Below are 114,193 nucleotides of genomic sequence, written 5' to 3'. Positions count from 1 at the left end.
TTCCACCCTGCCCGCCGCGCATCATTCCTGAACGGCCACGCACGGTTGTCTCGACCAGCGCTTCCAGCGCTATCTCAAGCTTCGGCCGGGTCCGACCACGGGTTACGGCGTACGGCCTGACCAGTGCTCCAGTCGGCTCATCGCGTTCGGGCATAGTCACCGTCAACCCCTCCCTCGGCCCCTCGAAGTGTATTAGTTGTCAAGGTTTTTACCAGTAGCCGACTGAGCTTACCCGCGGTAGAAAACCGAGGACAAACATGCGATTGACGCCGGCTCACTGTCCGTCTCAGCCCAGCACCCCGGCCGCGGAACGCGGCGCGGGAGTCAAAGCCTCACCGACCCGGTCGACCAGGAGAGCCATTTCGTAGCCCACCTGTCCGACATCACAGCTGCGCGCCGCGAGAACCGCGAACGACGAACCGTCAGAGATGGACATCAGGAACAGGAATCCATTGTCCATCTCGACGACCGTCTGGAGAACGGCGCCACCCTCGAAGCAACGTGCGGCACCCTGGGTGAGGGATACCAGACCGGACGCGATGGCCGCCAGCTGGTCGGCACGGTCCCGCGGAAGGTCCCGTGAGGCCGCCAGGAGCAGGCCGTCGGCGGAGACCGCGATCGCGTGCGCAACCCCGGGAACGCGGTCGGCGAAGTTGGCCAGGAGCCAACCGAGATCCTGCGTAGATGTCATGCCTCATGCTCCTTGCCAGCCTGCGAGGGCTGCTGCCCTCCCGGAGTCTCCTCCAGGTTGGTCGATTGTTCCTTGGTGCGACCGCGCGCCACACCCCGGTGGTACGCGGACAGCAGACCGCGGACCCCCTCGGGCGTACGGCGCTGGACGGAGTTACCGCCCCGGTCAACACCGCCGGGGACGAGTTGCGCCATCGGCGTGCGCTTGGGAAGGCCCGCCGTGGTGGTGATGTCGACCGGAGCCTCAGCCGCCGCACGGGCGGCCTGCCAGCCTTCATCGGCTGCGGTCTGCCACGGGTTGGACGCCGGAGCGCCGTTCCCGTTGCTGTAGGAGCCGCCGGCCGCCGCGGATGCGCCGACCGAGGCCGTGTCGAAATCACGCGACTCGGGTGAGACAGCCTGCTGCGGCACACCGGCCGTGCGGGTCGGCTCACCAGTGGGGATCCGGCGGGTAAGAACGACCGACTCGTCGCCAGGGGCCGGACCGGAGGACACGGGCTTTGCCGCCTGAGCCGGGGGCATCTCGTTCGGGTGGGCCGTGGTGAACCACGCCGACTCGAGCTCCCGGAAGATCGGCAACTCCATGGTCTCGTCCGCGAACGGGACCGCACCCTCGCGCTGACGCGCTGAGGAGTGCGCCGCCGCGATCTGCGCGGCTGCGGTGGCCTGAGCCTCCGCGGCCTGTGCGGCAGCCGCCTCGTGCCCGGCACGGGCCGCGACAGCGGACGCGTCGTCGGCCACGGGGGCCGGCGGCGCCGAGGACGGCATCGGAGCCATCTGCGGGTTTGTCGGCCGGGCCACCTGCGGCTGCGGCTCGAAGTTCTCCGGGCGGTAACGCGGAATCTCGGCCGTCATGTCGAGCGCGGCAGCCAGATTTTCCGGCACGTGCGGAGTAGCGGGGTGCTCCCGGTCAGCCGCGACCGGCGGCCAGGCCGGCGGCGCCGCGGAGAAGGGAGCGACCGGCGGTGCCGAGTACGGAGCTGCCGAGATCGGCTCAGCCGGAGGCGCGCTGATCGGCGCCGCGTACGACGGACCGGCAGGCATCGGAGGAGCCGAGACCGGGGGAACCGGAGGCGCGGAGACCGGCGGCATGACCGGTCCACGGCTCAGGTTTTCCGGGTTGGCCGGCAGCTGACGCGGGATGGCCGCACCGAAGCCGTTGTGCTCGACCTCGGGACGGGTGAAGTCCGTGTTGCGGCGCTGCGCGAGCTCGTCGAGCCCGGCGAAGCCCTGCGGACCGGACGGCAGCGGCGGGATGACCTCGTTGCTGCGCGGGCCGTGGAAGCCGTTGGCGAAACCGTTGCCGTTGGCTGATCCACCGTTGCCGTTGCCGTTGAGGCCACCGAACCCGGTGGGCGCGGCGCCGGTCAGGTCGGACCAGGCGGGAACGGAACCGTTCGTGCCGTTGGCCGGCTCGAACGGACGGCCACCGCCGCCGTTGAACCCGCCGCCACCACCACCGTTGAAGCCACCGCCACCACCGTTGTAGCCGCCACGGCCGCTTTCCAGCGCGAGGGGCTCACCGAAGGACGGCATCGCCGGAGGCGGGCCGGAGTCGAAGCCGGTGACCGACTGCACCCGGGCGGACGCTGTCGCGGCCAGGACCGAGGCGGGCAGGCCGACCTCGGCCACGGTGCCGCGCTCGCGGTCGGCGGGACGGAGCTCGACGCGGACGGCGTGGCGGTTGGCCAGCCGGGCGACCACGACGAGGCCCATCATCCGGGAGACCGCGACGTCCACCGTGGGCGGGTTCGCGAGACGCTCGTTGAGGTCGCGCAGCTGCTCCCGGCTGATGCCGATGCCGTGGTCCTCGACGGTCAGAACGGAGTTCTCACCGAGCTTGCGCGCCTCGACCACGACGTTCGAGTTCGGCGGGGAGAACGCGGTCGCGTTGTCGAAGAGCTCGGCGACCAGGTGGACCATGTCGTTGACGGCGTGCGCCGCCACCTCGATGTCCCGGTCGATCATGCCGAACTCGATGCGGGTGTAGTGCTCGACCTCGGACTGCGCGGCACGCAGCACGTCGATCAGAGCGGCCGGCTCCCGCTGCACACGAGTGGAGTCCGCGCCGGCGAGAACCAGAAGGTTTTCGTCGTTACGGCGCATTCGGGTGGCGAGGTGGTCGAGCTGGAAGAGCTCGGCCAGCCGGTCCGGGTCCTCCTCGCCGCGCTCCAGGCGGTCCAGGTGACCGATGAGCCGGTCGACCAGGATCTGGGAGCGGCGGGCGAGGTTGACGAACATCGTCGCAACCGAGGCACGCAGCGCGGCCTGCTCGGCAGCGGTACGCACAGCCTCAAGGTGAACCGCGTTGAACGCCTCGGTCACCTGGCCGAACTCGTCACGGCTGCGAACCGGCAGCGGCTCGGCGATCTGGTCGGCGACCTGCGCCGGTGTGAGCGACGCGGAGAGCGCCGGGTCACGCAGCCGGCTCACCGCGTGCGGCAGGCCGAACTGAGCGACCGCGAGGGCGCCCTGACGCAGTTCACGCAGCGAGCGCGCCATCGAGCGGGCGACCAGCCAGGCGAACAGGATGCCGAGCAGAAGCAGGGCGAGCAGCAGGCTGGTCTCGAGGAAGACTCGCTGGTTCGTGTCGTCGCGCAGATCGGTCGCGCTGGCCACGATGTCCTTGTCGAACTCGATCTCGACCTGACGGAACAGCTCGTTGTAACCCTGCATCGCCTCCTCCCACGAGGCGGCGTTGAAGGGGATGTTCCCGATGTTGGTGCCCTGCAGCGCCATCAGCGGGGTGGTCAGGTTCGTCGCGGCCTGAGCCTTGAGACCACTAACCGTGTTGTCGAAGAGCTGCTTCTCACCGTCGGTGCCGGTGGCCTGCAGAGTCTTGATCGCGAGCTGGTAACCGGTCTGGGTACTCAGGAACGCCTGACGCAGACCGTTGTCCAGCGAGCCCTTGTCGAGGATCTCGTGACCGATGAACCGCTGCTGGGCGATGTAGTCCTTCGCCTCGGCAACCGCGGCCACCGCGCGCAGGTGATCGCTCAGGCTGGGGTCGCTGGCAAGCTGCGCCGACGAGTCACGGACCTGGAGGAGGTCGTCGATGAGGCGGTTGTACGCCTCCTTGACGTCACTCTCGTCCACCTGGCCGTTCGCCACCTTGCTGCGGAACGCCGGAAGGTCCTCGAGGTTGTTGTCGAGGCGCAGCAGGAGGGTGCCGACGTTGGCCGGGACATCCTCCAGAGCGCCCTTCTGCTGAACGTATGGCGTCTTGGCGGTGTCCACCGAGTCGTGTTCACCGTTGTAGAGCTCGACGGCCGCGGCAGCGGCCTGGTTGTTACGAGCGTCCTTGGCGAGCGCCACCATGATGCCGTAGGTCCGCTCGGACTGAAGGTGGTCGACAAGACCACCAGCAGCCTCGGACAGCACCGAGAGGGTTCGAGCACGCTCAGCGTTGCTCGCCTCATCGATGTGGTCCACGAGGCCTTGGACGCCGACGATGATCGTCGCCACCGTGGGCACCAGCATGATCAGGCCGAGTTTCGACCAGATCGGTAGGTCTCGCAGTCGACCAGCCGGTCGACGCAGACGCGACATGACGCCGTTCGCCGCATTGGGGCGCTTGCTCACGTCACCGTCCTCCTGATTCGGGCCCCGGCATTCGGCTCGCCGGCACCACGCACGACCGACTCGCCGGGTCGGGCCCCCGAGATTCCATCACGACAAGTGTCAAAGAGAAAGGGCAGGCGGACACGGACCGGTTGTGTGACGCGATGTTGCAACTTGGGAGTTGGACATCGCCGGTCCAATATCACTGGGTGTAGAGCTGCCTATCTCTCAAGGTCACTCACACGGCCGGCTGCATTGGGGGGTGGGGCGCAGGCCGACCGGGTCCCGATCGTAGTCGATCGCAACAGAAGTGACGATGACTCGCTTCACCGCGAACGGCAAGGCGAGATGCCGGATTCTGCCGTGTTTGCAGGCGGCAGTCTAGCCGAACGGCGGACGGCGTAAGCCTGACCGTCGATTTCTTTTGACGTACGTTCGTCCGTTTCCGAGAAAAGGGCGAAAAGCCGGACTTGCCCGGCGGTGGGTACCGCCGGGCCCCGGTTTCAGCCGAGCAACTTCGCGTACGCCGGCTTGATCACCTCATTGATCAGCACCAGTCGCTCGTCGTACGGGATGAACGCCGACTTCATCGCGTTGATGGTGAGCCACTGAAGCTCCGCCCAGCCCCAGCCGAACGACTCGGCGAGCAGAGTCATCTCCCGCGTCATCGATGTCCCGCTCATCAACCGGTTGTCGGTGTTGACCGTGACCCGGAACCGCAGATCGTGCAGCAGCTTGATCGGGTGCTCGGCGATCGACGCCGCGGCGCCGGTCTGCACGTTCGACGACGGGCAGAGCTCCAGCGGGATCCGCTTGTCCCGCACGTACGCGGCCAGCCGGCCGAGCACCGGCGGCTCGGGCGCGGCCGTGGTGATGTCGTCCACGATCCGCACGCCGTGACCCAGCCGGTCGGCGCCGCACCACTGGATCGCTTCCCAGATCGACGGCAGGCCGAAGGCTTCGCCCGCGTGGATGGTGAAGTGGAAGTTCTCCCGCTGCAGGTATTCGAAGGCGTCCAGGTGCCGGGTGGGCGGGAAGCCCGCCTCCGCGCCGGCGATGTCGAAACCGACCACCCCGGTGTCCCGGTAACGGACCGCCAGCTCGGCGATCTCCTGCGAGCGGGCCGCGTGCCGCATCGCGGTCAGCAGGGTGCCGATCCGAATCGGGCTGCCGAGCGCCGCGGCCTCGGCGCAGCCCTCGCGGAACCCGGCGTGCACGGCGTCGACCACCTCGTCGAGGGTGAGGCCGCGCTCCAGGTGCTGTTCCGGGGCGTACCGGATCTCCGCGTAGACGACGCCGTCGGCGGCCAGGTCGAGCGCGCACTCCTTGGCAACCCGATGCAGGCCTTCCACGGTCTGCATGACCGCGACGGTGTGGGCGAAGGTCTCCAGGTACCGTTCCAGCGAACCGGAGTCGGCCGCCGCGACGAACCACGCGCCGAGCCGTTCCGGATCTTGAGCGGGCAGTTCGTGGCCGACTGCTGCGGCGAGCTCGACGATGGTGGCCGGCCGTAATCCGCCGTCCAGGTGATCGTGGAGCAGAACCTTCGGTGCCTTGACGATGTCCGAGTGTGTGATGCCAGCCATCAGAAGAGCCTAGAGGGAAGCGCCCGATGATCGACGGAGCAATTCCGTATCTGCGATGCCCGGTGTGCCGGGAGCCACTCGCCCGTCACGAGCGGGCGCTGCGCTGCGCGCGCGGGCACAGCTTCGACATGGCGAAGCAGGGGTACGCGGACCTGAGCGCCGGACGGCTCCCGCACACCGGAGACACCGCCGAAATGGTGGCCGACCGGGCCGCTTTCCTGGCCGCCGGGCACTACGGATTCATTGCCGACGCGCTGGCCGAACACCGTACCGAAGGGTTGGTTCTTGATGCCGGAACCGGGACCGGCGACTATCTGGCCCGGTTCCTGGACGCCTCTCCGGCCGCGATCGGATTGGGCCTCGACGTCTCCAAGGCGGCTCTGCGCCGGGCTGCGCGGGCACACGAGCGCGCCGGCGCGGTGCTGGCCGACCTGTGGCGCCCGCTGCCGGTCGCGGACGGTTCGGCAGCGGTGATCCTGGATGTCTTCGCGCCGCGCAACGGACCCGAGTTCCACCGGGTGATCCGTCCGGACGGTGTGCTGCTGGTGGTCACCCCGGCCGCCGACCATCTGGCCGAGTTGATCGCCGCGCACGGCCTGATCCACGTCGATCCGGACAAGGCCGCCCGCGTGACGAACAGCCTCGGCGAGCACTTCGAGCAGGTCTCGACGACCACCTGCCGCCGCGAGCTGACGCTGTCCGCGACCGAGGTGCGCACCCTGATCGGGATGACGCCGAGCGCCCGCCACGTCGATCTCACGACCTTCGAACCCACCCGGGTCACCGCAGGCGTCGACCTCACGGTCTACCGACCCTTCATGGGTACGCACTAAGGGTGCGAGTTCTCACACGGAGAGATCGACTTCTTCCCATTCCGGCGGTGCCTCGTGGTACGGCCCGGTGAAGGTGACCGCCCACTCCAGCGCCCACCGCCGCTGACCGATCGCGTTGCTGTCCACCTCGCCGGGCAGGATCCGGCCGGCCTGCTCGGACTCCTGGAACGCCCAGTCCAGGCAGTAGTAGAGATCCAGCAGCACGGCAGCCTCGGCCGCGTCCCGGGCGGCGACCAGCGAACGTGAACGCCACCGGCCGAACGTCTCACCGGACGGCAGGTCCGGCATCTGTGTCATCAGGCCGTCGTCCGGCGGGACTGTCGGATCCAGGTGCCGGCTCAGCCCGAGCAGCCAGGCCAGCGCGAAGACGGCGTCGTGATGCAGCACGAACGAGCGATGGTCGCCTTTCGCCCCGATCACGAACTGCCACTCCGGCGGGGTGACGAGGTCGACCAGGTGGGAGCCGAGCAACCAGCTCATCGCCGCTTCGGTGGGCATGCCGAAACAGCGCGCGACGACGACGTGCAGCACCGCGGCCCGAGCCTCGATCTCGGCGACCGGGCGCAGCTCGACCGTGTCGCCGGGCTCCCAGACCAGTGGGAACGCCAGCGGCGGCAGGGGCAGGCCCAGTCGCGCGAGCTCGTCGAGGCTGGCTTCGCGGACCGCGCGGGGATCGGGGGCGGCCTTCGTCATGGTCGGTCAGGCTATGCGGTCGAGGAGCAGCCCGGGAGAGGTGGGCGGCTCGGAGCCGATCCGGATCGCCTCGGCGGCCTCGTCACGCGCCACCGGAATCCGGGACTCGTCGTCCGCGCGCAGCTCCAGCAGCACGTCACCGGCCTTGACGCGGTCGCCGGGACGCACCTTGAGCTGGATGCCCGCACCGAAGCTGACCGGGTCCTCCTTACGGGCCCGCCCGGCGCCGAGACGCCAGGCCGCGATGCCGATCCCGTACGCGTCCAGCGAGGTGACCACGCCGTCCTCGGTCGCCCGCAGCACCTCGGTGTGCGCCGCGGTGGGCAGTGCGGCGTCCGGGTCGCCGCCCTGTGCGCGGATCATCGCCCGCCAGGTGTCCATCGCCGCGCCGGACGCCAGCGCCTTTTCCGGGTCGGCGTCCACGCCGGCCGCTTCGAGCATCTCCCGGGCAAGGGCCAGAGTGAGTTCGACCACATCGGCCGGGCCGCCGCCGGCGAGCACCTCGACCGACTCGGCGACCTCGTTGGCGTTACCGACCGCCAGGCCGAGCGGCGTGTTCATGTCGGTGAGCAGAGCGACCGTGGTCACTCCGCTGTCCTTGCCGAGCTGGACCATGGTGCGGGCCAGCTCACGGGCCATCTCCAGGTCCTTCATGAAGGCGCCGGAGCCGACCTTCACGTCCAGCACCAGCGCGCCGGTGCCCTCCGCGATCTTCTTGCTCATGATCGAGCTGGCGATCAGCGGAATGGCCTCGACCGTGCCGGTCACGTCGCGCAGCGCGTAGAGCTTGCGGTCGGCCGGCGCCAGGCCGTCACCGGCCGCGCAGATGACCGCGCCGATGTCCTGGAGCTGCTTCTTGAAGGCGTCGTTGGAGAGCCGGGCCTGCCAGCCGGAGATCGACTCCAGCTTGTCCAGCGTGCCGCCGGTGTGCCCGAGGCCACGGCCGGAGAGCTGCGGAACGGCCACCCCGCACGCCGCGACCAGCGGGGTCAGCGGCAGCGTGATCTTGTCGCCGACGCCGCCGGTGGAGTGCTTGTCGGCGGTCGGCCGGGAGACCGAGGAGAGGTCCAGGCGCTCACCGCTGGCGATCATCGCGGCGGTCCACCGGGCGATCTCACGCGGCGTCATGCCGCGCAGCAGGATCGCCATGGCCAGGGCCGACATCTGCTCGTCCGCGACGACACCCTTGGTGTACGCGTCGACGACCCAGTCGATCTGAGCGTCGCTCAGCTGGTGCCCGTCCCGCTTGGCCCGGATCACGTCGACAGCTGCGAACCCACTCATGATTTTTCCTCCCACCGCTGGGCGATGCCCTCCGGCGTCTCACCCTCGCCGGCCCAGGACAGGCCGCCTTCGGCGTCCACAACCACAACCCTTGGGGTACGCACGAGGCCCCACGCCACCGCGGCGGACGCGGCCGGGTAGTTCGGGCCCTCCTCCAGGATGCCCTTTTCCTCGGCGCTGCCGGGCTCACCTGACGAACGTTCCCAGTACGCGGTCCAGATCGTCTCGCCACCGGAGATGTCCGGGTGGACGAAGACCGAGCCACGGCCCCGCCATTTCGCCAGCTCGGGCGGGACCTCCGCGCCACCGGCACCGCCGGTGACGCGTTCCATGTCCTCGTAACCGAACGCGTGCGGCAGCAGCTCGGTCATCCGCAGCGGCCGGGGCAGCGCCTCGACCAGCAGTTCCGGGCCGCCGTGCTCCCAGAGCAGCTGACGGCAGCGGCCGCACGGCATCAGGGGCGCGCCGGTGGCGTCCACGCAGGAGATCGCCACCAGACGACCGCCGCCGCTCGCGTGCAGCGAGCTGACCAGACCGCACTCGGCGCACAGGGTCATCCCGATGGAAGCGTTCTCCACGTTGCAGCCCACGATCACCCGGCCGTCGTCGACCAGCCCGGCGACTCCGACCGGGAAGTCGGAAATCGGCACGTATGCGCGACGCATCGTCTCAATGGCGGTGGCACGCAGCCCCGCCCAGTCGATTTCCATGATTTTGATTCTGCCTGACTGTTTCGCTCTTGATGTACGGGTCAGCTCTTGATGTAGGGCACACCGTCGGCTGCCGGCGCACGAACCCGGCCGACAAGACCCGCCACCGCGATGATGGTCGCGATGTACGGCAGCATGTTCAGGAACTGACTGGGAACCGGGCTGCCGACCGCGCTCAGGTACGTCGCCAGCTTCTGTGCGAAGCCGAAGAAGAGCGCCGCGCCCAGGGCGCCGAACGGCGTGAACCGGCCGAAGATCAGCGCGGCGAGCGCGATGAAGCCGGCGCCGGCCGTCATGTTCTTGGTGAAGCTGCCGGTCGCCACCAGCGTGAAGTACGCGCCACCGAGGCCGGCGACAACCCCGCCGAGCAGCACGTTCATGTACCGCAGGCCACGAACCCGGATGCCGACCGTGTCAGCCGCCGTCGGGTGCTCGCCGACCGCGCGGGTACGCAGACCCCAGCGGGTCCGGGTGAGACCGAAGTGGATCAGCACGACCAGGCCGAGCGCGACCCAGACCAGCAGGTTGGTGTCGAAGAGGACCGTGCCGACCACCGGGATGTCGGCGAGGCCGGGGATCCGCCACTCGGGCAGCCGCGGCGGCTCGTTGTACTTGCTCGCGTCGTTCTGCATCAGCCGCTCGTAGAGGAAGCCGGTGACGCCGAGCGCGAACAGGTTGAGCACGATGCCGACCACGGTCTGGTCGACCAGGTACCGGATGGAGAGCACGGCCAGGATCGCCGCGATGATCACACCGCCGACGGCCGCGCTGATCAGACCCACCCAGACGCTGGTCGCCATCGTGCCGACCAGGGCGCCGGCGAAGGCGCCCATCAGGAACTGGCCCTCGATCGCCACGTTCACCACGCCCGAGCGCTCACCCAGCACGCCGGCCAGCGCGCCCAGGATCAGCGGGAGCGCCAGTTGCAGCGTGCCGCTGGTGGTGTCCACGAGCGGCAGGAACTTGCCGGCCACCTGCCAGCAGAGGAACGACAGGACGAAGGTGAGGATGCCGAGCGAGAGCAGCAGGTTCTGGTAACGCTTGGCGAAGCTGGTGAAGAGCAGGCCGCCGGTAATGATCGTCACGATGCCGAAGAGGATCGCGCCGAACTGGCCGTTGATCGACAGCGCCGCGCCCTCGGCGTCCTCGCTGAGGGTGAACCGGGCTGCCTCACTCGGCGCGAGCGAGCCGAAGAGGACAGCGGCCAGGACGCCGATCAGGACGAGAGCGACGCCGAGGCGGCGCTGCCGGGTCCAGAACGGCTCTGGCGCCGTGACCTCGCCGATCTCCTCCACTGTTGCCGTCGACATGTCTCAGCCCTTCGCCAGCGAGGCGCCCGGCCGCACGAGGCGGGTGGCGCGAAGTCGGAAGATCGCCTTAACCAGGGCGGGGGCGGCGATGAAGATGACGATCAGCGCCTGCAACACGGTGACCAGTTCGAGCGAAATACCGGAGTACGACTGCATCCGGTTGCCGCCGGCCCGCAAGGCGCCGAAGAGCAGAGCGGCCCACAGGGTCCCCCACGGCTTGTTGCGGCCGAGCAGGGCGACCAGCAGGCCGTCGAAACCGATGTTGCCGGCGACCGAGGGGGTCAGCGCGTACGCCGTACCGAGGACCTGGGTCGCGCCACCGAGGCCGGCCAGACCACCGGCGACGGCCATCAGCAGCGCGTACGTCTTGGCCACGCTGATGCCCGCGGTCTTTGCCGCGTGCTGGTTGGCGCCGACGGCCCGCAGCTCGAAGCCGAACGACGAGCGGTTCAGCAGCCAGGCCACACCGGCCGTGACCGCCACCGCGAGCAGGATGCCCATGTGGACGCGGAGCACGCCGCCGAACGACGGCAGCTTGGCCGACTCGGCGACCGCCTTGCTGATCGCGTCGGTGCGCTCCGGGTCCTGGATGCCCTTCTGCAGCACCAGCCAGGACAGGAAGAGCGCGGCCGTGTAGTTGAGCATGATCGTGGTGATCACCTCGTGCGCGCCGGTGCGAGCCTTGAGGATGCCGGGGATGAATCCCCAGAGCGCGCCACCGATGGCGCCGGCAACGATCGCCACCACCAGGTTCAGCACGATCGGCAGGCCGAACGTGAAGCCGGCGACGCCGGCCGTGATGCAGCCGATGACCGCCTGGCCCTGCGCGCCGATGTTGAACAGGCCGCCGCGGAACGCCAGCGCCACCGAGAGGCCGGTGAAGACCAGCGGCGCCGCGTAGGTGAGCGTCTCGGAGATCGGCGAGAACGCGTCCTGCCAGGTGCCGGTGCCGGCGAACCAGGCGGAGAACGCCTCCGGGTCACCGAACGCGCCCTTGAGCAGGTCGGAGTACGCGGTGCTGATCAGCTGCCAGCTCGCGGTCAGCGCGTCACCCGGGCGGGCCGTGAAGTACGCGAACTTCTCCAGCACCTCGGAGTCGGAGACGACGATCAGGACCGCACCGATGACGAACGCCAGTACGATCGAGAGGAACGTGACCGTAACGGTGTTGGAAGACCAGAGGTTGCGGGTGAAGACGCTGAGGAAGGACTCCTCTTCCGGCTTCTCGGCTTCCTTCTTGGCCGGCGCTTCGGTGGTCACTCGGTCTCCTCTTCCCGGGCGTTTCCGGTGATTCCGGCCATCAGCAGGCCCAGCTCCTCGCGCGGGGTGTCCGGCGAGACGATGGCCAGCACCCGGCCGCGGTACATCACGGCGATCCGGTCGGCCAGGCCGACCACCTCGTCCAGCTCGCTGGAGACCACGAGCACCGCGGTGCCCTGGTCACGCTCGTGGATGATCCGGCCGTGGATGAACTCGATCGAGCCGACGTCAACACCGCGGGTCGGTTGCGAGGCGATCAGCAGGCGCAGCGGGCGGGACATCTCCCGGGCCACCACGACCTTCTGCTGGTTGCCGCCGGAGAGCGTGCCGACCGCGTTGTCCGGCGACATGCACCGGATGTCGAACTGCTCGACCCGCTCCTTGGCATTGGTGCCGACGCTGCCGAGGTCGATCTTGAACGCGTTACCGAAGGGCGGCCGGTCGTACATGTCGAGGATCAGGTTCTCCGCGATGGAGAACTCCTTGACCACACCGTCGTGACTGCGGTCCTCGGGTACGTAACCGACGCCGGCGCGCAGGATCCGCTTGGTGCTCAGCGTGGCGAGGCTCTCGTTGTCCAGCTCGACCGTGCCGGCCCGCAGCTCGCGCAGGCCCATCACGGCCTCGACCAGCTCGGTCTGCCCGTTGCCCTGCACACCCGCGATGCCCAGGACCTCGCCGGCCCGGACTTCCAGGTCGACGCCGTCCACGGCGCGGACGCCCCGGTCGTCGTCGACCACCAGGCCGGAGAGCTTGAGCACGCTGCGACCGGGTTCCGCCGGGGTCTTCGAGACCTCCAGGCTCACCGCGCGGCCGACCATCAGGGCCGCGAGCTCTTCCTCGCTGGTGTCCGGAGAGGCGGTGCCGACGATCTTTCCGCGGCGGACCACGGTGATCCGGTCGGCGATCGCCTTGACCTCTTTGAGTTTGTGGGTGATGAAGACGATCGACTTGCCCATCGCGGTGAGCGAGCGCATCACGGCGAGAAGCTCTTGCGTCTCCTGGGGGGTGAGCACGGCGGTCGGCTCGTCCAGAATCAGCAGATCGACGTCGCGGGTCAGCGCCTTCACGATCTCGACGCGCTGCTGCGCTCCGACCGGCAGGTCCTCGACCAGCGCGTCCGGGTCGACCGGAAGGCCGTACCGTTCGGAGGTCTCGATGACGTCGCGGCGCGAGCGGCGGCGATCCAGCCAGCCGAGCGGGCCGCCCCGGGTCTCCTCGCTGCCGAGCGCGATGTTCTCCGCCACGGTGAACACCGGCACGAGCATGAAGTGCTGATGCACCATGCCGATGCCGGCCGCGATGGCGTCGCGCGGGCTGCGGAAGACGAGCGGCTCGTCGTTGACGAGGATCTGGCCCTCGTCCGGCTGGAGCAGGCCGTACAGCTGATTCATCAGCGTCGACTTGCCCGCGCCGTTCTCGCCGAGCAGGGCGTGTACCTCGCCGGGCTCGACCGTGATGTCGATGTGGTCGTTGGCCACCAGGTCGCCGAAGCGCTTGGTGATGCCGCGCAGTTCGAGTTTCAGCGGAATCTCCCGGATTCGGTAAGGCCAACTGAGGGACTTCAAGAGAGCCGCCGCTCAGTCGCAGGTGTTTACCCGCGGCTGGGCGGCGGCCGAGATGCTACCTAACGTGTTGATCAGGCCGGGGCGCTGGCCGACTCAACCTTCACGGTGCCGGCGATGATGTCCGCCTTCAGCTTGTCGATCTCCGCCTTGAGGGCGGCGTCGACCTTGGAGTCGAACTGGTTGTACGGCGCGATGCCGACACCGTCGTTCTCCAGGGTGCCGATGTAACCCGGGCTGGCGGCGAGCGCCTCACCCTTGGCGCCGGTGACGACGGCGGTCTTGACCGCGTCCTCGATGTTCTTGACAACGGTGGTCAGGAACACGTCGCAGTACTGCTCGGCCGACTTGCAGCCGTCCTGGTCGACCCAGATGACCGAGGTCTTGCCGGCCGAGTCCTTGGCGACCTGGGCGGTGCCCAGGCCGGTGCCGCCGGCAACCGGCATGACGATGTCGGCGCCCTGCGAGACCAGGGTCTGGGTGATGCTCTTGCCCTTGTTCTGGTCGACGAAGCTCTCGGCGAAGGTGCCGTTCTGCTTCGCCTTGTCCCAGCCCAGGACCTCGACCTTGGTGCCCTTGGCGGTGTTGTGGTACGCCACGCCGTCAGCGAAGCCGTCCATGAAGATGGTGACCGGCGGGATCTTCAGACCGCCGTACGTCGCCACCTTGCCGGACTTGGTGTAACCCGCGGCCAGGTAGCCGGCGAGGAACGCGGCCTGCTGGGTGGCGAACTGCATCGGGAAGACGTTGGTGTTGCCGCTGCCGCTGTCGACGATGCCGAACTGCGAGTCGGCGCTCTCCTTGGCGACCTTGGTGGTGGAGTCGCCCATGAGGCCACCGACCGCCAGGATGAAGTCACACTTCTGGCTCACGAAGCTGCGCAGGCCCGGCTCGTAGTCGGCCTCGGAGGAGGACGCCACGTACTTCGGGTCGACGTTGCCGGCCTCGGCCTTGGCGGCCTCCAGGCCGGCCCAGGCGGAAGCGTTGAACGACTTGTCGTCGATGCCACCGGTGTCGGTGACCATGCAAGCCTTGTAGGCGGCGGCCGCGGCGCTGCTGGAGCCGCCGGCCGGGGTCTCGTCAGGTGCGTCGCCACAAGCGGCGGCAGCGAGCGTCAGCCCACCTGCCGCGAGAATCGCCAGGATCCGCTTCCCACGTACTGGGCGCAAGACGCCCTCCTTCTTCATGTGCGCACCGACCCGCTCGGTGAACCTAAGGACGGCAGCGTAGCCGGGGCTAAACGCCCCGTCAGGAGATCGTTCCGGACTGTTCGTTGTCCGTTACCTGGTTGCAATCCCGGATCCCGTTCAGCCCGTTTCTGTATCACGTTGTTACGGCCAGAAACGGGCATCTGGGGTGGTCAGAGGCGATCCGAATTTACATACGGAATCTTTTATGGCTTTACCGCTCGCCACGCTCGCACGCCGAGGACGCCCACGACGGTGCCAATTGTGAGCGACGCCACGATCAACAAGGCGTGCACCCACAGAAAGGACGTAGCCGTTCCGTCCGTGAAGGACCGGTCGTCCTTCCAGATCGCGAGGCCGAACCTCGGCCAGATCACCCAGGTCCACACGCCGACCGCGACGAGGAAGGCCGCCCAACGCTTGCTGATCATCACGGGTCGAGTATTCCAGCGGCCATCCGGCGCCATCCGGCCCGCACCTCGGCCGGCCCCGGCGGCTCGGCGGGCACCACGCCACCGGAACCCGGCTCGCTGTGCACGTCGCTGAAGTCGGCCGTCCGGGCCAGGCCGACCTCCCGGCGGATCGCGTCCACCCCGTCCAGTGGCCGCAACGGCTCGACGACAGCCATCAGGTCGTCGTCGGCCACCACGGCGCGGGCCAGGGCCAGGGCGTGGCCGCGTTCGTACGGGCCGCAGACCACCGGGTCCCAGTCGTCGCCGGAACCGCCCAGAGCGCCGATGGTCACCACCCACGGCAAGTCCGCGATCGGCGAACCGGCTGGCAGCTGCATAGTCACAAGAGTGCCCACCCGGAAATCATCGCGGGCGGGAGTGCCGAATCCAGGTGTTTTGCCCCACCGGGGCGGTTTTATCGTCAGCTGACAGGTCCACGACGCGGCCGTGTGGGCTGGTCGCGGCCCACGCCGCACCGAAGAGCAGCAGCTGGTTGAAGACGTACAGATAAACCAGTGCGCCGACCGCGGAACCCACCAGTGCGTACGCCGGGTTGCGCTCGACGATCGCCACGAACGACTTGCCCACCGTGTTGAGCAGCATCAGCCCGATGCCGACCTGGAGCACCGGCGGGGCCATCCGGCGCGCGGTCATCTTGAGTCGCGGCACCCCGGTCAGCAGGGCCGCCGCCAGCAGCATGTTCACCCCGAAGGTGAGCAGCACGCTGACCGCCGAGAGCGTGGTGGCGAAACCGCCACCGGCCAGCCAGTGCAGCAGCCGTTCCAGGCCGTAGACGGCCATCTGGGTGAGCGCGATCAGCAGCAGGAGCCCGACCAGCACCAGCAGGTCGACGGCCTGGCGCACGCCGATGTACCCGGGTTGCTCACGCAGTTGCCAGATCAGCCGCTGCGACGAGCGGATCGCCTCGACCCAGCCGATGCCGGTGAAGGTGAGACCAAGTATGCCGACGATGCCGACCGTCTTCGTGCTGTCCAGGATGGCCTGCACGTTGAGGAACGGCAGGTTGTTCTCGAGGAAGTCGTGCACCAGCTCGAAGAGCTCGATGTTGTTGTTCAGCAGGAAGCCGAAGACCGAATAGCCGATGAGCAGCAACGCGAAGATCGCGAAGAACCCGTAGTACGCGATCGCCGCGGCCAGCCGGCCACCCTGGACGTCCTCGTAACGCAGGATGGCCCGGCAGAAATGATCGAAGTAAGGCGACCAGTATCGCCACTGCATGATCCGGGCTTCAGCAGCGTCGTACGCCCGGTCGATCGGGTTCACCGGCAGACCGTAACCGAGTTGTCAGCGCCCGAGTGGGAAGTCCCGCCGTGGCCGCCAAGGTCCCTCGCCGCCGTGCGAGAAAAGCGTGAAGGAAGCGACCTCGAAACTGGCCGAGAAATCGGCGAGTTCCTCGAAGACGGCGTCCAGTGCCTCCGGCGACACGTCCTGCGCCACGGTGACATGCGGGTGGTACGGGAACCGGGTGTCCCGCCGCACGTCCTGCGACCGCGTGATCGCCTCTGCCAACAGCTCACACTCGCTGATGCCCCTGGCCAGGGTCACGAAAACCACCTCGGTTATCGGCCGGAACGTACCGGTGCCGCGGAGGTGGATGGTGAACGGCGGCTGAGCGGCGGCGATCGCCTCCAGATGCTTCTCCACCGCCGGCAGCGCGTCACCGTCCACCTCGGTCGGGCCGAGGAGGGTGACGTGCGCCGGGGTGTACGCGGCCTGGGGGTCGCCCGCTTCGGCGCGGCGGCGGGTCAGCAAGGAACCCCAGGGCTCCGGGATGTCGATCGCCACGCCGATGCGGGTGCGTGCCGGCTCGGACACTGGCTCAGGCTCCGCGAGCGGGCGCTACAAAACCCACATTCTGGTACGCGCGGGCGAGGGTGTCCGCGGAGACGGCACGAGCCTTCTCCGCGCCGATCGCGAGGATCTTGTCGAGCTGGCCGGGGTCGTCGAGGTACGCCCGGGTGCGCTCCTGGACCGGCTTGACGAACTCGACCAGCACCTCGGCCAGGTCCTTCTTCAGGTCGCCGTAACCGCGTCCGTCGTACTGTTCGAGCAGGTCGTCGATGGTGCGCTTGGTGAGCGCGGCGTAAATCGTCAGCAGGTTGCTGACGCCCGGCTTGTTCTCCTCGTCGAAGAGGATCTCCCGGCCGGTGTCGGTGACCGCCGACTTGATCTTCTTGGCCGAGCGGGCCGGGTCCTCCAGAAGCTCGATGATGCCGTTCGGCGAGGAGGCCGACTTCGACATCTTGCTCGTCGGGTCCTGCAGGTCGGTGATCTTCGCGGTGTCCTTCACGATGTACGCCGAAGGAATGTTGAAGGTCTTGCCGAACCGGGTGTTGAACCGCTGCGCGAGGTCACGGGTGAGCTCGAGGTGCTGCCGCTGGTCCTCGCCGACCGGGACCTGGTCGGCCTGGTAGAGCAGGATGTCGGCGGCCTGCAGGATCGGGTACGTGAAGAGGCCGACGGTGGTGCTGTCCTGGCCGGCTTTCGCGGACTTGTCCTTGAACTGCACCATGCGGCCGGCCTCGCCGAAACCGGTGATGCAGCTCAGCACCCAGCCGAGCTGCGCGTGCTCGGGGACGTGCGACTGCACGAAGAGGGTGCAGAGATCCGGGTCCAGACCGAGCGCGAGCAACTGCGCCACCGAGACCCGAGTACGGTTCCGCAGGACCTTCGGGTCGTGGCCCATGGTGATCGCGTGCAGGTCGACGACGCAGTAGAAGGCGTCGTGCGTGTTCTGCATGGCCACCCAGTTGCGCACGGCGCCCAGATAGTTGCCGAGGTGGAAGGAGTCGGCGGTCGGCTGAATGCCGGAAAGCACACGCGGGCGGCGGGCAACGTCGGACATGGGCGCCATTGTGTCAGCCTCGACCGGGGAACCGCGAATCCCCTACCGGGTAGCGGCAATGTTTGAAACTGTTGACTTATGAGCGATTATGGAGAATTCTATGATCGTCGTGCTTATCGAGAAGGGCCTGGGCAAATGAAGTTGCTCGTCACCGGCGGCGCCGGCTACGTCGGCAGCGTGACCAGCAGGCTACTGCTGGACGCCGGCCACGAGGTGGTCGTCCTCGACAACCTCCGCACCGGCTTCCGCGAGGCGATCGCCCCGGACGCCACCTTCGTCGAGGCGGACATCGCCGACGCCGGGCAGGTCCTGACGCCGGACGCCGGCTTCGACGCCGTGCTGCACTTCGCCGGCCTGATCGCGGCCGGCGAGTCGATGGCCAAGCCGGAGCTGTACTGGCACGAGAACGTGGTGAAATCGCTCGCCCTGCTCGACGCCATCCGCGCCGCCAAGGTGCCCCGGGTGATCTTCTCGTCGACCGCCGCGGTTTACGGCAACCCGGTCGAGCTGCCCATCACCGAGTCCGCGGTCAAGGCCCCGACCAGCACGTACGGGTCGACCAAGCTGACCTTCGACCTGGCGCTGACCTCGGAGACCTTCGCGCACGGCCTGGCCGCCGTCTCGCTGCGGTACTTCAACGTGGCCGGGGCGTACATCACCGACGAGCACGAGATCGGTGAGCGGCACGACCCGGAGACCCACCTGATCCCGATCACGCTGCAGGCCGCCGCCGGCAAGCGGGAGAAACTTCAGCTCTTCGGTGACGACTACCCCACCGTCGACGGCACCTGCGTGCGTGACTACATCCACGTCGAGGACCTGGCCCGGGCGCACCTGCTGGCGCTGGACGCCGCGGTCGCCGGCGAGCACAAGATCTACAACCTGGGTAACGGCAACGGCTTCTCCAACAAGCAGGTCGTCGAGGCCGCCCGCGAGGTCACCGGGGCCGAGATCCCGACCGAGATCGCCCCGCGCCGCGACGGCGACCCGGCGACCCTGGTGGCCGGCTCGGACCGCGCCCGCGACGAGCTCGGCTGGGTCCCGCGGAAAAACACGCTGCAGGACATGATCGGCGACGCCTGGACCTTCTACCGGAAGCACGTGGCATGAGCGTTTCCGAGGTTTTCACCGCCGCGTACGGCACCGAGCCGGCCGGCCTCTGGGCCGCACCCGGCCGGGTCAACCTGATCGGCGAGCACACCGACTACAACGACGGCTTCGTGCTCCCGTTCGCCCTGCCGCAGCGCACCGTCGCGGCGGCCGGCCCGTCGCCGGACGGCCAGTGGCACATCTGCTCCACGCTCATCCCCGAGCCGGTGACCTTCGGCAACACGGTTCCCGGTGACGTCACCGGGTGGGGCGCCTACGTGGCCGGCATCGTCTGGGCACTGCAGGACGCCGGCTTCGAGGTCCCGCCGGCGCGCATCGCGATCGACTCGGACGTGCCGCTCGGCTCCGGCCTCTCCTCCTCGGCCGCGCTCGAGTCGGCGGTGCTCACCGCGCTGATCGACCTCGGTGGCCTGGACCTGCCGCTGGAGAAGCGACCGGCGCTCGCCCAGCGGGCCGAGAACGTCTACGTCGGCGCGCCCACCGGCATCATGGACCAGTCCGCCTCGATCCGCTGCCAGGACGGCAAGGCGCTGTTCCTGGACTGCCGGTCGTTCGAGGTCGAGCAGATCCCGTTCGACCTGGCCGCCGAGGGCCTCGCCATCCTGGTGATCAACAGCAACGCCCCGCACCAGCACGTCGACGGCGAGTACGGCGCACGCCGCAAGAGCTGTGAGGCCGCTGCCGCCACGCTCGGCGTCCGGGCGCTGCGTGACATCGCGGTGGCCGACCTGCCGGAGGCGCTCGGCAAGCTCGGCGACGACGTGCTGGTCCGCCGTACCCGGCACATCGTCACCGAGAACCAGCGGGTCCTCGACACCGTCACCCTGCTGGGTGAGGGACGCGTCCGTGAGATCGGCCCGCTCCTGACCGCCTCGCACGCCTCGATGCGCGACGACTTCGAGATCACCGTTGCCCAGGTCGACGTGGCCGTCGAGACGGCGCTGGAGGCCGGCGCGTACGGCGCCCGGATGACCGGCGGCGGTTTCGGAGGCTGCGTTCTCGCCCTGATCGACGCCGACCGTGCCGAGGCGACCGCCGCGGCGGTCGCCACCGCGTACGAGAAGCACGGCTTCACCGCCCCCACCAGCTGGGTGGCCGTGGCCGGACCGGGCGCCGCCCGGCTGTAACAGCGGAGGTCCTGCGGCGGGTGCAGCCCGCCGCAGGGCTCCCGGCACCCGATCGGCCCACCCGATCGAGGGGGTCACTCGGCCTTTCAGCCGATCACCCGCAGGAGCGAGACCAGGGGCTCAACGGGCGGGCACGCGACTAACGTGTGCCGCATGGGGGTCAGCCCACCGTTTCTCTCCGATGACACCGAGCAAGATGACACCGAGCAGAGTGTCACCATCAGCATCGACGCCGAGGCGGATGCCGCGATCTCACTTCTCACGGTCCGCGGCCCCTGGGATGATCAGCTCCGGTACAACGCCTCGGCATCGCTGCGCCGATGCTTCACCGAGCACCCCGACGCTCTGATCCTGGATCTGTCCGGCCTGCTCGACCCGCGCAGCGAGAGCGCGCCGACCTGGGTCACCGCGCAGCACGCCGCGGCCGCCCTGGTGCCACCGGTGCCGCTGGCGCTCTGTGTGCCGCCGGATCTCCCGCTCGCCCACCGCATGCAGGGTCTTGGCGCGGGGCGGTTCCTGCCGGTCTACGCGAAGGTGCGGCAGGCCCGGGTGGCGGTGGCCGGGCGCATCCCCGGCATCGAGCGGCTCTCGCTCACCTTGGAGCCGGGCACCGATGCGCCGAGCGCCGCGCGCAACCTGGTCAGCGACGCCTGCCTGTCCTGGGGGCTGGTCCATCTGCTGCATCCCAGCCGGCTCGTGATGTCCGAGCTGGTGACGAACGCTGTCGAGCATGCCGCCACCGAGATCCGCGTGGTGGTGACCCGGCGCGGCGCCGGGCTGCACCTGGCGGTCGCCGACGATGATCCGCGGCTGCCGGAGGTGATGGCCCGTCCGGCCCATCCGCGCCCCGACCTTCCGCTCGACGAGCGGGGCCGGGGTCTGCGGATGGTTCAGGACACGGCGGTGATGTGGGGCAGTGTGCCCACCGAGACCGGCAAGATCGTCTGGGCGACGATAAAGGCCGCTAGCGCGCCTCGATGATCATCCCGGCACCGACCGTACGGTTGGTGCTCTCATCGACCAGGATGAAGCCGCCGGTGGTCCGGTTACGGCGGTACTCGTCGGCCAGCAACGGCACCGTGGTCCGCAGTTTCACCCGGCCGATCTCGTTGAGCCCGAGCTCGCCGGCCGACTCGTCGCGGTGCAGCGTGTTCACGTCGAGCCGGTACTGCAGGCCACGCACCACGGTCCGGGCCGTCCGGGTGGTGTGCTTGATCGTGTACTTGCCGCCGACCCGCAGCGGGGCCGTCTCGTCCATCCAGCAGATCATCGCTTCGATGTCCTGCGCGACGGCCGGCGCGTTGTTCGGACGGCAGATCATGTCACCGCGCGAGATGTCGATCTCGTCGGTCAGCCGGACCGTCACCGACATCGGAGGGAACGCCTCCTCGACCGGGCCGTCGGCCGTGTCGATCGACGCGATCTTGCTGGTCAGGCCGGAGGGCAGGACCATCACGTCGTCGCCCGGCTTGAGGATGCCGGAGGCGACCTGGCCGGCGTAACCGCGGTAGTCGGTCACCGTGGTCGACTGCGGGCGGATCACGTACTGCACCGGGAAACGGACATCGACCAGGTTGCGGTCGCTCGCGATGTGCACGTGCTCCAGGTGGTGCAGCAGGGACGGACCCTCGTACCAAGGGCTCTTGTCCGAGCGGGAGGCGATGTTGTCGCCGTTGAGCGCTGAGATCGGGATGATCGTCAGGTCGGGGGCGTCCAGTTTCGCGGCGAACGAGGTGAACTCGTCGGCGATCTTGTCGTAGACCGCCTTGTCCCAGTCGACCAGGTCCATCTTGTTGATGCACAGGACCAGGTGCGGCACCCGCAGCAGCGAGGTGAGGAACGCGTGCCGCCGGGACTGCTCGACCAGGCCCTTGCGGGCGTCGACCAGGATCAGCGCCAGGTCGGCGGTGGAGGCGCCGGTGACCATGTTCCGGGTGTACTGGATGTGCCCCGGGGTGTCCGCGATGATGAACTTGCGCCGCGGCGTCGCGAAGTACCGGTACGCCACATCGATCGTGATGCCCTGTTCCCGCTCGGCCCGCAAGCCGTCGGTGAGCAGCGCGAGGTTGGTGTACTCGTCACCGCGGGACGCGCTGGCGGTCTCCACGGCCTCAAGCTGGTCTTCGAAGATCGTCTTGGTGTCGAAGAGCAGCCGGCCGATGAGCGTCGACTTGCCGTCGTCCACGCTTCCGGCGGTGGCGAACCTCAGCAGGTCCATGCCCCGCGCCGCGGCGGCGTCCGGCTCCAGAACTGCCTGGCTCATCAGAAGTAACCCTCTCGCTTACGGTCTTCCATCGCGGCCTCGGAGACCCTGTCGTCGCCACGGGTGGCGCCGCGCTCGGTGATCCGGGTGGCGGCGACCTCGTCGATCACCTTGTCCACGGTGTCCGCGTCGGAGAGCACCGCCGCGGTCTGCGAGGCGTCGCCGACCGTGCGGTAACGCACCTGACGGACCTCGGAGGTCTCGCCGTCACGGAGCTTGATGAACTCGTTGACCGCGTAGAACATCCCGCTGCGCTCGACGACCTCGCGCTCGTGGGCGTAATAGATGCTCGGGAGCTCGATCTTCTCCTTGGCGATGTAGTGCCAGACGTCCAGCTCGGTCCAGTTGGAGAGCGGGAAGACACGGATCGACTCGCCGGGGTGGTGCCGCCCGTTGTACAGCGACCAGAGCTCGGGGCGCTGGTTTTTCGGGTCCCACTGGCCGAACTCGTCGCGGAAGCTGAACATCCGCTCCTTGGCCCGCGCCTTCTCCTCGTCGCGGCGGGCGCCGCCGAAGAGTGCGTCGAAGCGGTATTTCTCCACTGCGGCGAGCAGGACCGGGGTCTGGATCCGGTTGCGAGTGCCGTCCGGCAGCTCGCGGACCAGGCCGGTGTCGATCGCTTCCTGGACGCTGGCGATCACCAGGTTGAGGCCGAGAGTGGCCACCCTGCGGTCGCGGTACTCCAGAACCTCGGGGAAGTTGTGCCCGGTGTCGATGTGCATCACCGGGAACGGGATGCGCGCCGGCGCGAACGCCTTCTCCGCGAGGCGCAGCATGACGATCGAGTCCTTGCCGCCGGAGAAGAGCAGCACGGGGCGCTCGAACTCGGCCATTACCTCTCGCATCACGAAGATGCTCTCGGCTTCGAGAGCATCCAGATGCGAGACGCGATAGGGCTTCGTCTGGCTCATGAGTGCAGTCCCCCAGACCTTTCTCCGGTGTCGGCCGGGCAGGGCATCGTCACCCTGCGATTTTGCACGGTCGGTGCCGGGTCGTCATTGTGTCGGAAGATGCTTCCGCAGCGCAGCTAGCAACCGAGGAGCGAGATCCTTACGACAAACGACCAGGTCAGGTAACTTCGGGTCGCCCTGGTTATAGGCCAGCGGGGACCCGTCGATACGGGATGCGTGCAGTCCCGTGGCCAACGCCACAGCCACCGGCGCGGCCGAGTCCCACTCGTACTGGCCGCCGGCGTGGACGTACGCGTCGGCCTCGCCGCTGATCACCGCGGCGATCTTGACGCCGGCCGAGCCCATCGGCACCAGCTCGGCGCCGATCTCCTCGGCAAGGGTGGTCACGAACGCGGGCGGACGGGTACGGCTCGCCGCGATCCGGATCGCACCGCCGGTCGCCGACTCCAGCGGCATCGGCGGGTACGCCGGAGGCTTGTCGGTCGCGTACGTACGGTGCTGGGCCGGCATCGCCACCGCGCCGGCCGACAGGCAGGCCAGGTTCGACGAGTCGGCGGTCCAGAGCGCCACGTGCACGGCCCAGTCGGTGCGGCCCTCCTCGGAGAACTCACGGGTGCCGTCCAGCGGGTCGACGATCCAGACCCGCGAGGCGCTGAGCCGGTCCGGCCGGGCCAGACCCTCCTGCCAGGCCACCCGGGCGTGCTCGTCCTCCTCGGAGAGCACCGCGTCGGCGGGGCGCCAGCGGGCCAGCTCGGACCGGAGCAGTTCGTGTGCGGCCTGGTCACCGGCGGCCTTCAGTGCCTTCGGGTCCGCGTACCCAATCTCTTGCCTGACCTGGAGAAGCACCTGGCCGGCGCGGTCCGCGAGCCAGCGGGCGAAGGCCGCGTCGATGACCGGCGGCGTTCCGCTCTCTCCTGCGTCCCGCGGCCCTGCAATGCGTGCCGACGCCTTCGTCTGCTCGCCCATCGTCTCGCTCCTCCTCGGCTTTCGCCCAGCGCCGGCCCTGCCCTGCGGCAGTTCCGGCCTCAGTACGCTCCGGACGACCGCACCACCGCGGTCACGGTCCTGAGCAGGATCACCAGATCGAGGCTCAGGGACCAGTTCTCGACATAGCGCAGGTCGAGTCGGACCGCCTCCTCCCAGGAGAGGTCCGAGCGCCCGGACACCTGCCACAGACCGGTCATGCCGGGCTTGACGGCCAGGCGTCGCCGAACGTCGTCGGCGTAAGCGGCGACCTCTGTCGGAAGCGGGGGTCGCGGGCCGACCAGCGACATCTGCCCCAGAAGGACGTTGAGCAGCTGCGGCATCTCATCGAGCGAGAACCGGCGCAGCCACCGTCCGACCGGGGTGACCCGCGGATCGTCGCGCATTTTGAAGAGCACACCATCGTGCTCGTTGAGGTGCCTCAGCTCAGCCAGGCGAGCCTCGGCGTCGAGGTACATGCTGCGGAACTTGAAAATCCGGAACTCTCGACCATCCCGTCCCACACGCACTTGGCGAAAGAGTACCGGGCCACGTGACGAGAGTCCCACGCAGAGCGCCACGCTCAGCAGCACGGGGCCGGAAACGATCAGCAATGCGAGTGCGCCTAAACGATCGAACACGTCCTTGACCAGGCGCGATCCGCCATGCAGCCGGGGATGCTCGACGTGCAGCATGGGTAGTCCATCGAACGGGCGAATCGTGGTCCGCGCACCGGCCACATCGACGAGAGCACTGGCGACCACGAGATCGACCTCGTCACGTTCCAGCTGCCAGGCGAGCCGGCGCACCGCGGCACCGTCCAATTCGGGGCAGCTGAGCACCACCACGGTGTCCGCGTCGGCCTGCTCGACCGCGCTCGCCACCTCGTCGAACGTGCCGTAGACGGTCAGTCCGGCGACGCCTATCCCGTCGGCGTCCGGCGGCAGGCAGGCACCGACCACCTCCAGGCCGTGGTACCGCTCGCGGCGCAGTTGCCGGGTGATTCCGATCACGGACAGCTCGTGACCGACAACGATCACTCGTCGGAGGTTCTCTCCGCGTACCCGGGCGAAGTGCAGCCGTTTGCGGAGAAGGAAACGCAGCACCACGGCCGCGACGACCGCTGCCGGGAGCGCGACGAGGACGTAGGAGCGCGCGAGATCCAGATTCAATGCGTACGAGACGACGGCCGAGCCTGCGATCAGTCCGACACCGCCGCGGATCACTCGCTGGTACTCGTCACTGCCGACGAACAGGTACCGCCGCTCGTAGGCCCGGGAGATCGCGAGTACCAGCAGGAGCAGGACCGGCAGCAGCGCGGAGTAGAAGGTGTAGGCGCGGTTGTACTGGGTCACCGCGTCGCCGAAGCGGACCATGAACGTCGCCACCCCGGCGGCCACACCGGCGGTCAGGTCGGAGAGGACCAGCGACCAGACGTACCGGCGTTCCCAGAGCTGGCGCCGGGACATCGCGGCGTGCCGGCCGCGGTTGCGGACGAACGGACGGTTCCCCGGGCGCACGGCCTGGGACCGGCTGGGCCTCGGCGACCAGTGCCGCTCCATGGCGTTGTTCTTCGAGGCGGCACCCGCCGGCGGTGGGCTCAAAGGCACCACCGGTCCGGGGATCTTGGCGTTCCGGTTACGGGCCGCCGAGCCGCGCGGTCCTCGATTGGGTGAGCCGGTCGACGCGTCCGCTCGCCCCTCGGACACGTCCTGGGACATCCCCCGACCCTCCTGTCACCGCAATCGCACCGGTTGCGTGCGTTCGTGTGACCAACGGACGGACGGCGGAGCGCGTCACGGTGTGGCTAGGTAGACAAATAGACATAAAGCGCCTTTTTGTCGCCAGGCCGGAATGTCAGCTTCCGTGATATTTGTTCTGCGCCCACTCCACGCCTTCGAGAACGATCGCCTCGGTGACGTCGGCCGCCCGGTCCACCAGGAAGTCCAACTCCTTGCGCTCCGCCGCCGAGAAGTCGGAGAGCACGTAATCGGCCGGTTCCTGCCGCCCCGGCGGCCGCCCGATCCCGAATCGCACCCGCGCGTACTCCTTGCTCGCCAGCGATTTCGACATCGAGCGCAGTCCGTTGTGACCGCCCTCGCCGCCGCCTCGTTTGGCACGCACCTGTCCGTACGGCACATCAAGCTCATCATGCACCGCGATCACATGCGCCACGGGAACTTTGAAGAACTGGGACAGAGCCACCACAGGGGCACCGGACAGGTTCATAAAGGTCAGGGGTTTCACCAGGATCAGCTTCGGACCTCCGAAGCCCAGTCGCCCCTCGGCGACCTCGGCTTGGGTCCGCTTCGCCCGGCCGAACTTGCCGCCCGTCCGGGAAGCCAGCAACTCGGCCACCATGAAGCCGACGTTGTGCCGGTTACCGGCGTACTCCTTGCCGGGGTTGCCCAGGCCGACCACCAGAAAGGGTGCCTCGTCGCTCAACCTTGCCTCCGCGGGGATGACGAACGCTGGATACAGATCAGGGAAAGTGCGTGACGCACTTTCCCTGATCAGTGGTTTACCGCTGCGGCAGACTTACTTACTCCGCGCTTTCGGCGGCCTCAGCCTCGGCGGCGGCGTCCTCAGCCTGCGTGGTGCTCTGCGCCGCGCTGATGACCGCGAGGACCAGGTCGGCCTCGACCGCGAGCTCGGTGCCCTTCGGCAGCTTCACGTCGCCGGCGGTGATGCGCGTGCCGGCCTCGAGGCCCTCGATCGAAACCTCGAGCTCGGACGGGAGGTGCAGCGCCTCGGCGACCACGGAGACCGTGTTCGACTCGTGGACGATCAGGGTGTTCTTGGCGGCCTCGCCGACCAGCGTCACCGGGATGTCGACCTGGATCTTCTCGCCACGCTTCACGATGAGCAGGTCGATGTGCTCGTAGGTGTCCTTGATCGGGTCACGCTGGATCGCCTTCGGCAGGGCCAGCGTCGCGGCCGCGTTGCCCGCGATGTCGATCGTGAAAATCTGGTTCAGGCCACCGTGCCGGATGGCAGCGGCGAACTCACGGGCCGGCAGCGCGATGTGCTGCGGCGCCTCGCCGTGACCGTAGAGCACTGCGGGAACCAGACCGGCACGGCGCGTGCGGCGGGCACCACCCTTGCCGAATTCGGTGCGGGGCTCGGCGCTGATCTTTACCTCGGACACGGGGAAACTCCTGAAACTCTTCGAAGCGGGCTGCGGCTAAGTCTGCGGCTGCGGTATCCGGCAGTGCTGCGGTGATCGCCGCCGACGGCACTGGGGCCGTCGCCGGCGCTGCCGGGCAAGGGGCGCGCTGGGCACAGGCCCGGAGCACCGCGTCGATGACGGCACCTCGAGTGGACTGCGAACCTCAGCAGACCACGAAGCACCCTCGCCGTGGCAACCGGCCTAGCTTACCTGCCGCGATCGCGCATTGGTCAGCGGGTCCGCACCAGGTGATGGTGTCCGCGAAAAAATCACCCTACTGACGCAACACGCACCACATGAGAAAACGCCCGTCACAGACGGGCGTTTCCCTAGCGTGTGAAACGGATCAGCTGAGTCCACCGAACAAAGTGGTCACCGAGCCGTCGTCGAAAACCTCACGGATGGCCCGGGCCAGCAGCGGCGCGATCGACAACACAGTGATCTTGTCGAGCTGCTTCTCCGGCGAGAGCGGCAGCGTGTTCGTCACCACGAGCTCGCTGATCCGGCTGTTCTTCAACCGCTCGGTCGCCGGGTCGGACAGCAGGGCGTGAGTGGAGGCGACGATCACGTCGGCAGCACCCTCCTCGAAGAGGATGTCCGCCGCCTTGGTGATCGTGCCACCCGTGTCGATCATGTCGTCGACGATCAGGCAGACCCGGCCCTCGACCTCACCGACCACCCGGTTCGCCACCACCTGGTTCGGCTTCAGCGGGTCGCGGGTCTTGTGGATGAAGGCCAGCGGGCAACCGCCGAGACGGTCGGTCCACCGCTCGGCGACACGCACCCGGCCGGAGTCCGGCGCGACCACGGTCATCGGCCGTCCGGCGAACTTCTTCTGCACGTAGTCGGCGAGGATGTCCATCGCGAACAGGTGATCCACCGGTCCGTCGAAGAAGCCCTGGATCTGCGCGGTGTGCAGGTCGACCGTGAGAATCCGGTTCGCACCGGCGGTCTTGAGCAGGTCCGCCACCAGCCGGGCGGAGATCGGCTCCCGGCCGCGGTGCTTCTTGTCCTGCCTTGAGTACGGGTAGAACGGCAGGACCACGGTGATCCGCTTCGCAGATCCACGCTTGAGCGCGTCGACCATGATCAGCGTTTCCATGACCCAGCGGTTCACTCCTTCGGTGACCGACTGCACCACGAAGGCGTCGGACCCGCGAACGGAGTCCTTGAACCGGACGAAGATTTCCCCGTTGGCGAATTCGTACGAGTCAGACGGCGTCGGCGCCACGCCGAGCACCTGGCCGATCTCCTCAGCCAACTCGGGGAAACCCCGGCCGGTGAAGAGCATCAAACTCTTACGGTTCTCGGCGACGATGCTGCCCATCGGATCGCTGCTCCCGTTGATTAGGGGGTGGGTTCGCAGTGAAGTATCCCTTGCGACAACGTAACTTCCACGTTTCGTGGCCGTCGGGTGGGATGGCTCACCCCCGCTGGATCAGTCCTGCTCAGGGGTGATATTCGAAGCTTCGGCCGCGGCCTTGGCCGAGACGGTTCCGGGACGGCGCCGCTGCGTCCAGCCTTCCACGTTGCGCTGCGGCGCGCGGGTCACTCCGAGGTCACCGGCCGGTACGTCCTTCGCGATGGCACTTCCAGCCGCCACATAGGCCCCAGGACCGATCTCCACCGGCGCGATCAGGACCGTGTCCGAGCCGACGAACGCGGCCTCGCCGACCGTGGTCCGGCTCTTCTTCACCCCGTCGTAGTTCGCGAAGATCGTGCCGGCGCCGATGTTGGCGCTCGCCCCGATGGTCGCGTCACCCACGTACGACAGGTGCGGCACCTTGGCGCCCTCACCCAGCTGGGCGTTCTTCGTCTCGACGAACCCGCCGACCTTCGACTTACGCGCCAGCTTCGTCCCCGGCCGCAGGTACGAGAACGGGCCGACGGTCGCCGACGGGCCGATCTCCGCACCGATCGAGTGAGTCCGCAGCACCGTGGCGCCCTCGGACACCACAGTGTCGACAAGCGTGGTGTCCGGCCCGATCACCGCGCCGGTCGCCACCGAGCTGGTGCCGAGGATCTGCGAGTTCTGGTCGACGACGGCGTCCGGCGACAGCGTCGCGGTCACGTCGATCCAGGTGGTCGCCGGGTCGAGCAGCAGCACGCCGGACCGCATCCAGGCCTGGTTGACCCGGTCGCGCATCAGCACCCGCAGGCGGGACAGCTCGGCACGGTCGTTGCAGCCCAGCGTCTCGTACGCGAACTCGGCGATCTCCACCGCGACCGGGTGACCCAGGCCGGCCAGGATGCTGAAGACGTCCGTCAGGTATTCCTCGCCCTGCGCGTTGTCGGTCGACAGCTTGCCGAGCGCCTCACGCAGCAGGACCGCGTCGAACGCGTAGATCCCCGAGTTGATCTCCCGAAGGGCGAGCTGCTCGGCGTTGGCGTCCTTCTGCTCGACGATCCGCTCCAGGTTGCCGCCGGCGTCCCGCACGAGCCGGCCGAGACCGGTCGGGTCGGTCACCTCGGCGCCCAGCACGGTCGCCGCGGCGCCGGCCCGCTCGTGGGTGCTGAGCAGCGCCTCCACCGTCTCCGGGCGCAGCAGGGGCACGTCGCCGCTGAGCACCACGACGGTGCCGGTCAGCTCGGGCACCGCGTCGAGGGCGATCCGCACGGCGTGGCCGGTGCCGTTCTGCTCGGCCTGAAGCACCGGCGTCGCATCCGGCGCGGCCTCGGCGAGAAACGCGCCGACCTGGTCGGCCTTGTGCCCCACGACGACCACGGTGCGGTCGGTGTGGATGGCAGAGGCAACCGAGAGGACGTGCCCGAGCAGCGTGCGGCCGAGCAACGGCTGCAGCACCTTGGGCGTCGCGGATTTCATCCGCTTCCCCTCACCAGCGGCAAGAACGACAACGGTACGACTGGGGGCCTGGCTCACGCGTGAACTCCAAGTTCGCAGTAGGCAAAGTTGGCTGACGCTTCAACCCGGCGTCAGCCCGACCGCAGGCGTAAAAGCTCCCGGAAGAGGATTCGAACCCCTATAAACGGCACCAAAAGCCGTGGTCCTACCATTAGACGATCCGGGAATCATTTCGGACATTTCCCTAGGGCCATGTCCGCTCGTCACATGATAGCGGGCGCGCTCTGATCTTCACTCAGGGCGATCCCCTCCATGACCGCTTCCGCCTCCCAGTAAAGACGTGCGGACTTGAGCACGTTGATCACGAGACAGCCGCGATAAGGCTCCCCCACGTTCCGCCGCACGGTCGTGGGGTTGTGCTTCTTCAAACTGGGCCGCTGGAACACCTCGGCCGAGGCGCCGAGAATCCCCGCCCACCACGCCGTTGCCTCGGCGACATCCGCCGACTCATGAATGCTCAGGCGGTACCTGAGGCGTTCCGGCTCGACGCCCAGCAATGCCACGTATCGCAGGAAGAGCAGGATCAGCCGCGGGTCGCTGTTGATGAACTGCAGATTGGTCGCGCCCGGCCGCCACGGTTTCGCCTTGGTCCCCTCACACCAGTAGGTAACCGCACCCAGAAGGATGACCTCGCGATCCGAGAGCGCACCGACCCACTCCGCCAGCCGGACCCGGGTGGCCTCGCGCTCGCTGTCGCGCTTCTGCCGGTACGGCCCCCACCTCGCCTCGGCAACGGCGCGGGAATGACGACTGCGACGCGCCGCGGCCTCAGCCGGCGTCGCGTCGAGCGGCATGTCCCGGGTCCAGAGATAAGCGGACGACTTCGACACCGCGAGCAACTCGGCGATCTCCGGCACGGTCCGCCCCTCGCTCCGCAGCTCTCGCGCTCGTTCTCGCTCGTCATCCTTCGCCCGCGTGCGCCGCGAGGCCGCACCCGCTTGAGTCACACGCCCAGCTGGCTCGTAACCAGTAGTCATACGACCATGTTCGGGCGTTCCGGATGCGACCTGCAAGGGCCTCGACATGCCATTCCTGTCAGGATGGACAGGTGAAAGATCAGACGGAAAGCGGCGACCGACCCCCACGCGTGCGGATGCCGGCGGCCCAGCGCCGGGAGCAGCTGATCACGATCGGCCGCCAGCTCTTCGCTGAACGCGGGTTCGACGCCACCAGCGTCGAAGAGGTGGCCGCCCGGGCGAAAGTGTCGAAACCCGTCGTCTACGAGCACTTCGGCGGCAAAGAGGGTCTTTACGCCGTGGTCGTCGACCGCGAGGTCCGTTCGCTGCTCGACCGGATAGCCGCGGCGCTGACCGCCGGGCATCCTCGGGAGCTGCTGGAACAGGCCGCGCTCGCGCTGCTCGATTACATCGAGGCGGAGCCGCACGGGTTCCGGGTGCTGGTCCGCGAGTCGCCGGTGCTCTCCGCGGCCGGCAACTTCTCCAGCGTCATGAACGACATCGCTCACCAGGTGGAACACATCCTGGCCGCGGAGTTCAAGAGCCGGGGCATCGACCCGAAATTCGCCGAGCTCTACTCGCAGGCGCTGGTCGGGATGGTGGCGCTGGTCGGGCAGTGGTGGCGCGAGGCGCAGCGGCCCAAGAAGGAGATGGTCGCCGCGCACCTGGTCAATCTGGCCTGGAACGGCCTGTCCCATCTGGACACCAAGCCGACCCTGCTGACCCGCAAGGTGCGATGAGCCGCACCTTGCGGTAGCAGGTCTCTCAGGCGGTGCGTCCCTCGCGGACCTGGCGCGGCGCGCCGGCCCGGGACTCCGGGACGACCTTGCTGTACAGGCTGACCGTGATCAGCAGCAGGCCGGCAAGGTAGGTGACGACAACGGTCGAGATGCTGTAACCGAAGAAGTTGGCGTCGGTCCGGATGGTCGCCAGCGCGTAGCTGCCCATCACCAGGATCGCCCATCCGAGGTACTTGTCGATCGCGACGTCGAGGTTCTTGCCGATCGCGGTGCCGATCAGCACGAGGGCGCCGACCGCGATGTGGATCAGCGAGGAGAGCATGTTGGTCTCCTGGCCGAGGACCCGGATGCCCGTCTCGTTCGCGAACGGCTCACCAGCGGTCTGGATCGCGCCCAGGACGCCGAAGACCACCAGGTAGGCGCCAACGACGAAGCCGACGATCCGGTAGATCGCCCGCAGGGGATGGTTGACCGGAATGTGCGAGGCCATTTATCCGTCTCCAAGGTCAGGTGTAGTCGTACCGATTCTCGCGTATTGGTGACAAGGGCGCAGGCACACCCCCCGGATCAGTTGTCGGACACCTGTTCCGCGAGCTCCAGCCACTCCAACTCGGCCTGCTCCTTCTCCTCGCGCACCGCTTTGAGCTGGGCCTCGAACTCGACGATCTTGTCGTAGTCGCTGCCGTGCTGGGCCAGCTTCTCGTTGATCTTGGATTCTTTCTCGGTGAGCTTGTCCATCTGCCGCTCCAGCCGCGAAAGATCCTTGCGAGCCTGCCGCAACTCACCCGCCGAGAGGCCAGGCGCGCCCTGCGGCGCTCCAGCTTCCTTCCCGGGTACGCCCGGAGCACCGCTCACTGACACCCGGGAAAGGTATTCGTCGATGCCGCCCGGAAGGTGCACGAGTTTTCCGTCGCCGAACATGCCGTACGCCGTCTCGGTGACCCGCTCCACCAGGTAACGGTCGTGGCTGGCCACCACCATCGTGCCCGGCCACGAGTCGAGCAGGTCCTCGAGCGAGGCCAGGGTGTCGGTGTCCAGGTCGTTCGTCGGTTCGTCGAGCAGCAACACGTTCGGCTCGGTGGCCAGCAGGCGCAGCAGCTGCAGGCGCCGGCGCTCACCACCGGAGAGGTCGCTGACCGGCGTCCAGATCCGCTTGTCGGTGAAGCCGAACACCTCGGCGAGCTGACCGGCCGAGAGCTCCCGGTCGCCCAGCTTGACCCGCTTGGCGACCTCTTCCACCGCCTCCAGCAGGCGCAGGTGCCCGGGCAGCTCCTTGAGCTCCTGGGAGAGGAACGCGGGACGGACCGTCGAGCCGGTGACCAGACGGCCGCCGTCCGGCTTGGTGACGCCGGCCAGCAGCCGCAGCAGGGTCGTCTTGCCCGCGCCGTTGGCGCCGAGGATGGCGATCCGGTCGCCCGGGCCGACATGCCAGGTGAGGTTCTTGAAGATCGGCTTGGGACCGGCGTTCAGCTCGATCTGCTCCAGGTCGTAGACCTGCTTGCCGAGCCGGGTGGTGGCGAGGCGCTGCAGGCTGACCGTGTCACGCACCGGCGGGATGTCGGCGATCAGCTCGTTGGCCGCGTCGATCCGGAATTTCGGTTTCGAGGTCCGGGCCGGCGGGCCCCGGCGCAGCCAGGCGATTTCCTTGCGGAGCAGGTTCTGCCGGCGGGACTCGACCGCCACGGCGACCCGCTGCCGTTCCGCCCGGGCCAGCGTCCAGGCGGCGTAACCGCCCTCGTAGATGTGCACCTGCTGGTCCACGACCTCCCAGGTCGCGGTGCAGACCTCGTCGAGGAACCAGCGATCGTGGGTGACCACGACCAGGGCGCCGCGCCGGGTGACCAGGTGTTTGGCGAGCCAGTCGACGCCGGCCACGTCCAGATGGTTGGTGGGCTCGTCGAGGATCAGCAGGTCGCTCTCGCGGACCAGCAGTGCGGCGAGCGCGACCCGGCGGCGCTCGCCACCGGACATCGGCCCGACCGGGGTGTCCAGGCCGAGGTAACCCATGCCGAGACCGTCGAGGATCGTGCGGACACCGGCGTCGCCGGCCCACTCGTGCTCGGCGCCCATGCTCTCGGTGAGCCAGCCGGTGCCGAGGACGACGTCACGGACGGTCGCGTCGGCGGCCAGCGTGAGGCTCTGCGGCAGGTTCGCCACCCGGAGGTCACGACGGTGGGTGACCCGGCCGTCGTCCGGCTCCTCGATCTTGGCAAGCATGCGTAGAAGGGTGGATTTGCCGGCCCCGTTCAAACCGACGATGCCGATGCGGGCGTCGTCGTCAAGGCCGAGCGACACGTCGGTGAGCAGCTGACCGGCGGCGCCGTAACCCTTGTTGACCCGGTCCAGGTTGATGATGTTGGCCACGATGCGTCTAGGTTACCCGCGCGCCCGGCTGCGGCCCGCGCGCGGTGACCGCCTCCAGGCAGACCCCCGCCGCGTTCAGCCCCGCCGCGATCTCCTGGGCGTGTCCGGCGTCGGCGGCGAGGAAGACACAGGTGGGGCCGGAACCGGACACGAGGCCGGCGATCGCGCCCGCCTCATGACCGGCTTTCAGCACGTCAGCGAGCTGCGGGCGCAGCGACAGCGCGGCCGCCTGGAGATCGTTGCCGAGCGCGGCGCCGAGCACCTCCGGGTCACGCTGGCGCAGCGCGGCCATCAGCTGATCGGGGCCCTCCAGCGGGGGCGGCGGCCAGGAGCTGTCCCGCAGGGTGTCCAGCTCGCGGTAGACGGCGGGGGTGGACAGGCCGCCGTCGGCGATCGCGACCACCCAGTGCCAGGCGGTGGGCCGGGCCAGAATCGGGCTGACCGCCTCACCGTGGCCGGTGCCGAGCGCGGTGCCGCCGTGCAGCAGGAACGGCACGTCCGAGCCGAGCTGCGCGCCGACCTCGGCGAGCTGGTCACGGGACATGCCGAGACCCCAGAGCATGTCGCAGGCGATCAGGGCGGCAGCCGCGTCGGCGCTGCCACCGGCCAGCCCACCGGCGAGCGGGATCGACTTGCGCAGGTGCAACCGCGCGTACGCCGGGACCCGCGCGTGCGCGGCCAGCGCCCGGGCGGCCCGGATGATCAGGTTGGTCTCGTCGAGCGCCAACTCCCCGGTGCCGACGCCCTCCATGGTCAGGGTGAGCGTGTCGCCACGGCGGGCGGTCAGCTCATCGAAGATCCCGATCGCGTGGTAGACCGTGTTGAGCTCGTGGTAACCGTCCGGCCGCAGCGGACCGACACCGAGATGCAGATTGATCTTGGCAGGCACCCGGACACGCACCGGCCCCGGATGCGGACGCGGCCCCTCGTCGTCCGGCCCCCACGCCTCGGTCACGGAGCGATGTCCCGGATCGGCAGCCGAATCTCAAACGGCGAATCGGGCGACCACATGACTCGGCCTGCCGGTTCGGCTGTCATGAGTCCACCTCCTCGGGTTCCACATCAGTGGGGGTGAGCTTACCGCCGGGCACCGACACTTTGGCTGCCGCCGCGATCGCCGCGAACTCGCCCACCGTGAGCGCTTCGCCCCGGGCCTGCGGGCTGACGCCGGCGGCGCGCAACACCTGCTCAGCGCGGTCCGCGCCGCCGGCCCAGCCGGCCAGCGCGGCGCGCAGCGTCTTGCGCCGCTGCGCGAACGCCGCGTCGATCACCGCGAAGACTTCGGTACGCACGGCGTCCGCCGGAGGCTCGCGCCGGGTGAACGCGACCAGCCCGGAATCCACGTTGGGCACCGGCCAGAACACCGCCGGTGGCACCTTGCCGGCCGACTTCGCCTCGGCGTACCAGGCCAGTTTCACCGACGGCACGCCGTACACCTTCGAGCCGGGACCGGCGACCAGCCGGTCCGCGACCTCCTTCTGCACCATGACCAGGCCGCCGCGCAGGGTCGGCAGCTCGGCCAGCAGGGACAGGACCACCGGCACTGCCACGTTGTAGGGCAGGTTCGCCACCAGCATGGTCGGCGCCGGGTCGAACCGGTCGCCGCGGACCCGGAGCGCGTCGGCCTGGTGCACGGTGAGGTGCGGCGCGGTGACCGTCTCCGGCAGCGCGGCGGCCAGCGTCGGGTCGATCTCCACGGCGTGCACGTGCCGCACCGCGCCGACCAGGCCCAGCGTCAGCGAGCCGAGCCCGGGACCGACCTCCAGTGCCACGTCGTCGGCGCGCAGCCCGGCCGCCGCCACGATCCGCCGGATGGTGTTCGGATCGTGCAGGAAGTTCTGGCCGAGCTTCTTGGTCGGCGCGACGCCTAGGCGCGCGGCGAGTTCCCGGATCTCCGCCGGGCCGAGAAGTGAGTCAGCCATGGGCATGAGCCTAGATTGGCTCGTTTACCAGGAGCCGAAGACCCGCTCCCCGGTGGCGGAGATCGTCGCGCAGAGCTCGTCAACCTCCACACCACGGGCCGCCGCGAGGGCCCGGACCGTGATCGGGATCAGGTACGACGCGTTCGGCCGGCCCCGGTACGGAACCGGGGTGAGGTACGGCGCATCGGTCTCCACCATCATCTGCTCCGGCGGGGTGAGCGCGGCCGCCTCGCGCAGGTTGGCCGCGTTCGCGAAGGTGACCGTCCCGGCGAAGCTCAGGTAGAAACCACGGCGTACGCACTCGGCGGCGAACACCGCGTCGCCGGAGAAGCAGTGCAGCACCACGGTGTCCGGCGCGCCCTCGGAGTCGAGAATCCGCAGCACGTCGTCGTGGGCCTCCCGGTCGTGGATGATCAGCGCCTTGCCGTGCCGCTTCGCGATCGCGATGTGCGCCCGGAAGCTCTCCTCCTGCGCGACCCGGCCCTCGTCGCCGGTACGGAAGGTGTCCATCCCGGTCTCGCCGATGCCACGCACCCGGGGCCGGGCGGCCAGCGCCTCGATCTCCCGCAGCGCCTCGTCCAGATCGGACAGCCGGGGCGCCTCGTTCGGGTGCAGCGCGACCGCGGCGAGCACCGAGCCGTACTTCTCGGCGGCGTCGGCGCCCCAGCGCGACGAGTCGACGTCCACTCCCACCTGCACGAGACGGTCCACACCGGCCTTCGCGGCGGCGTCGATCAAGGCCTGGACCGGGTCGCCTGCCTCCGGAGCGAACGAGGTGAAGGAGCCGCCCTCCTGCACGGTCAGGTCCAGGTGGGTGTGACTGTCGAAGACCGGGATCGCGAGCGGTTCAGGTGCCGGCGGGAACTCGCCCGCCCGCCGTGCGGCTTTCGCCTTGCGGGATTCGGAAGGCGAAGAGGGATTAGACATGTGAGACATTGTGCACGTCACTATTTCCGGTAACCGGGTGTTCATCCGATATCCACCGGGGTCACTTAGGTTGCGCCCCGTGACCGTGACCGGTGAGGACAGTGAGCTGGGCTATGACCCGCTCGACCCACCCCTGATGGCACCGCTGCGCCGTGACCTGAGCTGGCAGCAGGTTCAGCTCATGAGCCAGTCGGTGTCGTACCGGGAAGATCCCGGTCTGCGCCGGATCCGGGCCACGGCAGCGATCCGGCGCGGCACCCGGATGACCAAGATTCTCTCGGCGACCCAGGTCGCCGGCCACCTCGGCGGCTGGCTTCCGTACGGGTTCTGTTACCGCGCCTGCGACATCGAACATCTGCGTGAGCCGGACCAGTTCGGGCTGCTGCGCACCGACGGCACGGCCGACTCGGACGTCACGTTCGCGCTGCGCTGGCGTGCCACCGACCCGATCGATTACGAGGTGCCGGCGAGCCCGGCCCAGCCCGGCCTGACGGCGCTGCCGGCGCACTCCCGGATCGGCGCGATGGTCCTCGGCACCGGGTTCGGCCCGAGCACCGACGAGCTGATCCCGGAATTCATCACCACCGGGTTCGCGGACCTTCCGATCCCGGCGAACGCGCAGCTCCTGGCGCACGTCCCGGGTGGCGAAGAGGTGATCCTCTACACGTACCAGCCGGAGCAGAACGGCTGGCTGCGGCTGGCCGGACCGCGCTGGCGGGGCCTGCTCGGCGAGATCCCCGGCGCCAGCCCGGACCGGGAGTACGTGCCGTGCACCGGCGCGGCCTCGGCACGGCTGGTCGGCCGGATCGACGACAAGGAGTACGAGGCGGTCGCCGACCCGCCCGGCGAGTTCCGGGTGCGGGCGCTGACCCGCGCGGCCCGTTATCCGGTGCAGACCCTGAGCCGCCGGGCCGAGCAGGCGCTCTGGCGCGGCACACCGGTCTGGGTGCTGCAGCGGGACGAGACCTGGGCCCGGCTGCGCCTGATCAAGCCCGAGGCGGACGTGATCAACGCGACCGGGGCCCGCTGTTACGAACGTGGCGTGTACGAGGCCTGGGCGCCGGTCGACGAGCTGGCCGATCACCACATCGCCGATATCGCGTACCAACTCTGATCGTGAAAGCGGGAGGGACCGGCCTGGGCCGGCCCCTTCCGGGTCTTACTTCTTGGTGAGCGTCGCCTCGCGGTTCTTGCCGGCGTAGTTGTGCGCCCGGTCGTACGTCCAGGCCAGGACCACGATCTGGCCCTTGGTGACACCGGACGGAACCTTCATCGACCAGTTGCCCTTCTTGGACGGCTTGATCTCGACACCGTTGTTGCCGCAGTGCTTCATGAACTGCGCCTCGGTGGTGTACCGCTTCCACTTCTTCTTCTGGGTCAGGCAGTAGAGCTTGCCCGAGGTGGTCACCCGGATGATGGTGACCCGCGCGACCGTGACGCCGGATCCCTTGTCGGTGAGGGTGCCCTTGATGGTCTTCCAAGAACTGATCTTGTTGGGCTTCTTCGGCTTGGTGACCGTCAGCTTCGGCTTCCAGTTGTCCTTGAGGACGTTGACCGTGGCGAGCGGGAGCCAGCCGGTCCAGCCGTTCTTGTTGGTGAAGGCGATCCGCATCTTCACCTTGCCGCTGATCTTGGTGTCGGTGTTCTTGCGGTACAGGATCGTGCCGCCGAACTTCTGGTCGCGGCCGCCGAGGGTGTCGATCCAGCCGTCACCCCAGTCGACGTGGATCTTGTCGGTCCCGGCGGGGACCTTGGAGATCGACACCTCGAACCGAGCACCCTGGTAGATCGTGTACCGGCTCAGCGCCCACTTGGCCGGGACCGTCACGGAGACGACCTTGGCCGCCGTGGTGGCCCGGTTGCCGCTGCGGTCGGTCAGCGTCTCGGTGACGTTGAACCGGCCGGCCCGGGTGTACTGCTTCGCGTATGACGTGGCGTTCGCGGCCAGCGTGGTGCTGGTTCCGTCACCCCAGCTGATCTTCCGGGTGATGGCGGAGTCCGCGTCGCGGTCGTCCTGGTACTCGGCCGCGGACTGGCTGAAGGTGACCTTCTGGCCGGTCCAGATCGAGGTGGCGCTCAGCCGGAAGGACCCGGTCGGCGCCTTGGTGTCCTTGGGAGCCGGCGTGGTCGTCTTGACCGGTGCCGGCGAGGTGGTCGTCTTGGTCGGCGTCGGCGATGCGGAGGTGGTGGTCTCCACCGGTGCCGCCGAAGTGGTCGTCTCCACCGGCGCCGCGGAGGTGGTGGTCTCCACCGGCGCGGCTGAAGTGGTGGTCTCGACCGGCGCGGCCGAGGTGGTGGTCTCGGTGGCCGTCGGGGAACCCGACGTCTCGGTCGGCTCGGGTGTGTCAGTGGCGTCGATGGCCGCGGCCGGGGACGCGACCGGGCCGGCTGCCAGAACCGGTGCCGTGTAGACGACTCCACCCGCAACGATCGCACCGCTCACGAACGCCGCCAGAAGCGGGCGCGACAAGCGTGGTTTCACAGAAGCTCCTTCATAGATCTCGTCCACGAAGGAGCGCACACGTCATCGAGGTTCACGTCGCGCCCCGACCGAACCTATGAATCACTCACGTCCCCCGTGGTGGCGAGACGCTACCGGATCGACGTAGGACTGATCAATATGATTTTCACTTCTTGGTGATGGTCGCCTGGCGGGTCGCTTCGCCGTAGTTCTCGGCCCAGTCCCAGGTCCACGCCCAGGCGAGCAGGTAACCGTTGCCGGCACCGGCGGGCACCTTCAGCGACCACTTGCCCTTGCTCACCGCGAGCTTCACGCCCTTGTCGGCGCAGTAACTCATCAGCTGCTTGTCGGTGGCGTACCGCTTCCACTTCCGGTCCGGGGTGAGGCAGTACGTCGTACCCGCCGAGTTGGCCCACAGGACGGTCGCGTAGACGTTCTGCACACCGGACTGGGTCTCGGCGACCGTGCCGGTGATCGTGCGCCAGGAGCTCGCCCGGCTCGGCTTGGCCGGCTTGTTGACCTTCACGACCGGCTTGGTCGTGTCGGACAGCACCTTCATCGTGCCGACCAGCTGATAGGAGCTGGACCCGTACGTGTTCTGGAAAGCGATCTTGATCGGGAGGTTCCCGCTGACCCGCTTGCCGGTCTTCGGGTTCTTCAGGAAGTAGTAGCCGATCGCGCCGTTCTTGCCGGCGTGCCCGGTCACCGTGCCGTCGCCCCAGTTGACGACGATGTTCTTGGTGCCGACCGGGACGTTCGACACGTTCACGCTGAACTGCACGCCCTGATAGACAGTGGTCCGGCTGAGCTTGTAGGTGCCCGGAACGGTGACCGTGACCGCCTTGGCGATCGTGAAGACGTTCTTGGCCTCGTCGGTCAGCGTCTCGGTGATCGTGAACCGGCCGGCCCGGGTGTACTGCTTCGTCTGTGCCTCGGCGGTCGCGCCGAGCGTGACCGCGGTGCCGTCACCCCAGTTCACCCGCCGGGTGATCTTCGAGTCCGCCGAGACCGCGTCGCCGAAGTCGGTCGCGCGCTGGCTCAGGGTGATCCACTGACCGGTCCAGAGTGCTGTGGTGTTCAGCTTGAAGGTTCCGGAGGGCGCGATCCGGTCCACCGGCTTGGCCGGCGAAGGACTGGCGGGACGCGACGCCGGCGCCGACGAAGAAGCCGACGCGGAAGGAACCGAAGACGACGGAGCCAAAGACGTCGAAACATCCAGGCTCGGCGACGAGGAACTGGGCTCGGCCGAACTCGGCTCAGCTGCCTGCGACGACGATTCCGCACTGAGCTCGGGCTCAGGACTCACCGATTCCGATGTGGGCACATCCGAAGCGCTCTCCGTGGACGAAGGCGAGGCAGACGCCTCGTCGTCCACCACCTGCGCGGAGACGGCCAGGACCGGCGACGCGGCGACCGCCCCACCCGCGACGACGACACCACTGATGATCGACACGAGCAGACGGCGCGACAATCCTGACTTCACGGGCCGGAACGGTACCGGATCATCGCGACTGCGATCAACATGACGAAAACCCGCCGGCGTCACCAGGACACCGGCGGGCTGACGAACGAATCAACTGGTCAGGAGCCCTCGCCCAGGCGAGCCAGCTCCTCCTCGACCACTGTCGGCTCCAGCTTGCGGAACACCGGTTTGGGCGCCGCGAGAGGCGTACCCGCGACCAGCGGGACCGACTCCCAGCGAGTGCCCACCGTGTAGTCACCCATCAGAACCGGGTACCCGGGGCCGCCGTCCAGGTCCTCGACCTCGACGATCTCCGGCATCGGCGCGTGCACCCCGGTGTTGCCGAGCAGCTCGAACACCTTCTGCGCGGAGTGCGGCAGGAACGGCGTGAGCAGCGTGTTCGCGTCGCTCACCACCTGGAGGGCGACGTTCAGGATGGTGCCCTGCCGCTCCTTCTCCTCGTCCGACTTCAGTTTCCACGGTGCCTGCTCGGACAGGTACTTGTTGGCCTCGGCCACCACCCGCATGGCCTCGCCGATCGCGGCTTTCTGCCGGTGCTTGCCGATCAGCTCGCCGACCGTGGTGAAGCCCTCACGAGCGACAGCCAGCAGCGCCTGGTCCTCGGCGGTGAGATCAACGGCCGGGGGGATCACCCCGAAGTTCTTCGCGGCCATCGAGACGCACCGGTTCACCAGGTTGCCCCAGCCGGCCACCAGCTCGTCGTTGTTGCGCCGGACGAACTCGGCCCAGGTGAAGTCGGTGTCGTTCGACTCCGGACCGGCCGCCGCGATGAAGTACCGCAGGGCGTCGGCGTCGTAACGCTCCAGGAAGTCGCGCACGTAGATGACCACGCGGCGCGACGAGGAGAACTTCTTGCCCTCCATCGTCAGGTACTCACTGGAGACCACCTCGGTCGGCAGGTTCAGCTTGCCGAGGTCGCCGGGCTGGCCGCCCTTGTCGCCCTCACCGGAGTAACCGAGCAGCAGCGCCGGCCAGATCACCGAGTGGAAGACGATGTTGTCCTTGCCCATGAAGTAATAGGCCGACGCGTCCTTGCCCTCGGCGTCCGCCGACCACCACTTGCGCCAGGCCTCCGGCTCGCCGGTGCGCCGGGCCCACTCGATGGACGCCGACAGGTAACCGATAACGGCGTCGAACCAGACGTAGATGCGCTTGTCGTTGCGGTCCCGCCAGCCGTCGAGCGGGATCGGTACGCCCCACTCCAGGTCACGGGTGATCGCCCGGGGCTGAAGGTCGTCCAGCAGGTTGCGGGAGAACTTCAGGACGTTGGGCCGCCAGTTCTCCCGCTGGTCCAGCCAGTGCCCGATCGCCTCGGCGAAGGCCGGCAGGTCCAGGAAGAAGTGCTCGGTCTCGACGAATTTCGGGGTCTCCCCGTTGATCCGCGAGCGCGGGTTGATCAGCTGCTCCGGGTCGAGCTGGTTGCCGCAGTTGTCGCACTGGTCGCCGCGAGCGCCCTCGTAACCGCAGATCGGGCAGGTGCCCTCGATGTAGCGGTCGGGCAGCGTGCGGCCGGTGGACGGCGAGATCGCGCCCAGCGTCGTACGCGCGACGATGTACCCATTCGAGTGAAGACCCTCGAACAGGTCCTGCACCACGGCGTAGTGATTACGCGTCGTGGTGCGGGTGAAGAGGTCGTAGGAGAGGCCCAGTCCGTGCAGGTCCTCGACGATCACCCGGTTGTACCGATCGGCGAGCTCACGCGGGGTGACACCGTCCGCGTCGGCCTGCACCTGGATCGGCGTGCCGTGCTCGTCGGTCCCGGAGACCATGAGCACGTCGTGTCCGGCCATCCGCATGTACCGGCTGAAGACGTCGGACGGCACCCCGAAGCCGGAAACATGACCGATGTGGCGCGGGCCGTTGGCGTAAGGCCAGGCAACCGCGGCGAGAACGTGACTCATGAAGTACAAGGGTAGTGACCGCCTCCGCTGCGCCGCCAACGGATAAGCCCTTGACGCGCCGCGCGCCCGATTTGTCACGACACGCCCGATCGGTGACGTGATCCGAACCCGACTCAGGCGTTCAATGATCTAGTGACCGGAGACGCGCCGCAGCCCGGAGAAACACCCCGCGACCAGGCCAATCCCTGGACCCTCGCCGAGCCCGAACCCGGATGGCGGCGGGGCGAGCACGATCGGGAGCCACAGGACCTCGCCGAGGGATCACGGTTCGCCACCGCCGGCGAGCTGATGATCATCGAGCCGGACGGACGTGAGCCTGCTCCCGGCGTACCCAAAGATGTTGACCTTGATCTGGAAGAGGCCGACCGCAACCGGCCGACCGTGGTGATCAACCCGCAGCGGCCGCTGCCCGACGTCCCGGTGTCGCCCGAGGTCGAGGCGCGTCTGGAGCGGCTGGAGAATTCACCGTTCTGGATGAACGAGGCGGAACGCGCGGCGATCGACGCATCCCGTCCCGCACACGTGCGTCCGCCCGCTCCCCGCAGGACCGCCGCGCACAATCCGGTCGGCCCGCTGGTCGCGCTGGTCATGCTGAGCCTGCTGGCGGCGTTCTTCGGCTGGGTCAGCGCCGAGCCGTTCTGGCTGGCCACCGGCCATGGCGACGACGGCTGGGCGACCACTTCACAATGCAGCGGCGACGGACTCACCCAGCGCTGCTCCGGACAATTCACCACCGAGGACGGCGCCTTCACCGCCTCCCGGGTCACCCTTCTCGGCATCTCCGGCGAAAGCCGCACAACCGGCGCGATCACCCCGGCCCGGATGGTCAGCCCCGGCAGCGACCAGGCCTACGCCGGTCCCGCCGGAACCCTCATGCACCTGCGCTGGGCACTCGGCTTCATCCTGGTCCTGATCTGCGGTTACGGCATCGCCCAGACCACCGGCGCCAACCGCCTCGAATCCGGCATGAAACGCCGCCGAGCCGTCCTCCTCAGCGTTATGGCGCCCGTCCTACTCCAGCTCGGCTTCCTGGTCGCCGCTTTCTAAGACCCTTTTGATACGCGTAACCGCAAGGAACCGTCAGCCCGAGGCGACTGACGACCCTCCCGCCGGCGCGACCCGCCGCCGGCTCCTGAGATCCCGTCAGCTGTGCACGATGTTGTAGACGTCGCGCTTCTTCATGCCGAACTCGTTCGCAACGGCCTGAATCGCGTCGCGGCGGGTCTCGCCGCCGGCCTCGCGCTCGGCGACGGCAGCCCGCAGCTCGTCGTCCTCCGGCACGACCACCGCCACCACCGGCGCACCGCCGACCACCACGGTGATCTCACCGCGCGGCTCGTTCGCGGCGGCCCACGCGGCCAGTTCGGCGAGCGTGCCCCGCCGCACCTCTTCGTACGTCTTGGTCAGCTCGCGGCAGACCGCGGCCGGCCGATCCGCGCCGAGAACCGCCGCCAGGTCCTCCAGCGAGCTCTTGATCCGGTGCGGCGCCTCGAAGAGGACGAGCGTGCGCGGTTCCGCCGCCAGCTCCCGCAGCCGGGACCGCCGCCCCGAACCGGTACGCGGCAGGAACCCCTCGAAGCAGAACCGGTCACTCGGCAGCCCGGAGAGCGCCAGTGCGGTGGTCACCGCGCTCGGGCCGGGCGCGGCGGTCACCGGGTACCCGGCGTCGAGCGCGGCCCGCACCAACCGGTACCCCGGATCGGAGACGCTCGGCATGCCACCGTCGGTCACCACCGCGACGACCGAGCCGGCCGCGAGCGCCTCGACGAGTTCCGGGGTACGACGCTCGTCGTTGCCCTCGAAGTACGACACGATGCGACCGGTGACCGTGATGCCGAGGTCGCGGACGAGCCGGTTCAGCCGCCGGGTGTCCTCGGCGGCGATCACATCAGCCGAGGTCAGGACCTCGCGAAGCCGGGCCGAGGCGTCGCCGATGTTACCAAGTGGGGCGCCCGCCAGCACGACCCGTCCGCCGCCGTTCTCTTCTCCAGCCATCGGAAAAGTCCACCACACGACAGGACGCGGCGACGGCGGGCATCACTTCTCAGTCGCGGGGCCTACGATCGCGGGGTGACGACGGCGGCCACCGCAGAGAATGACCTCACCACCCCGGACTCCCCCACCGGGGCGGAGCAGCCCACGGGAGTGCGTGCTGTCCCAGAGATCGTCCGGCGTCGGTTGTCGACGCTGGACCAGCGCTTCAACCCGTACTCATGGATCGTCACCGCGATCATCGTGGTGATCGCCGCAATCCTGCGGTTCTCCGGGTTGAGCAGGCCCAAGGGCTACATCTTCGACGAGGTGTACTACCCGACGGACGCCTGGGACATGCTCCAGCACGGCGTGGAGTGGGACGAGAAGACCAACGGCCCGGCGTACGTGGTGCACCCACCGCTGGGCAAGTGGCTGATCGCGTTCGGCGAGCACTTCTTCGGCAACACCGAGCTGGGCTGGCGGTTCTCCACAGCGGTCGCCGGCACGCTGATGATCCTGGTCCTGATCCGGGTGGCGTACCGGCTGTTCCACTCCATCGTGCTGGCCGGCACGGCCGGTCTGCTGATGACGCTGGACGGGTTCCAGCTGGTGCTGTCGCGGACCTCGCTGCTCGACATCTTCCTCGGCCTGTTCATCCTGCTGACCTTCGCGGCCATGGTGCTGGACCGCGATCACTACCGGCGCAGCTGGCAACGGCATCTCGACTCCGGTTACGACCCGGCCACGACGGCACGCCTGCCCCTGATCGTGCCGTGGTGGCTGCTGGTCGCCGGCATCACCTTCGGGATGGCCTGCGGGGTCAAGTGGAGCGCGCTGTTCTTCGCGCCGTTCTTCGCCGCCCTGGTGATCGTCTGGCGCGTCCAGGCACGTCGCTCGGCCGGCATCCGCGGCCCGATCATCGCCGGCATCCTCGGTGACCTCGGCTGGCTGGTGCTCGCCTTCGTCCTGACGTTCCTGGTCTACCTCGCTAGCTGGACCGGCTGGTTCGTCACCGACACCGGCTACTTCCGGCATTACCGCGAGGCGAACGGGATGAGCGAGCCGCCGATCATCGGCGCGCTGCTCAACCTCGCGCACTACCACTCCGAGGCGTACAACTTCCACAGCGGACTGACCGAGAAGCACACGTACCAGTCCTGGCCGTGGCAGTGGCTGCTGCTCGGCCGCCCGGTGGCGTTCTACTGGAACGGCAACGGCGACTGCGGCGCCTCCAACTGCGCGGCCGAGATCCTGCTGCTCGGCACCCCGATCCTGTGGTGGTCGTTCCTGCCGGCACTGGGCGCCCTGGTCTGGTTCGGCATCGCCCGGCGCGACTGGCGGGCCTACGCGATCTTCACGGGCGCCGTGGCCGGTCTGCTGCCCTGGTTCTACTTCGCGGTCGCCGACGGCCGGACGATGTTCTCGTTCTACGTCCTACCGGCACTGCCGTTCCTGATCCTGGCCGTGGTCTACGTCCTGGGCGCGATCATGACGCCACCGACCGGCCTGGTGGCCGGACCATCCCGCTCCGACCGCCAACTCGTCGGCACGGTCGTGCTGACGACGTTCGTGGTCCTGGTGGCGCTCTGCTTCGCGTACTTCTACCCGGTCTTCGTGGGCACCCTCATGCCGTACGACGACTGGTCGGTACGCATGTGGCTCGGCAGCCGCTGGATCTGAGCCGCCGACGCCACCGGCCCCGGCCGCAGCCGGGGCTGGGGCCGGAGCCGGAGCCGGAGCCAGGGCCGCGGCCGGGGCCGGAGCCGGGGCCGGAGCCGGGGCCAGGGCCGGGGCCGCGGCCACAGCCCTGACCGCGAGGCGCCGTCACAGATCTTGTGAGTTTCAGCCCGCTACGCAACCAAAACCTCACAAGATCCCGGCCGCCAAGCAGTTGCGGGCAGTCGGCTGGCGCGTTCCATGCCTGTGCGACGGCTCGCACGCCTCTGAGCTCAAGGTTTGTTCACGGCTCCCACCAGGACCCGCGCCCGGCGGGGGTGATGGGCCATGCAGTAGCGCGAGAGGCACCAGGTCTCTCCACAAGCCGTCACTGCCGACCCGAGTTCGACACGCACGCCTGGGGACGCCCGCCGTGTCGACTTCGGGTCCGGATCGAACCGGAAATCGACACACTCGCCCTGCCTGCCGTGCCGCGCCGTGCCTGCCGTGCCGTGCCTGCCGTGCCGGCCCGGCGGGCGCGGCCGCTCACGGATCTTGGGCGGTTCAGCCGTTCGATCGACCGCAAACTCACAAGTTCCGGGAGTTTTGACGACGCCCACGACCAGCCGGGGTCCGTGAGCCGGCGCTCAGCGTCGCTTCGCGGGTGCTGGGACAGCTCTGAGAACACCGGCTGGGCCGGGTCTCGCCTGCTTCAGGCCGCGGCGGCTTCCCGGAAACTCGCGATTTGTGGTCGGCGCCGCACCGGGCCCGCTGGCTTCAAGGCAGGGCGGATGCGGGCTCCAAATAGGGCGCGCCCCGATCGTCTGCCACGGGGGAAGCGGACGATAGGGGCGCGCAAGATGGAGCTTAACGAGGTCGGTTGACCTGCACAACGGGTGGCCACACAAGATTGCTCTGGCGCAAACACCTTGGAGCAATTCGGACAATATGCTCTAATAGCTCTTAACGGTTTTATCGATTCGTGAATAATGCTCGATAATGCGGTCGGGAATGCGACAGCAAATTGAACACCGAATCGGCGTAACGTCCTTTCGTCATGGGCCTCACTGCTGCTCAGTGGAGCGTGATCCGGAGGCATTCACACCGGCCACCACCGGTCAATTCTCCAGCCTCATCATTTCGTCCCATTTCAGGGGATCAGTCGACCGTCCCCCTTATGAGTGATGTGTGCCAAGATCGCGATAAATGTTCTTAAGCTCGCCGCGTGACTTCGCAGGAACCGCACAGGCAATCCGACCAAGACGCGCCCGACACGCAGATCATCGCCGTGTCGGAGCCCGCGCCGGTTTTCGTCGACTCCACGGGTCGACGCAGCCGGCTGCTACGGCGCATCGCGTTGGGCTTCGGTGTCCTCGTCGTCGCCTACGGGGGGCTGCTCAGCGTCAGTCTGGCCGGTGGACCGGTCAGCTCCAGCGCGGTACTACCGCTGCCCGGTCTGGACGACGAACGGGACGAGAAGGACGACGCGACGCCGCAGCCGCGCCCCAGCCCCACGCCGCAGCCGAGTACCACGGCCCGGCCGAGGTACATCGTGGAGTCGCTCCAGCGCCGCACCGATTATCCGCCGCGCCGTAGCGTCACGCCGTCCTCCACCAAGCCGTCGGTGAAGCCGTCCAAGGCTCCGAGCGCCAAGCCGGTCACCAAGTCCCCGACGCCGACCCCGACGAAGAAGACGGAGTCGACCACCAAGCCGGTGCCGAGCAAGTCGACCAGCCCGAGCCCGGCCACCTCGACCAGCAGCCCCGCGGTGGAGCCCGGCCCGGTCGCTCCGGCGCCGCCGGCCGCCGAGGGTGGTCAGGCCGGCGGCGAGGGTGGTCAGGCCGGCGGTGAGGGCGGCAGCCCGGTCACGTCCGAGCCTCAGCCGGCAACCACGCCCGCCGCGCCGAAGCCACCCACCGCCGCGCCGGCCGCTCCGAAGCCAGCCGCCGAGCCGGCGGCCACCAGCACGAGCAAGCCGACGGTCGCCGCGCCGCCGCCCGCCGTTCCGTCGTTCGAACCTGATCCGGCGGACACCCCTGCCCCCGAGACCGGGACCACGCCGTGACAACTACCCCCTCGTCCACCCCCACCCCCACCCGGCGCTCCCGTGCCCGCGGCCGGAGCCGCCGCCGGATCCTGCCGCGCCCCCGCGTCATGCTCGGCACCCTGCTGATCGGCTTCTTCGTCGCCGTGCTGGTCGTGCAGGCGTACATCAACGCCGAGTTCAAGAACGACCACGTGGAGACCGAGGTCGGTGACCAGGCCGGTGTCCCGCTGGCGATCCGCGGCGGCGGCCCGATCATCAACACCACCGGCGGTCAGGAGAGCACCAGCCGGCTGCCGGACCGTACGATCGCGCTCACCTTCGACGACGGGCCGGATCCCGAGTGGACCCCGAAGATCCTGAAGGTGCTGCGCGACAACGACGCACACGGCACGTTCTTCGTGGTCGGCTCGCAGGTGGCCCGTAACCCCGAGATGACCAAGAAGATCGTGGACGACGGCAACGAGCTGGGCGTGCACACGTTCACCCACCCGAACATGCAGCGGCTCGCGCCCTGGCGCCGTCAACTCGAGCTGTCACAGACCCAGGTGGCGATCGCCCGGGCCACCGGGGTGAAGACGAACCTGGCCCGGTTCCCGTACTCGTCCAAGAACGCCGCGATCGACGACGTGAACTGGGGCCTCGTCAAGGAGGCCGGCAAGCACGGGTACCTGGTCGTGGTCAACGACCTGGACAGTGAGGACTGGCAGCGGCCGGGCGCTGACAAGATCGTCGCGGGCTCGACACCGGCCGGGGACAGCTCGGCGGTCATCCTGTTCCACGATGCCGGTGGTGAGCGTTCGCAGACCGTCGCGGCGCTGGCGAAGTTCATCCCGATGATGAAGGCGCGCGGGTACCGGTTCACCACTGTCACCGAGGGCCTCAACCTCAGCATCGCCGAGCAGGCCGCGAACGCCGGCAATGACCGGGCCGAGAACGCCACGGCGATCACCGCCCTGCCGCTCAACCCGGACGCGCCCAAGCACGACGAGTGGCGCGGACTGGCCCTGATCTGGACCGTACGGCTGGCGGACGGCCTGGTCACCGTGATCGCCACGCTGTTCGTGGTGGTCGGGCTGCTGACCATCGGGCGTACCGCGCTGTTGCTTCTTCTCGCGACCCGGCACGCCCGGCAGCGCCGCAAGCCGAACTGGAGCTGGGGTCCCCCGGTGACCGAACCGGTCTCGGTGATCGTCCCGGCGTACAACGAAAAGGAGGGCATCGAGGCTGCCGTCCGCTCGCTCGCCACCGGTGATTACCCGGAGATCGAGGTGGTGGTCGTCGACGACGGCTCCACCGACGGTACGGCCGACCTGGTGGAACGCATGGGCCTGCCGAACGTGCGGGTGGTGCGGGTGCCCAACGGTGGCAAGCCGAACGCTCTGAACACCGGCGTGGCCCTCGCCCGGCACGACCTGATCGTCACGGTCGACGGCGACACCATCTTCGAGGACGACTCGATCCGCCGGCTCGTGCAGCCGTTCGCCGACCCCTCGGTCGGCGCGGTCGCCGGCAACGTGAAGGTCGGCAACCGGGCCAGCATGGTCGCGCTCTGGCAGCACATCGAGTACGTGATCGGCTTCAACCTGGACCGCCGGCTCTACGAGACGATGAACTGCATGCCGACCGTGCCCGGCGCGATCGGCGCGTTCCGCCGGGAGGCCCTCGCCCAGGTCGGCGGCGTCAGCGACGAGACCCTCGCCGAGGACACCGACGTCACCATGGCGATGTGCCGGGCCGGCTGGCGGGTCGTGTACGAGGAGAACGCCAAGGCCTGGACAGAGGCGCCGACCACCCTGGAGCAGCTCTACCGGCAGCGGTACCGCTGGAGCTACGGGACCATGCAGGCGATGTGGAAGCACCGCCAGTCGATCTTCGACTCCGGTCCCTCGGGCAGGTTCGGGCGGGTCGGCCTGCCGTTCCTGGCGCTCTTCGGCGTGGCCCTGCCGATGCTCGCGCCGGTCGTCGACATCATGCTGATCTACGGCCTGGTCTTCTGGGAGCTCAGCGAGACCCTGGTCGCCTGGCTCGGCATGCTGACGCTGCAGATGTTCACCGCCGCGGTGGCGTTCCGCTTCGACCGCGAATCGCTACGCCCACTGTTGCGGCTGCCGTTGCAGCAGTTCGCGTACCGGCAGCTGATGTACCTGGTGCTGCTGCAATCGGCGACCACCGCGATGACCGGTGGCCGGCTGCGCTGGCACAAGCTGAACCGGGCCGGCCTGGTGGCTCGGACGCCCGCTCCGGACCCGATCGGTCCGGGTGGCAACGTCGCGCCTGCAGTGGACCAATGGCCGCCGATCCAGCCGGATTGGACCCCGGCCCCGCGTACGCCCACCGGCCGCGCCGTAGCGCCACCCGTTGTTCCGACGCAGGCCATGCCGTACGAGTACTTTCCGGATGAGCTTCCGCACGCCGGCTCGCCCCCGGCAGGAGGTTCCGGCCCGGTTCGCGCCGGGTGAGCGCACCGGCCCGTGCCCGGCCGAACTGCAGCCGATCGGGCACGGGCCGGTGACAGCCGTTCCCCCAGGTCCCACCCTTGTCGGGCCTGCCCTAGGCGACCGCGAGGTCGCGAATCACCTCAGCCGGGGCCGCCTCCGCGTAAGGGAAGACGACGTGCAGCGAAGTTCCGTCGCCGGGCCGGTCGGAGAGCGCCACCGTGGCGTGGTGCGCGTCGAGGATCCGCTTCGCCACGGCCAGCCCTCGATCCGGTCCGGGTACGTCAGCCGGGTTGGCGATGGCCCCGTAGTACAGATGCGGGAACAGGTCCGGCCGCAGTCCGTCCGGAAGATCCATGTCGTCAAGGCGTACCGTCGGGCCCGATTCCATCTCGGTGCCGACCCGCACGCGGCCGCCCTCCGGGGTGTATTTGACCGCGGCGAAGAGCAGGTGCGTCAGCACCTGCTCGAGCCGGACCGGGTCCGCGATGATCGGCAGCGACGGACCGCCGGCCTGGTTGAGGATCCAGATGTGCTTGCTGGCGGCGATCGGCCGGACCGCCTCCACCGCCCGCTGCGTAACCCGGGTCAGGTCGCACGTCCGCATGTGCAGGCTGTCCCCGCCGAGACCGGCGTCGGCCATCGAGGTGAGATGGCCGATGAGGTCACGGAACCCGCGGACGTGCGCCGACGTGGCCCGTCCCACCAGCTCGGCCAGCTCCGCGTCGTGGAACCCGGTGTCACCGAGCCGGTCCAGGTACGACGACATGAGCCGCAGCGACGAGCGCAGCTCCCCGCCGACCAGGCCGGCCAGGTCGTCCTTGCGGCGCTCCAGCTCCTGAAGCCGGGCCGTCGTGTTGGCCAGGGCGAACGCGTACCGGCGCAGCTCCAGCTGGGCGGTGACCTGGCGGGCCAGGGCTCGCATGGCCTGCTGCTGCTCGTTGTCGAGCCGCCGGGGCACGGTGTCCAGCACGCAGAGTGTCCCGAGGGCGAAGCCGTCGGTGGTCATCAGGGGAGCTCCGGCGTAGAACCGGACGCCGCCCTCGGCCGTCACCGACGGGTTGTCGGCGAACCGGGCGTCCTCGCGGGCGTCCGGCACGATCAGCAGATCTCGGCTGAGGATGGCGTGAGCGCAGAACGACACGTCCCGCGCGGTCTCGGCCAGCGCGCTACCGGCCGGTGCGGCACCGGTGCTGGCCTTGGCCCACTGCCGGTCGGCGTCGACCAGGCTGACCATGGCTACCGGCGCCTCACACACGCTGGCGGCGAGGGCGACGATGTCGTCGAAATCCTTTTCCGGTGGACTGTCGAGGATGTCGAGGGAGTAGAGCGCGGCCAGCCGCTCGATTTCGTTGTCGGGCAGTGGAGCTTTCATGAATCGTCACCTCCGGGACTTGCTCCAGAGATACCACCCAAAAGTAGCTATTTTCATGTTTTGCACTACCTCTGGTGTGACGTAACACGTGCGACCGCGTAGATCTATTCCGCCGGTCGTATGCTTCGGCCTCGTGAGCACCGAGCACTTCGTCTGCGGCACGTGCGGCGCCGAACACGACGGCCCGCCGCTCAGCTTCGCCGCACCGGCCCCGGATTTCTGGCGCCCGGAGATGGCCGGCCAGGACGGCTGCCTCCTCGACGCCGACCTCTGCGTCATCGCCGGCGAGCAGTTCTTCGTCCGCGGCCTCATCGAGCTGCCCGTCTGGGACACCGGCGACGTGTTCACGTACAGCATGTGGGTCTCCCTGAGCCGCCCCAACTTCACCCGGGCGGTCGACATCTGGGAGCAGGAGGGCCGCGAGACCGAGCCCCCGTACTTCGGCTGGCTCTCGAACGCGATCGCGGGCTACGACCCGACGACGCTGAACCTGAAGACGAACGTCCACACCAGGCCGGTGGGCGAGCCCCCGTACATCGAGCTGGAGCCGACCGGCCACCCCCTGGCCGTCGAGCAGCGGGCGGGCATCATGATGGCCCAGGTCGAACAGATCGCCGCTTTCCACCTGCACCGCACCGACGAGTTCGCCCCGTAACGCGTACCCAAGAAAGAGCGCAAGCAAGCCACCAAGGGCGACCATCGCAACGCGGGGTTTCCGGGGGCTCGGCCCCCGGAGCAGAAATGACGAGAGCGGCACGGTTCGCGTTTTCCGCGAACACATGCCGCCCATCGATCTCGTGGAGCTGTGGGGATTTGAACCCCAGACCCCCTCGATGCGAACGAGGTGCGCTACCAGACTGCGCCACAGCCCCTCCATCCCGCAGCGAACTCGTCGCCGTGGAACGAAGAAAGACTAACAGGGGCTCCAGCACCCCCTCAAACCGACCCTCCCTCAGGCCGTGTGATGCCGGCCGCCGGCCTCATAAGCACGGCCTCGCAGGCCGCCGCCCTTGCGCCGGTAGGAGACCGATCCCCCGTTGGCCACCGCCGGTAGATCCGAATCCTCGCGATCCAGACCCATCGCCGCTCGCCGCACCGCCTCGCGCTCGGCCGCCAGCCTGCGCTGTGCCTCACGGCGAGCGGCAGCACGGCGAGCCTGTTCCCGGCGGACCTCGGCCTGCCGTGCGGCGAGCCAGGCGGCTTCCCGTGCCTGGACCTTGCGGCGGCGGCGGTCGGCGATGGCACGGTTGCGCAGGTGCACGAGGTAGAGCCCGAGCAGCGAACCGGTCACGGCGAAGCTGATCCAGAACCCGGGGCCGACCGCCAGGACGCCGACCAGCTCGATCGCGTTCAGGAGAGCGAGCGCGGCGAAGACCCGGCGGCGGCGGACCACCGCCGGAGTTCCACGGCGCTTGGGTACGCGACGCGCCGGCTTACGTCCTGTGACAAGGCGCAACCGGCGTTCCGGTGGCGTCCCGGAATCATCACCCGATGGGGCGGGTACCGTAACCGTCACCTGCCGGGCGGGGTTGATCGGTCGTTGTCCGGGCACGGTGCGGTGACGGCGCTGGCGTTGTAGCACCCGCGCCGTCGACGACGCCCGCTCCGCGGCGAGGCGCTCGGTTGCGTCGTACCGGCGCACCAGCGCCGGGGCGAGGGCGAGCAGCCCGGCCGCGGCGAGGACGGCGAGGAGCACCGATGTCGGCACCCTCACCCCTCCGTTCCGCCACGGAAAAAGACACGACGTTTGCGAGGTTACGGGCGGTAGCCGTGATATTTCGCGCGCCGCGCCGACAACAGTGACGCAGCCAAGATCATTTAGAGGCGCGTACGCGTTTCCAGCGCGATAACAACCCGCCCTCGGCGACCACTTCTTCGCTGGTCATGGCATATCCGAGATGATCACGCCAACCGCCGTCGATGTGCATGTATCGCTGGTGGTAAGCCTCTTCGCGAAAACCGAGCTTCTCCACGACACGCCGGCTCGGACCGTTCTCCGGCCGAATGTTGACCTCTATCCGGTGCAATCCACCGGGCCCGAAAGCGTGATCCACGGCGAGCGCCAGCGCGGTCGGTATGACGCCCCGGCCGGCCACCCGATAGTCCACCCAGTAACCCGCGTACGCCGACGCGAACGCCCGGCGCACTATGTTGCCCAGGTTCACGTGGCCGACCAGTCGCTCCCGGCCGCCGTCGACCAGGCAGACGGCGAACGGCATGCTGTCGCCACGCCGGGCGGCCCGTTTCATGTCGCGGTAGACGTACCCGAAGGCGCGGGACGAGTTCATCTCGGACCACGGTCCCGGCGGCGCCGACTCCCAGGGCGCCAGCCAGGCCTGGTTGGCGATCCGCACCTCGGACCAGGACCGGGCGTCGCCGCGCTTGTACGGCCGCAGCAGAACGGCACCGTCCGCCAGGACGGCTGGCCATCCAGGCGTGGCCCCGAGCATTCATCGCCTCCGGTCGAGCAGCAGAACGTCAACGGTCGATCCGGCGGCCGCCGTGGTGACCCGTTCCCCGAGGACGAGCAGACCGTTCGCCTCGGACAAACCGGAGAGAGTGTACGGCCCACCGGCGAGTGGCTGCACCGTGTGACCGCCGCCGCGTCGTTCCGCGACGTGCGCCGGCCGGAACTCGCGCAGCCCACCCGGCGACGAGACCGTCTCCAGCAGGTGTGCCTTGACGCTGTGCCGGAACACCGGTTCGGCGCCGGCCAGCAGTTGGATCACCGGCCAGGCCAGCACCTCGAAGCCGATCAGGGCGGCGCCCGGCTCACCGGGCAGGCAGACCACCGGCACCTCTTCGCCGCCGACCGTACCGAAGCCGAGTGAGGTTCCCGGTGAGAGCGCGACGTCGGTGAAGTCGACCTTGCCCCGGCCGGTCCCCGGACGTGACAGAACCCGGCGCAACATGTCGCCGGGTCCGGTGCCGGTACCTCCGGTGGTGATGATCAGGTCGGCGCGCAGCGTCTGGTCCTCCAGGAGGCCGCGCAACCCTTCCGGGTCGTCGTCGCAGATGCCTATCCGGTACGCGAGAGCACCGGCCTCCACCGCGGCGGCGGTCAACGCATGCGAATTGGCGTCGACCACCTGCCCTGGCTGACTGGGACGGCCGACGTCGACCAGTTCGTCGCCGGTGGCCACCACGACCACTCGCGGACTCGGCCGGACCATGACGTGCCCGATCCCGGAGGCGGCGAACGTGGCGACCATCGGCGGGGAGACGTAGGTCCCGGCGCGGGCGAGCACCTGGCCGACCGAGATCTCCTCGCCGGCCCGGCGTACCCCGGAGCCCCGTTTCGGCGCGTGCAGGATCTCCACGGCGGCCATGCCCTGGTCGGTCCAGTGCACCGGGACGACGACGTCGGCACCCATCGGCAGCGGCGCCCCGGCAGCCACCGAGAAGCAGGTGCCGGGAGTGAGCCGGACCGGGCGCCAGCTGGCGGCGCCCAGGTCTCCGACCACGTTGAGGCGTACCGTCCGGCCTTTGTTGTCGAACTTCGGCAGCGACGACGGGTGCGACCCGATGCGCCCGGCGCCGGCCAGGTCTTCCCATCGGGCCGCGTAACCGTCGATCGCTGCCTGGTCGAACGCCGGGAACGGATGCGGCGCGAACACGTCGGCCGCAAGCACGTTCCCGTGCGCTTGAGTGAGGTCGAGGTCGAGCGGAGGCAGCGCCCGCAACCTGCGCAGCACGCTGCCCAGGTATTCGGCGAGAGGCATCAGCTCGTTGGCGGCCGCCTCGGCATCGGCCGTCGCGGTCATCCCTTCTGACCACCGACGAAGTCGGTCAGCCAGGCGCGGAACTCTTCGCCCAGGTCGGGGCGCTGAACCGCGAGCTGGACGACAGCCTGGAGGTAACCGAGCGGCATGCCGGTGTCGTACCGGTGACCCCGGTAGATGATGCCGTGCACCGGGGTGCCGTCGGCCAGGAGCGTCGCCATCGCGTCGGTCAGCTGGATCTCGCCGCCATTGCCCGGCTTGGTGTCCTTGATCGTCTCGAAGATCTTGCCGGGGAGGACGTAGCGGCCCAGAACTGCCAGGTTGCTGGGCGCATCTTCCGGCTTCGGCTTCTCGACGAGCCCGGTTACGCGCACAATGTCGTCTTTGTCGGTTTTTTCCACCGAAGCAATGCCGTAACGGGAAGTTTCGGAAGGCGCTACTTCCATCAGCGCCAGCACGATGCCCCCCGTCGAAGCTTGCAGGTCGAGCATCGAGGGCAGCAGCGGCTTGGACTCCTCGACGAACTCGTCGCCGAGCAGCACCGCGAAAGCGTTGTCCTTACCCACGTGCGACGCCGCGGTGCCGACCGCGTGGCCGAGGCCGAGCGGCTCACCCTGGCGGACCGTGTAGATGTCGGCGAGCTCGCTGGTACGGCGAACGGCGTCGAGTCGCGCCGTGTCACCCTTCTCCAGGAGCCGCTGCTCGACGTCGGGACGACGGTCGAAGTGGTCCACCATCGAGGTCTTGCCGCGGCCGGTCACGAGCAGTACATCGGTGATGCCGGCGGCAGCCGCCTCCTCGACGATGTATTGCAGCACCGGACGGTCGACCACCGGCAGCAGTTCCTTCGGAACGGCCTTCGTGGCCGGCAGGAATCGGGTGGCGAGACCTGCCGCCGGAATCACTGCCTTGACCGCGCGCCCCTGCGCGTTCGTCGTCATTGCGTCACCGCACCTTCGCTGGATCGTGCCCGGATATGCCGCGAGACTATCGGCCACGGGCTTGCCGCGGCGGCTGTGGCCCACCACTGGTGGCCGCAGCGGGATCGAAAGATCCCCGTTCGGCCAGTCGGTACGTATCTCTACCCGCGTTCTTCGCGGCGTAAAGCGCTTCGTCCGCGGCGTCCAGCACCTCCTGCGCGGTGTTGCCGTGTTCCGGGAAGACCGCGATGCCGATCGAGACGGTGATCGAGACTCGGTCGTCGAGGCCGGGGCGGCGCGGGTCGATCGGAACCGGCCATTCACGGACCGCCGCACCCAGCCGCTCGGCCACGATCACACCACCGTACGCGTCGGTCTCCGGCAGCAGCACGACGAATTCCTCCCCGCCCTGCCGGAATGCTACGTCGACTTCCCGCAGCCCGATCCGGATCCGCCGGGCGAACTCGCCCAGCACCAGGTCGCCGGCGGTGTGCCCGTACGTGTCGTTGACGTCCTTGAAGTGGTCCAGGTCGAGAACGAGAACGGTGAGCATCCGGCCGAACCGGCTCGCCCGTTCCACCTCGCGCCGCAGCACCTCGCGCAGGTACCGGTAGTTCCACAGTCCGGTGAGCGGATCGGTCAGCGACAGCCGCTGCGCCTCCTCGTGCACCCGCACGTTGTGCACGGCCACCCCGGCCTGCCCGGCGAACGTCCGCAGGGTCATCAGGTCGGTGTCCTCGAAGCCCGGGCCGCCGAGCCGGTCATAGAGGGCGAGCACGCCGAGGGTTCCCGGCTCGGGGCCGTCCTCGGGCTCCGGGTTCGGCGGCGCGCAGATCGGGACGGCGAGATACGACTCACACGCGGGTTCGTCGGGCGCGCCGCCGGTCGTACCCCGCAGCGGAGTTCCGGTGGCCGCCACCGTGCCGAGCACACCCCGTCCGGCGATCAGCCTGCGCTGCGCCAGCTCGGCGGCGGTCACGTCCCACTCACCGGTCAGCCCGGCGCCGCAGCGGGCCGCGAGCAGCCCGTCCGGCTCGGCGAGCAGGAGCAGCCCGGCACGGGCGCCGGTCGCGGTCATCGCGGTCCGCAGGATCACCGGCAGGATCCGGTCGAGGTCGTGCGTGCTGGACAGCGTGTCGCCGAGGATCGCCAGGTGCCGCCGGAGCTGGTCGCGGCTCGCGGTCAGCGCCTGCACGTAGGACTGCAGCTCCCGGGTCATCCGGTTGAACGTCGCGGCCAGCCGGCCCAGCTCGTCCGGCCGCGGGATCGGCACGCGGGTGTCCAGATCGCCGTTCGCCACCCGATCGGCCGCCCAGGCGAGATCACCGAGAGGCCGGGTGGTGGATCGCGCCAGCCAGCGGGCCGCGAGGATCGCCACCAGAGCGGTCACCAGGACGATGAGCAGCAGGATCGCGTACCGGAAGGTCGGATCGGAGGCCGGAACGGTCAGGCTGAGCGGCAGCGGACTCCCGGGCTCGGCGGCGAGCTCCCGGATCGCTTCCTTGTCGCTCTCCGGACCGGTCGCGCTCAGCGCGACCGTCACGCCTCCGGCTTCGCCGAGGCGCGCGAGCAGGGCGTCATCCACCCGCTGGGCGGCCATCACGGTCACATCCGATGCGTACGCGACCGCGGCGAGCGCCGTGACCGCACCGCCCCGAGGCTCGGCGCAGTCCTGCCAACCGGCCGGCCATCCGCCCTTTCCCAGGACCTCTTCGCGACTGGATCCCCGCACCGCCTGCGTTTTCTGATCAGGACCGGTCACCCGGACGGCGGTTGCCAGGCCTCGGACGATCAGCTGGTCGGCCACTGCGGAACGCTCGGTAACAGGCACCACCGCGACCGCATCAGCGACAGCCTGGAGTTGGCCACAGAACGCGCTCACCGCCGCACTGACGGTAGTCGCGGCATGATCGAGTCGCTCGGCCGTCCGTTCGCGGCTCACCGCGCCGACGGTGAGGGCGACGAAGATTGACCCGAGTAGGACCGGACCGAGCACGACCACCAGAAACGCGCTGGTGAGCCGGCCACGTAGTGTCACACATCCTCCCGGAAGTGGCCCTCTTATCCAGCGATGCTGACATAGTGTGCGCCGTTTGCCGGTTTTCAAAAGGGGGTGTTGCATGTCGGATTTAGCCACTGACGCGGAAAAATCACCACAAAACAAGATCGCGCTGCGCACACGCCTACTCACAGCGCGTCGATCACTTTCGGACCACGAGCTAGCCCAAGCGGCAGCCAAAATCCAAGATCAAACCCTTGCTTTGGTACGCGTGACCGCACCGGCAACGATCGCCGCCTACGTGCCGGTCGGCTCGGAACCGGGCGGAGCCGAGCTTCCACGGCTGCTCGCCGAGGCCCTGCCGCCCGGCGGCCGGCTGCTGCTTCCGGTCCTGATGTCCGACAATGATCTCGACTGGGCGCTCTTCGACGGCACCCTGACGGCCGCACCCCGCGGACTCCGGGAGCCGGGCGGCCCACGGCTCGGCCCGGAAGCCGTACGCGAAGCGGATCTGATCCTGATCCCGGCACTGGCGGTGGGCCCGAGCGGCGTACGAATGGGACGCGGTGGCGGTTCCTACGACCGGGTGCTGGCCCGGCTGGGCAGTCCCGGCCCGCCCACGGTGGCGTTGCTGCATGATGGCGAGATCGTCGACTCCGTGCCGGCCGAGCCCCACGATCGGGCGGTGCGCGGTGTGATCACGCCCACTGGTGGCCTGGTCAGCTTCACCACGTCCACCCCTCAGACAGAGGGCTGAGTGGACGAATTGACCTCCGATGCCGCAACATTGGCACTCGGAGTTGGCGAGTGCCAACAGCCGAACGATCCGGAGGGGCCGTGCCTACCTACCAGTACGCCTGCACCGAATGCGGTGAGCAGCTCGAAGCCGTGCAGTCCTTCTCCGACCCGGCGTTGACCGAGTGCCCGAACTGCCAGGGCAAGCTCCGCAAGGTGTTCAACTCCGTCGGCATCGTCTTCAAGGGCTCCGGGTTCTACCGCAACGACTCCCGCTCCGGAAACGTGAGCGCGGAGAAGCCTGGCTCGGAGAAGTCCGGTTCCGAGAAGTCGGGCTCGGAGAAGTCGGGTGCGGACAAGTCGAGCGCTCCTGCGACGACCTCGTCCTCCTCGTCCGGGGACTCCTCGTCCTCGTCCTCGTCGTCTTCTTCCTCGTCTTCGTCGAGCGCTCCGGCGTCGTCGTCCTCGGGAGCGAAGAGCAGCACGTCTTCCTGAGGTTTTCGCAGCTCAGAACGCGTCGGGCCGGGTTCACGGCTCGGCGCGTTTCGTTGTGTACGCGTACCAAAGTCGTTGGGGTTTTCGCTGTTTGTCCACAGCCCGGAGTTGTCCACAGGGCTTGAACGCCAGGGCGCCGGCAGCGCCTAACGTCCCGATCGTCCGGCCGCACCGGCGCGATCAGGGAGGTTCCGATGGCCCGCGGATCCACAGCCCGGCACGAACGCGCCGCACGTCGAGACGAACGTCTGGATCCGGTGCGCTGGGGCCGCCCCCGGCGCGGCTCCCTGATCCGCGTGACCCTAGCTGCGGTGTTGTTGCTCACATCAGCGGCAGTGCTCTGGCACCAGCCCACGGCAACAAGCCCAGCCGCCCTCGATCCGAGCGCCGCAACCCGGGCCAGCACCGCCCCTGGCGCAGCGGGCGACTCTGACCACGCAGGCGACCCAGCCGGCGGCGCGAGCAACGCGGACGGGCCAGTCGGTGGCGCGGATAGATCGGCGGGCAGCGCGGATGGATCGGCAGGGAGCGGTGATGGCGCTATCCCCGCCGGGATGGTCGGCGTGCCGGTGCGGCTGGCTGATCCGACCGCGCTCACGCTGGTACGAGCCGGTCAGCGGGTCGATCTGCTTCATCCCGGAGATCCCGGCACGGCGGTGGCGAGCAACGCACTCGTACTCGAAGTCTCCGGCAAGGGCGATCCGACCACCGGCGGCCTGCTGCTGGCGCTGCGCCCTGACGAGGCCGAACGCGCCGTCGCGGCCGCCGACCAGGGCTTCGCAATCCTGATCAGACCAGGATGACCAGGCCGCTCAGGCCGGGATGACCGTGCTGCTCAGCCCCAGTGCGGTGGCCGGTCCTCGTAGAGCCGGTCGTCGTTGGTGTCGCCGCGCTCGCCCCAGCCTCGCTCCGTGTCGTCGCGGGTCTGCTCGGGCAGCACCGGCGCCTCCTCGGACTCGAAGTCGACCACTCGCTCAGCGTCGGCGTCCCGTTCGGGGCCGTCCAGGATGTCCACACCGAAAAGCTTAAGCCGACGGCAACACGGCCGTCGTCCCACTCCGGCTGTACCGTCGGTGAACGTGACATCCCCCACCAGCGACCCGGACGACGCGTACTGGCAACGGCCCGACCCGTCCGCCGACTCACTCGGCCGCCCGGAGCGGGACAATCAACCCGCCTCGGGCCTGAACAACCCGGGCGCCGGCTATGCGGGCCCGCCCCGGACCGACCCGCCGGCTCCGAACTGGCGCCCTCCGACGATCGCCTACCCGCCGCCGCCCCGCGGCATGCCCGGCCAGGACATCGACGCCCTGGACGAGGCAGAGGGCTCAGCCCGCACGGTGACATACGGCGTGGGCCTAGTGGCCGGCGCGGTCTCGGTAATCCTCGTCTGCCTGCTCTGCGCAAGAGTCTTCTTCTGACCACCCAGCGACAGGCACCCGTAGCTCAGGACGCCCGTCGCTCGGGGCGCCCGTCGCTCGGGGCGCCCCTGGCTCGGGGCGCCGTCCTGGTCGTGCCGGACGCGGGCCTGCCTTAGCGCGGCCCAAGATCGCGCGGGTCCGACGGGTGTGTCGATTTAAGGTTCGCTACGCCCCCAAAATCGACACGCACCCCGCGAACCACCTGCCCTGTGTCGATTTCAGGTGCGATACGCGCCTCAACTCGACACACACCGGGCAGGATGCACGCGGCGGGATGCCTCGGCGGGATGCCCTCGGCCCCGCCGAGCTGACCGAACCCGGCCGCAGGGGCGAGCCGTAGCTCAGACACCTCGTAGAGCACGACTCGGGCCGGCTGGTCAGTAGGTGCCCCAGACCGCGTTCGCCCCGGTGTCGCCGGTGTTGAAGATGTAGTAACCGGTGACCGCGGCCAGCACCACGATGACCACGGCGAACGCGATGTCCGCGAGCTTCGGCAGCGCCGCGCCCGCCCGGGACGTGAGTACCACCAGCACCAGGCTCACCACGCCCAGCGCGATCGACAGCCACATGGTGATCGTGCCGTAATTCATGTGGTCGTCGAGGATCACCTTGCCGGGGCCGGACATCCCGTTGTCGAGGAGCCGGTTATAGAGCTCGGTCCCGGACAGCTTCGACACCACCGCGGAGATCGGCGCGACGACCGCGAGCAGTGCCACGGCCCAGCCGATCTTGGCTCGCCAGCGTGCGACCAGGGCGTAGACGATGCTTCCAAGGGCGAGCAGGGGTACGAAAATGACTGCGGCGTGGAGTACGAGGATATGTACCGGTAAACCGTTGACCTGGTCGAACACCATTCCTCCTCGATCCGGGCGTACGCGGGACCATAAATTACGTGACGACGCAAAGATCTTATGGTGATGGCCGCCGGTGTGACGACCGTCCCGATCGGTTCACGGCCGGTGGCGTGTTGTCGTGTACCGATGTCCGGCAATGAGGAAAGCCACCACCACCGCCTGACCACGAGCGGAACCCCGTCCGGCGTGGCACGCTGGATGGCATGACGGGAGATGTCGGCCTGTTCGGACCGGATTCGGTCACCTGGAAACTTCACCGCGAGCCGATCCTGCTCCTCGGCGGGCTCCGTTCTCTCTATCTCCAGGCGCTGCACCCGCGCGCCGTCGCCGCGATCGCGCAGAACTCCGGTTACCGCTCCGACCCGTGGGGTCGCTTGATGCGCACTTCCGATTATGTCGGCACGGTCATCTACGGCAGCAACGACGAGGTGTCCGAGGCCTCCTCCCGGCTGCGCCGGCTGCACGCACGGATGTCGGCGACCGATCCGCGTACCGGTGAGAGGTTCCGGATCGACGAGCCCGATTTGCTGCGCTGGGTGCACGTCACCGAGGTCGAGTCGTTCCTGAGCACGGCGGTGCTTTCCGGCGTACGCCTCACCGCCGACGAGGTCGACGGCTACTACACCGAGCAGCGGCGTTCCGCGGAGCTCGTCGGCCTCGACCCGGCCACGGTGCCCGGGACAGCCGCCGAGGTGGAGGCCTATTACGCGGCGATGCAACCGGAGCTCGGCCTGACCCGCGACGGGGCGGAGACGGCGCTGTTCCTCACTGTGCCGCCGGTGCCGTCGACGTGGGGCAGCCGGGCGTTCCGCCTCGGGCTCACGCTCGGGCCGCCCCGCTGGGCGTACCTCGGTGTCGCGAGCACGGCGATCGGCCTGCTGCCGGGCTGGGCCCGGAAAATGTACGGCGGAGTCGGCTGGCCCGGCACCGACCTGGCCGCCCGCATCTCGGTCCGCGGCCTGCGCGCCCTGCTGACCGGCGTCCTGGCCACGCTGCCCGAGCAACACCGCGTCGCCCCGATGAGACGAGCAGCCCTGGAACGCGCCAAGGCCACCAGCGCCCAACACTAGAGCGCGCGAAAACCGCCGACACACGGCTCAGCCGCACGCAAAGCCGCCAACGCGCAGCTCAGCCACACCGCACCAAGCCACCAGCACCCCTCAAGCGCTGAGGTGCTCCACCGCGGTCCACGGCTCCTTGCCGGCCACCCCAACACCGGCCGGACACGACTTCCGGAAATCGCACCAGCTGCACAACGACCCCGGGTTCGTCGGGAACGTAGCGTCCGGGTCGGCGCCGGCGGCCACCGCTTTCTCTGCCGCCACGATGTCCATCGCGGTCTCCTCGGCGCGGCGGATCTGCCGGGCCAGCGACTCCTCGGTGTGCTCGTGCGCGGCCACCGTCCCGGTCGGCAGGTGGTGCAGCTCCACCCGGCGACACGGCCGGCGGAAGACACGCTCCGCCGCGTACGCATAAAGGGCCAAAGCCTGCGACCCCCGAGCGTCGTCGGCGTCCAGCCCCGATCGGCCGGTCTTGTAGTCGACGATCACCGCCTCCGGACCGTCCGGGCCGGCGCGGCCGTCGATGCGGTCGGCTCGGCCGTTCAGCGCCAGGATCGACGTTTTCGCGGCGACCGTCCGCTCGACGCCCAGCGGCTCGTCAGCCGGGTCGAGCGTCGCCACGTAACTCTCGAGCCAGTCCAGAGCCCGCTGGTAAGTGGCTCGCTCCTGCTCGACGTCGCGGTATCCCTCGCGTACCCAAGTGCTCTTCAAAAGGGTGGGCAGCGCGCCTGGCGCGCGTCGCTCGGCAGGCAGGCCGTACCAGTTCTTCAGGGCTGTGTGGACGCTCGCGCCGAGCGAGTTGTGCGCCCAGGGCGCGCCTTTCGGCGGCGACGGGCGATCGATGTAGGTAAATCGATATCGGCGGGGGCAGTCCGCATATGCCCCGAGCTTGCTCGGCGTGCAGACGAAGAGCTTCTCCGGCATGCCGGCAAAACCGAGCTGCTCCGGAACGACGGCGCGAGATTTGGTGGGGGGCACGCCACAATCCTGCCAGCACCCCCCGACAAGAATTTCAGAGCAGGTGGCTGTACGACTGCACGAAAGCGAAGATGGCATCCGCGATGAGCTGGACCGCGATCGCCGCGAGGAGCAGGCCGGCGATCCGGGTGAGCACCTCGATGCCGGCCGGGCGCAGGAGCTTCACGATGATCCCGGAGAACCGCAGGACCAGCCAGACCGTGGCCATCACCGCGACGATGCCGGCCGCGATGATCAGGTATTCGTCGGTGCTCTCGGCCCGCTGCACGAAGAGCATGGTGGCGACGATCGCACCGGGTCCGGCCAGCAGCGGAGTGCCGATCGGCACCAGCGCGACGTTGCTCGTGCCGCCGCCCTGATCGGTGGGCTCGTCGGTCTTGCCGGTGAGCAGTTGCAGCGCGACAAGGACCAGCAGCAGGCCACCGGCCGCCTGAAGCGCCGGAAGTTGCACATGGAGGTAATCGAGGAGCGTCTGTCCAGCCACGGCGAAGCCCACGATCACGCCGAGGGCGAGCAGCACGGCCTGCGTGCCGGCCCGGTGGCGGGCCTTAGCCGGCATGCTGCCGGTGAGCGCGAGGAAGACCGGGACCATGCCCGGAGGGTCGACGATCACCAGCAGAGTCACGAAGAACTCGCCGAACAGCTTGACATTCACCCGATCAAGGTAGGGCTCGGCCCATTTTTCCGCAGGCTGCTGGGGCGATCGTCACCCTGTGGTCACCCCAGGACGGGCACTCCGGTCGCGGCGGAGACGATTTTCTCGTACATCTCGGGCGCGGTCTGGAAGGCGCCCAGCTTGACCGTCTTGTGCGTACCGTGAAAATCGGACGAGCCGGTAACGGCGAGGCCGAGCTGATCGGCCAGTGCACGGATCTGCTCCCGCTCCGCCGGCGTGTGATCCTCGTGGTCGGCCTCCAGGCCGAACAGGCCCGCATCAGCCAGCTCGACAATCAGCCGATCGGGAACAACCCGACCCCGGACCGTCGCCCGCGGATGGGCAAACACGGTCACGCCCCCGGCATCACGCACCGCACGCACGGCCTCGAAAACATCAAGATCAGACTTGGGTACGAAATAACGGGCGCCCAGCCACTTGGAGGCGAACGCTTCCGTGGTCGTGCCGACCAGACCAGCCCTGATCAGCGCCTGAGCGATGTGCGGCCGGCCCACCGAGCCACCCGCCGCGTACTCCTGGACCTCGGCCCAGGTGATCGGCACCCCGTCCGCCCGCAGTTTCTCGACGATCTTCTCGGCGCGCTGCTCCCGATCGCTGCGCAGCCGGATGAGTTCGGCCGCGAGCAGTGGCTCCGCCGGGTCGAAAAGGTACGCCAGAAGATGCAGCGCGATGGCCGGCTCAGCACCGTGCCACCGGCAGGAGAGCTCGGCGCCGCGCACCAGCGTGAGGCCGTCGGGCCGGGCCGCGGCAGCCTGATCCCAGCCACCGGTGGTGTCGTGGTCGGTGATCGCGAGAACGTCCAGCCCGGCGGCGGCGCCGGCACGCACCAGCTCGGCTGGTGTGAGTGTGCCGTCGCTCGCCGTCGAATGGCAGTGCAGGTCGATTCTCAGGCGTCGTCTCCGTCGTCCTCTTTGCCCAGCCGAGCCTCGACGGCCTGCGGCTCGTACATCTCCTCGACCACGCGGAGGTAGAGCTCGTTCGGGTTGGGCAGGTGCTTGACCTCGCGCAACGCCTGGTCCTGGCCGGCCGACTCCAGCACGAAAGTGCCGTAACTGAGCATCCGGCCGAGGGCCGACTGCTCGTATTTCATGTCGGTCACCCGGAGGAGCGGCATCATGGCCACCTTCCGGGTGATGATCCCGTTGACCACCATCACGCGCTTGTTGGTCAGGATAAATCTGTCGAAGTACCAATCGAAGACACGCCAGGCGACCCAGCTGATCACACCGAGCCAGACCAGGACGGCAACCGTGACCATGCCGTCGATGTTCTGGCGGGTGAGGAAGCCGGCGAGATATCCCAATACGAGAGTCGCGCCGGCGCCGATCGCGATCGGTGTCGTCAGATGGATCCAGTGCCGTTTCCACTCACCGCGGTACCGCTCGGTGGGGAAGAGGTAACGAGCGACCAACGTGGTCGGTTCATCCTCGAGCGGCAGGAACCGGCGCGGGCCACCGCCCTGGTCCAAGCCCTCCAGCTCCTCCTGAGTGAACGAAGGAGGCTGGTACTCGGTGGAATCCTCGTAGACGTCGTCGGCACGCCGCTGGCCGCGTGCGTACGCGGCATCGTCCCCATAGGGGTCGTCGAACGCCGGGTCGCGGAACCCGTAGTCCTCATCGTCGTCCCGAGGGCGCCGGGCACCCTCGCCTCGCGTGTCGCGCGGCTCGCCAGGATCCATGTAGCGATGCTATGCGACGAGGTCGGTAAAGAAGGTGCCGAAGCCTCGTGCGATGTCGGCGATCGTGCCTCCGAGCGACTCGAAGACCGCCGCGGCGGATCTCGGGTTGAAGGCAATAAAGAAGATCAAGAATGCGATGCCAAGCCAGGTGAGGACCTTCTTGATCATGGCGGGCCTTCTCCTCCGGTGCGGGTTGCGTTCAGCGCCGCGGCAGTACTGACGGTATCAGCTTCGTCGCTTCGTGTGAACAAAGTGTCCAGAAAGCCGATTGTCAACACCACAGGTCACACCCGACAGAGTTAGGCACGACCGTGCAGGTAAGGCGTTGGCGCTCCGAACACCAGCTCGGGCGGCACCCCTTCGGAGAGGTCGTGCAGAACGACGTGCTCCGCGAGTAGATAGCCCGCGCTCGCTGGCCACGCTACCGCATAGAGCCACATTCCTTTGGCCTCACTCACGTAGGCACTTCGATCTTCCGGTGACTTTACACACCACAGTGGAGTCGGGTGCCCAGCCGCTTTGATCTTCGCGTGTGGACCGGTGTGCTCGGACAGCGCCTCGGAGAGCAGGTGACCCGGGTCGAGCCCGGGTATGCCGGCGAACCGGGTACCGAGACCGACACCCGGTTGCTCGGCGACCAGGACGAGATCCGCCGGGCCACCGCCGAGCGGTTCCGGACCACTGCACGCGAGCACCGTGGCCCGTACGCCGAACCGGTCATCACCCGACCAGCCGACCCCGGTGACCATCCACCCGGACGGCAGCGGCCAGGGGCACCAGAGCGGTATCCGCTCCGCGCTCGAAGCGGACTCCCGCAGGACCGCACCGACGATCTCCGCGCTGATGTGCTCGGCGACATGAAACGGCGGAACGTCCCCACAGTTGTCGCAACGCCAGGTGCTGTGCATCAGGTCCGGCTTCCGGACCTGAGCTGCACATCTGGGGCAACTCACTGTGACACCCACACTCCATACCGTGCGGGTCGGCCGGTCCGCCGTCAAGCGAATCGGTGCTTTTCGTCAGTGCCCTCAGCTCGGCGACGGCGCTTTTTGCCAGCGGCCTCGGCTCGGCGACGGCGCTTTTCGGCGGCCTGCTCAGCTCGGCGACGGGCCCGCGTGAGCCCGGATCCATGCGTGCATGGCGATGCCGCTCGCCACTCCGGCGTTGATCGAGCGGGTCGAGCCGTACTGGGCGATCGAGAACAACTCGGCACACGCCGCCCGCGCCGGATCGGACAAGCCGGGCCCTTCCTGGCCGAAGAGCAACACGCAGCGCCGCGGCAGAGTGGTCGTCTCCATCGGGCGCGACCCGGGCAGGTTGTCGATCCCGACGATCGGAACGCCGGAGTCCACCGACCAGGCCACGAATTCCTCGATGGTCGGGTGGTGCCGGACATGCTGATAACGATCGGTGACCATGGCGCCCCGGCGATTCCACCGCCGCCGGCCCACGATGTGCACCTCGGCGGCGAGGAACGCGTTGGCGTTGCGGACGACAGTGCCGATGTTGAAGTCGTGCTGCCAGTTCTCGATGGCGACGTGGAATCCGTGCCGCCGCTCGTCGAGATCCGCGATCACGGCTTCCCGGGTCCAGTACCGATACCGGTCGACGACGTTGCGGCGATCGCCCTGTTCGAGCAGCTCGGGATCGTACTGCTCACCGACCGGCCACTCGCCGGGCCAAGGGCCCACGCCAACCTCGGTAAATTGGTCCTCGCCCGCCGTCATGGGGCGTTACGCTACCGATCCCACGCCGGGACATGATCTACGGCGGGCCTCTGCCTGAATTTCGGCAGGAGACGCAATGAGCGGCGGGGCCCTCCCCGGCACCCGCCGCCCACGCTCTGTTGTGGAAGAGTTTGCCTCACGGTCCGTATCCATGTGAAGGACTTTCAGGTGTGAGCCAGCTCACATTTAAGTTTCTTTCCTATTTATTTCTCGGCGCGGGCGCGCTCCCGCAGCGGCCGCACAGGCAGGACAAACGGGCTGCTTGCGATCAACTGGGACGAAGCAGCCGCATTGATCGTGTCGCCAATCAGACACCGTGCGCCTACATTCAGTTACCATGAGTTGCCCGGCCGCCTTGGCGCCCCCGGCTCGCAAAAGGTGCCGCACGCCACGTGTGCCGGCACTCCCCGCGGGAATGGGAAGTGGGTACCAGAGGTTTCACCGGACGAAAGCGATTCGGAGCAGACGGAGGCATCATGGCGACGGTTGCGCTCACCGCAGCGAACTTCGACGAGGTCACCGGCAAGGACGGCATCGTCCTGGTCGACTTCTGGGCCAGCTGGTGCGGGCCCTGCGTTCGCTTCGCACCGACCTACGAGCGGTCCTCGGAGAAGCACTCGGAGATCACCTTCGGCAAGGTGGATACCGAGGCGGAACAGGCTCTGGCCGCGAAGTTCGACATTCGTTCGATCCCGACGATCATGGCCATCCGCGACGGCGTCGTGGTCTTCGCCCAGCCGGGCGCACTCCCCGAGTCCGCGCTGGAGAGCCTGATCGAGAAGGTCGAGCAGCTCGACATGGGCGAGGTGCGTGAGCAGATGTCCGCACACCGCAAGGCCGCTCACAGCGAGCCGGCCAAGGCGGAGACCGAGACCGCGGCCGCAGGCCGCAGCTAACCCAGCGACACTCAAGGCCCGCGGACCACTTCCGGTCCGCGGGCTTTTTCATGGGTACGCACTAAGGGCCGGATTTTCAGCCCTCATTTTTCCCGCCACCCATCCGAGTAGCGGCATGGACAGGTGATCGAACATGTGTTCGAATATCTGCCATGCGATGGTCCCACCTGTCGGCTCCCCCCGACGGCTCGCTCTCGGGCCGGGCGGTGTCAGCGGCCCCACTCCTGCCGCTGGCGCTGCCCGGCGCCACGGTCCGCACCTTCGACACGCCTGGCTTCGCCGGCATGACGTTTTATGAGGTGCGCGCCAAATCCCTGATCAACCGGGTTCCCGGCGCTTCCCGCGTGCCGTTCGAGTGGACCATCAACCCATACCGCGGCTGCTCACACGCTTGCACGTACTGCTTGGCCGGTGATACGCCGATCCTGCTCGCCGACGGCTCCACCCGGCCGCTCGCCGAGATCCGCCCCGGCGACGCGGTGATGGGCACGATGGGCGCCGGCCCGCACCGGCGTTACGTGCCGACCACGGTCCTCGACCACTGGGCCACCAGCAAACCGGCCTTCCGGGTCACCCTCTCCGACGGCACCCGGCTGGTCGCGAGCGGCGACCACCGCTTCCTCACCGACCGCGGCTGGCGGCACGTCAGCCCCTCCGAGCCGGATCTGCCCGCGCTCGCGATCGGCGACCTGATGTTCGGGGTGGGCCGGTTCGCCGATCCGCCCAAGGAGTCCCCGGATTACCAGTCCGGGTTCCTCTGCGGCCTCGTCCGCGGTGACGCCTCAGGCGGCGGCACGGCCCGCGAGGGCGACGCGTGGATCCGCGCCGACGGCTACCTCGACGACATCTCCCTCACCGAGGCGCTGCGCTGGCCGGAGCTGCCGACCGGCGATTGGTACCGCGGCTTCCTAGCCGGCGCCTACGGCGCGACCGGGCACGCCGAGCGGCTGGCTGTGGTGTTCGCCAGCGACGACCCGATCTACCTCGACCGCGTCTGCGAGGCGCTGGCCCATCTGGGTCTCGCCACCCGGCGTCCGGTCAGCACCCGGCGTCCGGCCGGCACCCGCCGCGCCGGCTCGCCGTCCGAGCGCGTCGAGACGGAGCGCCACCTTGAGGCGGCCCTGCGGTTCCGGCACATGACCGGCGCGCCTCAGGCCCCGCTGGACGCCTCAGGGGTGGGTGTGCGGGCCAACCGGCGGCTCGCCGTCGCCGACATCGAGGACCTAGGCCTCACCCTGCCGCTCTTCGACATCTCCACCGGCACCGGCGACTTCATCGCCGACGGGGTGGTCAGCCACAACTGCTTCGCCCGCAACACGCACACCTACCTCGACATGGACGCCGGCCACGACTTCGACACCAGCGTCGTGGTGAAGGTGAACGCCGGCGACCTGATCCGCCGCGAGCTGGCAAACCCGCGCTGGTCCGGCGCCCCGATCGCGATGGGCACCAACGTCGACGTCTACCAGCGCGCCGAGGGCCGTTACCGCCTGATGCCGGAGATCCTCGCCGCCCTGCGCGACCACGCCAACCCGTTCTCCATCCTCACCAAGGGCACCCTGATCCTGCGCGACCTCGACCTGCTCCGGCAGGCAGCCGAGGTGACCGAGGTCGGCCTCTCCTTCTCCGTCGGCTTCGTCGACGAGCAGGTCTGGCGCTCAGCCGAGCCCGGCACCCCGAGCCCGCACCGCCGCCTGGACGCGATCCGCCGCCTCACCGACGCGGGCTTCCCGATCAGCGTCCTGATAGCCCCGATCCTCCCCGGCCTCACCGACACCGAGGACTCCATCGATGAGACAGTCGCCGCGATAGCAGCCGCCGGGGCGACGAGCGTGATCCCGATCCCGCTGCACCTGCGCCCCGGAGCCCGCGAGTGGTACGCCGCCTGGATCGCCCGCGAGCACCCACATCTGCTCCCCAGGTACCGCGAACTGTTCGGCAAGGGCTCCTACTCCCCGAAGAGCTACCAGGACGAAGTGACGGCCAGAGTCCGCCAGGCCACCCGCCGCCACGGCCTGCACCGCCCGACCCAGCCCACCACGCCCAACCAGCCCACCACGAGCAACCAGCCGATCGCCCGCGACCAGCCGATCGCCCGCAACCAGTCGATCACTCGCGACCAGTCCACTACCCGCGACCAGTCCACCACCCGTGACCAGCCCACCACCCGTGACCAGCCCGGCCCCAGCCCTCGCCCCACCGCGTCCGGCCAGCCCCAGGATCCCCACCAGCTGACCCTCCTGTGACCCGCCGAACCAGCCGCGCCCCGGTCGGGGGGCCGGGGCGCGGCACCCACATCCCAGGGCCTGTGCCCGCGCTCCCGTGCGAGGTCGCGTGGGTGTTGAGCGTGGATACAGTTGATTCATGCGGAGTGCTCAGCAGATCCTCGCGGACGCCAAGGTCATCGCCGTAGTCGGCGCCTCACGGGATCCCTACAAGCCGTCGCACACGGTGCCTCTCCAGATGCTGCGGCACGGCTGGCGGATCATCCCGGTCAACCCGTTCGTCGCCGAGGTGTTCGGGGTGCCGACCGTCCCCACGCTCGCCGACCTGACCGAGCCGGTGGACCTGGTCAACATCTTCCGCCCGGCACGGGACGCCGTGGACGTGGTCCGACAGGCCGCCGAGATCAAGGCCCCAGCCGTCTGGCTGCAGAGCGGCATCGCCTCAGCCGAGGCCCGCCGCATCGCCGAGGAGGCAGGCATGGATTACGTCGAAGACCGCTGCCTAGCCGTCGAACGCGCCCTGGGCCAGCTGACCAAACTCCCCTGACCAGCACCAGGCTTGCCCCACGACTGTTTCCGCAGCGCTGACCCCGCTGGCCAATGGAGCCACCCGCTCACCACGTGCGGGTGGCTAGTTCAGGATCGAGGCAAGTTCCGCCCTGTCGACCGCTAGTTGCCTAGATCGTGGGCTGAGGCCGCACCCGTGCCGCAGGCGACCGCGCGCATCCCGCAGCACAGATCGCTGTCACGGAACGTAGCGCATCTTCGGGCCGCAGCGTCGATCTTGGAGAACCGTGGGTCCTATGACCCCCGCAGAACTCCACAAACGCGTAACGCGGGCCGTTGTCGATCATTGCCCGACCACGCCGCGTAACGAACAACCGGATCGTCCAACGGCGGGTCCACTCCGATCGGCGGGCCGAGGGCACTCTGCTGCGCGCGCTCCGCCCGTGCGTGTCGAGTTGAGGCGCGTATCGAACCCGAAATCGACACAAGCCCGCGATTCGCAGGGTGCGTGTCGAATTTGGGGGCGTACTGAACCCAAAGTCGACACACTCGTCGGGGCTACGCGATCGTGGGCTTCCGGCGCGGCCAGCCCCGGCCCAGCCCAGCCCGCCCAACCCGCCCGCCTGCCCAGCGCGGCCCGCCTGCCCAGCGCGGCCCGCCTGCCCAGCGCGGCCCGCCTGCCCAGCGCGGCCCGCCTGCCCAGCGCGGCCCGCCTGCCCAGCGCGGCTGGGCTGGCCGGACGGCGGGAACGGGGATGGGCCCCGGCTGGGTGGTTAGCGGAATTGGGCCTCTCGGACGCTGTTGCCGCCGTCCACCACCAGCATCTGGCCGGTGATGTAGGAGGCTGCCGGGGAGCACAGGAACGCCACCGCCGCGGCTACCTCGTCGGGTGTGCCGGGGCGGCCGATCGGGGTGCCCAGGCCCTGCTTGATCTCGGTGACCGTCGACGCGGCGGTGTAGATCGTGCCGGGGGCCACGCAGTTGACGTTCACGCCGTCGGCGACCAGTTCCATCGCCAGTGCCCGGGTCAGGCCGACGACCCCCGCCTTCGCCGCCGCGTAGGCCGCCTCGGTGGGAAGGGCGTTCACCGGGCCCGCCGTGGCGGACAGGTTGACGATGCGGCCCCAGCCCCGCTCTGCCATGCCGCTCACGAAGGCGCGGCTGCACAGGAACGCGGTGCTCAGGTTCCGATCGATTTCGGCCTTCCACTCGTCGAGGGTCAGCTGGGCCACGGGGCGCAGGACCTCGGGACTGGTACGGCTGGCCAGGCCGGCGTTGTTGACCAGGACCTCGACGTCACCGAGCGAGTCGGTGATCGCGTCGGCCAGGGCGCCGACCTCGGACTCGTCGGTCAGGTCGGCTACGAAACCGGTCACGCCGAGCTCGGAGGCCCGTTCGTGGATCCGGCGGGTTGTCGACACGATGGCCACGCGGGCGCCCAGGTTTCGCAGGCGGCGCGCGGTCGCGTATCCGATGCCGTCCGGGCTGCCGGCGCCGGTGACCAGCGCGACCTTCCCGTCCAGGCGCATGGTGACCGGCGCTCCGCCGGATTCTTCGATCTCCGCTTCCACGATATCCATCATGTCCGGTTCGGCGGGCCGATCGGGGTCGGACCCGGAAGCACCGGAACGCGGTGGACGGCCATCAGCGGGGCGGGTGGCGTCGCGCCGGGACGGACTACCCCCGGCGGAACGGGCGTCGAAGACCATGCGGCGATCCTGCCCGCTCCCGCAAGCCGGGGCAAACATGCTGTCACCGTGGCGTACCGCGGGTTCTCCGAGCCGGACGTTGATCCGACAACGCGAAAGGCACCCCAAACCCGGAAGAGAGACGACCGCGGGATCAGCCGCCGGCTTCCGGTACGACCTTCCTTCCGCTGGTCAGCGGGATGACCGGGCCTTCTTCGACGAAAACCAGGGGAGCCTCGGCGCCGTACCGCGCGGGCAGTTGGAGACGGGCCTGGTCGATGTCCCGGGTTCCGATCTCCACGCCGACGCCGTCGTGCCGGCTGCCGACAGTGACGATCCGCACGCCCTGCTCCACCCAGTAGTGGAGATCGGCCACCACCCGTTCCTGCCAGCCGGTCAGCTCAGCGACGGCGTGCGCCGAGTCACGTACGACGATGCAGGCGTCCTCGGCACTGCTCCGGATGAAATCGTCGAATCCGGCGGACGGCACGCGGTAGACGACCGCCCGTACGCGTTTCTGGTCGATCTCCATGCCGGAGTACCGCTCCGCGAACCGGTCCCGGCCGCCGACGTCGATCCGCTCCATCGCGTCGGAGAGCACGGTCGGGGTGATCGGCACCCGGACCTTGCCGTTGACGGTGTACTGCGGCGCCCGGGCGAACGCGCATCCCGCGGTACGCCAGCCGCCGACCAGGCCGGCTCGTTCCGGCGGACGCCCAGCCCCGTCGAGCGCACCGCACCCGGCCACGCTCAAGGTCAGCGCTGCCAGAGGCGCTATCCGAGCCAGCACCCGGACCATCCGATCGCGATGCATCGCACTCCCCCTCGGTTTCCCCCGATTGCTGGTGCAACGAGCGGAACCGCGCCCTGGGTGACGGCCCAGAGCCGTACCCGATAAGACAGGTTGTGCGGCGGAAGGCGTACAGAAAGAGGGTTTTGTCTTTTATCAACCGAAATCAGGACCGAAATCAGGACCCAACTCGGAACCGGAATCAGGGCGGAGGAGCGGCCCGCCCGGCGCGCGCCGCGCCGATGATCACCACGGCGACACCGGCGAGGAGCAGCGCCAGGCCCGGCAGCGAACCCGGGCGGATCTCCTGGCCGAGCCACCACCAGGCGATCAGCGCGGCGCCCGGCACCTCCAGCAGGATCAGCACGCTGACCGCGGTCGCCGACGTGTGCTGGAGCGCATAACTGAACATCGAGTGCCCCAGCAGCTGCGCGCCCACCACCAGGGCGAGAATCGCCGCCCAGGTCCGTCCGTCGTAACCGCTCAGCTTCGTGCCGGAGCCCACGCACACGACCAGCAGGATCACGCCGCACGTGCCGTAACAGATCCAGGTGTACGTCGTCGTGCTCAGCGAGATCCGGGCCCGCTCGCCGAGGGCCGTGTAGACCGCCGCAAACATGCCGCCGGCCAGCGCGAGCACGTCGGCGAACACGGCCTGTGAGGAGACTCCGAAGTCGGCGCCGGTGGCCCAGGCCGCTCCGGCGACCGCGAGGCCGATGCCGATCCAGCCGGTGAGCGACGGGCGGCGGCCCTGCGCGGCCGCGATCAGGCCCTGCCAGACCGGCTGGGTGGCGACCAGCGCGGTGGCGGTCGCGACCGTACCGAGTTGGACCGCCGGCATCCAGGTGGAGAAGTGCGCGGCAAGGGCAATTCCGGCAAGAACGCAGAAAAGACCCTCGCGCCGCAGCGGCCCACTGATGATTCCGGTCACCTCGGTGCGCCGGGATGCCAGCACGACAGGAGTGAGTGCCGCCGTCGCGAGCGCGTTGCGCCAGAAGGCGACAGCGAGCGCCGGTGCCGCGGCGAAAGCGATCAACGGTCCCGAGGACGAGACCGCCAGGATGGCCACGACCAGCGCAATCACCGTTGTCGGCGGCGGCAGAATTCCAGATCCAATTCCTTGGGTACGCGTGATCGAAGCGGCGTCTTGACGCGGTGAGCGCATATTCATCCCCGGCCGTCGCTTCTTGCACAGCCGAACTGCGCAAGTTGCAGATGTCTATTGGCTGACAGTGACGGAGTGGCTACAGTCACCGACGGCTCCTCTGCCGTTTTCTTCCCTCGATGCCCTGGAGGCCGATTTACATGCCCGCATACCGTGCGGTCGTGTTCGACTTTTTCGGCACCTTGACCCGTTCTGTCCAGCGCGGCCCCCAGCACGCGGACATTGCCCGGTCGCTCGGTGCCGACCCCGAGACCGTCACCGGCGTCCTCGACCGGACCTTCCGGGCCCGGGCCTGCGGACGGTACGGCTCGGCGGAAGCCACCCTCCGCTGGGTGATCGAGCAGGCCGGTGGCCGGCCACGCCCGGGCGCCATCCGCGCCGCCATGCCGGCCCGGATCGACGCGCTGCGCGCCGACACCCGGCTGCGGCACGACGCGGTCAGCGCGCTCACCGCCATCCGGGGCCGGGGCGTACGCACCGCGTTGATCAGTGACTGCACCCACGAACTTCCCGCCTTCCTGCCGGGCCTTCCGGTGGCGCCGCTGCTGGACGCACAGATCTACTCGGTCGAGCTCGGTGTCTGCAAACCGGATCCCGCGATCTACCTGGCGGCCTGTGAGCGACTCGGCGTTTTCCCGGAGGACTGTCTCTACGTCGGTGACGGCGGCAGCCACGAGCTGACCGGCGCGGCCGCGGTCGGGATGACGCCGGTCCGGCTGGCCGCCCCGGATCTCGCGAACCATCTGGTCTTCGACGCCGACACGAATTTCGCCGGGCGCACCGTGCGATCGCTGACCGATGTGCTGGGACTGCTCCACCACACGCCGGCGATGGCAGGATGACCCGGTGACCTCTGGCGTGCTCGACGAGGCGATCAAGAAAGCGGCGATCGCCTGGATCTCGGTAGGCGACGGTCCGGCGTACGCCTTGTGGTGCATGCCGGCCGAGAACTCGATCGTGGTGGTCAGCGGGCCGGGTGAGCAGTTCGCACCCGGGCTGGCCGAGGCGGATCGGGCCACGGTCCGGCTGCGCGGTGATCACGGCGGCCTGATCGTGGTGACCGAGGCCGTGGTCGAACGGCTCGTCCCGGGCAGCGAGGAGTGGGGTTCGATCGCGCCCGCGCTGGCCGGCAAGCGTCTGAACGCGTCGGGTTCGGCCGACGAGGTCGCGGCGCGGTGGGCGGCGAACGACTGCGCGGTGGTCCGGCTGGTCCCGGCCGCCGAGTCCGCTGTCGGCGCTCCCGACCTACCGGCCGAGTCCGCGGCGGAGGCGCCCCGGGAGACACCGGCCCGGGTGGAGACGCGAAAGCCGTTCCGCCTGCACCGGGTTCGCAAGCGTTAGACGGGTCAGCCGACGAACGGCGGGACCGCGATCTCGCCCTTGGCTATCGCGCAGACGTGCCCGGCCACCGTCGCTGACGTCGCCGTGCCGCCTTTCGCGGTCACCGTGCAGTCCAGCAGGGACGGCCGCTTCATCTCGTGGCCCTGATGCACCCGATACGCCGACTCGCCGTCACCGGGCAGCAGGCCTTCCGCGACCAGCCACACGCCCAGGCCGAGCGCTGCCGAGCCGGTGGCCGGGTCCTCCCAGACCGACTCGCCGGGAACGAAGACCCGGGCGTGTGCGGCACCGTCCGACCACGAGAAGGCGCATATCCCGGTCACGCCGTGCCTGGTGGCCGCTGGCGTGTTCAACTGAATCCTGGCCAGCGCCTCCCGGCGTACCGGAAGGAATGTCCAATCCAAGCCGCAGCCGGCGGTCCTGGGGTGACCGGCGAGATCCGAGGCCGTCAGGCTGAGGGTTTCGAGCAGCGGTTCCGCCGCGATCGGATCGCCGAGTGCGGGTGTTCCGCCGGTGAGCGTGGCCGAGCCCGCGGCGGTGACCTCGATCGGCAGCAGACCCGCGCCGCATTCCTGCACCACCCGGCCCGGCGGGAAATCGCCGCGGCGCATCAGCGTCACGGCGGCGCCCACCGAGGGATGACCGGCGAACGGCAACTCGGTCTCGGTGGTGAAGATCCGCACTCGGTAGGTTGCGCCTTCGGCACTCGGGGCAAGAATGAAGATCGTCTCGGCCAGGTTGAACTCGCGCGCCAACGTTTGCATCTGGCCGGCGGCGAGAGCACCGGTGGCGGGGGCGTCGGCACTGTAGACCACCGCGAGCGGATTTCCCGCGAAAGGCCGATCGGTGAACACGTCGACGATCTCGTACGCCACGGTGGACATGTCCGGACCTTAACCTAACCTGAGGGCGTGACCATGGGGACGAGGGTTTATCTGGCTCGCCTCGCCGGGCTTCCGGTGTTCGACCCCAATGGCGACCGGGTCGGGCGGGTACGCGACGCCGTGGTCCGGCTGCGCACCACGAACCGGCCGCCGCAGATCGTCGGGCTGGTCGCCGAGATGGCGCTGCGCCGGCGCATCTTCCTGCCGATCGGACGTTTCACCAGCATGGACGCCGAGTCGGTTGTCCTGAGCACCGGCACGTTGAATCTGCGCCGGTTCGAGAAGCGGCCGAACGAGCTGCTGGCCCTGGAGGATCTGCTGGACCGGCGGGTCACCGTGGTCCCGGAGCACGGCGACGGCCCGGACCACATCGGCATCGTGGTCGACATCGGGATGGAGCTGAACCGGAACACCGAGTGGATCATCACGCGGCTGGCAGTCCGGGAGCACACCGGCCGGCTGGCCCGGCGCGGTCACGTCTACCAGGCGGAGTACAACCGGATCCGCGGGCTGGTCGGGCCGACCGACACCCAGGGCACGTCGAACCTGCTGGCGCTGCTCGACCAGATGCGTCCCGCCGACATGGCGAACGCGCTGCAGGACCTGCCGGACGCCCGCCGCAACGAGATAGCGGCCGCGCTGAGCGACCGCAAGCTGGCCGACGTGCTGGAGGAGCTGCCCGAGCACGACCAGGTGGAGATCCTGGCCCGGCTGGACCGGGAACGCGCCGCCGACGTGCTCGAACGGATGGATCCGGACGACGCGGCCGACCTGCTCGCCGAGCTGCCCAAGTCCGAGCAGGCGGTGCTCCTCGACCTGATGGAGCCGGAGGAGGCGGCGCCGGTCCGGCAGCTGATGAACTACCGGCCGGGCACCGCGGGCAGTGTGATGACCTCGGAACCGGTGATCCTCACGCCGGACACCACTGTCGCCGAGGCCCTGGCCCGGATCCGCGAGCCCGAACTGCATCCGGTCGTCGCGGCGCAGGTCTTCGTGGCCCGGGCGCCGAGCGCCACGCCGACCGGTAAATATCTGGGCATGGTGCACTTCCAGCGGCTGCTGCGCGAGCCGCCGTCGTCGATCGTCGGCGGCCTGGTGGACAGCGGCATCGACCCGCTGCGCCCGGAGACCACGCTGCTGGAGATCACCCGGCGGATGGCGACGTACGACCTGATCGCCATGCCCGTGGTCGACTCGGCGCACCGGCTGCTCGGCGCGGTGACCGTCGACGACGTGCTGGACCACTCGCTGCCCAGGGACTGGCGTGACCGTGACGCCCACGACGATGAGCTGGCGGATCAAACATGAGCGAGCCACGCCGCGACCGTCTGGACCAGCCCCGCGAGCCGGGTCGCGTGCATCTGCCGAAATTCGACCCGGAGGCGTTCGGCCGCTGGTCGGAGGCGATCGCGCGGTACATGGGCACGGCGAAGTTCATCGTGTACATGACCGTGCTGATCGCCGCCTGGTTCGCGTGGAACACGCTGGCGCCGGCCGACATGCGCTTCGACCCGTACACATTCACGTTCTTGACCTTGATCTTGTCGTTGCAGGCCTCCTATGCGGCGCCCTTGATCCTTTTGGCGCAGAACCGGCAATCCGACCGGGATCGCCTCTCGATGGAGGAGGACCGGCGGCGGGCCGCGCTGCAGAAGGCCGACACCGAGTACCTGACCAGGGAGATCGCCTCGCTGCGGATCGCTCTCGGCGAGGTCGCCACCCGCGATTTCATCCGCAACGAGCTCGCGAGACTCGCTGACGAACTGGACGAAGCGGCCCATCGGCGGGACAAGCGGGCTCGGATGGAGTGGGAGGAAGAGCACCCCTGAGCTCGACGTAGCATGGCAAACATGTCCGCACCTGCATCGACGCTCGAGGACGCCATCCAGGCCGCACTGGCGACCGTTGACGACCCCGAGATCCGCCGCCCGATCACCGACCTCGGCATGGTCTCCGGTTTCACCGTCAGCGAAGGCCTGGTAAAGGTCGACCTGCTGCTCACTGTCGCCGGCTGCCCGCTGCGCGACAAGCTGACCAACGACATCACCGCCGCTCTCACCAAACTCCCGAGCATCGACCGGGTCGAGATCAACTTCGGCGTGATGAACGAGGAGCAGCGCAAAGCGCTGCAGAGCACGCTGCGCGGTGGTGGCGATTCCGCGGAACCGGTCATTCCCTTCGCCCAGCCCGGCTCTCGCACGCGTGTGTACGCGGTGGCGAGCGGCAAGGGCGGCGTCGGCAAGTCCAGCGTGACGGTGAACCTCGCGGCGGCGCTCGCGAAACGTGGCCTGTCGGTCGGTGTCGTCGACGCGGACATCTACGGCCACTCGGTGCCGCGGATGCTCGGCGTGGAGGGCAAGCCCACCCGGGTCGAAGAAATGATCATGCCGCCGCAGTCGCACGGTGTGAAAGTCATCTCGATCGGCATGTTCACCGCCGGCAACGCCGCGGTGGTCTGGCGCGGGCCGATGCTGCACCGCGCGCTGCAGCAGTTCCTCGCCGACGTCTACTGGGGTGACCTCGACGTCCTGCTGCTCGACCTGCCGCCGGGCACCGGTGACGTGGCGATCTCACTGGCCCAGCTCCTGCCGAACGCGGAGATCCTGGTCGTCACCACGCCGCAGATGGCCGCCGCCGAGGTGGCCGAGCGGGCTGGCGCGATCGCGCTGCAGACCCACCAGCGCCTGGTCGGCGTCGTGGAGAACATGTCGTGGCTGGAGCTGCCGGACGGCTCACGCATGGAGGTCTTCGGCTCGGGTGGTGGCGAGACCGTCGCCGAGTCGCTCACCAAGACCGTCGGCGCCCGCGTGCCGCTGCTGGGTCAGATCCCGCTGGACACCCGGGTCCGTGAGGCCGGCGACGCCGGCACCCCGATCGTGCTGGCCGACCCGGAGTCACCGGCGGCCAAGGCCCTGGACAGCGTGGCCGACAAGCTGGCGATCCGCCGCGAGTCCCTGGTCGGCAAGCCGCTGGGACTGGCGGTCACCACCAAGCGCTAGGTCGCATCCAAGTCGAATCGCTGGGCCGGTCGGGGACTCTCGACCGGCTCAGTCTTTTTCTTGATGTCGGCCGCTGCCGCGACGTCGCTCAACTCGGTCTTCACGCCGTTGAGGTCCTGCTTCACGTCGTCGAAGAGGTTCTGCAGCGGCTTGCGGATCGCCGCCTCGTCGTCCTCGCTCAGCAGGTGCTTGCGGATGAACGCTTTCGGATGCAGGTCCTCGAGCTGGATGTCGGTGCCGAGCTCACGGCTCAGGTCGGTCGTCGCGTTCTGCGCCATCGCCCGCAGGCCGCGCAGCATGCGCAGACCGTCGCCGATCACCTTGGGCAGACGTTCCCCGAAGATCAGGAGCGCCAGCATCAGCAGCGCGCCGATCTCCCACCAGTTCAGATTCTCGAACACCGTACGGCCTCCCAGGCGGTCCCGGGCCAAGCGTACGCACGGCCGCTGTGAGTTGGCAGCCCGCCCGGCTGTCAGTTCGTGTCTGCGGCCAGCGTCACTGACGCCGACGTGGCTTTCGTGCCCCGGCGGTAGTCGACGGTCACCACCGCGCCCGGAGCGTATTTGCGCACCAGGGCGATCAGGTCGGTGCCGTCCTCCAGCACGTGCCCGTCGATCCGGGTGAGCACGTCGCCGCTTTTCAACCCGGCGGCGGCTGCCGGACCGGCCGGCTCCACCGCGCGCAGCCTGGCGCCACCCGCGGTCTCACCGGTCACCACTTCGGCGCCGATCACCGTACGCCGGGCCTTGCCGGTGTCGATGATGTCTTTTGCCACGCGCTTGGCCTGGTTGATCGGGATGGCGAAGGCGAGGCCGATGTTGCCCGCCTCGGTGTCCGTGCTGCCCACCGAGCGGATCACCGAGTTGACCCCGATGACCTGGCCGGCCGCGCTCACCAGTGGGCCGCCGGAGTTGCCCTGGTTCACCGCGGCGTCGGTCTGGATCGCCGCGTAATAACGCGTGGCGCCGCCCGCCTCGCCGGCCTCGATCGGCCGGTCCAGAGCGCTGACGATGCCGGATGTCACGGTGTTGACCAGGGCCAGCGGCGAACCGAACGCGAGCACCGGGTCACCCACCGCGATCGTGTCCGAATCACCGAGGGCCACCGGAGTGAGCCCGGACTTTGCGACTTTGATCACTGCGATGTCGGACTCCGGGTCACGGCCGACCACTTTCGCCGAAGCCGTGGCGCCGTCACTGAACGACACCGACAGGGTGTCGCCCGCGCCCTCGACCACGTGGTCGTTGGTGATGACGTAACCGTCCGCGGAGACCACGAACCCGGAACCGATCGCCCCGGTGACACGGACCGTCACGACGCTCGGCAGCACCCGCTCGGCCACGCCGGCCAGGGTCTCGGGCGCCCGCTGCAGCGACTCCGGAACCGACTGGTCGGTGGCGCCGATCTGAGCGCCGGCACTGCCCACATAACCGCCGCGGACCGCGAAGACGAAGCCCAGCGTGCCACCGAGACCACCGGCGAGCAGGGCCGTCACCAGGCAGATCGCCAGAATCGGGCCGAGCGAACGGCGGGGTGCGTCGGGGTTGGGCACGGACTCCGGCTGCGGGACGTCGCCGATCGGGGCGACCGGCACGTGCACCGCCGTCGGAGCGTAGGGGTCACGCCACGGGTCGGCCATGGCATCGGACCACCATGGCGAGGCCGGATCGGGCGTCCCCGAAGAAACGGGTCCCGGGGCAGCGGGGCCCGAGGGCCGGCGCCAGTTCCAGCCGTCGGTCACTTCGGTGCCTCCACTCTCGGTCCGCGCGGCTCCGAGCATCCAGGATGACACGGATTCCGCAGAAACCACCTTGCCACCGATTCCCGTCCTGGGCCGCATGGGTCGTTTATCCATCGACGGCGCAGTGCATCACGCGTGAGCATCGCTCTACTCTCTTATCCGATGTGCGTGTTTGGACCACGCTCGTCACCACTGCCGTCCGGAGGTCGCCATCATCGGTCCAGCCCGTTCATTCGGTCAGCCGGTCCCGCAGTCAACGCCGTTCGCCGAGACCTACGCCACCGAGGACCAAGTCCAGCAGACCGCGCGTGCCCTGGCGCACGAGCTCGGCCTGCCCTGCGTCTCGCCCGGCGCGGGCTCCGTGCTCCGCCTTCTCGCTGCCGCGGGCAGCGCCAAGTCGGTGGTCGAGATCGGCACGGGTACGGGAGTGAGCGGTATCTGGCTCCTGCGCGGGATGCGGGCCGACGGCGTCCTCACCACGATCGACGTCGAGCACGAACACCAGCGGATCGCCCGACGGGTCTTCCAGGAAGCCGGTTTCCCGCCGGGCCGCACCCGGATCATCAGCGGCCGCGCCCTGGACGTGCTGCCCCGCCTCGCCGACGGCGCGTACGACCTGATCTTCGTGGACGCGGACACCACCGAGTTCGCGGCCTGCACCGAGGCGGCGCTGCGGATGCTGCGCCCGGGCGGCGTGCTGATCGTGAACGGCGCGCACGCCGGCGGGCGGATCACCGACCCGACCGCCCGCGACGTGGACACCCTGACCATCAGGGCGACGGTGAAGGCGATCCGCGAGTCCGAGGACTGGATCCCGGCGGTCATCCCGTCAGGCGCCGGCCTCCTGGCCGCCGTCAAGCGGAGCTAGCTGGCTCTGGTCGCGCTCAGGACAACGCCGCCAGGTATCTGAGGAGGGTGCGGGCGCCCCAGCCGGTGGCGCCCTTGGAGAGGTCCAGGTCGTCGGCGTCGGACCAGCTCGGCGCGGACATGTCCAGGTGCGCCCAGCGGGTGCCGGTGAAGAAGTCGCGCAGGAACAGCGCGGCCATCACCGAGCCCGGCCCGGCCGGCGCGCTGACCCGGTCCGCGATGTCGCTGCGCAGGTTGTCGGTGTAGTCGTCGGCCAGCGGCAGCCGCCACATCCGCTCCCCCGCCGCGGCGCCGGCCCCGGCGAGAGCCTCGGCCAGCTGGTCGTCGGGGCTGTAGAGGGCGGCGGTGCGCTTGCCGAGCGCCACCGCGTTCGCCCCGGTCAGGGTGGCGAGGTTGAGCACCACGTCGGGCGAGAGTTGCTCGGCCGCGTACGCCAGAGCGTCGGCCAGCACGATCCGGCCCTCGGCGTCGGAGTTGGTGTTCTCGCTGGTCGAGCCGTCGTAGTGGGTGATCACGTCACCGGGGCGGAACGCCGAGCCGCTGATCGCGTTCTCGGCGAGCGGCAGCAGCGCGGTGATGCGAACCGGAAGGTTCAGATCGGCTGCGCCCAGCGTGGCCGCGACGACCGCAGCGGCGCCGCCCATGTCTTTCTTCATCAGCTTCATGCCGTCGCGCGGCTTGATCGAGATGCCGCCGGTGTCGAACGTGATGCCCTTGCCGACCAGGACCACGTGCGTTGTCGCGCCGGCCGGCTGCCAGGAGAGCTCCACGAACCGGGGCGGTGAGATCGAGCCGCCGCCGACCGCGCGCAGCCCGCCGAAGCGTTCCAGCTCGTCGCCGGCCCGGACGGTGACCGTCAGGCCGGTGCGACCGGCCGCCTCAGCGACGATCTGGCCGGCGAACCACTCCGGGTTCTTCACCGAGGACGGCGTGTTCGTCAGGTCCCGTGCCAGCCACGTGGCGGCGGCGGTGGCGCGTGCCAGGGTGAGGCTTCTCGCGTACCCAAGGGTCTCGCTCAGGATGAGCCGCACCTCGCTGGAGCGAGCCGCTCTGATGGCCTCGCGATAGCGGTAGCCGCCCAACCAGAGGCCTTCGGCGAGGCCGCGCAGAGCGGTCTCACCGACCTCGGCCGGGAGGATCACTTCAAGGATCTCGTCGTCGCCGGCCGCGCGGACCGCGGCGGCGCCGGCAGCGCGCCAGTCCGCCTCGTCGCCGTCGCCGATGCCCGCGAGAAGAACTCGGGAGGGCCGGCCGACCGGTCGCGACAGCACCGTGACCCGGCCTGCCTGACCTGCGCTTTCCGTCTGTCCGACCAGCGCGCCCAACTCGGCGTCGAGATCACCGGCCGGCTGTGGTCCGTCCGGACCGACCGGCACGATCCAGGTCGCCGACTTGTCGGAAGTGTCGGTCATGCGGATGTCGAACACGGGAGGATGACCTTTCCGTAAGACGTGGAAAGCCCGCCGGTACGGGCGGTACCGTACCGGCGGGCTCGCGTGAAACGTCAGCCGGCGATCGACTTCAACGCGTCACCCAGCGCGTTGGCCTCGTCCGGAGTCATCTCAACGACGAGACGGCCACCACCCTCCAGCGGGACGCGCATGACGATGCCACGACCCTCTTTGGTGACCTCCAGCGGACCATCGCCCGTCCGCGGCTTCATCGCCGCCATCTTGTCTCCCCTCAGACCTACGTCAGGGTCGGTGGGTTGCCCCACAGCCACTTGCTCCTGGAATGTCCAGCAGCCCCGTCACGTGCTCAGCCCCACGCGACGCGGTGCTCGTTTCCGACCGGCGGCCGTACAGGCCGTTTCACGTGTCAACGCGATGCGGCCCACCGTGCCGATCAAACATTTTCCCTGATGAACACCGGCGAACCCAAACCCAGCCCGGGCGGATGTGACAGCATCTAGCATATCGCCTTTTCGGCTGTCACAATGTGCGGTCATGCAGGCGCGGTCAGCACTCTTCGACCTGTACGGCGATTACCTGCGTGCTCGTGGCTCCCGAGCCCCGGTCGCGGCCCTCGTAAAACTGCTCGCTCCGCTCGACATCGCGGCCCCGGCGGTTCGTACAGCGGTGTCGCGAATGGTGCGCCAAGGTTGGCTCCATCCGCTCCGCCTGGCGTCCGGACCTGGCTATCTACTCACCCCGAAGGCCGCACGGCGGCTCGACGAGGCGGCCGGCCGGGTGTACAGAACCGGTCGCGGAGGCTGGGACGGCCGGTTCGACATGATCCTTCTGCACGAGCCGCCGCTCGCCCGCCGGGACGCCGCCCGGCTCAACTTTCTCGGGTACGGATCGCTCAGCGAACAGGTCTGGGTGGCGCCGCGCGCGTCGGAAGAATTAGAGGCGGCGCTCACCGAGGCCGGCGCGAAATTCGAGCGGTTCAGCGCCAGCCATACGGCAGGTTCCGCCTCAATCGTCGACCAAGCGTGGGATCTCCGGCGAATCGGGCAGTCTTACGAGGACTTCGTGACGACCCTGCGGCCTGTCGTCAAGGCGATCACTCCGCGTAGTTCCGATGAGGAGGCGTACGCCGCGCGGTTCCAGCTGGTGCACGCCTGGCGGTCGTTCCTCTTCCAGGACCCGCAGCTTCCCTCGTCGCTGCTGCCGGCCGGGTGGCCCGGAGCCCGGGCCGCCGGATTCTTCGACAAGCACGCGTTGCGGCTGCGCCCGGCCGCCGACCGCTACGTGGAACGTTGCCTGCAATCGGCCATGCGTGGAAGCCGTGTGGGATTCTCAGACTCATGACCGCCATCCGACCTCCCCACCCGCCACCCGTGAACGGACTAAAGGCGGATTCCCTGCTCGTCGACCGCACCGACGCGGTCGCCACGCTCACCCTGAACCGCCCCGACGCGATGAACTCGTTCACCGTCGACCTCAAAGAGGCGCTGCGGGACACCCTCGCCCAGCTGGAGAGCGACCGGTCGGTCCGGGCCATCGTGCTCGCCGGTGCGGGTGGCGCCTTCAGCGCCGGTCAGGACCTTCGTGAGCACGCGACGCTGCTGGAGTCCGGGTCGACCGACCTGAACACGGTCCAGGTGCATTACAACCCGATCGCGCAGCGTCTCGCGAGCATGCCGAAGCCGGTCATCGCGGCGGTCCGTGGCATGGCGGCCGGCGCCGGCGCGTCGCTGTCCCTGCTCGCCGACTTCCGGATCGGCGGGCCGTCGACCAAGTTCCTGATGGCGTTCGCCAACGTCGCCCTGGCCGGCGACAGCGGCATCTCGTGGTCGCTGCCCCGGATCGTCGGCCACGCCAAGGCCGTGGAGCTGCTGCTGCTGGCTCAGCCGGTGAAGGCCGAGGAGGCGTACCGGATCGGGCTGCTCACCCGGCTCCAAGAGGACGACGAGCAGGTGCTGCCGGCCGCTCAGGAGCTCGCCTCGCGGCTCGCCGCCGGGCCGACCGTGGCGTACGGCGCGATCAAGCGGGAGCTCTCCATCGGCGACGCCGGCACGCTCTCCGACGCTCTGGCCGCCGAGGCTCAGGCCCAGTCGATCTGCGGTGGGACCGAGGACCACAAGGCCGCGGTCAGCGCGTTCCTGAACAAGCAGAAGCCGGTCTTCAACGGCCGCTAGTCCTTGTCTTCTTCCTCGTCTTCTTCCTCGGGGTCCTGGTTCGCCTCGGCCCCGAGGACGAACGCCTGCATCGCCAGCTCGTCGCCGGACGGCCAGACATAGGTCGGCAGCTCCTGCGGACCCAGCTCGGCGATGTGCGACCAGAACTGGCGGACCGCCTCGGCCGGGCTTGTCGCCTCGATCGGCATGGCCACGCTGACCAGCCACGCCTTCTTGTCGGCCTGGGCGCCGAGCCGACCGGCCAGCCGCCGGAACAGTTCCTCGCCGATCGCGGTCACCGTGCCGTCGCCGGCCAGATCGTCCGCCGGGACCGGCTCGTCAAACGCCCGCCGCAGGTAACCGAGGACCAGATCGCCGCCGTCGGTCTTCTCCACCCGGGCCAGCGCCACGACGCGTTCCTCGGCGACCAGCAGCACCTCGTCACCGGCTGAGGCCTCGGTGGGCCCGCTCGCCACTGTCACGACATCGTGCTGGAACAACCGCTCGGTCGCCCACTGCTCGTCCGGGATGATCACTGACCACTGCGCCATGCGGTCCATCTCATCACGCGGCGCCTCAGGCGGTGACCGGTGGGACCCAACAGCCGATCAGGTGGTCGTCCACCATGCCGGTGGCCTGCATCAACGCGTACGCGGTGGTGGGTCCGACGAATTTGAAACCCTGCTTTTTCAGGCTCTTGGCGAGTGTTGTGGACTCGGGCGTGATGGCCGGCACGTCCACGCGTGTCGCGGGGCGCGGCTTCTTAAGAGGCGCGAACGACCACAGCAGAGCGGAGAGGCCGTCCGGCAGCTCCGCGGCGACCTTGGCGTTGTGCAGCGCGGCGTCGACCTTCATCCGGTTACGGACGATGCCGGCGTCGGCCATCAGGCGGGTCGCGTCGGCCTCGGAGTACGCCGCGACCTTGGCGATCGAGAAGTCGTCGAAGGCGGCCCGGAACGCCGGGCGCTTGCGCAGGATCGTGATCCACGACAGCCCGGACTGGAAGGCCTCCAGGGTGAGCCGTTCGAAGAGCGCGTCGTCGCCGCGCAGCGGCTTTCCCCACTCGGTGTCGTGGTAGGCCTGGTAATCGGGTGTGCTGCCGCCCCAGAAACAGCGGGCCCGGCCGTCGTCGCCGACCACCAGGTCGGTCACGGAATCTGGCCCTGCTCCACCAGGCGGCCGAACTTCTTGAGCGCACCGGTGAAACTGATCTTGGAGCCCGGCCAGAGCACCGGCCAGGCGATCTTCCCGACCGGCCCGGCCGGCAGGTGGAACCACTCGTGCATCACGACCTGGGTACGGTCACCGGACATCGCCGTGCACCGCATCGAGCCGGGGCCACGCAGCACCTTGCCGCAGTGCACCACCCGGACCTCGAACGGCGCGTTGACCTTCACGACGCGCAGCTCGTCACGGATCACCGCCGGGCCGATCGCGGTGACCGCCTCGACCAGGCTGCCCTCACCGCCGTCGCCCTCGACGACCCGGACCTTGGTGAACGGGATCCACTCGGACTGTTTCTCCCAGTCCATGAAAGCGGCGAAGACCGTGGGCGCGGGCGCGTTGACGATGACCGTGGCGGTGAACTCGCCGATGCCGGGCTTCGCCGCGTCACCCAGCCCGCCGGCTGGGCCACCTTCCGCGGCGCTCACCGGCTCTCCGCCCGCTCTTCGTCGGCGTCCTCTTCTTCTTTTTCGGCTTTTTTGCCGTCGGGCTCTTCGGAGCGCGCGTGCGGCGGCAGGCCGGCGACCTCGTCGATCGGGTCGTCGCTGCTGATCAGGTCGGTGTGCGGCGCGGCCTCGGTGCCGGCCGGCGGCTCCGGGAGGGCCGGGACCGCGGCCGCCTCACGGGCGCGGCGCAGCGCGTCGGCGTCCTCGAGCCGGCCGTCACGCAGCGCGGACACCTCGGCCTCGAGCACGCCGATCAGCTCACCCTTGTAACCGATGTCGTACGCCGCGCGCTGAAGCGCCTGGTCGACCTGGTTCATCCGGTAACCGCGCCAGACCGTGTCGAATCGCGCGCTACCGATGTCGGACTCGCCGAGTGGACGGTCGCTGGGAAGCGGTACCGCACGCCCGTCGGGCTCGACCGGGGTCAGCCCGGAGTCGCCCCCGCTCAGCAGAACGGTCACGCCGAAGACGATCGTCGCGACCACGAGCGCCACGACGATGAAGAGCAGAAGCTGACCCATGCGCACGATGTTGACATGTCGGCTTTCCGGTGGCGAGCCCGCCACCCGGTCGATGACGCCCATAACTGGGCGGCCGGTGCTCAGGTCCAGGTCAGAATGCGCTTACGCCACGCATAAAGGATCCCGAGCGCAAGCACCGCGACGAAGACACCCATCTCGGCGATGGCGGCGCCGCCGAACTCCGGACGGTCGAAGATGACCGCCCACGGAAAGAGAAATACGGCCTCAACCGCAAAAAGGACATAAAGGTACGCGTAAACGTAGTACCGGATCTGCGCCTGAGCCCAGTCCCCGCCGACCGGGTCGATGCCGCTCTCGTACGAGATCCGCTTGCCCACCGGCTCCGCCGGGTTCGACGGCCGCAGCAGCCTGTTCGCCCCGAACGCGGCCACGAACAGCAGCACTCCGGCGGCCAGGACGAGCCCGAGCGTCGCGTACGAACCGAGATATCCGTCCACGATCGGGGAGCCTAACCGACCAGGGCCCGCGAATTACGTGCCGCATGGTGGACATTGCTGGCTGGGACTTTGTCCGCACCGCTACCGTGGGCAACGGTCCGCGGCCGCTTTGTAAGGAGTGGCGACGTAGTCTGGAAGTGACGATTTGCGGGCCGGCTCATCGACAAACTTAAGCCGCCGGACCGCGTCTTATGGAGGTTGAACGTGGCCGCTCCCGCGAAGCGAGTCGAGCAGCTGGACCGAGTAGTCATCCGATTCGCCGGAGACTCAGGCGACGGGATGCAGCTCACCGGGGACCGATTCACGTCGGAGACCGCGCAGCTCGGCAACGACATCTCGACCCTTCCGAACTTTCCCGCCGAGATCCGCGCACCGGCAGGCACCCTGCCCGGGGTCTCCAGCTTTCAGGTGCACTTCGCCGATTACGACATCCTGACCCCCGGCGACGCTCCGAACGTTCTGGTCGCCATGAACCCGGCGGCGCTCAAGGCCAACCTCGCCGACCTGCCGGCCGGCGCCGACATCATCGTGAACACCGACGAGTTCACCCGGCGCAACCTCGCCAAGGTGGGTTACCAGGTCAGCCCGCTTGAGGACGGGTCACTGGAGAGCTACGCGGTTCACCCGGTCGCGCTCACCTCGATGACGGTCGGCGCGCTGGCCGAGCTCGGCGTCTCGAAAAAGGACGCCGAACGCGCCAAGAACATGTTCGCGCTCGGCCTGCTCAGCTGGATGTACTCCCGCCCGTTCGAGTCCACCCTGCGGTTCCTGGAGCGCAAGTTCGCGAAGCGTCCGGACCTGGTCGTGGTCAACAAGACCGCACTGCAGGCCGGCTGGAACTACGGCGAGACCACCGAGGCCTTCACGGTTCGGTACGAGGTGAAACCGGCAAAGATGCGCCCCGGGACGTACCGGAACATCACCGGCAACCAGGCGCTCGCGCTCGGGCTGGTGGCCTCGGCCGTCCGGTCGAAACTGCCGCTCTTCCTCGGCGCGTACCCGATCACCCCGGCCTCGGACATCCTGCACGAGCTCTCCAAGCACAAGCGGTTCGGCGTCACCACGGTGCAGGCCGAGGACGAGATCGCCGCGATCGGGGCGGCACTGGGCGCGTCGTACGGCGGAGCGCTCGGCGTGACCACCACGTCCGGACCGGGTGTGGCGCTCAAGAGCGAGACCATCTCGCTCGCCATCGCGCTGGAGTTGCCCCTGGTCATCGTCGACGTGCAGCGGGCCGGCCCGTCGACAGGCATGCCGACCAAGACCGAGCAGGCCGACCTCAACATGGCGCTGTACGGCCGGCACGGCGAGGCGCCGCTCGCGGTGATCGCACCCCGGTCGCCGTCGGACTGCTTCCACGCCGCTCTGGAGGCGTCGCGGATCGCGCTGACCTACCGCACCCCGGTCATCCTGCTCTCCGACAACTACGTGGCGAACGGCTCCGAGCCGTGGTCGCTGCCCTCGGTGGACGAGCTGCCGGACATCTCGGTCGCGTTCACCACGGCGCCGAACGCTCCCGACGGGCACTTCCTGCCCTATCTGCGAGATCCGGAGACGCTGGCCCGACCATGGGCCATCCCCGGCACCCCCGGACTCGAACACCGCATCGGCGGCCTGGAGAAAGCCGACAAGACCGGCGACATCTCCTACGACCCGGCGAACCACGAGCACATGGTCCGGATCCGGCAGGCGCGCATCGACGCGATCCCGGTGCCGGACGTCGACGTCGAGGACCCGGAAGAGAACGCGCGAGTGCTGGTGCTCGGCTGGGGTTCCACCTACGGCCCGATCGGAGCCGCCTGCCGGGCGCTGCGCCAGCGCGGCCTGTCGATCGCACAGGCCCACCTGCGCCACCTCGCTCCGCTGCCGGCCAACCTCGGTGAGGTGCTGGCAGCGTACGAAAAGGTCGTTGTCCCGGAGATGAACCTCGGTCAGCTGGCCTCGGTGATCCGCTCGAAATTCCTGATCGACGCGGTCCCGTTCAACCAGGTCAACGGCCTTCCGTTCACCGCCGCCACGCTGGAAAGCATGCTGGAGGACGTGGTCAAGAATGGCTAACCCCGTCGCGGTGAAGCTGACCGCCAAGGACTTCAAGTCCGACCAGGAAGTGCGCTGGTGCCCGGGCTGCGGTGACTACGCGATCCTGGCCGCCGTCCAGCAGTTCATGCCCGAGCTCGGCATCCCCCGGGAGAACATCGTCTTCGTCTCCGGGATCGGCTGCTCGTCCCGCTTCCCGTACTACATGAACACCTACGGGCTGCACTCGATCCACGGGCGTGCGCCGGCCATCGCGACCGGCCTCTCCACGTCACGACCGGATCTGAGTGTCTGGGTGGTCACCGGCGACGGCGACGCGCTCTCGATCGGCGGCAACCACCTGATCCACGCGCTGCGCCGCAACGTGAACCTGAAGATCCTGCTCTTCAACAACCGGATCTACGGGCTCACCAAGGGCCAGTACTCGCCGACCTCGGAAATCGGCAAGATCACCAAGTCGACGCCGGCCGGTTCGGCGGACTCGCCGTTCAACCCGCTCTCGCTGGCGCTCGGCGCCGAGGCGACGTTCGTGGCCCGGACCATCGACTCGGACCGCAAGCACCTGCAGTCGGTGCTGCGTGCCGCGGCCGCGCACGAGGGTTCCGCGTTCGTCGAGATCTACCAGAACTGCAACATCTTCAACGACGGCGCCTTCGACCTGATCAAGGACGCCGACTCCCGTGACGAGCACTTGATCCGGCTCGAACAGGGCAAGCCGATCACGTTCGGCGCCGACGACCGGTTCTCCGTCGTGCACCCCGAGGGCAGCTTCGGCCTGAAGGTGCAGGAGGGCGGCACCGCGATCGTGCACGACGCCACGGTCGACGACCCGGCGTACGCGTTCGCCCTGTCCCGGCTCTCCGGCTCGGAGCTGACCACCACGCCGATCGGGGTGTTCCGCGACGTGCCGCGCCCGTCTTACGACGAGATCGTGCGCAAGCAGGTGCTGGACGCGAGATCCCAGATCGACGGCACTCCGGAGGAGATGCTGAACAACCTGCTCAACGCCGGCGACACCTGGACCATCCTGTAGCCGTCACACAGGCACGGCCTCAGACCGTCACGCCGCTCGGCACGCCCTCGTCGTCGCGGATGTAAACGAGCAGGTCACCGGTCTCGATGGTCACCACGGCCTCGCCACCGAGCGGCAGCACCTTGCCCCGGCGGATCAGCGCGACCACCAGGGTGATCAGCGCGCGCGGGTTCTTGCCGACCTCGGCGCGCTCGGCCGAGCGCATCGCCAGCGCCATGCCCTGCCCGGGGGTGAGCAGGTCCTCCACCACGTCGATCAGCGGCGGGGCGGTGGTGGTCAGGCCGAGCAGACGGCCTGCCGTCGAGGAGGACACGATCACGTGGTGGGCGCCGCTCTGCTTGAGCAGGGCGGCGTTCTCCTGCTCGCGGACCGCCGCGATGATCCGGACCTGACCGGCGGTGAGCTGGCGGACGGTCAGCGTGATCAGGACCGAGGCCTCGTCGCGGTCGGTGGCGATGATGACCGACTTGCAGTTCTTCACGTCGGCTTCGTTCAGCACGGCCGACCGGGTCGCGTCGCCCTCGATGACGACGAACCCGCTGGCCTGAGCCTGCCGGACGCCGGCTTCGCGGTTCTCCACGATCACGATGCGCGCCTTGTCGTACCCGGTCTCGAGAAGCGCGGCGACCGCGGCCCGGCCCTTGGTGCCGTAACCGCAGATGATGATGTGGTCCTTCAACTTTCGCCTCCACCGGCTGACCCGCAGGCCCTTGCGGTACTGGTCAGTCAGCACTTCCAGTGTGGTGCCGACCAGGATGATCAGGAAGAGGACGCGGGCGGGCGTGATGAACAGGACGTTCACCAGTCGCGCGCTCTGCGTCGCCGGGGTGATGTCGCCGTACCCGGTGGTGGAGAGCGTGACCACCGCGTAGTACGCGCAGTCGAGGAGGGTCAGCCCGTCCTCATTGACGTCGCGGTAACCCTCGCGATCGGCATAAATGATCATCACGGTGACCAGGACGAGGCCAAGCGCCATCGCCAAACGCGCTGCTAGAGCCTTCAATGGTCCCTGACGGACCAGCGGCAGATGAATCATGAAACCGCCCGCACGCACTCACCCTAACGGTCAAGCTGGAGATCACACCCGTAGGACGCTATCGGAGGCTCGATGAGTTGGCGCGCCGCCGTCGCAGGTTTCCTCCTGGCCGGTTCGCTGTCCGAGCCAGCGGCCGCCGCGACGACCGTCGACAAGGCCACTCTGCTGCTTCGCTGGACACAACCGACCGCCGCGAGCACGGCCGCCTGGAACGCCGCGCGGCGCGACCGGGACAGATGGGCGGAGTACGGGTTCGACTGGGCCACCGACAGCTGCAGCCACGCCCCGGAGCGGCCGTTCGGATTCCGGTTCGGGCCGGCCTGCCGGCGCCACGACTTCGGGTACCGCAACTACCGGGCCGCCGGTACCTTCGCCAAGCACCGCAAACGTCTGGACGAGGTGTTCCGCGCCGACCTGCGGGCCGAGTGCGACAGTCACCGCCTGGCCGCTCAGCCGCCGTGCAACGCGCTGGCGTTCACCTATTTCCAGACAGTGGTCCTGCTCGGTTCAAAAGAGAGACCTAAGACCCGCTGACCGCGTTCGCGAAACGAGCCGCGCCGTCCTCCAGGTCCGGGTGCTCGACCGCGAGAGCCAGCGCCACGATCCGGTCGAATCCGAGACCGGCGCCGTCCGCGTACGCCTCGTCGAAGGCCGCGTCGCCGAGCGCCGACCGGAGGGCCGTCTGCTGGGCCGACCAGAACGCCCCGAACGACTCGGTACGCCGAGCGCCCCGAGCCGCCTCCGCACCACCGAACAGGACCGCCGCCGTCGACGTGTCACCGCCCAGCACGCACCGCACGGCGATCGCGGCGACCGCGTCAGCGGCCGCACCCCGGAACCCGTGCCGCAGCCGCGACCGCAGCGCCACCACCAGGTGATCGTGCGCGGCGACCAGGTCACCGCGGCGCAGCGCGACCATGCCGAGCAGCCAGTCCACCGCGCGGCGGCCCCGGTCCTCCGGGTGCGCGGCCTCGATCTGCCGGGCGGCGCCGAGCAACTCGGCGGCCTCGGTCAGAGCGTCCCGGCGCCAGAGCAGCTCGGCCAGGGCCAGCACGGCCGGCAGCGCCGCCGACGAGGTGCCGAGCCGTTCCGCCTCGGCGATCACGTCGCGGCAGGCCCGCTCGGCCGCCTCGGTGTCACCGTCCAGCTGCACCCGCTGGGCGGCGAGCGCCCGGATCAGCAGCGGCGCGTCGCCGGACTCCCGGGCCAGCTCCTCGGCACGGGTCAGGAAACGTTCGCGCTCACCCCGGTCCTCGGCCAGTCCGGCGTGGACCAGGTAAGCCCCCGCCAGCTCGGTGCCGTCCACGAAACCGACGCCGCGCTGGTAGAGCCGGGCCAGCAGCTCACGGCCCTCGCCGGCACCGCCGTGCTCACGCCACCACGGGTCCAGCGCGCCGGCCAGGCGCAGGCCGGACCGCACGTCACCGCAGGTGGCGGCCCAGCGCAGTGCCGCCTGCCACTCCGCGACGTAGGGGCTCAGCTCGGTGAGCGAAACGGTCCCGTCGGTGTCCGTCGCGACCCGGTCCAGCGCCTGCATCGCCCAGGTCAGGTGGCGGTCGCGGACGGCGTGCTCGTCACCGGCCGCGACGAGCTGACGGATCGCGTATGCGCGTACCTGGTCGGAGAGCCGGTAGCGCGCACCCGGCACGACCTCGACCAGCGACTTGTCGGCGAGCTCGGAGAGCGCGCCGATCGATTCGGGCCCGCACCACTCGACCGTGGCGAGATCCACCGGCCCGGCGAAGACCGCGAGCCGGCGCAACAGATCCGCCGCGCGGGTGCCGAGCGTCCGATAGGACCAGGTCAGGTTGTTGGTGAGGCTCGCGTGCCGGCCATCACCGGCCGCGTCGTTGTCGAGAGCGCCGAGCGGGTCGTCGAGGCGCCGCGCCAGCTGGTCGGCGGGCAGCAGCCGCAGCCGGGAGGCGGCCAGCTCGATCGCCAGCGGCGAGCCCTCCAGCCGTGCGGCGAGCCTGGCCAGCTGCTGGTCACCGTCTCCGGGACGACCGCCCTGCGCGGCCGACGCACGCTCCCTGAGCAGCGCGAACGCGTCACCCGGCACCAGCGGCGGGATCCGCCAGACGGTCTCGCCGGCCATCCCCAGCGGCGCCCTGCCGGTCGCGACCACGTCGAGCCGCCGGCAACGGCTGAGCAGCCGGTGCACCAGCGTCACGGTCAGCGCCGGCGCCGCGTCGCAGGTCTGCAACAGCACCAGCATCCGCCGCTCGGCGCACTGCTCGACCAGGGTGTCGATCATCGGACGCCCCGGTTCGGGCCGCAGACCCAGAGCCGCGGCCAGGGTGGTGGGCAAGCCATCTGCCGCGGTCGCGGCATCGATCGTCCAGACACCACCCGGGTACGCCGGAAGCAGCTGCTCAGCGACCGCGAGCGTCAGTCTCGTCTTGCCGGCGCCGCCCGGGCCCACCACGGTGACCAGCCGGTTGTGGCTGATCAGCTCGGCCAGCTCGGCGGACTCGGCGGAGCGGCCGACGAAACGGCTGTGCGCGGCGGGCAGGTTGTGCCGGGGCGCCTCGGCGGTGCGTGGCCGGGGGAACTCGCGTTCCAGCCCGGGCGCGACCACCTGGAAGATCCGCTCGTCGTCGTCGAAGCCACGCAGCCGGAACGCGCCCAGATCCAACATGTCGACCGAGGCCAGATTCGAGGCTCGGCCGCCGGGCGGACGGGCGGACGCGGTGTAGGCGGCGGTCACAGCGAGTGCTGTCGCCTCGGAGCAAAGGATCTGTCCACCGTGTGCCGCGGCCGAGACTCGGGCCGCCCGGTGCACCTCGGCGCTGGCGTATTCACGACCGACCGGAGTGGCCCGTCCGGTGTGCAGTCCCATCCGGACGCGGGGCATCGCGTCCCGCCTCGGCCAGTCGTGTGCGGACAGCCGGCGCTGCGCTTCGACGCATGCGGCGACGGCCGCGTCAGCGTCGGTGAAAGCGATGAAAAATGAGTCACCCTCTGTTAAGAGTTCAACACCACCGAAGTCGGCCAACACAGCGCGTAGCACTGATCGATGCGCACCGAGAACTCCCCGGTATGCCTCGCCGAGCATCCGAGCAAGCCGTGTCGAACCCTCGATGTCCGTGAACATGAAGGTCACCAGCCCGCTGGGTAGCTCGTTCCATCCCGACACGGTGGATCCTCCGCCCCCTTTGTGGAAGTCGCGACTCATGCTGCCGTACCTGTGAGTCACCGCCCATCGTAGAAACGGACGGTAATCACATGCCCGCCACGGCCGACCCCTTACGGATTACTTTTGATCGCGGCATCGACGCGTGACGTACGGGACTACGCGTCTCGTAACGAAAGAGATCGAAGACAGAAACGCCGCGTACAGCCAAAACCGTCAGGACGTTCGGGTGTACCCAAACGGGGCAACAAATCGACACTCGGCGCGAGCGGAGGATCACCCGCCGGAGTCGAGACTGGAGGTTTGCTCTGAGTCACCGCGCGGCTTCGCGGGGGGCGCTCGGTTACTGCCGGCGCGGTGACGCGTACCGAATCAGCAGCAGCCACCGCCGCAGCAACCGCCACCACCACCGGCGGCCGGCGCGGGTGCGGCCTGGGCCGCGCCGCCGCGGCCGGCACCTCCGCCGACGGAGACTGTGGACAGCAGCTTGACGGTGTCGCCGTGGCCCTGGGGGCAGGACGCGGGCGCGGCGGAATCACTCATCGGACGGCTGACCTCGAAGGTGGCTGCGCAGGCGCGGCACCGGAACTCATAACGCGGCATCCGACCAGCGTAGGGCCCCTGCGGTGATCCGTGCACCGGGAGTTCTCCACATGGCCGGAACGACTTCCGTCAGGTGTGACACGAACGGGTATGGTCGTGCCCGTGACGGAGGCCCCCAAGACACCGGCAGAGGGAATCGAGCTGCGTACGGCGGCACCGCATAAGGGCGGGCCGCTGGAGAGTTCTGGTGCTGCCCCGTCGGAGAGTTCCGAGGCCGCCTCCTCCGACAAGACGGATAAGACTGATAAGTCGGAAAAGCCGGGCGAGGGGCCGAAAGTCGGCGCGATGCCGCAGGTCGGTGCGATGCCTGCGGAAAAGGCCACACCGGACACCGTCGCCGTGCCGAAGCAGCGGAGCAAGGAAGACGCGGCCAAGCCCGCAGAGGCAGCCAAGCCCTCAGACGCCGGCAAGCCTTCGGAGGCCGCCAAGAGCGACGCTGCGGGCAAGAAGGAGCCGGCCGCCAAGGCTGCCGCCGGTGAGGGCAGTTCGGACGGCAAGGGCGATCCTGGCAAGGCCGCAGGGGCCACTGCCGGCAACACTGCCGGGGCCGCGGTGACCAAGACTCGGCGGTTCCGGCCGGTGCATGTCGCCGGGCGGGCCGGGAAAGCCACCGCCGGCTGGGCCAAGGGTCCGAGCGGGCGCGTCATCATCCCCGGCTTCGTGATCGTGGCGCTCGTCGTCCTGGCGGGTACGTCCGGCGCTTATCTCGTACCCAAGGCTCTGGACGCCGCGCCCGCGCCCAGCGCGACGCCTACGTTCGGCGGCGAGGCCGCGGCAGCGGCCTCCGCCGCGCCCGGCGGTCTTCCCGGAGATCCCGCAGCCGGGCTGACCGGACTGCCGACCGGGCTGCCCACCGATCTCTCCACCGGGTTGCCCACCGGTGTGACCACCGGCGTCCCCACCGTCGGGGCGACCGGCCTGCCCGGCATCACCGGCCTGCCGACCGGATTGCCGACCGGGCTGTCCACCACGCAGCCCGCAGTGGGCGGCGCCCGGCCCGCTGACGCTCTCGCCAGCTGGGCCACCCAGGTCGGCACCCAGGTCGGCATCCCGGTCGTCGCGGTGCAGGCCTATGGGTACGCGGAACTCGTCACCGCGAAGACCACACCGGCCTGCCACCTGAGCTGGACCACCCTCGCCGCCATCGCGAAGGTCGAGTCCGAGCACGGCAGCCACAACGGCGCTGTCCTCGGCGTCGACGGCGTCTCCACGCCGACGATCTACGGCCTCCAGCTGGACGGCAAGGGCGGCCGGATGCTGATCACCGACACCGATCAGGGCCAGCTCGACGGCGACCCCACCTTCGACCGGGCGATCGGGCCGATGCAGTTCATCCCGGCCACCTGGAAAGAGAGCGCTGTCGACGCCGACAACGACGGTGTGAAGAACCCGAACGACATCGACGACGCCGCGATGACCGCCGCCGTGTACCTCTGCAAGGGCGGACGCGACCTGACCAAGGCGGAATCCTGGTGGGACGCGATCCTCTCCTACAACGCGGTCCGGCCGTACGCGCAGAAGGTTTTCCAGTTCGCGGACGACTACGGACGCCGCAGCCGAGGCTGAAATTCGCGACTCTGGGTGAGCGTGCCCATACTTTTGCGTGGCCAGCACTTCCCTGATGGTCACGTAAACGGCACGATGTACGGGTGAGGGTGCGTGAATGGGATCCACGCTCCGCGTCCGCGGCCGAGATCCAGTCGCTCGTGGAGACGGTGAACGCGGCCATGTCCGCAGACCTTCCCGACGATCCACCCTGGCGTGACGTGCAGGTCCGGGACTATCTCGCCGAGACCATGCCCGGCGAGCGGCGGATCACCTGGGTGGTCGAGGACGACCGGGTTCCCGAGGGCGAGGGCCAGATCTTCGCCCACGTCAACATCCTGCTGCTCGGTGACATCGGGGTGCTGGAGATCCTGGTCCGGCCTGACCTTCGCCGTCGTGGGCTCGGCCGTCAGCTTGTCGGGGTGGCCGCCCGCCGGGCGTACTTGGAAGGTTTCACCTCGATCGGGGTGGAGGCGATCGGCGCCACCCCGGCGATCGCGTTCTACGAGTCGCTCGGCTTCGAGAAGGAGTACGTGGAGACCCGCAGCGTGCTCAACCTGGACTCGGTCGACTGGCTGACCCTGGGCGCGATGGCGAGCGGGATAAGCACCGGTTACCGGATCGAATATCACCCGGGCGGGCCGCCGGACTCGCTGCTGGAGGCGTACGCACAGGCCAAGGCCGAGGCGCAGAACGACGATGACGACCTGGACCTGGCACCCCGGTCGTCCGACCCGCAGCGGCTCCGGGAGTCGATCGACACGCTGCACAAGCGGGGCCTGAAGCCGTACATCGTGCTCGCCATCCACGAAGCGAGCGGGACCGTCGCGGGCCTGACCGAGGTAGTGGTCCCGGCGCAGCACCCGGAACGCGCCGATCAGTACGACACGATCGTCGTCCGTGAACACCGTGGTTACGGCATCGACCGCGCGATCAAGGCCCGGATGCTGTTCGAGCTGCGCTCAGCCGAGCCCGGCCTGCGCCAGGTGCAGACGTGGAACGCGCAGCAGAACGAGTCCATGCTGAAGGTCAACGCCGAGCTCGGTTACCAGTCCGACCGGGACTGGTTCGAGTACATCGCCGACGTGACCCACCTGGTGCAGGCCCTGGAGCCCCGGGAAAATCAGTAACGCTCTCTCAACCACTGGGCGACCTCGGTGGCCCAGTAGGTGAGGGTGATCTGGGCCCCGGCGCGCTTGATCGAGGTGAGCGACTCCAGGATGGCCCGCTCGCGGTCGATCCAGCCGTTGGCCGCGGCGGCCTCGACCATCGCGTACTCCCCCGACACCTGGTACGCCGCCACCGGCACGGTGACCCGCTCCCGGATCGCGGCGATCACGTCGAGGTACGGCAGGCCGGGCTTCACCATCACGATGTCGGCGCCCTCGGCCACGTCCAGGTCGACCTCGCGCAGCGCCTCCCGCAGGTTCGGCGGGTCCTGCTGGTACTGCCGGCGGTCGCCCTGAAGGCTCGACTCGACAGCCTCACGGAACGGGCCGTAGAACGCGCCCGCGTACTTCGCCGAGTACGCCAGGATCGCGATGTCCTGGTGGCCGGCGGCGTCCAGCGCCTTGCGGACCACGCCGATCTGGCCGTCCATCATCCCGGACGGGCCGACCATGTGGGCGCCGGCGTCGGCCTGGGCGACCGCCATCCGGCCGTAGATCTCCAGCGTGGCGTCGTTGTCGACGGAACCGTCGGCGCCGAGCACCCCGCAGTGCCCGTGCGAGGTGAACTCGTCGAGGCAGAGGTCGCTCATGATGACGGTGGCGTCGCCGAACTCGGCCCGCAGATCGCGAACGCCGACGTTGAGGATGCCGTCCGGGTCGAGGCCCGCCGAACCGGTCTCGTCCTTGTCCGCGTTGTCCGGCACACCGAAGAGCATCAGGCCGCCGACGCCGGCGCTGATCGCCTCGTGCGCGGCCTTGAGCAGCGATTCCCGGGTGTGCTGGAAGACGCCGGGCAGCGTGCTGATCGCTTTCGGCTCGGTCAGCCCGTCTTTCAGGAAGAGCGGGAGGACCAGCTCGGAGGGCGCGACCCGGGTCTCCTCGACGAGGCGGCGGATCGCAGGCGTGCGCCGGAGACGGCGCGGGCGGATGTCGGGGAAGGACATCGGGGCTCCCGTTTCAAAAGAAGAAGCGCGCCGGTTGGACAACCGGCGCGCTTCGTATGAATCAGCGGAATCGAAGAGCCGTCGGCCCCTGGACCTTGGAGCCGCGGCGCTGCTTCGCGGGCATCGCCGCCAGCTTCTCGCGAAGCTCGAGGGCGTACTCGGCGAGCGCCTCGACCAGGTCCGGCACCGACGCGTTCTGCGGCTGGGTGTCGACCCGCAGGCCGAACTCGACAGCGGTCTCGGCGGTCTTCGGGCCGATCACCGCGACGACAGTGCGGGCGTGCGGCTTGCCGGCGATGCCGACCAGGTTCCGTACGGTCGAGGACGAGGTGAAGAGCACCGCGTCGAAGCCACCCGACTTGATCGCGTCGCGGATCTCGGCGGGCGGCGGGGCCGCCCGGACGGTCCGGTACGCGGTGACGTCGTCGACTTCCCAGCCGCGCTCGATGAGCCCGGCCGCGAGGGTCTCGGTGGCGATGTCGGCACGCGGCAGCAGCACCCGGCCGACCGGGTCGAGGATCTCGTCGTGCGGCGAGAACTCGGCGAGGAGGCCGTCGCTGGACTGCTCGCCGGCCGGGATGAGCTCCGGCTGGATGCCGAACGCGCGGACCGCCTCGGCGGTCGCCTCACCGATACAGGCGATCTTCACGCCGCCGAAGTGGCGGGCGTCGAGGCCGTGCTCGGCGAACTTCTCCCAGACCGCGCGGACCGCGTTCACCGAGGTGAAGATCACCCAGGCGTACCGGCCGTCGACGAGGCCCTTGACGGCGCGCTCCATCTGGGCCGGGGTGCGCGGCGGCTCGACCGCGATGGTCGGGACCTCGCACGGGATCGCGCCGTAGGCACGCAGCCGGGCGCTCATCGCGCCGGCCTGCTCCTTGGTACGCGGAACCAGAACCTTCCAGCCGTACAGCGGACGGTTCTCCCACCAGCTCAGGTTGTCGCGCTCGGCGACGTCCGAGCCGACGGTGAGCACGACCCGGCCGGTGAAGCCGAGCGCCGCCGCGACGAAGCTGTCCACGGTCGAGGTGGTGGTGTACTGCGTCTCACCGGTGCCGTCGCCGGTCACGCCGACCGGCACACCCGGCTCGACGCCCGCGGCGAGCAGACCGTCACGGACGGCGGCGAGGTCACCGGCGTCCACGGCGACCGCGAACGAGCCCTTCTGGGCAGCGCCGGCGAGCGCGTCGAAGTCCAAGGTGGTGACGTCGTCGACGTCGGCGGCGATGCGGACGCCGGGCAGCGGGACACCCGCGTATGCCGCGACACCCTCGGCCTGGCCGATACCGGGGATCACCTCGAAGTGCACGGCGGTACGCGCGACCGCCTGCACCTCTTTCACCACGGACTCGTGCCCGAACGGGTCACCGGCGACGAGGTGCACCGCGGAGAGACCGGACTTGGCGGCGGAGAGCAGCACCTTGGCGACGTCGCCGGGGGCACCCTCAGCCGGGCTGAACTGGGCGTCTTCCTTGGCGTCGGAACGGACGGCGCTCAGCAGTGACTCGGGCACGCCACGGTCGTAGACCACCTGGTCGGCATCGGTCAGCGCCGCGTACGCGCGACGGGTCAGCAGCTCCGGGTCGCCGGGTCCGGCGCCGATGAACGCGATGCGTCCTGCTGGCTTACGGGCGGTGCGGGTGGTCATTCTGTGCTCCCCATCAGGGTATCGGCGCCGGCGTCGAGGAGATCGGTGGCGAGCGCCTTGCCGATCTCCGCCGCGCTGGCGGGCGTTCCGGTGCGCGACAGCCGGATGGCTCGAACCCCATCCGGGCTGATCACCGCACCGCGCAGGTAAATCTCGTCGCCGTTCTCACCCTCGGCAAGTTCGGCATGTGCGGCGACCGGGGCGGAGCACCCGGCCTCCAGCGTGGCAAGCAACGCCCGCTCCGCCGTGACGACGGCGCGGGACGGTGCATGGTCGAGTGCGGCCAGCAGCTCGACCAGGTCTGTGTCGTCGGCCCGGCACTCCACCGCCAGCGCGCCCTGTGCAGGGGCGGGCAGCATGAGCATCGGGTCGAGCGTCTCGGTGATCTCCGCGGTCCGGCCGAGGCGCGCCAGGCCGGCCCGGGCGAGGACGACCGCGTCGAGGTCGGCCTCAGGGCCGAGAACCCGCGCGATCCGCGTGTCCACGTTCCCCCGAATCGGCGTGACCTGCAACTCTAGGCCCAAAGCCAGCAATTGCGCGATTCGGCGCACCGCCCCGGTCCCGATCTTGGAGCCGGGTGGGAGCTCGGCGAGCGTCAAACCGTCCCGGGCGATCAGGGCGTCACGAGGGTCTTCCCGCGGTGGCACCGCGGCGATGTGCAGCCGCGGGTAGTCGCTGGTGGGCAGGTCCTTGTACGAGTGGACGGCGAAGTCGATCTCGTCGGCGATCAGCGCGTCACGCAGCGCGGACACGAAGACACCCACGCCGAGCTCGGCGACCGGCGCCGCGGAGCGGTCGCCGGATGTGACGATCCGGACAAGCTCCACCGCGCGACCGGTGGCGGCGGTCAGAGCGTCGGCGACCATCTGCGACTGGGTGAGCGCCAGCGCGCTCCCCCGGGTGCCGAGACGAAGTGGTGCGGTCACGCTTTCCCCCCGATCTCCGGCACCGCGTTCGCGTGAGTGGCGAGCGGCACGTCCAGGTCGAACAGTTCTCGCAGCAGCGCGGCGTACTGATCCCCGCCGGGCTCCGCGGCCAGCTGGCGCACCCGCACGGTCGGCGAGTGCAGCAGCTGCTGCACGACCCGGTGCAGGGTACGGGAAACATCGGCCCGTTGCTCCTCGGTGAAATCCGGCCGCCTGGAGATCAACTTGCGCATCTCGGCCGAAACCACATCTTCGGCACGGGTCCGCAACGCCGCCACGGTAGGCGCGATCTCGGCCCCGCGCAGCCAGCCGAGGAAGTTGTCCACCTCACTGGCGACGATCTGCTCGACGGCCGCGGTCTCGGCCGCCGCCGGCAGGGCACGGCGGCTCGCCGCGAGCCCGTCGATGTCGACCACGACGAGTCCGGGCAGGTCAGCGGCGTCCGGCGCCACGTCCCGGGGCACGGCCAGGTCCAGCACGATCAGAGGGTGCTCAGCGCCGTCCCGGGCGGCGAGCGCCGCGGTGAGGCGGTCCCGGGTCAGCACCGGCTCGATGGAGGCGGTCGCACTGACCACGATGTCCACCTCGCCGAGCGTCCGCTCGAGCTCCTCGAACGGAACCGCGACCGCGCCGTACGCCTCAGCGAGCCGATCAGCCCGGTCCATGCTCCGGTTGGTGATCCGCAGCGGCCCCACACCGGTCCGGGTGAGGGTCGCCACCGACAGGGCGCCCATCGCGCCGGCGCCGATCACCAGCGCGGACCGTCCGGTCAGGTCGACGCCGAGATGGTCGGCAGCCACGTCGAGCGCGGCCGTCACGACGCTCTGGCCGGCCCGGTCGATGCCGGTCTCGGAGTGCGCCCGCTTGCCGACCCGCAGCGTCTGCTGCATGAGCTCGTGCAGCAGACGGCCGACCGAGTCCACCTCGGTCGCCGCGTGGTACGAGTCCCGCAGCTGCCCGAGGATCTGCGCCTCGCCGACGACCATCGAGTCGAGCCCGGAGGAGACCCGGAACGAATGCCGGACCGCGGCCTCTCCGTAGTGCACGTAAAGGTGGCTGGCGAGCTCGCTGGCCGGGATGCCGGAGTGCTCGGCGAGCACGTTGCAGATGTCGCCGAGACCACCGTGGAAACCGGTGACGGCCGCGTAGACCTCGACCCGGTTGCAGGTGGAGACCACGACGGCCTCACCGACGTACGGCTGAGCGACCAGTTTCTGCAGCAGGCCGGGCAGCGCGGAGTCGGGGATCACGAGTCGTTCCAGCGCTGCGACGTCGGCGGTGCGGTACGACGCACCGATGCTGAGCAGGTTCACGATCCGACCGCCTCCTGATTGCCCGCCGGGGCGGACCGGCCGCCGGGCAGCGCGGTCAGAGACGCCTTGCGGTGCTCATGGAACGAAAGGATCTGCAGCTCGATGGCGAGATCCACCTTACGAACGTCGACGTTGGGCGGCACCGAGAGGACACCCGGCGCGAAGTTGAGGATGCTTGTCACACCCGCGGCGACCAGCACGTCCGCGACTGCCTGGGCCGAGCCCGGAGGAGTAGCTATCACGCCGATGGCGATCGACTCCTCGGCGGCGACCTGGGGCAGCTCGTCGATGTGCCGCACGACGAGGCCGTTGACCGTGTCGCCGACCTTGCCCTGGTCGGCGTCGAAGAGGGCCACCACGCGGAAACCACGGCTCGCGAAGCCGGCGTAACCGGCCAGGGCGTGCCCGAGGTTGCCGACACCGACCAGGCAGACCGCCCGGTTCTTGTCGAGGCCGAGGATGTATTCGACCTGGTCGATCAGGAGGGTGACGTCGTAACCGACACCACGGGTCCCGTACGAGCCCAGGTGGGAGAGGTCCTTGCGAAGTTTCGCCGAGTTGACGCCGGCCGCCGCCGCGAGACCCTCGCTGGACACGGTCTCAGCGCCGGTCTCGGCGAGGTGGTGGAGCGCGCGAAGATATTCAGGCAGCCGTGCGATGGTCGCCTCGGGGAGATCCGGGAAGGCCGGGACGACACCGGCATCGCCGGGCGTGCTTCCTTGACGCTGCTGACTCATCTGACTCCGTGCCGACGAGGCGAACCTGCGGTGAGCCCTGTCTGTGCGATACCGGTGAAACCCACTTGGGGTGGCTGTGGTAGCGGGGCTCGTCGGAGTCACAGAGTAGGCGCTTGTGAAGGCGTGCACAAATCGCGATCTTGTCGGGACAATTGGACAGGATCGACTCGGCTGTGTTAGCCGAGCCGACCTGTGAAGTATTACCGAGCGATCCCCGCCAGGGCCACTTGACTCAGAGTGACATGGCCGTCGTTACCGCGCCTACCAGCGTGTCGGCGACCGGATAGCCCGAAGTGCGCAGCCGGTCCGGATCGGTGAAGCCACCGGTGTAGAGAACCGCGCGGCCACCCACCGACTCCGCCGCGTACGCGTCGTCGAGCGAGTCGCCGATCAGCACCACCTGGCTGCCCTCGACGCCGAGACCTTCGAGGTGCCGGGCCAGGTGCCCGGCCTTCATGTCGCCGCCCACCTCGGTGCGCAGTCCGTCGATCCGGGCGAAGAGCCCGGCCAGGCCGTACGTCTCGACGGCCGGGATCAGCTCGCTGTGGAACCACATGGAGAGCAGCGACTGGGTGCCCGGCCAGGTCTTGATCGCGGCCATCGCGTCGGCGGCAAGCGAGATGTCGGTCAGCCCGAGCCGGTACGCGTCATGGAAGATCCGGTCGAGCCGGCCGAACTCCTCGTCGTCCACCGCCCGGCCCAGCATCTCGGCGTAGAACTCGGCGACCGGGCGCCGGAAGGTCCGCCGGTGCTCGTCGGCGTCGACGTTGCGCGCGCCGACCGAGGTGAAGGCCGTGTTGGTCGAGGAGACCACCAGGTGAAGATCGTCGAGAAGAGTGCCGTTCCAGTCCCAGACCAGGTGCTTAGCTGTCACGAGGAGCCAAGTTACAGGCGTGGTTCCCCTGGTTGTCGAGACAAATCCCGCAGCAGGCGCTCCTCTTCGATGCGCCAGTAACCGTGTTCCTTGCCGTCCAGCAGCAGCACCGGTACCCGGTCGCCGTACTCGCGTTCCAGCTCGATGTCGGCGTCGACATCGACCTTGGTCCACTGCTGCGGCGCGATCCGGTCCAGGGTCTGCTCGGCGACCTCGCAGAGATGACAGCCGGCCCGGCTGATCAGGGTGAGTCGGTTCACAGCTCTCTCTTCCGTACTTTGCCCGTCGCCGACCTCGGCAGCTCGGTGACCAGCTCGATGCCGGGCAGCTTGAACCGGGCCAGCCGGGCCGCACACCACACCTGCAGCTCGGTCACGCTCGGCGCCGGGTCGCCGGTGAGCACCACGTACGCGTGCGGCCGCTGCCCGGAATCCGGGTCGGGGACGCCGACCACGGCGGCGGCGGCCACCCGCGGGTGCCCGTCCAGTACCCGTTCTATCTCGGCCGGGTACACGTTGAAGCCGTTCACCAGGATCAGCTCGCCGATCCGGTCGACCAGGACCAGGTCGCCGTCGCCGTCCGCGTACGCCACATCGCCGGTCGGCCACCAGCCGTCCGCGTCCGGTCCGCCGCTCGCGTCCGGCCAGTAACCGGAGAAGAGGTTCGGCCCGCGCACCACGATCTCGCCGGGGTCGGTGCCGGCCGAACCGGCCACGTCCAGGTCGAGATCGCCGAGGTCCTCGTCGACCGAGGCGGTGCCGTCGCGCCACAGCTCGGCGCCGGCCCGGTTGCGCAGCAGCAGCTCGACGCCGGGCAGCGGACGGCCGATCGAGCCACTCTTGTCCCGGTGACTCACGGCCGTCGTGGCCAGCACGGGTGCCGTCTCCGTCAACCCGTACCCGATCATGATGTTCTTGCCGGTCAGCGCGCGGAAGCGCGCCGCTGTGCCCGAGCCCAGCGGCGCCGCGCCGCAGACGGCCGTGCGCAGAGCGCGCAGCGAGTCCCGAGCCTCCGGGTCGGCGATCCAGGCCTGGTACATCCCGGGCACACCGACCACGACGCTCACACCGTGCTCAGTGATCAGCGCGGACGCGGCCGCCGGCTCGAAGCGCTCGGCCAGCACCCCGGTCGCCGCGTGGTGCGCGACCGTCCCGAGCCCGGTGTTGAGCCCGTAGGCATGGAAGAACGGCACCGCGAGCAGCACCACGTCGTCCGGGCCGACCACCGGCGGCTCGATCCGGTCCAGCTGGTCATGGTTCGCGGTCAGCGCGGCGTGGGTGAGCATCGCGCCCTTCGGCCGCCCGCTCGTCCCCGACGTATAAAGCAGGACCGCGAGATCTCCGGCGCCCACCTCCGGCAGGATGCCGTCCCCAGCTTCCAGATCCGTGGGTACGCGCGAAGCGGTGACCAGACGCAGCCGGGGAGGCCCCGCCGGTTCCCCGATGATCAGCACCGCACCCGAATCGGTCACCGCGTGATCGAGCTCGTCGGCGGTGTAACCGGGATTGAGCGGCACGGCCACCCGCCCGGCGCGCAGAACTCCGAAGTAGGCGATCGCGAAGTCCACGGTGTTGCCGAGCACCAGGGCGATCCGATCACCCGGAGCGGTACGCGCGGCGGTCCAGCGCGCCGCGGCTGACACCTGACTGTCCAATTCCGCCCATGTGAGGACCGCGTCACCGGCGATCAGGGCAGGCCGGTCGGGACGGCGACCGGCGGCCTCGGCGACCGGATCGCGAGCGGGTTCCTCCACGAGGCGAGAGTTTGGCACAAACGGCCCCCGAGCGGCATGCCGGACAGCGCGTCCGTTCGCGGAAACAGGCCATCGGTGATGGTGAGGACGACTCAGGATGCCGTTAAAGATCCGTTTCGCGGCTTTGCGCGCAGCGCACTTGTTGTGCGACTCGCTGTGTCCGAAGTCGGTGATACTTCCGTCTGCGTAACGGAATCCACACCAACGGGTGAGGTAAACCGGCTTTTCAGCGGGTTGCTTCACCCCTTTTGTTGTGAGTGACCACCCTCATCCCGAGGAGGCCGCTGTGCCACACAAAGCACCTAGTAATGGCGAATTCACGTCTGGCGGGACTGAATCGCAACTGTCACAGGCCCGCCGGGTTGAGGAGGCGAAGTGACTCATGTGTACGCAGAGGACCCGTTCCACCGCGATGTCCTCGCGGCCCGGCTCGCGCTCAATGAAGGTCTGAACGCCCTGCGCGAGTCATTCGACGGCATGATCGTGAACGCGATCCGCGGTGAGAGCCCGAAGCAGACCGGCAGCCGCCGGACTCCGAACGGACCACCGGCCGTCACCCAGCCGCACGCAGGCAACGGGAAGTTCGGTGGCGGCCGGGTACAGTCGCCGCGCCCACCGGCCCAGCCGACCGCAGGCCAGCGGTCGAACATCGGCGAGCCCGAGACAGCGCCCGGCGACCACACAGTGGTCCTGCCGACGCAGAGCACCACCGGACCGCCCACCGAGACCGCGCCGCCGAAACACCCGGCCCGGCCGGATCGTGGCGACCCCGCGGCCGAGGTCTGGGCGCTGGTCGAACGGGCACAGGCCGGCGAGTCCGAGGCGTTCGGACTGATCTACGACCGGTACGTCGACACGGTGTTCCGGTTCGTCTACTTCCGGGTCGGCAACCGCCAGCTCGCCGAGGACCTCACTTCCGACACCTTCCTGCGCGCTCTCAAGCGCATCGGAAGCTTCACCTGGCAGGGCCGTGACCTCGGTGCCTGGCTCGTCACCATCGCCCGGAACCTGGTCGCCGACCACTTCAAGTCGGGCCGGTACCGCCTTGAAGTGACCACCGGCGACGTCCTCGACGCCGACCGGGAGGACCGCGGGCCGGAAGGCAGCCCGGAGTCCGCCGTCGTCGACCACATCACGAACGTCGCTCTGCTCACCGCGGTCAAGCAGCTCAACCCCGAGCAGCAGGAGTGCATCGTGCTCCGGTTCCTCCAGGGCTTCTCGGTGGCCGAGACCGCGAAGACCATGGGCAAGAACGAAGGCGCCATCAAGGCCTTGCAGTACAGGGCCGTCCGAGCGCTGAACCGGCTCCTGCCGGAAGGGTTCCAGTCTTGATCCGGCGCTCTCGGATGTCGATCTCCGATACCCGATGGCACCCTCTCTCACCCGTAACCGGGGCCGCGTGTCGCGCGTTTGTCCGGATGCGACCCGGGGCAGAGAAATCCGACTCGGTCGCCTACGCCGGCCCGCAGGCCGGCGAGACAGTCACGAGCGAGGGGAGGTGCCCACGGTGAAGTTCGAATTCCTGGACCGCCGGAGCGCCGAGCGCTTCGCGGAACTGATCGACGAGGCCGGCGGCGTCCCGAGGCACCACACCCGGGGACAAACCGACGAGGAGCTCAACCGGCTGGTCGCCATCGGCAACCGGCTCGGTACGGCCCGGCCGGTCGCACCGGTCGACTCCGAGTTCCGCGTCGGCCTGCGCGCCATGCTGGTCGCGACGGCCGAGCGGGACGGCATCGGCCTGACCGCCGTCAATGACGCCGCACCGGTCGCCGACACCGTCGACGGAGCCAGGCGTTCGTTCTTCGGGCGCCGGATCCGAGCCCGGGGAGCGATCGTGATCGGCGTTGCCGCCGGCGCGATGGCCGTCTCCGGGATCTCCGCGGCGAGCGAGAGCGCGTCGCCCGGCGACGCGCTGTACGGGGTCAAGCGCTCCACCGAAAGGGCGCAGCTGGCGATCGCCGGATCGGATGTGTCGAGGGGTCAGCTGTCGCTGGACTTCGCCCGCAACCGGCTCACCGAAGCGGTTGCCATGGATGGCGACGACCCGGCGTTCCGCACGGTGCTCGACGACATGGACGCCGACACCCGCAAGGGTGTGCGGCTGCTCAACACAGCGGTGGTCTCCAACAAGGACCGCAAGCCGCTGACCACACTCAACGGTTTCGTCTCGACGCAGCGCAAGGCGTTCGAGCCGGCCATCGACGAGCTCTCCCCGGCCAACCGGGACCGGGCCGCGGCCTCGCTGGCGCTGCTCCAGGACGTCACGGCCCGCAGCGAGCAGCTGCGGACCGGGCTGAACTGCGAGAAGATCACGCCGAACGGCTCCGACGAGCTCGGACCGAAACTGCGTGACTGCGACGGCGACTCCAACGCCGGAGCGGGCACGCAGTCGAAGCCGGGGCACACCGGCGGCGGAAGCAAGTCCTCATCGAAGAACAACGAGGACCCGGACGCCACGCCGAAGCCCTCGAAGAGCGGGATCACCGCGAAGCCGGACGTCTCCGGTGACGCGACCCTGCCGAGCACGGTGGCTCCGACAACGCCGGCGACGAACAAGAAGCCGACGAAGACCAGTACGGTCACGCCCAGTCCGTCCGAGACGGTCACGACCCCACCGGTCGTCATCGACGAGGAGCAGGACAGCGGTGTGCTGGACGGGTTGCTCGACAACCTGTTCTGAGTAACACGCCAGACGATGGCGAGGGGCGGTGCCGAAAGTCGCGAGACTTCGGGGCCGCCCCTCAGTCGTCACTATAGGACGGTCCGGGCGATTCATTCCAGTGACTGGCGACAATCAGTCACTGAGTGGTCACGGACCGAACGCGTCCGGGCGCTTCTCCAGCAGCTCGTGCAGGGTCGCCTGAATCGTTTCCCGTACCTGGTCCGCCAGGTTGTAGACGACCAGCGGGTCGTCGGCGAACTCGGTCAGATGCGCGGTCGGGATCGGCGGGCAGAACTGGATCAGCCACTTGCTCGGCAGCGGCACCAGACCCAGCGGGCCCAGATGCGGGAAGGTCGGCGTCACCGGGAAGTACGGCACACCCAGCAACCGGGCCAGCGGCTTCAGGTCGGCCAGGATCGGGTACGTCTCCTCGGCCCCGACGATCGCGACCGGGACGATCGGCGTACCGGTGCGCAGCGCGGCCGAGACGAACCCGCCGCGACCGAAACGCTGGAGCTTGTAGCGCTCGGAGAAGCGCTTTCCGATGCCCTTGAAGCCCTCGGGGAAGACACCGACCAGCTGGCCGCTGGTCATCAGCCGCTCGGCGTCCGGGTTGCAGGCCACCGTGGCACCGGCCGCGCGGGCCAGTTCGCTCATCAGCGGCATGCGGAACACCAGGTCAGCGCCGAGCAGGCGTAGGTGCCGTTGTTTCGGGTGCTTGTCGCGCATCGCGACGGTGAGCATCAGGGCGTCCAGCGCGATCGTGCCGGAGTGGTTGCCGACCACCAGGCCGCCGCCGTCGGACGGCACGTTCTCGATGCCGAGGACTTCGGTACGGAACCAGTCGCGGTACAGCAGTTTCAGGATCGGCTGGAACACCGCGTCGGTCAGTTCCGGGTCGAAGCCGAACTCGTCCACCTCGTATGCCCCGGAGAGCCGGCGGCGCAGGAAGGCCAGGCCGTCCGCGACCCGCTGGTCCCACACGTCCGGTGCCGCGACGGCAGGCTCGACGGGTTTCTCCGGGATCGGCCGGTTCCCGTTCACCCGCTGCGCCGGTGCGGGCGTGGGCAGCTGGAAGTCGGCGTGCCCGGGCAGCAGATCACGACGGTACTCATCCTGGCTCACGATCGGTCGCTTCCCGCCCGCACTCCTGCCGAGGTGTGACCGGCAGGGACGGATGCGGGCTCAGCAACGCCGGCCGGTGCCGGGGAAGCGGCGGCCCGGACCCGGCGGATGCCGTCCAGGATCGCCTGCTCAGCGGCGGCCAACCGGTCAGCGGTGATCGTCGAGCCGGCCACGTGCGCCTTGATGAACTCGTCGAACGCTTCCGCGGTGGTACGCGGGGTGAAGTCGAACTCACGGATCAGGCGGGAGGTGTCCACCACCCGACCGTGCACGAAGAGGTCGATCTGGTCCAGGCCGATCTGCTCGACGCCGAGATTGCGGAGCAGGGCCGCACCGGTGGAGAGCGCGGACTCGGGCAGCGGCAGGGAGACCCGGCCGGCCCGGCGGACCGCCTGCGCGAGCATCAGGACACCGGCACCGGCCACGTTGAACGTGCCGGGGTGGTCCTCGACCACCGAGCGGTGCAGGATTTCGAGCGCGTCCTCGACGTGCACGAACTGGAGGCGCGCGTCGCGGCCGAGCACGGTCGGCACGACCGGCTGGGCGAAGTATCTGGTCAGCGAGGTCTCGGCCGTCGAGCTGATCATGGGGGCGAAGCGCAGCACAGTAGCGGCGACCTCGGAACGGCGCCGGCGGAAACCGCGGACGTACCCCTCGATGTCGAGGATGTCGCGGGCGAACGGCCCACGAGGCACGGCACGAGGCTCGGTGTCCTCGGTGAAGACCGCCGGGTCACGGAACGATGCGCCGTACGCGGCCGTGGACGAACGCACCACCAGCTTGCGCAGGCCCGGCGCGCCCTGAGCGGCCGCGAGCACCTGCATGGTACCGATGACGTTCTGTTCCTTCATCGCGGCACGACCGCCGTGCTGGACGTCGGGCACGCTGGTCACAGCCAGGTGGACGACGGCCTCGGCGTCGAGCTCGGCGATGGCCTCGGTGGCCGCGCGAGCATCGGCCCGGATCCGTTCCACGCCCTCCAGCAGGCCCAGAAGGCCGGCCGGCGGGTCGTGCGGATCCAGGCCGACGACACGATCGATCCGTGGGTCAGCGGCGAGGCGTGCGGCCACCCGAGCGCCGATGTAACGGCTGACTCCGGTGACCACGACGACGCGGGGCGGTGAGGTCACCACGGGCGCACCTCTCGATGCGTTGTCGGGATCCTCTGTCGAGGCAAGCGACGGCTCAGGCCGGGTGATGCACCCGGCCGTCCGTCACTTGCCGAGACGGCGACGCTGGACGCGGGTCTTGCGCAGCAGCTTGCGGTGCTTCTTCTTCGCCATACGCTTGCGGCGCTTCTTGACCACGGAGCCCATACGAAAAGCCTCTCGAAACCATGTGATGGACCGGCAGAACCCGAGGGCACGACCGGCTCCGGACTGGACGGGCGCCCGGGCCTGCTGCGCCACGATCGGCGCGCGAACCGGG

General features: G+C 69.1%; 110 protein-coding genes, 2 tRNA genes and 2 pseudogenes (1 of these 114 only partly in view). 35 read left to right on the top strand and 79 right to left on the bottom strand.

Translation table 11 applies throughout. The features are described 5' to 3' along the window. The 4 genes from B0I29_RS16925 to B0I29_RS16910 form a co-directional block, all read right to left on the bottom strand. Positions 1–154, bottom strand: the 5' end (the start) of a protein-coding gene (locus B0I29_RS16925; RefSeq protein WP_111649969.1) for a DUF742 domain-containing protein. The gene continues 227 nt to the left of window position 1, outside the view; only the first 154 of its 381 coding nucleotides appear in the window; its start codon is at positions 152–154; the stop codon falls past the left edge of the window. Positions 155–286: 132 nt separating this feature from the next. Continuing rightward, a complete protein-coding gene (locus B0I29_RS16920; RefSeq protein ID WP_014447580.1) occupies positions 287–691 on the bottom strand; it encodes a roadblock/LC7 domain-containing protein in 405 nt (134 codons plus the stop codon). Beyond that, positions 688–4,272: a sensor histidine kinase gene (locus tag B0I29_RS16915; protein ID WP_111649936.1), complete on the bottom strand. Its 3,585-nt coding sequence runs from the start codon at positions 4,270–4,272 to the stop codon at positions 688–690. Before B0I29_RS16915 ends, B0I29_RS16920 begins: the two co-directional genes overlap by 4 nt. Before the next feature lie 482 nt (positions 4,273–4,754). Beyond that, on the bottom strand, positions 4,755–5,837 hold the full coding sequence (locus B0I29_RS16910; protein WP_111649935.1) for an adenosine deaminase: 1,083 nt from the start codon (positions 5,835–5,837) through the stop codon (positions 4,755–4,757). A 26-nt stretch (positions 5,838–5,863) separates the two neighbouring features. On the opposite strand from B0I29_RS16910, the gene B0I29_RS16905 reads away from it, so the two are divergent. Next, positions 5,864–6,670: a putative RNA methyltransferase gene (locus B0I29_RS16905; protein WP_111649934.1), complete on the top strand. Its 807-nt coding sequence runs from the start codon at positions 5,864–5,866 to the stop codon at positions 6,668–6,670. Positions 6,671–6,682: 12 nt separating this feature from the next. On the opposite strand, the gene B0I29_RS16900 is transcribed toward B0I29_RS16905, so the two are convergent. From B0I29_RS16900 to trpS, 12 genes are all read right to left on the bottom strand, one after another. Next, positions 6,683–7,363 (bottom strand): DUF4272 domain-containing protein, encoded by a 681-nt coding sequence (locus B0I29_RS16900; protein ID WP_111649933.1) that lies wholly within the window; start codon positions 7,361–7,363, stop codon positions 6,683–6,685. Between the two features lie 6 nt (positions 7,364–7,369). After that, complete coding sequence (locus tag B0I29_RS16895; RefSeq protein ID WP_111649932.1) at positions 7,370–8,647, bottom strand: thymidine phosphorylase; 1,278 nt, start codon at positions 8,645–8,647, stop codon at positions 7,370–7,372. Next, the gene (locus B0I29_RS16890) at positions 8,644–9,357 is read right to left on the bottom strand and encodes a cytidine deaminase (protein WP_111649931.1); all 714 of its coding nucleotides are present in this window, start codon (positions 9,355–9,357) and stop codon (positions 8,644–8,646) included. The genes B0I29_RS16895 and B0I29_RS16890 overlap by 4 nt, the downstream gene beginning before the upstream one ends. Positions 9,358–9,398: 41 nt before the next feature. After that, on the bottom strand, positions 9,399–10,667 hold the full coding sequence (locus tag B0I29_RS16885; RefSeq protein ID WP_111649930.1) for an ABC transporter permease: 1,269 nt from the start codon (positions 10,665–10,667) through the stop codon (positions 9,399–9,401). A gap of 3 nt (positions 10,668–10,670) precedes the next feature. Further along, entirely contained in the window at positions 10,671–11,927 is a 1,257-nt protein-coding gene (locus B0I29_RS16880) for an ABC transporter permease (RefSeq protein WP_111649929.1), read from the bottom strand. Next, positions 11,924–13,495: an ABC transporter ATP-binding protein gene (locus tag B0I29_RS16875; protein ID WP_260329795.1), complete on the bottom strand. Its 1,572-nt coding sequence runs from the start codon at positions 13,493–13,495 to the stop codon at positions 11,924–11,926. Before B0I29_RS16875 ends, B0I29_RS16880 begins: the two co-directional genes overlap by 4 nt. A 71-nt stretch (positions 13,496–13,566) precedes the next feature. Then, a complete protein-coding gene (locus B0I29_RS16870; RefSeq protein ID WP_111649928.1) occupies positions 13,567–14,679 on the bottom strand; it encodes a BMP family lipoprotein in 1,113 nt (370 codons plus the stop codon). 206 nt (positions 14,680–14,885) lie between these two features. Then, positions 14,886–15,110 (bottom strand): SCO4848 family membrane protein, encoded by a 225-nt coding sequence (locus B0I29_RS16865; protein WP_221402823.1) that lies wholly within the window; start codon positions 15,108–15,110, stop codon positions 14,886–14,888. Next, the gene (locus B0I29_RS16860; protein ID WP_221402729.1) at positions 15,110–15,469 is read right to left on the bottom strand and encodes a hypothetical protein; all 360 of its coding nucleotides are present in this window, start codon (positions 15,467–15,469) and stop codon (positions 15,110–15,112) included. The genes B0I29_RS16865 and B0I29_RS16860 overlap by 1 nt, the downstream gene beginning before the upstream one ends. A gap of 25 nt (positions 15,470–15,494) precedes the next feature. Next, entirely contained in the window at positions 15,495–16,415 is a 921-nt protein-coding gene (locus B0I29_RS16855; RefSeq protein ID WP_111649925.1) for a YihY/virulence factor BrkB family protein, read from the bottom strand. A 21-nt stretch (positions 16,416–16,436) separates the two neighbouring features. Further along, positions 16,437–16,967, bottom strand: coding sequence for a 2'-5' RNA ligase family protein (locus tag B0I29_RS16850; RefSeq protein ID WP_111649924.1), 531 nt, complete (start codon positions 16,965–16,967; stop codon positions 16,437–16,439). 4 nt (positions 16,968–16,971) lie between these two features. Beyond that, on the bottom strand, positions 16,972–17,997 hold the full coding sequence (gene trpS / locus B0I29_RS16845) for a tryptophan--tRNA ligase (RefSeq protein ID WP_111649923.1): 1,026 nt from the start codon (positions 17,995–17,997) through the stop codon (positions 16,972–16,974). Between the two features lie 135 nt (positions 17,998–18,132). Here trpS and galE point away from each other — a divergent pair, with 135 nt between their 5' ends. The 3 genes from galE to B0I29_RS16830 all read left to right on the top strand — a co-directional run bounded on the left by galE (position 18,133) and on the right by B0I29_RS16830 (position 21,215). Next, the gene (gene galE / locus B0I29_RS16840; RefSeq protein ID WP_111649922.1) at positions 18,133–19,107 is read left to right on the top strand and encodes a UDP-glucose 4-epimerase GalE; all 975 of its coding nucleotides are present in this window, start codon (positions 18,133–18,135) and stop codon (positions 19,105–19,107) included. Beyond that, the gene (gene galK / locus B0I29_RS16835) at positions 19,104–20,234 is read left to right on the top strand and encodes a galactokinase (protein WP_111649921.1); all 1,131 of its coding nucleotides are present in this window, start codon (positions 19,104–19,106) and stop codon (positions 20,232–20,234) included. The genes galE and galK overlap by 4 nt, the downstream gene beginning before the upstream one ends. Before the next feature lie 153 nt (positions 20,235–20,387). Continuing rightward, a complete protein-coding gene (locus tag B0I29_RS16830; RefSeq protein ID WP_111649920.1) occupies positions 20,388–21,215 on the top strand; it encodes an ATP-binding protein in 828 nt (275 codons plus the stop codon). On the opposite strand, the gene cysN is transcribed toward B0I29_RS16830, so the two are convergent. From cysN to B0I29_RS16780, 10 genes are all read right to left on the bottom strand, one after another. Next, positions 21,199–22,497 carry a sulfate adenylyltransferase subunit CysN gene (cysN, locus tag B0I29_RS16825; protein WP_111649919.1) on the bottom strand — a complete coding sequence of 433 codons (1,299 nt, stop codon included), beginning with the start codon at positions 22,495–22,497 and terminating at the stop codon, positions 21,199–21,201. The genes B0I29_RS16830 and cysN overlap by 17 nt on opposite strands. Next, the gene (gene cysD / locus B0I29_RS16820; protein WP_111649918.1) at positions 22,497–23,408 is read right to left on the bottom strand and encodes a sulfate adenylyltransferase subunit CysD; all 912 of its coding nucleotides are present in this window, start codon (positions 23,406–23,408) and stop codon (positions 22,497–22,499) included. Before cysD ends, cysN begins: the two co-directional genes overlap by 1 nt. An 84-nt stretch (positions 23,409–23,492) precedes the next feature. After that, positions 23,493–24,374 (bottom strand): 3'(2'),5'-bisphosphate nucleotidase CysQ, encoded by an 882-nt coding sequence (locus B0I29_RS16815; protein WP_111649917.1) that lies wholly within the window; start codon positions 24,372–24,374, stop codon positions 23,493–23,495. Between the two features lie 59 nt (positions 24,375–24,433). Next, positions 24,434–26,092 (bottom strand): sugar transferase, encoded by a 1,659-nt coding sequence (locus tag B0I29_RS16810; protein WP_111649916.1) that lies wholly within the window; start codon positions 26,090–26,092, stop codon positions 24,434–24,436. 136 nt (positions 26,093–26,228) lie between these two features. Beyond that, the gene (pth, locus tag B0I29_RS16805; protein WP_111649915.1) at positions 26,229–26,816 is read right to left on the bottom strand and encodes an aminoacyl-tRNA hydrolase; all 588 of its coding nucleotides are present in this window, start codon (positions 26,814–26,816) and stop codon (positions 26,229–26,231) included. Between the two features lie 97 nt (positions 26,817–26,913). Next, a complete protein-coding gene (locus B0I29_RS16800) occupies positions 26,914–27,519 on the bottom strand; it encodes a 50S ribosomal protein L25/general stress protein Ctc (protein ID WP_111649914.1) in 606 nt (201 codons plus the stop codon). Between the two features lie 367 nt (positions 27,520–27,886). Then, the gene (locus B0I29_RS16795) at positions 27,887–28,867 is read right to left on the bottom strand and encodes a ribose-phosphate diphosphokinase (protein ID WP_111649913.1); all 981 of its coding nucleotides are present in this window, start codon (positions 28,865–28,867) and stop codon (positions 27,887–27,889) included. 111 nt (positions 28,868–28,978) lie between these two features. Further along, positions 28,979–30,421, bottom strand: a complete 1,443-nt coding sequence (glmU, locus tag B0I29_RS16790) for a bifunctional UDP-N-acetylglucosamine diphosphorylase/glucosamine-1-phosphate N-acetyltransferase GlmU (RefSeq protein ID WP_111649912.1) — start codon at positions 30,419–30,421, stop codon at positions 28,979–28,981. A gap of 77 nt (positions 30,422–30,498) precedes the next feature. Beyond that, a tRNA-Gln gene (locus B0I29_RS16785) sits at positions 30,499–30,569 on the bottom strand. A gap of 37 nt (positions 30,570–30,606) precedes the next feature. Continuing rightward, entirely contained in the window at positions 30,607–31,260 is a 654-nt protein-coding gene (locus tag B0I29_RS16780) for a resolvase (protein ID WP_181557837.1), read from the bottom strand. Positions 31,261–31,496: 236 nt separating this feature from the next. Between B0I29_RS16780 and B0I29_RS16775 the strand changes: the two genes are divergently transcribed. Beyond that, on the top strand, positions 31,497–32,099 hold the full coding sequence (locus B0I29_RS16775; RefSeq protein WP_111649967.1) for a TetR/AcrR family transcriptional regulator: 603 nt from the start codon (positions 31,497–31,499) through the stop codon (positions 32,097–32,099). 25 nt (positions 32,100–32,124) lie between these two features. On the opposite strand, the gene B0I29_RS16770 is transcribed toward B0I29_RS16775, so the two are convergent. From B0I29_RS16770 to B0I29_RS16750, 5 genes are all read right to left on the bottom strand, one after another. Beyond that, positions 32,125–32,589 carry a DUF4383 domain-containing protein gene (locus B0I29_RS16770; protein WP_111649911.1) on the bottom strand — a complete coding sequence of 155 codons (465 nt, stop codon included), beginning with the start codon at positions 32,587–32,589 and terminating at the stop codon, positions 32,125–32,127. Between the two features lie 77 nt (positions 32,590–32,666). After that, a complete protein-coding gene (locus B0I29_RS16765; protein WP_111649910.1) occupies positions 32,667–34,463 on the bottom strand; it encodes an ABC-F family ATP-binding cassette domain-containing protein in 1,797 nt (598 codons plus the stop codon). 7 nt (positions 34,464–34,470) lie between these two features. Then, entirely contained in the window at positions 34,471–35,418 is a 948-nt protein-coding gene (locus B0I29_RS16760) for a 4-(cytidine 5'-diphospho)-2-C-methyl-D-erythritol kinase (protein ID WP_111649909.1), read from the bottom strand. A gap of 79 nt (positions 35,419–35,497) precedes the next feature. Then, positions 35,498–36,385 (bottom strand): 16S rRNA (adenine(1518)-N(6)/adenine(1519)-N(6))-dimethyltransferase RsmA, encoded by an 888-nt coding sequence (gene rsmA, locus B0I29_RS16755; protein ID WP_111649908.1) that lies wholly within the window; start codon positions 36,383–36,385, stop codon positions 35,498–35,500. A gap of 24 nt (positions 36,386–36,409) precedes the next feature. Next, positions 36,410–37,321 (bottom strand): TatD family hydrolase, encoded by a 912-nt coding sequence (locus B0I29_RS16750; RefSeq protein WP_181557836.1) that lies wholly within the window; start codon positions 37,319–37,321, stop codon positions 36,410–36,412. 70 nt (positions 37,322–37,391) lie between these two features. On the opposite strand from B0I29_RS16750, the gene B0I29_RS16745 reads away from it, so the two are divergent. Beyond that, positions 37,392–38,426, top strand: a complete 1,035-nt coding sequence (locus tag B0I29_RS16745) for a hypothetical protein (protein ID WP_111649907.1) — start codon at positions 37,392–37,394, stop codon at positions 38,424–38,426. Between the two features lie 45 nt (positions 38,427–38,471). Here the strand turns inward: B0I29_RS16745 and B0I29_RS16740 are convergent, their stop codons facing one another. Both B0I29_RS16740 and B0I29_RS16735 read right to left on the bottom strand, forming a co-directional pair. Then, complete coding sequence (locus B0I29_RS16740; protein WP_146616803.1) at positions 38,472–39,794, bottom strand: hypothetical protein; 1,323 nt, start codon at positions 39,792–39,794, stop codon at positions 38,472–38,474. A gap of 145 nt (positions 39,795–39,939) precedes the next feature. After that, positions 39,940–40,887, bottom strand: coding sequence for a hypothetical protein (locus tag B0I29_RS16735; protein ID WP_111649905.1), 948 nt, complete (start codon positions 40,885–40,887; stop codon positions 39,940–39,942). Here B0I29_RS16735 and B0I29_RS16730 point away from each other — a divergent pair. Continuing rightward, the gene (locus B0I29_RS16730; RefSeq protein WP_146616802.1) at positions 40,856–41,299 is read left to right on the top strand and encodes a hypothetical protein; all 444 of its coding nucleotides are present in this window, start codon (positions 40,856–40,858) and stop codon (positions 41,297–41,299) included. The genes B0I29_RS16735 and B0I29_RS16730 overlap by 32 nt on opposite strands. 55 nt (positions 41,300–41,354) lie before the next feature. On the opposite strand, the gene metG is transcribed toward B0I29_RS16730, so the two are convergent. Continuing rightward, positions 41,355–43,157 (bottom strand): methionine--tRNA ligase, encoded by a 1,803-nt coding sequence (gene metG, locus B0I29_RS16725; RefSeq protein WP_111649965.1) that lies wholly within the window; start codon positions 43,155–43,157, stop codon positions 41,355–41,357. Between the two features lie 132 nt (positions 43,158–43,289). On the opposite strand from metG, the gene B0I29_RS16720 reads away from it, so the two are divergent. Then, a complete protein-coding gene (locus B0I29_RS16720) occupies positions 43,290–44,204 on the top strand; it encodes a hypothetical protein (protein ID WP_181557835.1) in 915 nt (304 codons plus the stop codon). A gap of 96 nt (positions 44,205–44,300) precedes the next feature. Here B0I29_RS16720 and rsmI read toward each other — a convergent pair whose 3' ends face one another. Further along, positions 44,301–45,152: a 16S rRNA (cytidine(1402)-2'-O)-methyltransferase gene (gene rsmI, locus B0I29_RS16715; protein ID WP_111649903.1), complete on the bottom strand. Its 852-nt coding sequence runs from the start codon at positions 45,150–45,152 to the stop codon at positions 44,301–44,303. 75 nt (positions 45,153–45,227) lie between these two features. Here rsmI and B0I29_RS16710 point away from each other — a divergent pair, with 75 nt between their 5' ends. From B0I29_RS16710 to B0I29_RS16695, 3 genes are all read left to right on the top strand, one after another. Continuing rightward, the gene (locus B0I29_RS16710) at positions 45,228–46,811 is read left to right on the top strand and encodes a dolichyl-phosphate-mannose--protein mannosyltransferase (RefSeq protein WP_111649902.1); all 1,584 of its coding nucleotides are present in this window, start codon (positions 45,228–45,230) and stop codon (positions 46,809–46,811) included. Positions 46,812–48,012: 1,201 nt separating this feature from the next. Further along, complete coding sequence (locus tag B0I29_RS16700) at positions 48,013–48,852, top strand: hypothetical protein (protein WP_111649901.1); 840 nt, start codon at positions 48,013–48,015, stop codon at positions 48,850–48,852. Between the two features lie 89 nt (positions 48,853–48,941). Beyond that, positions 48,942–51,293, top strand: a complete 2,352-nt coding sequence (locus B0I29_RS16695; RefSeq protein ID WP_245972568.1) for a bifunctional polysaccharide deacetylase/glycosyltransferase family 2 protein — start codon at positions 48,942–48,944, stop codon at positions 51,291–51,293. A 91-nt stretch (positions 51,294–51,384) separates the two neighbouring features. Here B0I29_RS16695 and B0I29_RS16690 read toward each other — a convergent pair whose 3' ends face one another. Continuing rightward, positions 51,385–52,644 carry a GAF domain-containing sensor histidine kinase gene (locus tag B0I29_RS16690; protein WP_111649899.1) on the bottom strand — a complete coding sequence of 420 codons (1,260 nt, stop codon included), beginning with the start codon at positions 52,642–52,644 and terminating at the stop codon, positions 51,385–51,387. A gap of 133 nt (positions 52,645–52,777) precedes the next feature. Between B0I29_RS16690 and B0I29_RS16685 the strand changes: the two genes are divergently transcribed. Beyond that, complete coding sequence (locus B0I29_RS16685; RefSeq protein ID WP_111649898.1) at positions 52,778–53,299, top strand: DUF2199 domain-containing protein; 522 nt, start codon at positions 52,778–52,780, stop codon at positions 53,297–53,299. Positions 53,300–53,442: 143 nt separating this feature from the next. Here B0I29_RS16685 and B0I29_RS16680 read toward each other — a convergent pair. From B0I29_RS16680 to B0I29_RS16655, 6 genes are all read right to left on the bottom strand, one after another. Beyond that, positions 53,443–53,516: transfer RNA gene (locus tag B0I29_RS16680), tRNA-Ala, on the bottom strand. Between the two features lie 80 nt (positions 53,517–53,596). Next, entirely contained in the window at positions 53,597–54,358 is a 762-nt protein-coding gene (gene sepX / locus B0I29_RS16675) for a divisome protein SepX/GlpR (protein WP_181557834.1), read from the bottom strand. A 100-nt stretch (positions 54,359–54,458) separates the two neighbouring features. Continuing rightward, a complete protein-coding gene (locus tag B0I29_RS16670; RefSeq protein WP_111649896.1) occupies positions 54,459–55,094 on the bottom strand; it encodes a GNAT family N-acetyltransferase in 636 nt (211 codons plus the stop codon). Next, entirely contained in the window at positions 55,095–56,408 is a 1,314-nt protein-coding gene (locus B0I29_RS16665; RefSeq protein WP_111649895.1) for a molybdopterin molybdotransferase MoeA, read from the bottom strand. Further along, on the bottom strand, positions 56,405–57,307 hold the full coding sequence (locus tag B0I29_RS16660; RefSeq protein ID WP_111649894.1) for a UTP--glucose-1-phosphate uridylyltransferase: 903 nt from the start codon (positions 57,305–57,307) through the stop codon (positions 56,405–56,407). The genes B0I29_RS16665 and B0I29_RS16660 overlap by 4 nt, the downstream gene beginning before the upstream one ends. A gap of 46 nt (positions 57,308–57,353) precedes the next feature. After that, the gene (locus B0I29_RS16655) at positions 57,354–59,324 is read right to left on the bottom strand and encodes a GGDEF domain-containing protein (protein WP_245972564.1); all 1,971 of its coding nucleotides are present in this window, start codon (positions 59,322–59,324) and stop codon (positions 57,354–57,356) included. A gap of 82 nt (positions 59,325–59,406) precedes the next feature. On the opposite strand from B0I29_RS16655, the gene B0I29_RS16650 reads away from it, so the two are divergent. Together B0I29_RS16650 and B0I29_RS47435 are read left to right on the top strand one after the other, a co-directional pair. Beyond that, on the top strand, positions 59,407–60,042 hold the full coding sequence (locus B0I29_RS16650) for a 5-formyltetrahydrofolate cyclo-ligase (protein WP_111649892.1): 636 nt from the start codon (positions 59,407–59,409) through the stop codon (positions 60,040–60,042). Between the two features lie 50 nt (positions 60,043–60,092). Next, positions 60,093–60,263, top strand: a pseudogene (locus B0I29_RS47435) (FmdB family zinc ribbon protein); the annotation flags it as partial. A 14-nt stretch (positions 60,264–60,277) separates the two neighbouring features. Here the strand turns inward: B0I29_RS47435 and B0I29_RS46710 are convergent. Next, the gene (locus tag B0I29_RS46710; protein ID WP_245972569.1) at positions 60,278–60,505 is read right to left on the bottom strand and encodes a hypothetical protein; all 228 of its coding nucleotides are present in this window, start codon (positions 60,503–60,505) and stop codon (positions 60,278–60,280) included. Between the two features lie 573 nt (positions 60,506–61,078). On the opposite strand from B0I29_RS46710, the gene B0I29_RS46705 reads away from it, so the two are divergent. Beyond that, a complete protein-coding gene (locus B0I29_RS46705) occupies positions 61,079–61,318 on the top strand; it encodes a hypothetical protein (protein WP_245972563.1) in 240 nt (79 codons plus the stop codon). A gap of 32 nt (positions 61,319–61,350) precedes the next feature. Here B0I29_RS46705 and B0I29_RS16635 read toward each other — a convergent pair whose 3' ends face one another. Continuing rightward, positions 61,351–61,530, bottom strand: a complete 180-nt coding sequence (locus tag B0I29_RS16635) for a hypothetical protein (RefSeq protein WP_111649889.1) — start codon at positions 61,528–61,530, stop codon at positions 61,351–61,353. Between the two features lie 64 nt (positions 61,531–61,594). On the opposite strand from B0I29_RS16635, the gene B0I29_RS16630 reads away from it, so the two are divergent. Beyond that, complete coding sequence (locus B0I29_RS16630) at positions 61,595–61,936, top strand: translation initiation factor 2 (protein WP_181557833.1); 342 nt, start codon at positions 61,595–61,597, stop codon at positions 61,934–61,936. Between the two features lie 377 nt (positions 61,937–62,313). Here the strand turns inward: B0I29_RS16630 and B0I29_RS16625 are convergent, their stop codons facing one another. Beyond that, positions 62,314–62,790: a DUF2231 domain-containing protein gene (locus B0I29_RS16625; RefSeq protein WP_111649887.1), complete on the bottom strand. Its 477-nt coding sequence runs from the start codon at positions 62,788–62,790 to the stop codon at positions 62,314–62,316. Between the two features lie 203 nt (positions 62,791–62,993). On the opposite strand from B0I29_RS16625, the gene B0I29_RS16620 reads away from it, so the two are divergent. Then, the gene (locus tag B0I29_RS16620; RefSeq protein ID WP_181557832.1) at positions 62,994–63,860 is read left to right on the top strand and encodes an oxygenase MpaB family protein; all 867 of its coding nucleotides are present in this window, start codon (positions 62,994–62,996) and stop codon (positions 63,858–63,860) included. Between the two features lie 90 nt (positions 63,861–63,950). Here B0I29_RS16620 and B0I29_RS16615 read toward each other — a convergent pair whose 3' ends face one another. From B0I29_RS16615 to B0I29_RS16590, 7 genes are all read right to left on the bottom strand, one after another. Next, complete coding sequence (locus B0I29_RS16615; RefSeq protein ID WP_245972567.1) at positions 63,951–64,775, bottom strand: RecB family exonuclease; 825 nt, start codon at positions 64,773–64,775, stop codon at positions 63,951–63,953. A gap of 88 nt (positions 64,776–64,863) precedes the next feature. Beyond that, positions 64,864–65,484, bottom strand: coding sequence for a MarC family protein (locus tag B0I29_RS16610; protein WP_111649884.1), 621 nt, complete (start codon positions 65,482–65,484; stop codon positions 64,864–64,866). A 62-nt stretch (positions 65,485–65,546) separates the two neighbouring features. Further along, a complete protein-coding gene (locus B0I29_RS16605) occupies positions 65,547–66,395 on the bottom strand; it encodes a PHP domain-containing protein (protein WP_111649963.1) in 849 nt (282 codons plus the stop codon). Further along, positions 66,392–67,183: a PH domain-containing protein gene (locus B0I29_RS16600; RefSeq protein ID WP_111649883.1), complete on the bottom strand. Its 792-nt coding sequence runs from the start codon at positions 67,181–67,183 to the stop codon at positions 66,392–66,394. The genes B0I29_RS16605 and B0I29_RS16600 overlap by 4 nt, the downstream gene beginning before the upstream one ends. Positions 67,184–67,192: 9 nt before the next feature. Further along, on the bottom strand, positions 67,193–67,351 hold the full coding sequence (locus tag B0I29_RS45750; protein WP_014447648.1) for a hypothetical protein: 159 nt from the start codon (positions 67,349–67,351) through the stop codon (positions 67,193–67,195). A gap of 131 nt (positions 67,352–67,482) precedes the next feature. Further along, a complete protein-coding gene (locus tag B0I29_RS16595; RefSeq protein ID WP_311733597.1) occupies positions 67,483–68,136 on the bottom strand; it encodes a DUF6758 family protein in 654 nt (217 codons plus the stop codon). Between the two features lie 141 nt (positions 68,137–68,277). Then, positions 68,278–68,910, bottom strand: a complete 633-nt coding sequence (locus tag B0I29_RS16590) for a TrmH family RNA methyltransferase (protein ID WP_111649881.1) — start codon at positions 68,908–68,910, stop codon at positions 68,278–68,280. A gap of 476 nt (positions 68,911–69,386) precedes the next feature. Here B0I29_RS16590 and trxA point away from each other — a divergent pair, with 476 nt between their 5' ends. The 3 genes from trxA (at position 69,387) to B0I29_RS16575 (ending at position 72,578) form a co-directional block, all read left to right on the top strand. Next, the gene (trxA, locus tag B0I29_RS16585; protein ID WP_111649880.1) at positions 69,387–69,806 is read left to right on the top strand and encodes a thioredoxin; all 420 of its coding nucleotides are present in this window, start codon (positions 69,387–69,389) and stop codon (positions 69,804–69,806) included. 152 nt (positions 69,807–69,958) lie between these two features. Beyond that, positions 69,959–72,052: an intein-containing Rv2578c family radical SAM protein gene (locus tag B0I29_RS16580; protein ID WP_220091329.1), complete on the top strand. Its 2,094-nt coding sequence runs from the start codon at positions 69,959–69,961 to the stop codon at positions 72,050–72,052. Positions 72,053–72,170: 118 nt separating this feature from the next. Continuing rightward, a complete protein-coding gene (locus tag B0I29_RS16575; protein ID WP_111649879.1) occupies positions 72,171–72,578 on the top strand; it encodes a CoA-binding protein in 408 nt (135 codons plus the stop codon). A 733-nt stretch (positions 72,579–73,311) separates the two neighbouring features. Here the strand turns inward: B0I29_RS16575 and B0I29_RS16565 are convergent. The 3 genes from B0I29_RS16565 to B0I29_RS16555 form a co-directional block, all read right to left on the bottom strand. Beyond that, positions 73,312–74,118, bottom strand: a complete 807-nt coding sequence (locus B0I29_RS16565; RefSeq protein ID WP_375790641.1) for an SDR family NAD(P)-dependent oxidoreductase — start codon at positions 74,116–74,118, stop codon at positions 73,312–73,314. Positions 74,119–74,380: 262 nt separating this feature from the next. Next, entirely contained in the window at positions 74,381–75,040 is a 660-nt protein-coding gene (locus B0I29_RS16560) for a hypothetical protein (RefSeq protein ID WP_111649877.1), read from the bottom strand. A 178-nt stretch (positions 75,041–75,218) separates the two neighbouring features. Continuing rightward, complete coding sequence (locus B0I29_RS16555; RefSeq protein ID WP_375790640.1) at positions 75,219–76,151, bottom strand: DMT family transporter; 933 nt, start codon at positions 76,149–76,151, stop codon at positions 75,219–75,221. A 170-nt stretch (positions 76,152–76,321) separates the two neighbouring features. Here B0I29_RS16555 and B0I29_RS16550 point away from each other — a divergent pair, with 170 nt between their 5' ends. Further along, complete coding sequence (locus B0I29_RS16550) at positions 76,322–77,023, top strand: HAD family hydrolase (RefSeq protein WP_111649875.1); 702 nt, start codon at positions 76,322–76,324, stop codon at positions 77,021–77,023. Beyond that, entirely contained in the window at positions 76,980–77,522 is a 543-nt protein-coding gene (locus tag B0I29_RS16545; protein ID WP_111649874.1) for a hypothetical protein, read from the top strand. The genes B0I29_RS16550 and B0I29_RS16545 overlap by 44 nt, the downstream gene beginning before the upstream one ends. Positions 77,523–77,527: 5 nt before the next feature. On the opposite strand, the gene B0I29_RS16540 is transcribed toward B0I29_RS16545, so the two are convergent. Beyond that, positions 77,528–78,406 carry a PhzF family phenazine biosynthesis protein gene (locus B0I29_RS16540; RefSeq protein ID WP_111649873.1) on the bottom strand — a complete coding sequence of 293 codons (879 nt, stop codon included), beginning with the start codon at positions 78,404–78,406 and terminating at the stop codon, positions 77,528–77,530. A 27-nt stretch (positions 78,407–78,433) separates the two neighbouring features. On the opposite strand from B0I29_RS16540, the gene B0I29_RS16535 reads away from it, so the two are divergent. From B0I29_RS16535 to B0I29_RS16525, 3 genes are read left to right on the top strand one after another with little or no spacing between them, the layout of a single operon-like run. After that, entirely contained in the window at positions 78,434–79,714 is a 1,281-nt protein-coding gene (locus tag B0I29_RS16535) for a magnesium transporter MgtE N-terminal domain-containing protein (RefSeq protein WP_111649872.1), read from the top strand. After that, positions 79,711–80,235 carry a DUF1003 domain-containing protein gene (locus B0I29_RS16530; protein ID WP_111649871.1) on the top strand — a complete coding sequence of 175 codons (525 nt, stop codon included), beginning with the start codon at positions 79,711–79,713 and terminating at the stop codon, positions 80,233–80,235. Before B0I29_RS16535 ends, B0I29_RS16530 begins: the two co-directional genes overlap by 4 nt. Positions 80,236–80,256: 21 nt before the next feature. Continuing rightward, positions 80,257–81,405, top strand: coding sequence for an Mrp/NBP35 family ATP-binding protein (locus B0I29_RS16525; RefSeq protein WP_111649870.1), 1,149 nt, complete (start codon positions 80,257–80,259; stop codon positions 81,403–81,405). Here B0I29_RS16525 and B0I29_RS16520 read toward each other — a convergent pair. Next, a complete protein-coding gene (locus tag B0I29_RS16520; protein ID WP_111649869.1) occupies positions 81,402–81,806 on the bottom strand; it encodes a twin-arginine translocase TatA/TatE family subunit in 405 nt (134 codons plus the stop codon). The two genes, B0I29_RS16525 and B0I29_RS16520, sit on opposite strands and share 4 nt — an antisense overlap. A 71-nt stretch (positions 81,807–81,877) precedes the next feature. Beyond that, the gene (locus tag B0I29_RS16515; RefSeq protein ID WP_111649962.1) at positions 81,878–83,146 is read right to left on the bottom strand and encodes a S1C family serine protease; all 1,269 of its coding nucleotides are present in this window, start codon (positions 83,144–83,146) and stop codon (positions 81,878–81,880) included. Positions 83,147–83,459: 313 nt separating this feature from the next. Between B0I29_RS16515 and B0I29_RS16510 the strand changes: the two genes are divergently transcribed. Continuing rightward, positions 83,460–84,014, top strand: a complete 555-nt coding sequence (locus B0I29_RS16510; protein WP_111649961.1) for an O-methyltransferase — start codon at positions 83,460–83,462, stop codon at positions 84,012–84,014. Between the two features lie 16 nt (positions 84,015–84,030). Here B0I29_RS16510 and B0I29_RS16505 read toward each other — a convergent pair whose 3' ends face one another. Then, entirely contained in the window at positions 84,031–85,425 is a 1,395-nt protein-coding gene (locus tag B0I29_RS16505) for a leucyl aminopeptidase family protein (RefSeq protein ID WP_111649960.1), read from the bottom strand. A gap of 92 nt (positions 85,426–85,517) precedes the next feature. After that, the gene (locus tag B0I29_RS16500; protein ID WP_014447667.1) at positions 85,518–85,685 is read right to left on the bottom strand and encodes a DUF3117 domain-containing protein; all 168 of its coding nucleotides are present in this window, start codon (positions 85,683–85,685) and stop codon (positions 85,518–85,520) included. A 274-nt stretch (positions 85,686–85,959) separates the two neighbouring features. Here B0I29_RS16500 and B0I29_RS16495 point away from each other — a divergent pair, with 274 nt between their 5' ends. After that, entirely contained in the window at positions 85,960–86,766 is an 807-nt protein-coding gene (locus tag B0I29_RS16495; RefSeq protein ID WP_111649868.1) for a PaaX family transcriptional regulator, read from the top strand. Positions 86,767–86,795: 29 nt separating this feature from the next. Next, positions 86,796–87,596 (top strand): enoyl-CoA hydratase-related protein, encoded by an 801-nt coding sequence (locus tag B0I29_RS16490; protein ID WP_245972561.1) that lies wholly within the window; start codon positions 86,796–86,798, stop codon positions 87,594–87,596. Here B0I29_RS16490 and B0I29_RS16485 read toward each other — a convergent pair. The 5 genes from B0I29_RS16485 to ndhC all read right to left on the bottom strand — a co-directional run bounded on the left by B0I29_RS16485 (position 87,593) and on the right by ndhC (position 90,224). After that, the gene (locus tag B0I29_RS16485) at positions 87,593–88,126 is read right to left on the bottom strand and encodes a hypothetical protein (protein WP_245972560.1); all 534 of its coding nucleotides are present in this window, start codon (positions 88,124–88,126) and stop codon (positions 87,593–87,595) included. The genes B0I29_RS16490 and B0I29_RS16485 overlap by 4 nt on opposite strands. 25 nt (positions 88,127–88,151) lie before the next feature. Beyond that, a complete protein-coding gene (locus B0I29_RS16480) occupies positions 88,152–88,727 on the bottom strand; it encodes a DNA-3-methyladenine glycosylase I (RefSeq protein WP_111649865.1) in 576 nt (191 codons plus the stop codon). Beyond that, a complete protein-coding gene (locus B0I29_RS16475; RefSeq protein WP_111649864.1) occupies positions 88,724–89,227 on the bottom strand; it encodes an SRPBCC family protein in 504 nt (167 codons plus the stop codon). Before B0I29_RS16475 ends, B0I29_RS16480 begins: the two co-directional genes overlap by 4 nt. After that, positions 89,224–89,766, bottom strand: a complete 543-nt coding sequence (locus B0I29_RS16470) for a DivIVA domain-containing protein (RefSeq protein ID WP_111649959.1) — start codon at positions 89,764–89,766, stop codon at positions 89,224–89,226. The genes B0I29_RS16475 and B0I29_RS16470 overlap by 4 nt, the downstream gene beginning before the upstream one ends. Before the next feature lie 80 nt (positions 89,767–89,846). Next, positions 89,847–90,224 (bottom strand): NADH-quinone oxidoreductase subunit A, encoded by a 378-nt coding sequence (gene ndhC / locus B0I29_RS16465; RefSeq protein ID WP_111649863.1) that lies wholly within the window; start codon positions 90,222–90,224, stop codon positions 89,847–89,849. A gap of 204 nt (positions 90,225–90,428) precedes the next feature. Here ndhC and B0I29_RS16460 point away from each other — a divergent pair, with 204 nt between their 5' ends. Continuing rightward, positions 90,429–92,282: a 2-oxoacid:acceptor oxidoreductase subunit alpha gene (locus B0I29_RS16460; RefSeq protein WP_111649958.1), complete on the top strand. Its 1,854-nt coding sequence runs from the start codon at positions 90,429–90,431 to the stop codon at positions 92,280–92,282. Further along, the gene (locus B0I29_RS16455; RefSeq protein WP_111649862.1) at positions 92,275–93,294 is read left to right on the top strand and encodes a 2-oxoacid:ferredoxin oxidoreductase subunit beta; all 1,020 of its coding nucleotides are present in this window, start codon (positions 92,275–92,277) and stop codon (positions 93,292–93,294) included. Before B0I29_RS16460 ends, B0I29_RS16455 begins: the two co-directional genes overlap by 8 nt. Before the next feature lie 19 nt (positions 93,295–93,313). Here the strand turns inward: B0I29_RS16455 and B0I29_RS16450 are convergent, their stop codons facing one another. After that, the gene (locus tag B0I29_RS16450) at positions 93,314–94,330 is read right to left on the bottom strand and encodes a potassium channel family protein (RefSeq protein ID WP_111649957.1); all 1,017 of its coding nucleotides are present in this window, start codon (positions 94,328–94,330) and stop codon (positions 93,314–93,316) included. A 72-nt stretch (positions 94,331–94,402) separates the two neighbouring features. Here B0I29_RS16450 and B0I29_RS16445 point away from each other — a divergent pair, with 72 nt between their 5' ends. Then, on the top strand, positions 94,403–94,864 hold the full coding sequence (locus tag B0I29_RS16445; RefSeq protein ID WP_111649861.1) for a phospholipase: 462 nt from the start codon (positions 94,403–94,405) through the stop codon (positions 94,862–94,864). On the opposite strand, the gene B0I29_RS16440 is transcribed toward B0I29_RS16445, so the two are convergent. Beyond that, the gene (locus tag B0I29_RS16440) at positions 94,851–97,466 is read right to left on the bottom strand and encodes an adenylate/guanylate cyclase domain-containing protein (protein ID WP_375790632.1); all 2,616 of its coding nucleotides are present in this window, start codon (positions 97,464–97,466) and stop codon (positions 94,851–94,853) included. The two genes, B0I29_RS16445 and B0I29_RS16440, sit on opposite strands and share 14 nt — an antisense overlap. A 369-nt stretch (positions 97,467–97,835) precedes the next feature. Next, the gene (locus B0I29_RS16435; protein ID WP_111649859.1) at positions 97,836–98,066 is read right to left on the bottom strand and encodes an FmdB family zinc ribbon protein; all 231 of its coding nucleotides are present in this window, start codon (positions 98,064–98,066) and stop codon (positions 97,836–97,838) included. A gap of 102 nt (positions 98,067–98,168) precedes the next feature. Here B0I29_RS16435 and B0I29_RS46700 point away from each other — a divergent pair, with 102 nt between their 5' ends. Then, on the top strand, positions 98,169–99,632 hold the full coding sequence (locus B0I29_RS46700; protein WP_245972559.1) for a lytic transglycosylase domain-containing protein: 1,464 nt from the start codon (positions 98,169–98,171) through the stop codon (positions 99,630–99,632). Between the two features lie 83 nt (positions 99,633–99,715). Beyond that, positions 99,716–100,741 carry a GNAT family N-acetyltransferase gene (locus B0I29_RS16425; protein ID WP_111649858.1) on the top strand — a complete coding sequence of 342 codons (1,026 nt, stop codon included), beginning with the start codon at positions 99,716–99,718 and terminating at the stop codon, positions 100,739–100,741. On the opposite strand, the gene hemB is transcribed toward B0I29_RS16425, so the two are convergent. From hemB to B0I29_RS16385, 8 genes are all read right to left on the bottom strand, one after another. Then, the gene (gene hemB, locus B0I29_RS16420) at positions 100,735–101,724 is read right to left on the bottom strand and encodes a porphobilinogen synthase (protein ID WP_111649857.1); all 990 of its coding nucleotides are present in this window, start codon (positions 101,722–101,724) and stop codon (positions 100,735–100,737) included. The genes B0I29_RS16425 and hemB overlap by 7 nt on opposite strands. A 61-nt stretch (positions 101,725–101,785) precedes the next feature. Next, positions 101,786–103,372: a bifunctional uroporphyrinogen-III C-methyltransferase/uroporphyrinogen-III synthase gene (locus tag B0I29_RS16415; RefSeq protein ID WP_111649856.1), complete on the bottom strand. Its 1,587-nt coding sequence runs from the start codon at positions 103,370–103,372 to the stop codon at positions 101,786–101,788. After that, the gene (hemC, locus tag B0I29_RS16410) at positions 103,369–104,298 is read right to left on the bottom strand and encodes a hydroxymethylbilane synthase (protein ID WP_111649855.1); all 930 of its coding nucleotides are present in this window, start codon (positions 104,296–104,298) and stop codon (positions 103,369–103,371) included. The genes B0I29_RS16415 and hemC overlap by 4 nt, the downstream gene beginning before the upstream one ends. Further along, positions 104,295–105,611 (bottom strand): glutamyl-tRNA reductase, encoded by a 1,317-nt coding sequence (locus B0I29_RS16405; protein ID WP_111649854.1) that lies wholly within the window; start codon positions 105,609–105,611, stop codon positions 104,295–104,297. Before B0I29_RS16405 ends, hemC begins: the two co-directional genes overlap by 4 nt. Further along, positions 105,608–106,348, bottom strand: coding sequence for a redox-sensing transcriptional repressor Rex (locus tag B0I29_RS16400; protein ID WP_111649853.1), 741 nt, complete (start codon positions 106,346–106,348; stop codon positions 105,608–105,610). Before B0I29_RS16400 ends, B0I29_RS16405 begins: the two co-directional genes overlap by 4 nt. A 232-nt stretch (positions 106,349–106,580) precedes the next feature. Continuing rightward, a complete protein-coding gene (locus B0I29_RS16395; RefSeq protein WP_111649852.1) occupies positions 106,581–107,222 on the bottom strand; it encodes an HAD family hydrolase in 642 nt (213 codons plus the stop codon). Positions 107,223–107,233: 11 nt separating this feature from the next. Continuing rightward, positions 107,234–107,482 carry a glutaredoxin family protein gene (locus tag B0I29_RS16390; protein WP_111649851.1) on the bottom strand — a complete coding sequence of 83 codons (249 nt, stop codon included), beginning with the start codon at positions 107,480–107,482 and terminating at the stop codon, positions 107,234–107,236. Then, entirely contained in the window at positions 107,479–108,975 is a 1,497-nt protein-coding gene (locus tag B0I29_RS16385) for an AMP-binding protein (RefSeq protein WP_111649850.1), read from the bottom strand. The genes B0I29_RS16390 and B0I29_RS16385 overlap by 4 nt, the downstream gene beginning before the upstream one ends. 375 nt (positions 108,976–109,350) lie before the next feature. On the opposite strand from B0I29_RS16385, the gene B0I29_RS16380 reads away from it, so the two are divergent. Both B0I29_RS16380 and B0I29_RS16375 read left to right on the top strand, forming a co-directional pair. Further along, positions 109,351–110,307, top strand: a complete 957-nt coding sequence (locus B0I29_RS16380) for an ECF subfamily RNA polymerase sigma factor, BldN family (RefSeq protein ID WP_111649849.1) — start codon at positions 109,351–109,353, stop codon at positions 110,305–110,307. Between the two features lie 166 nt (positions 110,308–110,473). Next, a pseudogene (locus B0I29_RS16375) lies at positions 110,474–111,346 on the top strand (DUF5667 domain-containing protein); the annotation flags it as partial. Positions 111,347–111,787: 441 nt separating this feature from the next. Here the strand turns inward: B0I29_RS16375 and B0I29_RS16370 are convergent. The 3 genes from B0I29_RS16370 to B0I29_RS16360 form a co-directional block, all read right to left on the bottom strand. Continuing rightward, positions 111,788–112,765: a lysophospholipid acyltransferase family protein gene (locus tag B0I29_RS16370; RefSeq protein WP_111649847.1), complete on the bottom strand. Its 978-nt coding sequence runs from the start codon at positions 112,763–112,765 to the stop codon at positions 111,788–111,790. Continuing rightward, the gene (locus B0I29_RS16365) at positions 112,762–113,898 is read right to left on the bottom strand and encodes an NAD-dependent epimerase/dehydratase family protein (RefSeq protein WP_245972557.1); all 1,137 of its coding nucleotides are present in this window, start codon (positions 113,896–113,898) and stop codon (positions 112,762–112,764) included. Before B0I29_RS16365 ends, B0I29_RS16370 begins: the two co-directional genes overlap by 4 nt. Before the next feature lie 81 nt (positions 113,899–113,979). Further along, positions 113,980–114,081, bottom strand: a complete 102-nt coding sequence (locus B0I29_RS16360) for a 30S ribosomal protein bS22 (protein WP_007465623.1) — start codon at positions 114,079–114,081, stop codon at positions 113,980–113,982. Positions 114,082–114,193 lie beyond the last annotated feature (112 nt).

It is taken from the genome of Actinoplanes lutulentus (assembly GCF_003259845.1).
GTDB classification, from domain to species: Bacteria; Actinomycetota; Actinomycetes; order Mycobacteriales; family Micromonosporaceae; genus Actinoplanes; species Actinoplanes lutulentus.
Note: the sequence above shows the minus strand (reverse complement) of the source record. Positions and strands in the feature narration are given on the sequence as shown.

Bases quoted from the DNA above. Each gene is read 5' to 3' on its own strand.
- metG (WP_111649965.1), bottom strand. From the start codon at position 43,157: ATGAGTCACGTTCTCGCCGCGGTTGCCTGGCCTTACGCCAACGGCCCG.
- B0I29_RS16485 (WP_245972560.1), bottom strand. From the start codon at position 88,126: ATGGCGCAGTGGTCAGTGATCATCCCGGACGAGCAGTGGGCGACCGAG.
- B0I29_RS16445 (WP_111649861.1), top strand. From the start codon at position 94,403: ATGAGTTGGCGCGCCGCCGTCGCAGGTTTCCTCCTGGCCGGTTCGCTG.
- B0I29_RS16890 (WP_111649931.1), bottom strand. From the start codon at position 9,357: ATGGAAATCGACTGGGCGGGGCTGCGTGCCACCGCCATTGAGACGATG.
- B0I29_RS16500 (WP_014447667.1), bottom strand. From the start codon at position 85,685: ATGGCGGCGATGAAGCCGCGGACGGGCGATGGTCCGCTGGAGGTCACC.
- B0I29_RS16415 (WP_111649856.1), bottom strand. From the start codon at position 103,372: ATGACCACCCGCACCGCCCGTAAGCCAGCAGGACGCATCGCGTTCATC.
- B0I29_RS16815 (WP_111649917.1), bottom strand. From the start codon at position 24,374: ATGGGCGAGCAGACGAAGGCGTCGGCACGCATTGCAGGGCCGCGGGAC.
- B0I29_RS16795 (WP_111649913.1), bottom strand. From the start codon at position 28,867: ATGGGCAGCATCGTCGCCGAGAACCGTAAGAGTTTGATGCTCTTCACC.
- B0I29_RS16530 (WP_111649871.1), top strand. From the start codon at position 79,711: ATGAGCGAGCCACGCCGCGACCGTCTGGACCAGCCCCGCGAGCCGGGT.
- B0I29_RS16550 (WP_111649875.1), top strand. From the start codon at position 76,322: ATGCCCGCATACCGTGCGGTCGTGTTCGACTTTTTCGGCACCTTGACC.
- B0I29_RS16900 (WP_111649933.1), bottom strand. From the start codon at position 7,363: ATGACGAAGGCCGCCCCCGATCCCCGCGCGGTCCGCGAAGCCAGCCTC.
- B0I29_RS16670 (WP_111649896.1), bottom strand. From the start codon at position 55,094: ATGCTCGGGGCCACGCCTGGATGGCCAGCCGTCCTGGCGGACGGTGCC.
- B0I29_RS16870 (WP_111649928.1), bottom strand. From the start codon at position 14,679: ATGAAGAAGGAGGGCGTCTTGCGCCCAGTACGTGGGAAGCGGATCCTG.
- B0I29_RS16750 (WP_181557836.1), bottom strand. From the start codon at position 37,321: ATGTCTCACATGTCTAATCCCTCTTCGCCTTCCGAATCCCGCAAGGCG.
- trpS (WP_111649923.1), bottom strand. From the start codon at position 17,997: ATGTCCGACGTTGCCCGCCGCCCGCGTGTGCTTTCCGGCATTCAGCCG.
- trxA (WP_111649880.1), top strand. From the start codon at position 69,387: ATGGCGACGGTTGCGCTCACCGCAGCGAACTTCGACGAGGTCACCGGC.
- B0I29_RS16885 (WP_111649930.1), bottom strand. From the start codon at position 10,667: ATGTCGACGGCAACAGTGGAGGAGATCGGCGAGGTCACGGCGCCAGAG.
- B0I29_RS45750 (WP_014447648.1), bottom strand. From the start codon at position 67,351: ATGATCAAGAAGGTCCTCACCTGGCTTGGCATCGCATTCTTGATCTTC.
- B0I29_RS16695 (WP_245972568.1), top strand. From the start codon at position 48,942: ATGCTCGGCACCCTGCTGATCGGCTTCTTCGTCGCCGTGCTGGTCGTG.
- B0I29_RS16660 (WP_111649894.1), bottom strand. From the start codon at position 57,307: ATGACGACGAACGCGCAGGGGCGCGCGGTCAAGGCAGTGATTCCGGCG.
- B0I29_RS16540 (WP_111649873.1), bottom strand. From the start codon at position 78,406: ATGTCCACCGTGGCGTACGAGATCGTCGACGTGTTCACCGATCGGCCT.
- cysD (WP_111649918.1), bottom strand. From the start codon at position 23,408: ATGAGCCAGACGAAGCCCTATCGCGTCTCGCATCTGGATGCTCTCGAA.
- B0I29_RS16455 (WP_111649862.1), top strand. From the start codon at position 92,275: ATGGCTAACCCCGTCGCGGTGAAGCTGACCGCCAAGGACTTCAAGTCC.
- B0I29_RS16575 (WP_111649879.1), top strand. From the start codon at position 72,171: ATGCGGAGTGCTCAGCAGATCCTCGCGGACGCCAAGGTCATCGCCGTA.
- cysN (WP_111649919.1), bottom strand. From the start codon at position 22,497: ATGAGCCAGGCAGTTCTGGAGCCGGACGCCGCCGCGGCGCGGGGCATG.
- galK (WP_111649921.1), top strand. From the start codon at position 19,104: ATGAGCGTTTCCGAGGTTTTCACCGCCGCGTACGGCACCGAGCCGGCC.
- B0I29_RS16495 (WP_111649868.1), top strand. From the start codon at position 85,960: ATGCAGGCGCGGTCAGCACTCTTCGACCTGTACGGCGATTACCTGCGT.
- galE (WP_111649922.1), top strand. From the start codon at position 18,133: ATGAAGTTGCTCGTCACCGGCGGCGCCGGCTACGTCGGCAGCGTGACC.
- B0I29_RS16600 (WP_111649883.1), bottom strand. From the start codon at position 67,183: ATGGATCCTGGCGAGCCGCGCGACACGCGAGGCGAGGGTGCCCGGCGC.
- B0I29_RS16450 (WP_111649957.1), bottom strand. From the start codon at position 94,330: ATGATTCATCTGCCGCTGGTCCGTCAGGGACCATTGAAGGCTCTAGCA.
- B0I29_RS16360 (WP_007465623.1), bottom strand. From the start codon at position 114,081: ATGGGCTCCGTGGTCAAGAAGCGCCGCAAGCGTATGGCGAAGAAGAAG.
- B0I29_RS16920 (WP_014447580.1), bottom strand. From the start codon at position 691: ATGACATCTACGCAGGATCTCGGTTGGCTCCTGGCCAACTTCGCCGAC.
- B0I29_RS16910 (WP_111649935.1), bottom strand. From the start codon at position 5,837: ATGGCTGGCATCACACACTCGGACATCGTCAAGGCACCGAAGGTTCTG.
- B0I29_RS16560 (WP_111649877.1), bottom strand. From the start codon at position 75,040: ATGCATCGCGATCGGATGGTCCGGGTGCTGGCTCGGATAGCGCCTCTG.
- B0I29_RS16650 (WP_111649892.1), top strand. From the start codon at position 59,407: ATGTCGGATTTAGCCACTGACGCGGAAAAATCACCACAAAACAAGATC.
- B0I29_RS16615 (WP_245972567.1), bottom strand. From the start codon at position 64,775: ATGCCGGAGAAGCTCTTCGTCTGCACGCCGAGCAAGCTCGGGGCATAT.
- B0I29_RS16470 (WP_111649959.1), bottom strand. From the start codon at position 89,766: ATGGGTCAGCTTCTGCTCTTCATCGTCGTGGCGCTCGTGGTCGCGACG.
- B0I29_RS16435 (WP_111649859.1), bottom strand. From the start codon at position 98,066: ATGCCGCGTTATGAGTTCCGGTGCCGCGCCTGCGCAGCCACCTTCGAG.
- B0I29_RS16620 (WP_181557832.1), top strand. From the start codon at position 62,994: ATGACGGGAGATGTCGGCCTGTTCGGACCGGATTCGGTCACCTGGAAA.
- B0I29_RS16905 (WP_111649934.1), top strand. From the start codon at position 5,864: ATGATCGACGGAGCAATTCCGTATCTGCGATGCCCGGTGTGCCGGGAG.
- B0I29_RS16865 (WP_221402823.1), bottom strand. From the start codon at position 15,110: ATGATCAGCAAGCGTTGGGCGGCCTTCCTCGTCGCGGTCGGCGTGTGG.
- B0I29_RS16810 (WP_111649916.1), bottom strand. From the start codon at position 26,092: ATGTCCCAGGACGTGTCCGAGGGGCGAGCGGACGCGTCGACCGGCTCA.
- B0I29_RS16770 (WP_111649911.1), bottom strand. From the start codon at position 32,589: ATGGCCTCGCACATTCCGGTCAACCATCCCCTGCGGGCGATCTACCGG.
- B0I29_RS16525 (WP_111649870.1), top strand. From the start codon at position 80,257: ATGTCCGCACCTGCATCGACGCTCGAGGACGCCATCCAGGCCGCACTG.
- hemB (WP_111649857.1), bottom strand. From the start codon at position 101,724: ATGTCCTTCCCCGACATCCGCCCGCGCCGTCTCCGGCGCACGCCTGCG.
- rsmA (WP_111649908.1), bottom strand. From the start codon at position 36,385: ATGGCTGACTCACTTCTCGGCCCGGCGGAGATCCGGGAACTCGCCGCG.
- B0I29_RS16590 (WP_111649881.1), bottom strand. From the start codon at position 68,910: ATGACGGCGGGCGAGGACCAATTTACCGAGGTTGGCGTGGGCCCTTGG.
- B0I29_RS16545 (WP_111649874.1), top strand. From the start codon at position 76,980: ATGTGCTGGGACTGCTCCACCACACGCCGGCGATGGCAGGATGACCCG.
- B0I29_RS16665 (WP_111649895.1), bottom strand. From the start codon at position 56,408: ATGACCGCGACGGCCGATGCCGAGGCGGCCGCCAACGAGCTGATGCCT.
- B0I29_RS16895 (WP_111649932.1), bottom strand. From the start codon at position 8,647: ATGAGTGGGTTCGCAGCTGTCGACGTGATCCGGGCCAAGCGGGACGGG.
- rsmI (WP_111649903.1), bottom strand. From the start codon at position 45,152: ATGGCTGGAGAAGAGAACGGCGGCGGACGGGTCGTGCTGGCGGGCGCC.
- B0I29_RS16690 (WP_111649899.1), bottom strand. From the start codon at position 52,644: ATGAAAGCTCCACTGCCCGACAACGAAATCGAGCGGCTGGCCGCGCTC.
- B0I29_RS16830 (WP_111649920.1), top strand. From the start codon at position 20,388: ATGGGGGTCAGCCCACCGTTTCTCTCCGATGACACCGAGCAAGATGAC.
- B0I29_RS16775 (WP_111649967.1), top strand. From the start codon at position 31,497: ATGCCGGCGGCCCAGCGCCGGGAGCAGCTGATCACGATCGGCCGCCAG.
- B0I29_RS16860 (WP_221402729.1), bottom strand. From the start codon at position 15,469: ATGCAGCTGCCAGCCGGTTCGCCGATCGCGGACTTGCCGTGGGTGGTG.
- B0I29_RS16580 (WP_220091329.1), top strand. From the start codon at position 69,959: ATGCGATGGTCCCACCTGTCGGCTCCCCCCGACGGCTCGCTCTCGGGC.
- B0I29_RS16505 (WP_111649960.1), bottom strand. From the start codon at position 85,425: ATGACCGACACTTCCGACAAGTCGGCGACCTGGATCGTGCCGGTCGGT.
- B0I29_RS16565 (WP_375790641.1), bottom strand. From the start codon at position 74,118: ATGGATATCGTGGAAGCGGAGATCGAAGAATCCGGCGGAGCGCCGGTC.
- B0I29_RS16625 (WP_111649887.1), bottom strand. From the start codon at position 62,790: ATGGTGTTCGACCAGGTCAACGGTTTACCGGTACATATCCTCGTACTC.
- B0I29_RS16400 (WP_111649853.1), bottom strand. From the start codon at position 106,348: ATGAGTCAGCAGCGTCAAGGAAGCACGCCCGGCGATGCCGGTGTCGTC.